The following is a 111,337-nucleotide window of genomic DNA, read 5'->3' as shown; positions in this document are numbered from 1 at the left end:
ACCACCGTGATCGGCCTCACGATCGTGGCCGCCGGCACCTCGATGCCGGAGCTGATCACCTCCCTGGTGGCGGCCTACCGGGGCAGGGCCGACCTGGCCATCGGCAACGTGATCGGCAGCAACCTGCTTAACCAGCTCGTGATCCTGGGGCTCTGCGCCACCGTGTCCGGCAGCCGGGGCCTGGGGGTGGATCCGGTGATGATCCAGCGCGACCTGCCGATCATGGTGCTCACCACCATCGCCTGCCTGCCGATCTTCTGGACCAAGGGCGTGATCACCCGCCTGGAAGGAGGGGTGCTGGTGCTGCTCTATGGCGCCTATCTGGTCGAGCAGCTGCTGCTCAACATGGCCCCGGGCTATTCCGACGAGTTCCGCCTGCTCGTGCTGGTGGTGGTGGCGCCCACCGTGATGGTGTTCCTCGCCTGGCAGATGCTGGCCTGGCGGGAGCAGCGCCGCTTTTCCTAAGGTTCCGCATCCTTCCGCCCCCGTCCCCATGCCCGCGCTCAAGCCCCCGCTCCGGGCCCTGGGGGTGGCGGCCACAGCCCTGGTCCTGGCGTCCTGCGGTCCTGCCGATCCCCGGGCCCTGCAGCGCCTGGCCTGCGAGCAGGCCGGCGCCAACCTCGACATCCAGTCACTGGGGCAGCTGGACGCCCTGCGCAAGGCCCTGGGCGTGGCCCCGGATGTGGATCCGATCGCGGCCTGCAGCGCCGTCGGCGTTGACCTGAATCAGTCCCCGGATCCGTCTCCGGCCAGCCCTCAGCCTGCGCAGGAACCGCAGAGCGGGTCCACCCCCCAGGAGTGAGGGATCCCGCCAGACCGGCATGGGGATTGGCTGACACGCTCCCGGCGCCGCGCCGCTTCCACACCCAGATTTGCCGACATTCCCCCAGGACCGCGATCCGATGGTTGCCCGTTCCAGGCTTTCCCTGCTGACCCCGCTGCTGGCCGCCGTCGCCCTGGTGGGTTGCGCCGGCGACGGCGGCGGCATCCAGAGCCAGAAGATGGCGGCCATCAAGGCCCGCGACAAGCTGATCTGCGGGGTGGAGGGCAAGCTGCCGGGCTTCAGCTTCGTGAATCCCGACGGCTCCTACACCGGCCTGGATGTGGATGTGTGCAAGGCCGTGGCCGCGGCCGTGCTGGGGGACCCCACCAAGGTCGAATACCGCGACCTCAACTCCAGCGAGCGCTTCGCGGCCCTGGCCAGCGGCGAGGTGGATCTGCTGTCGCGCAACACCACCAAAACCCTCAGCCGGGATGCGCCCGGCGGCAACGGCCTCAGCTTCGCTCCGCCCGTCTTCTACGACGGCCAGGGGGTGATGGCCCCCACCACCAGTGGGATCAGGAGCCTCGCCGATCTGGCGGGCAAGCCGATCTGCGTGGAAACGGGCACCACCACCGAGCTGAACCTGGCCGACCGCATGCGCGAGATCAAGGCTCCCTATACGCCGCTGAAGTTCCAGACCAGCGACCAGACCTACGCCGCCTACCTGCAGGGCCGCTGCGCGGCCGTCACCAGCGACCGCTCCCAGCTGGCGGCCAAGCGCACCAGCTTCCCCGATCCCACCGCCCACGCCCTGCTGCCCGATGTGCTCAGCAAGGAGCCCCTGGCGCCGGCCACCACCAATGCCGACCCGGCCTGGGCCGATGCCGTGCGCTGGATCGTGTTCGCCCTGAAGCAGGCGGAGGAGTCGGGCATCACCCAGGCCACCGTGGACGCCAAGGTGGCCCAGGCGAAGGCCGACACCAACCAGGCCGACCTGCGCCGCTTCCTGGGCGTGGAGGGTGACTTCGGCAAGCACCTGGGCCTGCCGGCCGACTTCGCGGTGCGCGCGGTGAAGGCGGTGGGCAACTACGGCGAGATCTTCGAGCGCAATGTGGGCGCGGGCTCACAGCTCAAGCTCGAGCGCGGCCTCAACCGCCAGTGGAAGGACGGCGGCCTGATCTACTCGCCGCCGTTCCGCTGATGGCCGTGGTGGTCACCCCCTGGTGGCGCAACCGCCGCCTGATCCCCTGGCTGGTGCAGGGCAGCGTGGGCCTGGCGCTGCTGGTGCTGATCGCCTTCCTGCTGGGCAACCTGGTGCGCAATCTCACCGCGGCCGGGCTGTTGCTGAGCTGGGGCTGGCTCGACAACCCGGCGGGCTTCGACATCTCGGAGACCCTGCTGCCCTTCGATGCCGGGCTGCCCTACTGGCGCGCGCTGCTGGCGGGGCTGGTGAACACCCTGCGGGTGGTGCTGGCGGGGTTGGTGGGGGCGACGGTGCTCGGCACCCTGGTGGGGGTGGCGTCCTTCAGCGGCAATGGCCTGCTGCGCCGCCTGGCCCGGGTCTACGTGGAGCTGATCCGCAACATTCCACTGCTGCTGCAGCTTCTCTTCTGGTACTTCGTGGTGTTTCTGGCCCTGCCCGGCGGCGCCGAGGCGATCCAGCTGCCGGGGGTGGTGCTGGCCAAGTCCGGCTTGTATCTCGGCAACCCGGAGCTGGTGAACGGCGTGTGGCAGGCGCCCCTGCGGCTCACGGTGGAGTTCAGCGCCCTGCTCACCGGCCTGGTGGTGTATACCGCCGCCTTCATCGCCGAGGTGGTGCGCGGCGGGGTGGCCTCGGTGCCCGGCGGCCAGTGGGAGGCCGCCCGCTCCCTGGGCTTCACGCCGGCCATGACCCTGCGCCGGATCGTGCTGCCCCAGGCCCTGCGCGTGATCGTGCCAGCCCTCAACAGCCAGTACATCTCCCTGGCCAAGAACTCCTCCCTGGCCGTGGCCTGCGGCTTCACCGACCTCTACTCGGTGGCTGAAACCACCCTCAACCAGACCGGCCGGGCTGTGGAGGTGATCCTGATCCTGCTGGGCTCCTACCTGCTGCTGGATCTGCTGATCTCCGCCCTGATGAATGGCCTCAACGGGCTGGTGCAGCTGAAGGAGCGCTGATGGATCGAGCTCTGATGGACACGACGATCCGCCGTCTGCGCCGGGAGCTGTTCGCCACGCCGTTGGACGGCCTGGTGTCGATCGCCCTGATCGCCCTGCTGCTGGCGGCGGCCACGGCCTTCCTGCGCTGGGCGTTCCTGCAGGCCGAGTGGGCGGTGATCCAGGCCAACAGCACCCTGTTCGCCGTGGGGCGCTATCCCTTGGAGCAGCAGTGGCGCCTCTGGCTGCTCACAGCCCTGCTGGCTGCGGCCACCGGCCTCAGCTGGGGTCTGCTGCGGGGCCTGCCCCACCGCGGCCGCCTGGGCCGCCCCTGGCCCCTCAACGACCGCCTCGCCGCCCTGGCTCTGGCGACCCTGGCCCTGGTGATCCCGGCGGGCCTGGGCCTGCAGCCGGCCATCCAGCTGCGCTGGTGGCTGCTCACGGCCCTGCTGCTGGGCGTTCGCTGGGCCGCCGGCCGCTGGGCCCGCCTGCTGCCACCGGCCCTCCGCCGCTGGATTCCGCTGCTCTGGCCGGTGCTCTACCTGCTGGGGATGGTGCTGATCAGCGGCGGCCTCGGCCTGATCCAGGTGGGGCCCTCGGAGTGGGGCGGCCTGCTGCTCACCCTGGTGCAGGCCAGCTTCGCGATCCTGCTCTGCTTCCCCCTCGGCATCCTGCTGGCCCTGGGCCGCCGCAGCGAGCTGCCGCTGCTGCGCTGGGGTTCGGTGCTCTACATCGAATTCATCCGCGGCGCGCCGCTGATCACGCTGCTGTTCCTCGGCCAGAACCTGCTCGGCTTCCTGCTGCCCGGCGGCATGGCTCCCGACCGGGTGTGGCGGGCCGCCTGGGTGCTCACCCTGTTCGCCGCCGCCTACGTGGCCGAGGCGGTGCGCGCCGGTCTGGCGGCCGTTCCCGCCGGCCAGCTGGAGGCGGCCCGCACGCTTGGCCTGCCCTTCCCCCAGGCCCTGATCCACGTGGTGCTGCCCCAGGCCCTGCGGGTGGCCCTGCCGGCCACCGTGGGGCAGTTCATCAGCCTGCTGCAGGACACCACCCTGCTGTCGCTGATCGGTCTGCTCGAACTGCTCGGCACCGCCCGGGCGGTGATGGCCAACCCGGCCTTCCTGGGCCGCAATGCCGAAGTGTACCTGGTGCTGGCGGTGCTGTTCTGGTGCTGCTGCGCCGCCCTGGGACTGGGCAGCCGCGCCCTGGAGACCCGCCTCAACCCCTACACCAGCACCAACGCCACCACTGCCACTCCCGCCGCTCCCGCTCAGGCATGACGACGTCTTCTTCCTCCAGAGTGATGATCGAGGCCCGCGGGGTCGAGAAGTGGTACCCCAACGGCTTTTACGCCCTGCGCGGTGTGGACCTGACCGTGCACAAAGGGGAGGTGGTGGTGATCATGGGCCCCTCGGGCTCGGGCAAGAGCACCTTCATCCGCACCTTCAACGCCCTCGAGGACTTCCAGAAGGGCTCGATCGTGGTGGACGGCATCGCCCTCTCCGACGACCTGCGCCAGATCGAGGCGATCCGCCGCGAGGTGGGGATGGTGTTCCAGCAGTTCAACCTCTTCCCGCACCTCACGGTGCTGGAGAACCTCACCCTGGCGCCGGTGCTGGTGCGCAAGCGGGCCCGGGCCGAGGTGGAGCGCCAGGCGCTGGAGCTGCTGGAGCGGGTGGGCATCCATGAGCAGGCGCGCAAGTATCCCGGCCAGCTCTCCGGCGGCCAGCAGCAGCGGGTGGCGATCGCCCGATCGCTCTGCATGGAGCCGCGGGTGATGCTCTTCGACGAGCCCACCAGCGCCCTGGATCCGGAGATGGTGCAGGAGGTGCTGGAGGTGATGCAGGAGCTGGCCCGCGAGGGCATGACCATGGTGGTGGTGACCCACGAGCTGCGCTTCGCCCGCAGGGTGGCCAGCCGGGTGGTGCTGATGGCCGACGGCGTGGTGGTGGAGGAGGCGCCGCCGGAGCAGTTCTTCACCAGCCCGAGGCACGAGCGCAGCCGCCAGTTCCTGAGCCAGATCGGCTGAGCTCCGCGGCCCGGCGGCCGATCCGGATCAGGAGACCAGCACGCTCAGCTGGTGCAGGCCCTCCAGGCCCTGCCAGCCCAGGTAGATCCCAAGCACCAGGGCGAACACGCCCACCAGCCACTCGGCCCGGTGCACCAGCCAGTCGTTGAGGCGGGTGAGCGGGGCGCGCAGCCGTTCGCCGCTCGCCAGCCAGAGCAGCGGCGGCAGCAGCAGGGAGGTGGTGATCGCCACGAACACGGCCCCCACCTCCAGATCGCCACGCAGGCCGGTGTGGCTGGTGAGCAGCATGCCGCCCTCCTTCACGTAGAACACCAGGTTTTCCGGACTCACCAGGGCGCAGCCGGCCCCCAGGGCCAGCAGGGGCATGCCGCCCAGCTCCGGCAGCCGGCCCATCAGCTGCATGGCCCAGTTCTCCTCCCCCAGGGCCACCGCCGGGGTGAGCTGGAACAGGCCCAGGCCCAGGAGGGCGCCGGCGCCGATCAGATCCATCAGGATCTGGCCGCGGCTGCCCAGCTGCGCCGCCCAGCTGAGGCGGCCGCCCACCGCCACCACCAGCCCCAGGGCGCCGCCATTGGCCAGCACCCAGCCGGCGAGGAAGGTGCAGCAGCGGCGCAGGGGACGGGCCCCCAGCAGCAGCAGCGACACCAGGGCGATGTTGATCGGACTGAAGGCGATGCCCAGACCGAAGGCGACGGTCTGGGTGAGCCAGTGGAAGGGCAGCATCAGGGGCTCGGGCCGGCAGCGGAGATTCGGGGGGTCTGGTGGCGGCAGACGTCAGCGCCACCGGCCGAAGGCTCACCGCCTCCGCCCAGCCCGCTCCTGCTCACCACGCCGGCGATTCTGCTGTGACCCCGGAGCTGGCCGCGATGGACCGGCCGATCGGCGTGGGGGTGAGCCTGCGGTTCTTCGGGGTTCCGGAAGCTGACAAGCTGCTGCGGCTGTGGTGGCGCCGTTCCAGCGCCGATGCCCCCGCCCTGCGGGCCTGATTCCCTCCATGCTCCAGCCCATCGAACAGCTGCCGCAGCTGATCCAGGCGGCGGTCGAGACCACCCCCCTGCTGGGCTACGGCGCCATCGCCCTGGTGATGCTGCTGGAGAATGTGGTGCCGCCGATCCCCTCCGAGGTGGTGATGCCCCTGGCGGGGTTCCTGGTCCAGCAGGGGAAGCTGGAGCTGGTGCCCGCCGTGCTCGCCGGACTGCTGGGCACGGTGCTGGGGGCCTGGTTCTGGTACGGCATCGGCAGGCTGGTGAGCGAGCGGCGCCTGGAGCGCTGGCTGCACCGCCATGGCCGCTGGTTCGGCCTGAGGCCGGAGGATCTGGCCCGCAGCCGCCGCTGGTTCAACCGCCATGGCGTGGCGGTGGTGTTCTGGGGCCGCATCATTCCAGGCGTGCGCACCTTCGTGTCGCTGCCTGCCGGCATCGAGCTGATGCCCCAGCCGCTGTTCCTGGCCTGGACCACCGCCGGCAGCCTGATCTGGATCGTGCTGCTCACGGTGGCGGGCCAGGCACTGGGGGCGGGCTACGGGCAGGTGGCCGACCTGCTCAAACCCTTCGCCCGCATCCTGGGAGTGGTGATCGGGGTGGCGCTGCTGGGCGGCCTGTGCTGGATCGCCCTGCGGGCCCTGCACCGGCGGCGGTGACCCTCGCAGCTGATCCCCGGTCCCGGGCTGTGCTCAGGCCCTGCCGCGGTTGAGCCGCTGCATCTGCCAGGTCACCAGGGTTCCCACCGGGCTCCAGAGCAGGTAGGGAACCAGCAGCAGGGCCGCGATCCGGCTCACCGCCAGCACCGCCACCGTCAGGGCCACACCCCACAACCAGCCCATGAAGGCCACAGCCGTGCCCCTGGCCAGCCGGCGGCTGCTGCAGATCTGCCAGGTGTAGCTCTGCACCAGCAGCAGCAGGACCAGATAGCCGGCCATCAGCGCCCAGCTGCCGCTGGCGTTCCACGTGAGCAGCGCCGCGGCGTAGAAGCAGCCGTAGATCGCCAGCCAGATCAACGGAATCCAGCGCTCGAAGGTGAGCCAGGCCGGCCGGCGCAACGCCAGGAACCAGGCGAAGTCCTCCCGGCGGGGATTCAGCACCGCGGCCACGGCCACGATCACCACCAGGATCAGCAGGGCCGCAACCATCGGAAAGGTGCCGCTCAACCCAGCCTGACGCTTCGGCGCCCGTGCCGCCTGGATCGGTTCCCCGTATCCGGCGGCACCCCCGCAGCGATGCCGGCCCGCCAAGGATGGGAGGCCCATTCCCTGATCGATCTGCATGCGTGAGGTCGTGTTCCGCGTTCTGGCCGAACGGCCCGGCCACGTGGAGGCCGCGGCCACCGATCCCGTCCTGCGCATTGCCGCCCCATCCCTCGAGGAACTGCACCACGAGGCCCGCGAGGCCCTGATCCAGGCGCTGGGCGCGGCCCACTGCGCCTACCGGGTGCGGATCCGCCGCAACCTGCCGGCGCTGTGCGGCTGAGGGTGCCGTCCGCCATCCACCTCAACGCCCTCGACCTGCTGCTGATCGCCCTGGCGGCGGTGGCAACCGGCCTGGTGAACGCGATCGCCGGCGGGGGATCGCTGATCGGCTTTCCGGTGCTTACGGCGGTGGGCCTGGAGCTGGCGGCCATGGGGCCGGTGTTTGTGGCCTCGATCTACAGCGGTCACTTCGGCGCCGGGCTGAGCGTGATCCTGCTGGCGGTGCCGGGGCTGGCTCAGGTGCAGCCCTCCACGGACACGCGATAGCTGAAGCCGATGGAGCCGGGCATGGTGGTGGAGCCAACGCGCACGTTCACCTGGTTGGTGCGCCGGCCGGGCACGGCCGGGAAGGGGCCGAAGCTGCGGCTCTGCTCCGGCTGCAGGGTGACGTTTTCCCTTAGCAATCGAAACTCCGTGTTGTCGCTGAAGCGCAGAAATACCGCCACCGGGAATACGCCCTATTCGCTGGAGGCCGACTGGAGATGGATGCGGTAGCTGGCGAAGGATCGATTCACCGCGAAGTCGGTGTTCCAGTTGCTGCGGGTGAAGATTTCACCAGGAGGGCTGATGCGCTTCTCCACCACTGCTTCCCCGCCGCCGCCGATGGGCATCAGGAACTGGCAGCTGGCCTGCGCTGATCCCGAGCTGGCGGTCACGCCGAGGGCGGCGGCGATTACTCCTGTGGCTACTGCTCAGCATCAACAAGTACGCCATCCAAACCTGCACCCTCCCTCACAACTGGGTTGAGGTATCAGGAAACCTGTTGTCTGCGGTGGATGCGGAAACGGCGGCTGAATCGGGGAATCCGGTGCTGGTGGGCTAGGGCGAACTCCTGGCGCTGGAGCCGCTGGACGATGCGCCCGTGAGGGTCCGTTCGATCGGATACGGCGTGGGAAGGTCGTGGAGTCACGCACCCCGGCCGGCCCCTGTCAATGCCTCTCCCGCTCCTCCGGGGATGGGAGCACGACCCCAGTTCCGGCTCGGGCAGGGGCCGCCCATCGATTTCGCCAGCCTGCTGCGGCTGTGCGCCGCTCTGGCGCTGATCGCGGCTCTCTACGGCAGCGTGGGCCAGGCCGGGGCCTCCGGTTTTCTGGCGGTGATGGGGCTGTTCGGCCTGGCACCGGCCACGATCAAACCCACCGCCCTGGTGCTCAACCTGCTGGTCTCCAGCGTGGTGGCGGTTCGCTTCGCCCGGGCAGGCCACTTCTCCTGGCCCCTGCTGCGGCCCTTCCTGCTGCTCTCGATCCCCGCCGCCTTCCTGGGGGGCTGGTGGAGCCTGCCGGCGGCGGCGTTCAACCGGCTGCTGGGGGTGCTGCTGCTGTTCGCCGGGGTGCCCTTCCTGGACGGCCGGGCGCCGGCCCTCGGGCGCGTTGTGCCGCCCTCAGCGCCCGCCGCCATGGCCGCGGGGGGCGTGATCGGGCTGCTCTCCGGCCTCACCGGCATGGGCGGCGGTGTGCTGCTCACGCCCCTGCTGCTTTACCGCGGCTGGGCGGAGGTGCGCACGGCGGCGGCCCTCTCGGCGGTGTTCATCTTCGTGAATTCGCTGATGGCCCTGCTGGGCCTGCTGAGCGTCTCTCCCCAGCTGCCGGCGGCGCTGCCCTGGCTGGCCCTGGCGGCCGTGGGTGGTGGCGCCATCGGCGCCCAGCTCGGCAGTCGCTGGCTGCCGGCCGCGGTGGTGGTGCGGCTGCTGGGGATCACCCTGCTGATCGCCGGCCTGCGGTTGCTCTGGTGAGGCCGCCCTCCTCGGCGGATCATCCCGCCGGGCCCAGGTGGCGGCAACCACACCGGCTGTCACGGACGGGGTACATGCTCGGGAGCACCGTCTGCGGGATTGCCGTCCCCGATCCATGGCCCTCTCCGCCCAGCTCAGCGCCCTCGACCTGCTGCTGATCGCCCTGGCAGCGGTGGCCGCCGGCCTGGTGAACGCGATCGCCGGCGGCGGCTCGCTGATCAGCTTTCCGGTGCTCACCGCCGTGGGTCTGCCGCCGGTGATGGCCAACGTGACCAACACCGTGGCGCTGCTGCCGGGCTACGGCGGAGCGGCGGCCGCCCAGCGGCGGGATCTGCGCGGTCAGCGCCGCCGTGCCCTGCTGCTGCTGCCGGCGGCGGCCCTTGGCGGACTGCTGGGCGGGGTGCTGCTGCTGGTGAGCGGCGAGAAGCTCTTCGGCAGCCTGGTGCCCTGGCTGATCCTGCTGGGCACGGGGCTGCTGGCGGCGCAGGAGCCGCTGCGGCGCTGGCTGTTGGCGCACCAGCAAGCGGGCCGCGACGATCACCTGGAGCTGGCGGCGGTGGGGCCTGTGTTCCTGGCCTCGATCTACGGCGGCTACTTCGGCGCCGGCCTGAGCGTGATCCTGCTGGCGGTGCTGGCGGTGCTGCTCAGCGACACGCTCACCCGCCTCAATGGGCTCAAACAGGCCCTGGCGCTGGGGGTAAACCTGGCGGCGGCGCTGCTCTTCCTCGGCTCCGACCAGCTCCACTGGACTGCCGCCGTGGTGATGGCGGTGGCGGCCCTGGCGGGCGGCGCCCTGGGCGGGCGGCTGGCCAGCCGCATCAACCCCGCGCGGCTTCGGGCCGTGGTGGTGGTGCTGGGGCTGGCAGTGGCGCTGTCCTTCTTTCTGCGCTGAAAGGCCTCGGGCTGGCCACCGACGATTCAGCCAGCAACGGTTCACCCAGCACCGATTCAGCCAGCGCGGATCTCGATGAATCCCGGCCGCGCCTCGATCAGGGCGCGACAGCTGGGGGCCCTGCGGCGCACCACCTCCAGGGCCACCCGCTCGAGGATCTCCGCCCGGCGGCCGGCCGCCCAGGGAACCCGGCTGTTCCAGTGCTCGGCCGCGCCCACCCACAGGCTGGCGATGGCGTCGCCGCCGCTGAACTCCCAGTGGAACGCCACCTGACCCGCCGCTTCCTGATACACCACCCTGCCGCTGCGGCCGTGTTCCACGATCTCCACCCGCCAGGGGCTGGCCGGATCAGGGGTCATGGACCGCCCGGCTCCAGCAGGCGGGGGGATGGGATGTCCTGGAGCGCCATCAGGCGGCGTTCCACGGCGGCGCCGTTCGTCTCCAGCCAGGCCTGCATGGCCGCACCGGCGGCGCGCCCGTGGATGCGGTGGCTGACGATCACCGCCATGCCCCGTCCGTCGGCGAGGCGAAAGCGGGCGAACACCGCCTCAATCGACTCGGGCCGGGGGAAGAGCGCCACGATCAGGTGCTCGGCGGGTCCGGCGGCACTGCGCGGCACCGACGCGGTGCGCAGCACCCTGCCGTCGTTTCTGGTGTAAGTCGCAAGCACCTGGTTGGCCACCTCCGCCAGCCCTTCCCCATCGCGCACCCCCGGATAGGTGTTGATCGTCACCATGTCCGTCCAGCGACTCAGGTCCTCCTGGCCGGGTGGTGTGAATTCGTGCTGGTGCGGGCCCGACCAGCGCCGTTCGTACACCCGCTCGCCGAACCGCAGCGACAGTGGCGGGCCAGGCGGGCCAGGCGGGCCACCCTGGGCGTGCAGGGGCGTGGGGAGCGTCATCAGCAGCACCAGCAGCAGGCGTCGCATCACACCGTCACCTCAGCGAGCCCGAACCGCATCCGTCACCGGCGTGCCGCTGGGGCGGGAATCGAACAGGTTGAGGCCCAGCCGCTCGGAGAGGAACTGGGCGGTGAGCTGGCCGCGCACGCTGTTGCCGGCCTCGTCGAGCGGCGGCGACCAGGTGGCCAGCGCCCCCTTCCCCGGCGCCACGGTGATCATCCCGCCCGACACGCCGCTCTTGCCGGGCAAGCCGATCTGGTACAGCCAGTCGCCGGAGGTTTCGTAGAGCCCGGCGGTGACCATCACCGCCAGCACGCGGCGGCAGATCAGCGGCGCGATCACCTGCTCGCCACTCAGCGGCTGGCGGCCGCCGTTGGCCAGGGTGCAGGCCATCAACGCCAGATCCTGGGCGGTCACCAGCAGGGAGCACTGGCGGGTGTAGAGCTCGATCGCCGTGGCCGGATCGCACCACAGCTGCTGATGGGCGCTGAGCAGGCTGGCGATGCCCTCGTTGCTGCAGTTGGTGGCCTGCTCGGAGTGATACACCTCGGCGTCGAGCATCAGCCGGCGGCCGGCGAAGCGCGACAGGCCGTTTTCAATGAACCTCCATTTCGCCTCGGCGTCCTCGCCGGGCACCAGGCTGGTGGTGGCGATGGCGCCGGCGTTCACCATCGGATTGGAGAGGCCCTCCACCGTGCGCTCCACCGCCAGCACGGAGTTGAACGGCAGCCCCGTGCTGTTCACCCCCAGGGCGTCGCGCGCCAGCTGCTCGCCGATCGCCTCGCACACCAGCGCGAACAGGAACGGCTTGGAGAGGCTCTGGATGCTGAACGGAACCGTGCTGTCGCCGGCGTTGAAGCTGGCGCCATTGGTGGCGGCCACGCAGATGCCGAAGCTCTGCGGCGAAGCGGCCGCCAGGGCGGGGATGTAGGTGGCCACGCACCCCTCATCCACCGCGGCGAAGTGGGCGTGGGCCTCCTGCACCAGCGACTCCACCACCTCGCCGGTGGGCAGGTGTCCGGTGGAGACCCAGGGGCCTGTCATGCCGCCTGCCAGGGAAAGGGCGGCAGGCGGTAGAGCGCCTCGCGCTGGGCCTCGCTCCAGATGTCGATCATGCTGTCGAGCATGGGATCGTCAGCCTCCAGCCTGATCCGCCGGGCGACTGTGAGGCTGCCGGTGGGAATCACCGCCAGCTCGAAGGGCGGGCCCACGGTGAGATTCGAGCGCTGGGTGAGCACCTGCGACATGATGCAGAGCTTGGCCGCATCATCCAGGCTGAGATGAGTGTGGCCCACATTGTCGAGCGGAGGCTTGCCGTATTTGCTCTCGCCGATCTGCAGATACGGAGTGTCGCGGGTGGCCATGATCGCGTTCCCCTGGGGATAGATCAGATAGAGGCCGTGGGGTTCGCCGCCGATCTGGCCGCCGAGGATGAAGGTGGCCTCCGAGCTGGCGCCCACGCTGCGCAGCGCCTCCTCGTTCTGCTTCTGCACCGCCACGCTCACGCGGCCCACATAGGCGGCGGCCTCGAACAGGTAGTCGCAGTGACGAAGATCACTGTGCCCCTGATCCCCGGCCTCCACGTGCTGGTCCAGATCCCGGCGGATCCAGCTCACCACAGCCTGGGTCGTGGCCAGATTACCGGCCGCCAGCAGCACGAACAACCGGTCGGGAGCCGGCTGGAACACATGCATTTTGCTGTAGGTGGAGATGTAGTCCACCCCGGCGTTGGTGCGGGAGTCGGACGCCATCACCAGCCCTTCCTCGAGCCAGTAGCCGACGCAGTAGGTCATCGCGGGAATCCGATGCATGGGCCCTGCCGGTTGGGCCACCGGCGCTGCCAAGTTTCGCACTCTTCGATGCGGCACCTGAAACGGCACCTGAAACTGAGATGGCGTCGATGCTCGGCAGTTCGACGGTGCTGCGGGCGTGCGGCCATGGGCAGACCTCCGTGACTGGGTGATGGGTTCGCGACGGCAAGGTCTGCGATGTTTCCTCGCTTGCCCCCTTTCTGGAAGCAGTGCGAGTTAACACAACTTAACCTGGCAAAGAGTGAAGAATGTGATCGGCCCTGGGATGCTCGATTGACGCTTGCCATCCCGAGTTGCATACTAAAGTTTCAAGCTTCCCTTGCAGAAGGGCTTTCATGAAAGCAGTCAGCTTCTCCTCCGTTCTTGTCATTGCCGCACTTTGCGGACTTTCCTCTGGGGCTCACGCGCAAAAGCACCGTACCGGATCTTACAGATCTGATCGGAGTACGGGGTTCTTCTGCTGAAACTGAAGTCCAATCTCGTGGCTATCAATTTACCGGCAATCTCGGCTCGTCTGCTTTGTGGTGGAATCGCAGGACAAAAACCTGTGCATCCATTACAGTGGATCAAGGCCGTGTGGTGTCGATCATGAAGTCGCCAGCGGCAGATTGCGGCAAGAAGGCGGACGCCGGTGCTGACCTGAGTGACCTGATCGGCGTGAGGGGATCGTCGGCGGAGTCCGAACTGAAATCTCGTGGCTATCAATTTTCCGGCAATCTTGGCTCATCGGCCCTGTGGTGGAATGCCGGGACAAAGACCTGTATGTCAGTTACCGTCGGCGACGGGCGGGTGGTATCGATCGTGAAGTCACCCAAAAGGGATTGCCGTCAATAGAAAGTAGGAACCAGTGCTTCTCCTCTCGGAAACGGGAGGAGAAGCACTGCTGTCTCAACCCCGAGCAGCAGGCCTGTACCGTCAAGACAGCGGTCTCGCCGTCAGTCCTCGAAGGCCGGCGAGATGGCGGCAACCCTGTCCCTGTTGATCGGGCGACCACTGCTGCTCGTCTTGCGCGGCCCAGGTGTGGGCCTTGAGGGTCCTCTTAAACCACTCGTGCTGCTTGCTGACCTCACAATCCAGGCCTACAGTCCAATTGATCTGCTCACCCTGTATCTTCAGGAGGAAGCTGATGCAGAATTTTGCAAGGTTTGGTCGCCGCTGTGTCCCTGTTCTGAGTCTTGGCTTTCTGAGCGTTGGAGGGCTTCTTGCCGGAGTTTCAGCGCTGGCTGACACGGTCAAAGCACGTTGTGATGTGTTTCCAAAGGGCGAGGATCGGGCCACTTCCTCTGGGCTGTGCACGTTTTCACAGCGACAGGGCTTTGTGAGCATCCAGCTCAAGAATGGCCAACGGGTTGAGCTGGCCCCCGACGGCAACAAACCCAATGCCTATCTCGATGCCGATGGCAAGCCGGCAACGCGTCAGCTTGAGGACAATGGCAATATTCATATCTACCGTCTCGCCAAGCAGTCAATCTTCGTCTACTGGGATACGACCCCTGATCAGTGAACCCAGCTCTCCATCCCTGAACCTGCAAGGAGGACAGTGGCGTCTCCCTGATCATGGGCAACCACACCGACCATGGCCATCCACACCTTGCTGGTTGCAGAACAGCCTGGCGTTTGGAAAAACAGCTGGACGCTTGCATCAGGATGGCCCAAGCGACGGACATCGCTCAGGCCACTGATGCCGCCGACCGCCCCAGGATGATCGCGTTGGAGCACTCTCGTTCAATCACCATGCTGATCAGACTCTACAGATCTTTCGCCTTGGCCAGTGCGGCATTGTGGTCTGGGACTGGATTCGTTGTGATTGGAAGCATTGCGATGAGTGTCCGCAACTGGGTGGTCAACCTGGTGATGGGACAGCTGTTTGTCATTGCCGGCTTGTTTCTGTGTCTGAGGGCTAATCAGTTTGCCTGTTATTATATGTCTATTCCGTGCGATATGCAGCGGAATCCTGCTTGTATGCGCTTCCTGCGTCTGGACTTCCTGCTGGTGCTGATCACATGCCTTGTGGGTGGTCTTCTGTTCGCGGCGTCTCTGAGCCGAGTGGTGGGGGAGGGCTATGCAGTCTTTGGCTGAAGGTCGCTCAGGCAACCGAACGTGCGCAGGGGCAGCCCCTCAGCTGCGGGCGGCACAGCCCTGGCGTTCGGGGCTCATCATCAGGTCCACCAGCGTGGGGCCCGTCTGCCCCGCCTGCTCGGACAGCTGGGTGATGGCCGCGAGCGTGCGGCCGTCGTAGCGGGCCAGGTAGGAGTTGGCGTAGCAGTTGCAGTAGTTGCTCTGGTTGCGCACCCCCTGAGTGCGGCCGGAGAGACAGCCGCGCAGGAAGTTCTCCCGGAACTGCTGGCGCAGCTGGGCGTCGGTGAGCTGGGGGGCCTGGGCCGGCGCCCGCTGACCACGCGTCTGGGCGACGGCGGGAGCAGTGGTGAGCAGCAGGGCGAGGAGCAGCGAACGGAGCATCGGGCTGGTGGCGGGTGAATCAGCGGTGAGTGGGCGTGGGCTGGGGATCAGCGGGAGGCCTGAGGACCTGAGCGGCGAGACGGTGACGCCTGCGGGTTGCTGACCGGGATGGTCTCCCCGCTGGGATCCGGTGCTGCCGCCGGTTGCGTACCGCCGGGCATGAGCGCCCGGAACTGCCGCATCATCTCGGCGAAGCGGGCTTCCTGCACCGCCAGCTGGTTCTGCAGCTTCTGGATCATGCCGTTCTGGCGTTGATCCTCCGATTCGCTGCGATTCCGCTCGGCCTCGAGTTCCTCAATGCGCTTCTGCAGCAGAGCCACCAGTTCCCTGCTGCGGTCGTCACCTGGACGGGACTCGACCAGGGCCTGCAGCTGACGCTTGAGGTCTTCGATCTGGGCATCGCGGCGGGCCAACTCGGCCTCCACATCGTTGAGTTGCGTCTGCAACGCCAGCACGGCGGTCTCGTCTTGACCCTCCTGGCTGCCGCCTTCGGGCGGTTCGCCCTCGGTGCCCTGCGGGGCGGGCTGTGGGGACGAGCTGATCGGACCGAGGGGGAAGGAGAAGCCGAGCCGGCCGGCGACACCCGAGGTTTCGCCGTAGCCGTAGTTGATCGACGGGGTGTAGCTGATGGCTCCATTGAGCTGGAGCCGCTCGCCCACCTTCACGGCGCAGCCACCGGCAATGGCGAATTCCGATCCTGAAACGCCGGTGCCGATCCCGCACCGGGCCTTCTCGTCGGACTGGGGCACGATCTCGGGCACGGCGGAGAGCGCCGCCCCCATGGCCATGCTGGAGTCGACGGCCCGGCCGAGATCCTTGATGGAGTTCTCGATGCGGGGGATGGTCTGGGTGATGGCCTGGCGCACCTGGCCGGTGCTCAGGTCGGTGCGGGTGATCGTGCCGTCGGGGCGTGCCTGGAGCAGGCCTCGCCCTTCGCCGGACAGGCTGGGAGCGGTGATGCGGCTGCGCTCGGTGCCGAGCACAATCTGGTTGGTGCGGGTGGTCACGGCGCCGGCACCGATGGCGGTGGAGCCCCGGAAATCGGCCTGGGCGCCGGCACCGAGAGCCGTGGCCCGGGGTGCCGTGGCGCTGGCGCCGCCGCCGAGCGCGGTGGACTCGCGGCCGCTGGCGGTGCTGCGCTCACCCACTGCCGTGGAATCGGTGCCGCTGGCCGTGGCACCTGGGCCAAGGCAGGTGCCGTCGGCACCGGTTGCGCCAGGGCAGCGCAGGGCCGTGGGATCGAAGATGGGACCACCACCTCCGCCGCCACCGCCACCGGAGGGTGGGGTGCCGCCATTGGGGATGGGTGGCTGGGGACCGCCATTGGGGATGGGCGGATTGTTGATGGCGTTGGAGAGCTGGGAGTAGGTGAGGTCGCTGCGCAGCAGGGTGCCGTCGCCATTGGCCAGGATCACCGCCTCGCTACCTAGCAGGGCCGACCCCCGGGCCAGGTTCGGAATGGTGACGGTGTCGACGCTGCGGCCGAGCACGATCTGGCTGGCGCGGGTGGTGACCGCACCGGCGCCGATGGCTGTGGAGAAGGGGAACACCGCCTGGGCATTGGCGCCCAGCGCCGTGGCACCGGTGCCGGTGGCCCGGGCGCCAGCGCCGAGGGCGGTGGTGAAATCGCCGTTGGCGACGGCATTGGGCCCGAAGCACACGGCATCGGCGCCGGTGCCGGTGCAGTTGAGGCCGGCGATGGCGTTGGGGCTCACCGCGGAGCGGGCCAGGGTGCCGTCGTCGTTGGCGACGACCAGGCCTTCACCGGTGCCGGAGAGGTTCGGCACGGTGACGGTGTCGGTGGAACGGCCGAGCACCACCTGGTTGGGGCGTGTGGTGACGGCGCCGGTGCCGAGGGCGGTGGAACCGGTGAAGTTGGCTGAGGCCCCCGCACCGAACGCGGAGGCTCCGGCTCCCCTGGCGGTGGCCCCAGCGCCGATGGCGGTGGTGAAGTCGCCGTCGGCGACGGCGTTGGGGCCGTAGCAGACGGCATCGGCGCCTGTGCCGACGCAGTTGAGGGAATTGAGGGCGTTGGCACTGACGTTGGCGGAACGGATCAGGGTGCCGTCGCCGTTGGCGATCACCAGCCCTTCCCCGGTGCCGGAGAGGTTGGGAACTGTGACTTCATCGGTGCCGCGGCCCAGCACCACCTGGTTGGGCCTGGTGGTGACGGCACCGGCCCCGATGGCGGTGGAACCGGCGAAGTTGGCCTGGGCGCCGGCCCCGAAGGCGGAGGCATCGGCAGCCCGCGCCGCAGCGGAACTACCGAAGGCGGAGGCATTGGTGCCGGAGGCGGTCGCCAGCTGGCCTGCGGCTGTGGCGCCGGTGCCATTGGCGCTGGCCTGGGATCCGAAGGCTGAGGCGCCTAGGCCCGAAGCGGTGGCATTGGCGCCCAGGGCGGTGGCGCGCTCGCCGATGGCATTGGCATCGGAACCGATGGCGGTGGAGAAGTCGCCGTTGGCGACGGCATTCGGCCCGTAGCAGACCGCGTTGGCACCGCTGCCGGTGCAGTTGAGGCTGTTGATGGCGGCGCCGGAGACGGCAGAGCGAGCGAGGGTGCCATCGTCGTTGGCGAGGATCAGGGCACTGCCGGCGCCGGAGAGGTTGGGAACGGTGACGGTGTCTGTTGAACGACCAAGGACGATCTGATTGGCGCGGGTCGTGGCAGCGCTGGTGCCGATGGCAGTGGATCCTGCGAAATTGGCCTGAGCGCCGGCACCGAAGGCGGAGGCATTCTCAGCACGGGCCGCCGCGGAGCGACCGAAGGCGGAGGTATTGGAACCTGTGGCGATGGAAAACACGCCAATGGCTGTAGCTCCGTTGCCGCTGGCGTTGCTGAAGAAGCCGACGGCCGTTGCCACGCTACCTGAAGCCTTAGCGTCAAACCCGACGGCGGTCGAGCCGCCTCCCGAGGCATTGGCGTTACGACCCAGGGCCGTGGCGCTCCCCAACGCCCGGGCGTTGGCTCCGAGGGCGGTGGCACCAAGCTCGCTAGCGTTGGCTTCCACCCCGACGGCTGTGGCCCCGATCCCTGAGGCAATGGACTTGCGGCCAAGCGCCGTGGCGCTTTCAGCATTGGCCGTTGCTCCCTCGCCCAGGGCTGTGGCCCCGATCCCTGAGGCAATGGACTTGCGGCCAAGCGCCGTGGCGCTTTCAGCATTGGCCGTTGCTCCCTCGCCCAGGGCGGTGGCGCTGATGCCCTCGGCGATCGCATTGCCTCCGACTGCCACGGCTGTGATGCCATTGGCGTTGGCGTTCCGGCCGATGGCGACCGCGCCGGACTGATTGGCGTTGGCAAACTCACCCACGGCCAGCACCCCGACACCGTTGGCAGTGGCGTTGCGGCCCAAGGCCGTGGCGCCGATGCCATTGGCGACGGAATTGGCACCGATGGCGGTAGAGCCGTTCTGGTTGGCGAGGGAATCGGAGCCGATGGCGGTGGTGAAGTCCCCGCTGGCGACGGCGTTGGGTCCGTAGCAGACGGCGTTGGCGCCGGTGCCGATGCAGTTGAGGGAATTGAGGGCGTTGGGGTTGACGGCGGAGCGCTTGAGGGTGCCATCGCCGTTGGCGAAGATCAGGCCGCTGGCATTGCCACTGGCGGGATCGGCCAGGTTGGGGATGGTGACCTCATCAGGACCTGGTGAAGTCCCGGGCCTCCCGAGCACGATCTGGTTGGCGCGGGTGGTGACGGCACCGGTGCCGATGGCGGTGGATTCTGCAAAGTTCGCCCTGGATCCAGTCCCCAACGCCGTGGAGCGCAGGGCCGTGGCCTCAGCACCGGACCCTACGGCCGTAGCATCGGTGCTGGAGGCGCGAGCGCTGGCGCCGACAGCGGTGGAGCCGGTGGCGTTGGCGACGGAGGCCTGCCCAAGAGCAGTGGCCCTGTCGCCGGTGGCGTTGGCGGCCTCACCAAGCGCCGTGGCGGCAAGGCCCTCGGCGCGTGCGTTGGCGCCGACGGCCGTGGAGAGGGCGCCGGTGGCGACGGCGGACTCACCGAGTGCGGTGGCACTGACGCCGGGGGCGTTGGCGAAGGCGCCGAGCGCCGTGGCGCCGATGCCGTTGGCGACGGAATTGGCACCGATGGCGGTGGTGAAGTTCCCAGTGGCACTGGCACCGCGTCCGAGGGCGGTGGCGCCGATGCCGTTGGCGACGGAATTGGCACCGATGGCGGTAGAGCCGTTCTGGTTGGCGAGGGAATCGGAGCCGATGGCGGTGGTGAAGTCCCCGCTGGCGTTGGCGCCCGGCCCGTAGCAGACGGCGTTGGCGCCGGTGCCGGTGCAGTTCAGGGAGTTGAGGTTGACGGCGGATCGGGCGAGGGTGCCGTCGTCGTTGGCGACGATCAGGCCTTCACCGGTGCCGGAGAGGTTCGGCACGGTGACGGTGTCGGTGGAGCGGCCGAGCACCACTTGGTTGGCGCGGGTGGTGGTGGCACCGGTGCCGAGGGCGGTGGAACCCTCGAACAACGCTGAGGCATTGGAGCCGATCGCCGTGGCAGCAGTGCCGTTGGATTTGGCAAAAGTGCCGATTGCCAGGGAGCCACCGCCAGAGGCATTCGCAAAAGAGCCAACGGCGGTGGAACGGAATCCGTTGGCCAGGGCGCTTTCGCCAAGTGCCATGGCGTTGCTGCCAATGGCCCGGGCGCCTACACCGATGGCGATGGCGCGGCTGCCTTGTGCCGAAGCATTGCTGCCCAGGGCGGTGGCACCGATGCCGTCGGCGAGGGAATCGGAGCCGATGGCGGTGGTGAAGTCGCCGTTGGCATTGGCGCCCGGCCCGTAGCAGACGGCGTTGGCGCCAGTGCCGGTGCAGTTGAGGCTGTTGAGGGCGTTGGGGTTGACGGCGGAGCGTATGAGGGTGCCGTCGCCATTGGCAAAGATCAGACCGCTGGCATTGCCGCTGGCGGGATCGGCAAGGTTGGGGATGGTGACCTCATCTGGGCCTGGTGAGGCCCCGGGCCGCCCGAGCACGATCTGGTTGGCGCGAGTGGTGACGGCACCCGTACCGAGGGCGGTGGAGCCGGCGTTGGAGGCGCGAGCTCCGGCACCGAAAGCGGAAGCGTTCACACCGGTGGCGTTGGCCCCGGACCCCACGGCCGTGGCATCGGTGCCGCTTGTTCGGGCCAAGGCACCGATCGCGATGGAGCCACCGCCCGTGGCATTGGCTTCAGAGCCCAGCGCAATGGAGCGCTGGGCCGTGGCTTTGGCATCTGTGCCGATGGCGGTTGCGTCTTCTGCCGTTGCGTTGGCAGAAAGCCCGATCGCGATGGAGCGCGATCCGGTGGCCTGGGAGAGGGCACCTACCGCGGTTGACTGTGTGCCGTTGGCGATGGCCCCGGAGCCAAGGGCGGTGTCAAAGCCGAGGGCTCCGGTTTGCGCTCCAGCACCAAGCGCCGTGCCGTTCTGGCCGCTGGCGATGGCCTGCGAACCAACTGCCGTGGTGTTGAAACCGAGAGCTCCGGCCTGTCGGCCGAGGGCAGTGGAGCCGTTGCCTTGGGCATTCGCTGCTTCACCAACGGCGGTTGCGGCGTTTCCGTTGGCGACGGCCGTGGTACCAAGGGCGGTGGCGTCGTTGCCGAAGGCTCCGGCAAGGACGCCAAGGGCGGTAGCCCGATCCCCGATGGCCCTGGACTGCTCGCCCAGAGCGGTGGCGCTGTTGCCTGAGGCGTTGGCTAAGTGGCCGAGGGCGGTGGCGAAAAGGCCGCTTGCTCTGGAACCTTGCCCAAGAGCGGTGGAGTTATCGCTGAGGGCGCTTGCCTGTTGACCCAGTGCGGTGGCGCCGAGGCCGTTGGCCAGGGCATTCGAACCGATGGCGGTGGAGAAGTTGCTGTCGGCCTTGGCGAGCGATCCCAGGGCAATGGAATCACGGCCGACGGCTTCGGCGACGCTGCCGATGGCAGTGGAGCCGTTGCCTCTGGCCTGGGCGCTGTCACCGAGTGCGATGGCGTCGATGCCGTTGGCGGTGGCGCCGTTGCCCAGTGCGGTGGCGCCGATGCCGGAGGCATTGGCATCGGCGCCGATGGCGGTGGTGAAGTCACCGGTGGCACTGGCACCCGGTCCATAGCAGACCGCGTTGGTGCCGGTGCCGACGCAGTTGAGGCTGTTGAGGGTGTCGGGGTTGACTGCGGAGCGCTTGAGGGTGCCGTCGCCGTTGGCGAAGATCAGGCCGTTGGCGGTGCCGCCGGCGGGATCGGAGAGGTTGGGGATGGTGACTTCATCGGGGCCGGGTGAGGCCCCGGGCCGTCCGAGCACGATCTGGTTGGCGCGGGTGGTGACGGCGCGGGTGCCGAGGGCGGTGGAGTTGGCGAAGCTGGCGTTGGATTCAGCTCCAAGGGCTGTACTGAGGAACCCGGAGGTACTGGCCCCTTCACCAAAGGCAGCACTGCCAGCGCCTTGTGCGTTGCTTGCCACGCCAATTGCGACGGCACGGTCTCCCAAGGCGGAAGCATTGCCACCCAACGCAACGGCTCCGAAGTTTTCGGCTCTGGCGCTCACCCCGACGGCGGTGGCTCCATTACCGGTGGCGTTTGCGCCAGGGCCGATGGCAACGGCATTGACATTGGTGGCGTTGGCCTGGAAGCCCACCGCGATGGCCGCGCTTCCGGTGGCATTGGCGCGGGACCCCAAAGCGGTGGCTAGCACGCCGTTGGCGATGGCCCTGTCACCCACTGCGGTGGAGAAGTCGCCGGTGGCACTGGCCCGGTTGCCCAGTCCGGTGGCGCTGGCGCCGCTGGCCAGGGCATCCGAGCCGATGGCGGTGGAGAAGTCGCCGGTGGCACTGGCGCCGGGTCCATAGCAGACGGCATTGGCGCCTGTGCCGGTGCAGTTCAGGCTGTTGACCGCCGCGCTGGAGATGGTGGAACGGGAAAGGGTGCCATCGCCGTTGGCGATCACCAGGCCATTGCCGCTGCCCGAGAGGTTGGCGATGGTGACGGTGTCGGTCGCACGGCCGAGCACGATCTGATTGTCGCGGGTGCTGGTGGCACCGGCGCCGATGGCGGTGGCGAAGTTGCGGCTGGCGTTGGCTCTGTCACCTAGTGCCGTGGCGCTGATCCCGCTGGCGACCGCGCCTTCCCCCAGAGCAACGGCATTGTCGCCACTGGCGATGGCATTCCCGCCCACTGCCAGCGCATCACGCCCGCTGGCATTCGCCCGCTCCCCGATGGCGATCGCTTCGAAGCCGCTGGCGTTGCTGGCGGGTCCGATGGCGATCGATTGCGTGCCGCTGGCCGTGGCCGTGGAACCGATGGCGGTGGAGCCTTGGCCGGATGCAACCGCTTGAAAGCCCAGGGCTGTGGCGCCTGTGGCATTGGCAATGGAAGACGAGCCCAAAGCTGTGGCGTTGACGGCGCTGGCTCCACCGGCCTGGGCATTGGTGCCGACCGCCGTGGTGCCTTGACCAGTGGCATTGCTTCCGGTGCCCAGTGCTGTCGCCTGCTGTCCGTTGGCCACGGCAGCACGGCCAATGGCGAGGGCCCCGTCGCCAGTGGCACTGGGGTTACTCCCAGCTCCGGTGAATCCGCTGAAATCGGCGTCACCGATGTCATTGGGCCCGGCATTACCCGCGTTGGTTGGGATCGACCGGTCCTGGGCCGCTGCTGGGCCTGCAGGCAGGGCTGCACCCATGATCCCCGCCAACGGCGCCAGCTGACCCGCCACCGCCCAGGCCCCGAATGCCGCCTGGGCGGCGCGGCTCCAGCGCCTGCTGCGGCCCATCCGCCTTTGGCTGACCCCGCTGCGGCGGAATCCCGCCGTCTTGAGCACGAGAGCCAGAAGCCAAGAGTTCATGCGGCGACTCGCTCCTGCAGAGCAAGCAAACGGGATGCCACCGAAACCTACTCGCGAGTGAGTAGGGGTGCACTCTCTCCGTTGTAAACTTTTGGGTGTCGCTGACGCACTCCCCATCTAGGATCGGCGTTGCCCTTGTGCCTTGGGTTGAGGGTGATCGACGTTCTGGTGGTGGAAGACGACCCGATCCTTCGCGACTTCCTGGTGGAGGAAGTGGCGCGTCTCCCCGTGCCGGGGGGCCACCCCGTGCGTCAGGCCGCGACCCTCGCCGAAGCCCGCCGCGCCCTCGAGCAGCGGCCACCTCACTGGGTGCTGCTGGACATTCGCCTGCCGGACGGGTCCGGCCTGGATCTGTGCCCACAGCTGCTCCAGGCCCGACCCAGCGCGCGCATCCTCGTGCTCACGGGCTGTCAGGGCCACAGTCAGCTGCCGGCGCCGCTGGTTCCGCACGTCCACGCCCTGCTCAGCAAGGCCAAGGGGCTGGAACCCCTGCGGCGGAGCATCTGGTCGCTCAGCCGCGAGTTCGACCGCGAGCTGCCCGACCTCAGCTGTCTCTCCCCCCGCCAGCGGGAGATTCTTCTGCTTCTGGGTGAGGGCCTCGACACCGCCGAGATCGCCGAGCGGCTGGGGATCACCTTCTCCACCGCCCAGACCCACCGTCGTCAGATCACCAGCCGGCTCGGCCTGAAGGGATCGCGGCTGATCGCGATGGCCCGGGAGCTGAGCCGCAGCTGTGCCTGAGTGCATCCGCGGGATCAGCAGAGCGCTGGCCCTCAACCTGGCCGCCGCCGGTGCCTATGTCGCCCTGTCGAAGCAGGCCGAGCTCAGCTTCGCCTGGGAGGGGGTCGCCGTGACGCTGTGGCTGCCGGCGGGCCTGGCCAACGCCGCGGTGCTGCTGCACGGCCCGGTGCTGGCGCCGGCCGTGGTGGTGGGCAACCTGCTGGCCAGCGCCTGCGATCCCGCCGGAACCTGCGCTGCCAGCCCCGCCATGGTTCCGGTGGCGCTGGCAGCCGCCGCCCAGGCGCTGCTGGTGCGCTTCGCCCTGCGTCGACAGCGGCTGCTCAGCGACCCGCTGGTCCGCACACCCCGTCTGCTGCGCTTTCTCCTGTGGGCCGGGCCGGCCGGGTGCTGGCCGGCGGCGGTGACCTACGTGCTGGTGTTCCATGCGGCCGCCGGTTTCCCGGCGGCCGGGCTCACCCGCGGCCTGTTCTGGTGGGTGGGGGATTCGCTCGGGTCGCTGGTGCTGCTGCCGCTGCTGCTGGTGCTCCTGCCGCTCGGCCAGCCCCTCTGGGCTGAGCGCCGCGGCGTGCTGCTCGGTCCACTGCTGGCGCTGATCCTCCTGCTGGGCGTCGTCACCTTCCTGGGCCGCGAGCTGGCTGAGGGGATTGCCAGCGTGCCCGAGCTGGTGGAGCCCCTGCAGGTGCTGCGCCTGGTGCTCAGCCTCACCCTGCTGCTGGTGGCCGCCGGCGGGGTGGGGTTGCTGCTGCACGTGTCCGGGATGGTGCTGGAGCAGGAGAAGCTGCTCCGGCGCTCGCGGCTGGCGGCCGACGCCGCCGGCGCCGTGCTCCACGAGGTGGGCCAGCCGCTGCTGAGGCTGCACCTGCTGCTCGATCGCCTGCGGGGCCGGCTGGCCGCCCCCGCCACCCAGCCCCCTGCAACGGACGAGCTGATCGCCGATGTGTCCGCCGGCCTGCAGGAGCTCGATCGGATTCAGTGCATCACCAGCGCCATCCAGGACCTCACCCTGGCGGGGCTGCGCGACACCCGGCATGCCGACATGGGAGCGGCGATCCAGGCGGTGGTGAGCCAGCTGACCCCCACCCTCGATCCCCTCGACCAGCAGCTGGTGGTGGACCCCGTCCCCCCTGGGCTGCTGTTGCAGGCCGGCCGGAACCAGCTGGAGGTCGCCCTGCGCAACCTCCTCCTCAATGCCAGCCATGCGGCGGGCGAGAGCGGACTGATCCGACTCAGCGTGGAGCGCGCTGACCATGAGGTGCTGCTGCGCGTGGAGGACAGCGGCGCGGGGTTCGATCCGCGGGCCATGCCGACGGGGGCGGACCGGATGGCCTCGAGCTGGGGCGGCCAGGGACTGGGCCTGATGATCGTGCGCCGGGTGGTGGACGAAGCCGAGGGCAGCCTCAGCGTCGCGCGCAGCGCCGGCCTCGGTGGCGCCTGCGTGGAACTGCGCCTGCCGCTCGCCGGCACCGGCCCGGAGCGGATCTGACGAGACCCGGGCTCCCGGTGTCCTTACCCTGGCCTCTGGCCCCCGCTCGGCTCATGCTGCCCTCCGCCACACTCAGCCAGGCCCTGCTGGTGGTGCAAGGGGCCCGCTGGCTGCTGTGTCCCGTACCCAAGGCAGCTTCCACGCTGCTGAAGCGGCTTGCCGTGATCGCCGACGGCCGCACGCCCCCCGAGCAGGCCGCCTTCGGCGAAACACGCCCGGCCCTGGCGGTGCACCACCCTGCCCTGCACGGGCTGCCCAGTCTCGCCGCCCTCGATGCCGGCACCGCCCAGCAGGCCCTGCACGGTGACGACTGGCTGCGCCTGGCGGTGACCCGCCACCCGGCCGAGCGGCTGCTCTCCTTCTGGCACGACAAGCTGCACCTGGCCGAGCCGGCCTACGCGCCGCTCAACGCCTCGATCCAGCAGGCCGCCGGCGAACCAGCCGAGCAGCCCTGCCGCTTCCCCGCCTTCCTCGCCTTCCTCGACGCCCACTGGGAGCAGCTGCGCGGTGACGGCCACCTGGCTCCCCAGGTGACGCTGCTGGAGCCGCAGGCCATCGCCTGGCAGCCGCGGCTCGATCGCGACGAGCTCGCCGCCCGCCTGCCCGATCTGCTGCAGAACCGCCTGCCGCCCCGGCGCCTCGCCGCCATCCGCGAGGAACTGGCCCGCCATGAGCGGCTCTACCGCCAGCGTCTCGGCCGCCGCTGGCAGGAGGCCTTCTCCGCCGAGGGCCTGGCGATCGTGGAGCGCCGCTACGGCGACGACCTGGCCGCCTTCGGCTACGACCTGCCGCGTCGCGGTGCCAACAGGGTGAAACCGCTGGCCGCTGCCGACGATGACGCCCTCGTGGATCCGCTGCAGCAGCTGCGCGACCGCAACCGCCAGATCGCCGGTCTCCAGGCTGAGCTGGCCGCCGCTCAGCAGCAGCTGGCCGAGGCCCGCGCCGAGCTGGCTCGGCCGCCGCTGCCCGCCATCCCCGCCGCCACGCCCCCCGAGCCGGGCGGCTGGCCGCCCCACAACAGCCCCGGGGCGGGCCTCGGCCACCTCTACGAGGCCCTCGGCCAGCGGCGCTTCAAGGAGGTGATCGGCCAGGCCGATGCCCTTGCCGGCCACCACCCCCACGCCGGCGAGCTCCACTATCTGGCCGGTGTGGCCGCCCACATGCTGGGCCGCCACGACGAGGCCATCGGCCGCTTCGAGACCGCCCAGGCCGCTGGCTTCCTCACCCCTTATCTGCTCTTCAACGCCGGCAACGCCTGCCGCAGCCGCGGCGACAACGTCGAAGGCCTGCGCCTCTACGGCGAGGCGCTGGCGCTGTTCCCGGGCTTCCCCGAGTGCCGCCACAACCTCGCCCTTGGCCAGATGGAAGCCGGCCAGCCGGAGGAAGCCGAACGCACCCTGCGGCTGCTGCTGCGCGATCAGCCCTCCTGGCATCAGGCGGCCTTCCAGCTGGGCAACCTGCTGCGCAGCCAGCAGCGCGAGGCCGAGGCGGTGGAGGCCTTCCGCCTCTGTATCCAGTTCGCCCCCGCCTACCCCGACGGCTGGAACAACCTCGGCCTGGCCCTCGCCGCCCTCGGCCAGCGGGAGGAGGCGATCGCCGCCTACCGCCAGGCCCTCAGCATCGACGCCGCCTTCCGCCCCTCCCGCCAGAACCTGGCCCAGGAGTTGGTGCGGGCCCGGCGCCACGAGGAGGCGCTGGAGGAGTTCCGTCGCTTCCTCGCCCTCGATCTGGACGTGAACCTGAGGGTGGTGGGCATCCAGGGGGTGCTCGGCTGTCTCTGCGAGCTCGACCGCATCGAGGAGGCCCTGGCCGCGGCCGATGCGGAGGCCGACGAGAGGGTGCGTCTGATCACTCGTCTGCACGTGCTGCCGATCCTCTACCGCTCCGACGCGCAGGTGGCCGAGACCCGGGCGCGCTGGGCCGCCGACGTCCGAGCCCTCCACGCCGCCCTCGAGGGGATCACCGGCGAAGACCCGTCCTGGCCCGTCCTCTACGCCCACACCTGGGCGCTCACCAACTTCTACCTGGCCTACCAGATGGAGGACGACCGGCCCCTGCAGGAGCTCTACGCCGGCGTGCTCGACCGCATCCTGCGCCCCCGCCTCGGCCGCTTCATGGAGCCCCTGCCACAGCGCGACCCAGACGATCCCTCACCGTTGCGCGTGGGCGTGATCTCGCCCCATCTGATCAACCACAACGGCGCCATCTGGGCGCTGGGCTGGCTGGAGGGGATCGCCGACAATCCCGCCTTCCAGATCTTCTCCTACAACCTCGCCGACAGCGAGGACTCCGGCACCCGCCGCTTCGCCGCCCTCGGCACCTACCGCCACCTGCCCCTGCGCAGCGACGATCCCGGGGCGATGCTGCAGCAGATCCGCGACGACCGCCTCGATCTGCTCATCTTCACCGACATCGGCATGCACCCGGCCAGCAAGGTCACCTCGGTGCTGCAGCTGGCGCCGGTGCAGGCCCAGGGCTGGGGCCATCCGATCACCAGCGGCTCGCGCACGATGCACTACTTCTTCGGCGCGGCGGGTATGGAGCCGCCCGGCAACGAGGAGCACTACAGCGAGGAACTGATCCGCCTGCCCGGCACCGGCCTCAACTACGAGGTTCCCGCCGCCGTCCACGACGGCCAGCTGCTGTTCGACACGTTCGAGCTGCCCCGTGAGCGGCCGCTGCTGGTGTCGCTGCAGAGCACCTTCAAGTACGTGCCCCGCAACGACTGGACCTACGCCGAGATCGCCGCCCGGCACCGCGAGGCGCTGATCCTGCTGGTGGGTCCGATGGGCCATCCGGCCATGGCCCGGCGCCTTGCCGACCGTCTGCGGCCCCACTTCGCGCAGCGCGGGCTGGCCATGGACGACCACCTGCGCATCCTGCCCCGCCTCGACTACGGCGACTTCATGGGCCTGTTCGACATCGCCCACCACACCCTCGACACGATCGACTGGAACGGCGGCAACAGCTCCTTCCAGTCGTTCAGCCGCGACTGCCCCGTGCTCACCTGCCCCACCGCCTTCATGCGGGGCCGCCACACCGTGGCGATGCTGCAGGAGATGGAGATCCCCGAGCTGATCGCGGCCGACCGCGACGCCTACGTGGCCACCAGCGTGCGGCTGTTGCAGGACCCCGGTTTCCACGAGCACGTGAAGGGCCTGGTGCGCGAACGCAAGGGCCGCCTGTTCAAGGACCGCCGCGTGGCGGAGGCCTTCCAGATCGCGGTGGAGGACGTGTGCCGCAGGCCGCCCGCCCGCGGCCAGGCCCCGGCCCCCGGCCCCCGCCCCACCGCCGCGCACGCCGCCCCCGGCGACGCCCTGCCTGCCGCCGTGGCCTCCGCCCCGGAGCCCGCCACCCCTGAGCCGGCCCTGCCCCATGCCGTCGATGCCGCCTGAGGTCTCCACCCACCTGGGGGCTGAAGCGCCGTTGCTGGCCGGCCGGCCGGAGGCTGAGCGGCAGCAGTGGGCCCGCTGGGTACTCGGCAGCCACAGCGACCAGTTCATCCCCGAGATGGCGGCGGCGGTGGCCGAGCTCGACCGCGATGATCCACTCCATGTCGGCGTGCCCGTGGCCAATCCAGGCCCATGGCCGGACGATGTGGTGGTGGTGGCCTGCCGCCGAGGCCGCCATTGCCTGGTGGTGGATCACCATCTGCCCTGCCGCATGGTGCTGTTCGACTGGAGCGGCGAGGGACTGGAGCTCGGCACCAACCCCCACGGCTGGGAGGTGCTGAGCGTGGCCACCGAGTGCAAGGGGCAACTGATGGAGGAAGCCTGGCGGCGTCTGGCCCTCCCACCTCACGGCCACTACATCGGTTTCGTCGATGACGACGTGTTGCTCAGCACCAGCGCCATCGCCAGGCTCCTGGCGGTCGCCCGCATTCACGGACTGCCTGCTGCCCAGCCCGCAGTGAGCTACTCCAGCAGCCTCTCCGCCGAGTACGGCTGGCTGCGCCAGCGGCCCGGCCTGCACCTGCACCGTGTGCCCATCGTGGAGATCATGGCCCCTTTCCTTCGGCGTGATCTGCTCGATCGCGCCATGCCCTTCGCCGTTGGCATCCGCAGCGGTTATGGCCTCGATCGCTTCGCCCTGCCGCTGGCGGCTGCCGACCTGGGGATCTGGCGCTTCGGCGCGGTGGACCTGACGCCGATGAGCCACGTGCGCGGCGTCGGGTCCCTCGATACGCGCTTCTCCAACGGATTGCTGAGCAAGGAGGAGGAGCTGCTGGTGCGGATGCGGCTGATGCAGGCGATGGGTTTCCCAGTGGACGAACCCCTCTGGCGGAGGCTGGAGGGGGCCGTTGCCGCCTGAGCTGTGTGCTCACCACGCACTTCATGGATCGCGAAATGGACAGACGAACACTTTCCGTTGACCTCGGTAGTGGCCCTGATCCCGCCAACCCCTTCTCCGCCGACGACGTGATCGGCATCGACAGCCAGAGCTTCGGCGACGTCGTGCTGCAGTGCTGGATCGGCTTCGAGCCCCTGCCACTCGCAGACAGCTGCGCTGATGCCGTGACGGCCTTCGATTTTCTCGAACATCTGCCTCGTTGCATCTGGAAGGATGACCGGCTGATCAATCCGTTCGTCGAAGCGATGAATGAGATCTGGCGGATTCTCAAGCCTGGTGGAATCTTCCTGGCCCGCACCCCGGCCTTTCCCCATCCGGAAGCATTTCAGGATCCCACCCATCTGAACATCATCACCGATACCACCGTGAGCTACTTCGCCAGACGGATATCTCATGACGGCACCCCTGTCGATCCCTGGGGGCCAGAGCTGGGGCGCCGCTATGGCTTTGTGGGGTCATTCGACCTCCTCCATCAAGCCTGGGATGGCAGCCATCTCATCTGGAAACTGCAGGCCTGCAAGCCGGTCGAAGCGATCAGAGCGTGACTTGAGAAAAGCAACAGATAGCGCACCAAGTGATTGACGACTGACTGCTTTGCCATTCAGTGATTGGGCAATGTGCTCCTGGCCACTTATTCGGACAGCTCCACAGTCCAGTCCTTGTCCTATGGTCGAGTGCAGCTTTTCTGGTTGAAGTCAATGCGCTTTCAATCCATTAGGATGGCGATGCTGCTTGCCACAGCCCTGGCGGCTGGCACAGCCGCCCCGGCCTTTGCTCAGAACCAGGCTCAGGGCAGTCCGATTCGCTCCTTGCTCGAGAGTGGCGCCGGCAGGCTGCTGTGGATCTACGACGGCATCCGGCATGTGGAACTGCCCTTGGCCGATGGCAAGGCGGTGATCGGCCTCAGTTGCGAGCGGCAGACCTGGACCCTGTTCCGCATTGAGCGTGACGGCCGGGAGATTTACAACTTCGGCAACGATCCGAACTGGGGCTATCTGCCGGCTGGGCCGATCGCCGCCTCCACGCTCTGCGCCGCCCCGGTGCGCGTGGCTGAATGATGACGGGTGGAGGCGCTTGCAAGGCCGGGATCACAGCCGCGCCCTGAGCAGAACAATCAGAGCAACGGGTGCCGTCAAAAGCAACTGCAGCATCGGCACCACGATCACGGTGAAGCGCTGCACCATCCGGTAGTCCTCCATGGTGTGGAACGTCCAGCTGTCCAACGCGAAGCACCCCACTCCGGCGAGGGACAGCGCAGCGGTGAAGCCGAGCAGGACCCAGGCCCGTCCCTGGGCACACCGCAGCCTGGTGCTCAGAGCCCCAAGAGCCAGGTAGGGCGACAGGGCAAAGAGCAGGAACGGCGCGTCGCTCGCCCGCCAGCGGGGAACGCTGGTGAGGGCGAGCGTGAGGGTGAGCAGGGCAGCCAAGCCGCACAGCCTCCGGTTGATCCGGCCTGGATGCACGCCGGGGCTCCTCAGAGCTCAGCCGGCTTCAGCACGATCCCCTCGGTATAGGTGGGATTGCCGGAGAGCAGCGCCAGGCCCTTCGGGATGCCCTGTTCGGCCGGGATCCGTTCTCGTTCTTCATAGCGTTGACCGTTGAACACGTGGCGCACATAGGTGGCCGGGGCCCCGCCGCCGGACTCCAGCCGCCAGAGGTCACGCCAGCCATTGGTTTGGGTGTCGGCGGCCACCACCGGCAGGCGGCTGATCGGACAATCGTTCACCAGCACGTAGCCACTCGGAGTGAGGCGGTACACCTGCAGGATGCAGCCACAGGTGCCGCAGAACGGCGAACCCATCAGATACACGAGCAGCTCGTCGCGGCCGTCGCCATCGAGGTCGCTGGCGGCATGCACATACCGTGCCCAGCGCTCCGGTGCGTCACCCACCACCTGGCGGGTGTAATCAGCCACGTTGCGCAGAATGGCTGCTTCCAGCTCGGGATCGGGGTCGTTGCTGTAGCGCACCTCGGCGCTGGGTAAGGGCTCGAACAGCAACACGCCGCCGTCGGCCAGGAGGCTCAGGCTGAGCAGCCCGCCCCGCAGCATGTAACCCCGTACGGCCGGCAGCTGCGCGCTGAGCGTCTCGCCGAGGGTGGGCGGCGGGCACAGGGCGCTGGTGGTGGCCAGCGGACCGAACCGGAAACCGCCGTTTGTGGGGTCGCTGCTCGGCCGGGCGGTCCAGGAGCCCATGGCCCGGTTGCAGTCGAGTTGCAGCGCGGCGCGGCCCTCGCCCTGCAGCCGCAGGGTGTAGCGGGAAGGATCCGCCGGCCGGCGGGGTTCTTGGCTGACATCCATCGAGCGGATCTCCACCAGCCGCCAGGCGGTGTCGCGCAGCAGGGGAGGTTTCTGCTGTGCTCCTGCTGGCCCGCCGGTGAATGCGCATAGTGCCGCCCAAGCCAGGAGGAAGACCGCGCCCCCTGCAGGGGCCTGTGCTGACTGCTTCATCGCTGCCACCTCGGCCTGGGGAGGGGATGGGATGTGTCAGGGGCACCGCATCGAGCCTGTGCGTCGTTGACCAAGGCCCCTTCGAACCATACCCTCGGATGAGTAGGGCCTGCTGGCGCCACCTCACGCATTGCCGCTCTGCTCCCTGCCAAGCATCACGACCGGACGACTCTCCACATGGCATCACCTCTTCGCTCCCTCGGATCCCTCGCCGGCTCCGGTCTCTTCCTGCTCACCGCTGTGTCTGCGTTTCCCTCGGCTGCGGTCGCCGAGGTTCTGGTGCAGGCCCAGGGCCGCTGCAAGCTGGTGAGCGGTGGTTACGAGGCCTACAACGGCCACTGCACCTTCAAGCACAAGCAGGCCGGCAACACCGACGCCTACGTGGTGAAGTTCGATGACGGAACGGATTTCGTCTTCAGCGGACCCAGCCCGCAGGCCCTGTCGGTGCAGACCTATCGCGGCATCGTCAATGTTCGACACAGCGAAGAGGCCGGCCACGACGTGTTCGTCTGGGATGACGGTGAGAAGCGCCGCCTTTCGGTGAAGCTGGACACCGTTCAGAACCCGAATGCCAGGTTCGAGGACAGCTCCAACACGGCCAGCGTTGCCGCCATCGCCGGTGGTGCCGCGGCAGCAGCGGTGATCGGTGCGCTCATCGCCGGCCAGAACAGCGCCGCCGTCACCGAGCCGGCGCGGGTCGGAGCTCCGGTGAGTTCGCTCCAGTCGCTGCTGGGTGTGAAGGGTGCCAGCGCCGAGAGAGAGCTCACCGGCAAGGGCTACACCTACCGCGGTGGCGAGCAGATGGGCGACAGCGCCTTCACCTACTGGGAGCAGCCACGCACCAACAACTGCGTGGCGGTGCGCACCACCGACGGCCGCTATCAGGCGATCACCTACGCCGAACCCCAGAAGTGCCGGTGACGGCCTGAATGCCCAGGTGATCCTGAAGGGCAATTCCTCACAGGATCACCCGGGTGGATCCATGGAGTGGTCACCGTCTCTTCCGCCACAGGATCGCTACCAGGCCCCACAGTCCGAGCCCGCTGAGCAGGGGGGTGATGAGCAGCAGATCCACCCGGATGTTCGCCTCCGGAGTCACGGCCTGCACCAGCGCTTCCCAGACGGCGAAGGTGATCCAGGCCAGGGAATTTGTCGTCAGGGCACGGCGGCTCCCGGGCAGTCCAAGGGCTGCCAGTGCCCAAAGCCCTGCAATCAGCAGGATCACCGGGGGCCGTCCGATCAGCCAGCCGAAAGTCGTCCACATGGTCCCCGATCCTTCGCTGCCAGGTGTGCGGACACCATCATCACCCGGCACCGGAAGCAGCGTCGGGTCTGCGCAGATAGACGTGTCTCAATCATCCTTGAATCGAAGGCATGCTTCCTGAAGCAGAGAACTGTGAACTGCTCTTGCATGCGCCGAAACCGAAGATAGAATTCGCTCGAGAAAACCTCCTTTGTCAGATGACTGTCGGCGACATCTTCCGCATCATTCTTGCCTTCATCGTGCCGCCTCTGGCCGTTGCCACCCAGGTGGGCTTTTCCGGTGCTTTCTGGCTGAATCTGGTGTTCTGGCTGCTCAGTTTCGGTGCGCTCGGTCTGCCGGTGATGGGCATCATGTGGCCCGTGGCGATCGCCCATGCCATCTACATCATCATCACGCGGAAATGATGGTGCAGATCTGAGGAGTGAGCATCACGGCGCCCGCTGGATCTGCGTCACCCGCTCCACCAGCGCCGGCAGCAGCGGCGCCGCCAGCTGGCGGCGGATGCGCCAGTGGCAGTGCTGCAGGATCTGGCGGGCCACGTTGGCGCCGGTGGCGGCCTCGAAGCCGCTGAAGCCCGGGGCGCTGTTCGCCTCGCACACCCGGTAGCCCTCGCCGTCGAACAGCAGGTCGATGCCGGCGATCTCCAGCCCCAGGGTGCGGGCGCAGTCACGCGCCAGCACGTCGATCGCCTCATCCACCGGGAAGTTCTCGCCCCGGCCGCCGCGGGTGATGTTGGCCTTGAAGCTGCCGTCGGTGCTGCACCGCAGCATCGCCCCCACCACCCGGCCGCCGATCACCCACACGCGCAGGTCCTGCCCCGGCCGGTCGCCGATGTATTCCTGCAGGATCAGCGACTTGCCCGCATCCAGGCTGGCCACCAGTTCCATCAGGTCGCGGAAGCTCTCGCGGTTGCGGCTCAGGTAGATGCCTTCGCCGTAGGAGCCCGCCAGCACCTTCACCACGCAGGGGAAGCCGATCTGCCGCTCCACCAGCTCGCTGTCCACCGGAAAGCGCACCAGCATCGTGCGCGGAATCGGCAGGTTCACCTGCGCCAGCAGCTGCTGGCAGTAGAGCTTGTCCTTCACCGTCTCGATGGCGCTCGAGGAGTTGATCACCGGCACACCGAGGTGTTCGAACTGGCGCAGGATCGCCAGGGTGAAGTAGCTCGTGCCGCTGCCGGTGCGCGCCAGCAGGGCATCGGGCAGGTCCACCTCCTCCCCCCGCAGCCGGATCGAGCGGCGGCCGCCGCGCGTCACGATCAGGTCGATCTCATCGGGGGTCACCGGCTCCAGGTCGATCCCCAGAATCCGCGCTTCCTCCCGCAGCCGCGCGTCCTCGTAGGCGGTGAGGCCGGAGGACGCCTTCTGCAGGATCCAGAGTTTCATGGCGGTCGCCGCCCGGGGGGCCTCACCCTCGTCACCCGAAGGCCGCGGCGGCGGTCGCCGGGAACACAGCCCCCTGGTGGCCCCGCGGGGGTTTCGCCAAGAATCGCCCTCTCCCCAGAGGTCGCTGCGCCAGCAACGCCCGCCCATGAACCACCAGCCCCCGGCCGCCCCGCCCAGCCGACTGTCGCGTCAGCTCACCACCGGTGACGCCGTGATCCTGGGCCTGGGGGCAATGGTGGGCGCGGGCATCTTCGCGGTGATCGGCCCCGCGGCAGCCGCCGCCGGCAGCGGTGCCCTGGTGGCGCTGCTGCTGGCCGCGGCGGTGGCCTACTGCAACGCCACCTCCTCGGCCCAGCTGGCGGCGCTGCATCCGGAATCGGGCGGCGCCTACGTGTACGGCCGGCGGCGGCTGGGACCGTTCTGGGGGTATCTGGCCGGCTGGGGGTTCGTGGTGGGCAAGCTGGCCAGCTGCACGGCCATGGCCCTCACCTTCGCCAGCTACGCCGCCCCGCAGCTGGTGCGGCCCCTGGCGGTGGCGGCGGTGCTGGTGCTCACGGCGGTCAACCTCTTCGGGGTGAAGAAGACGGCGCTTCTCACCCGCTGGATCGTGGCCGTGGTGCTGGCCTCGCTGGCCGGCGTGATCCTGGCGGTGCTGCTGGGCGGTGCGGTGTCACCGGCCCGTCTGGCCGAGGGGGCCATGTGGCGGCCCGACGCCATCCTGCAGGCGGCCGGGCTGTGGTTCTTCGCCTTCTCGGGCTACGCCCGGCTGGCGACGCTGGGGGAGGAGGTGGTCGACCCCCGCCGCACGATCCCGCGCGCCATCCCCCTGGCCCTCGGCATCACCCTCGTGCTCTATCTCCTGGTGGCGCTGTCGGCGCTGCTGGCGGTGGATGCCGGCGCGCTGGGCCAGTCGGCCGCACCCCTGGTGCTGGCCGTGCAGGCCGGACGCTTCTCCGCCTGGAGTCCCCTGGTGCGCTTCGGCGCCGCCGTGGCCTCGCTGGGGGTACTGCTGTCGCTGATCGCGGGCGTCAGCCGCACCGTGTTCGCGATGGCGGCCAACCGCGACCTGCCCCCCTGGTTCGCCAGCGTGGATCCGCGCCACCGGGTGCCGCGGCGGGCGGAGCTGGCAGTGGGGCTGATCGTGGTCGTGCTGGTGGCGCGCGGCGATCTGCGCGCGGCGATCGGCTTCAGTGCCTTCACGGTGCTGCTCTACTACGCCGTCACCAACGCGGCCGCCCTGCGGCTGGCGCCGGCGGAGCGGCGCTGGCCCCGCGCCGTCGCCGTGGCCGGACTGCTGGGTTGCATCCTGCTGGCCTTCAGCCTGCCGGCGGCGTCGGTGCTGGGCGGTGTGCTGGTGCTGCTGATCGGCGCGGCGCTGTATGGGCTCAGCCGCGCAGCGGCGCCCAGGCCATGGTGGCGTTGAACTGTTCGCACCAGACCAGCACCGATCCCTGCCGGCTCAGATCGATCGAGGCCGGCACCACGTAGGTCTGGGCGCCCGAGGCCGATTTCAGCGGCGCCAGCACGGTGTAGGTGCCGGGCTTGAGCGGATAGGCCGGCGGCTTGCTGCCGGCCAGCGGGGTGCTGGAGGGACTCACGGCCACCTTCAGATCCGGCGCCGACTCGCTGGTGCGGAAGTCTCCGCTGAACACCAGCAGCGTGCGGTCGCCGTCCCGGCGGACCGTGACGCTGCCGCGCACCGGTTTCTCGGCCTGGCGGAAGGCGTGGGTCGTCGTCTCGGCCGCCCGGGACGGAGGGGTTGCGGTGGCCTGCAGCACGACGGGCGCGGCGCCGAGGGCGGCCAGGGCCAGGGACCAGGCCAGGATGGAGGTGGTGGGTCGCATGGTGGATGGATGCCGACTGCAGGCCTCTACCGGTGAACAGGCCTCGCGGATTGGGGGATGGCCTGCGGCTGCCGGCAGTGGCGCTGCCGCTGGGGCTGTACGTGCTCCTGCGCGGCCTTGATGCCCCCGTGCTCAAGCGGCTGCAGGAGCTCGGCCTGCAGCACACGGTGAACGGCGAGAACCCGATCAGCTTCTGCAACGTGTTCTTCTTCGCCCAGCTGGTGGTGGGCGTGGCGGCGCTGCTGGCGGGCCGGCGGCAGCTGGGTCCCGCCCTGGCCGCCCTGACCACGCCCCAGCGCTGGCTGCTGGCGGCGGACACGCTGCTGGGGCGCTTCCTCGCTCCGGTGGCCTACTTCACCGCCCTCCAGTCGCTCTCGGTGATCAGCCAGACGCTGCTGTTCGCCCTGGTGCTGCCGCTGTCGGCCCTGCTGGCCCGGGCCCTGCTCGCTGAGCCCCTGCCGCGGGCCTTCCTGCCCAGCCTGCTGCTGATCACCGCCGGCCTGCTGCTGCCCCAGTTGGCTCCCACCACCTCGCCCGGGCCGATGGACGATCCCTCCGGGCTGGTCTGGGCGCTGCTGGCCGTGCTGGCCTTCAGCGCCGCGGCCCTCACCGGCCGCCGGATCGCGGCCGCCGGCACTCCGCCGGTGCTCAGTGTGGGCGTGGGCTCCCTGGTGTCGGCGCTGGTGTTCGCGGTGCTGGCGGTGCTGCTCTACGGCCCCGGCCACTTCCTGCTGCTGCGGCTGTGGTGGGTGGTGGGCGTGATCCTGATCTATGCCCTCAGCCTGTCGCTGGGCAGCGAGCTGGCCCTGCGCCACGCCTACCACCACGCCGGGGTGGCCACGGTGTCGCTCTGGGGCAGCCTCACGATCGCCGTGGCGGTGCTCGCCGCCGCCCTGCTGCTCGGGGAGCCCCTCGATGCCGCCACCGTGGCTGGCGTGCTGCTGCTGCTGGCCGGGGTGGCGCTGGCGCGGCGCAGACCCCCGGCGGCTGTGACTGAGCTGCCAACCTGAAGAAGCCAGCCAGGCCACCCCGCCGGCTCCGCCACCGCCACGACGCCATGAAACCCGCCGCGCTGGCTCTGCTCACGGCCCTGCTGCTGGGCGGCGGCTGCGCCCGCGCCGACGCGCCTGCCGATGCCCCGACGGCTGACACAGCATCGGCCCCCGCCGCCGTTGAGGCCGTCGATCCCGCCCGGATCCCGGAGGCCACCGGCTTCCGCCGCACCGTGCTGGTGCGGGGCCTGGAGCATCCCTGGGGCCTGGCGTGGCTGCCGGACGGCGACCTGCTGATCACCGAACGGCCGGGCCGGCTGCGGATCGTGCGCGGCGGCGTGCTGGATCCGGCCCCGATCCTGGGCGTGCCGGAGGTGCTGGCCGCCGGTCAGGGGGGCCTGCTGGATGTGAGCCTGCACCCCCGTTTCGCCGAGAACCGGCTCGTCTACCTCACCTATGCCGCGGGCACGCCGGAGGCCAACCACACGCAGCTGGCCCGCGCCCGCTTCGACGGCCGCGCCCTCAGCCCGCTGGAGGTGATCTACCAGGTGCCGCAACGCAAGAGCGGCACGCAGCACTTCGGCTCGCGGCTGCTCTGGCTGCCTGACGGCACCCTGCTGCTGGCCATCGGCGATGGCGGCAATCCGCCGCTGCAGCTCGAGGGCGCCCTGATCCGCGAGCAGGCCCAGAACCGCAGCAGTGCCCTGGGCAAGATCCTGCGCCTCAACGCCGACGGCAGCCCGGCAGCCGGCAATCCCTTCCAGGGCGATGCCGGCGCCCTGCCGGAGCTCTGGAGCCTGGGCCATCGCAACATCCAGGGCCTGGCCTACGACCCGGAGGCCGGCCGGGTGTGGGTGAGCGAGCACGGCGCCCGCGGTGGCGACGAGCTCAACCTGGTGAGTGCCGGCGCCAACCACGGCTGGCCGCTGGTGACCCACAGCCGCGAGTACTTCGGCCCGGAGATCACCAGCCGCCGCACGGCGCCGGCGATGGTGGATCCCCGCCGCGTCTGGACGCCGGCGATCGCCCCCTCCGGCCTGGCCGTGGCCAGCGGCCGGGTGCCCCAGTGGCGCGGTGAGCTGTTCGCCGGCGGGCTGGTGTCCGGCGATGTGCGCCGGTTGCGCCTCGATCCCCAGGGGCGGGTGACGGCTGAGGAGCGGATCCCGATCGGCCAGCGCGTGCGCGACGTGCGCGAGGGCCCCGACGGCTTCCTCTACGTGCTCACCGACGCCGCCGATGGTCAGCTGATCCGGCTGGAGCCGGGTTGAACGGGACCGAAAAGCCGGGCCAGCAGCCACAGGCCACCGACGACGACAACCAGAGGCAGGACCAGCACTCCCGCCACCAGCAGTGCCACCCCCGCAACCAAGGACGTGAGCGGTGCGATCAGCACCCGCAGCACGGCATGCCAGCGGTACGCCCATCGCCCGGCATAGGGAATGAACACCTTCCGGAAGCCATCGCTCACCAGCACGTAGGGCAGGCGTCGGACGATCAGCTGCAGGAGGCGCGGGCCATCGATGAGCAGCTGCAGCCCTCCGCGCCGGTTGCTGGGGAGATAGTCGCCGCGGGAGCCCCTCAGGAGGCTTGTCAGCTCAGGGCGGATCGTCCCCTCATCCACCAGCCCAGCGTTGAGCAGCCAGGCCAGGGCTGAGAGACGTCCGATCAGATAGTCGTGCCGGCGGTAGTCGGGATGGAAGAAGCCCCCGAAGGCAAAGAGGAAGTCGCTGGCCAGGAGCTCCGCCGCCGAAAGGGGTTCCTCCGGCTTCACCTGGCTGCCCCCCAGAAGCATGGTCTCGAAGGCCGCCAGCACCGCCCCCTCGCTTGCGTCCGCGGCAGGTTCTTCATCGGCGCGGCTTCCCGTGGCTGCCATCTCCGCCCTGACCTCTCGCGCCACCTCCAGCAGGAGGCTGGCGAAGGGACCGGGCCGGAAGGGCAGCACCGGGTGGATGGGATCGAGGGTCACATGGCGGTAGGGCAGCACCTGCCGCAGGCGCGCCTCCTCCTCGGGGCTCGTGGAGGACTCAGCGATCAGATCGTCTCTGCAGCGCACGAGCCGGTTGATCTCCTCGATCTCCCGCAAGCGCCGGTGGTCGTGCTCGGCCTTGGGATAGGTGAGGCCGGCCAGGCCGTTGGCCAGCAGCGGGAAGAACCGACGCAGCAGGGACCTGGGCGCCTTCAGTCCCGTCACCGGAATCGGTTGCACGTAGAGGTAGCGCCGCAGCTCCTCCTGGGGCGGAGCGTTGCCCCAGGCGAGAGCGAAATCGTGGAGCTCCTGATCGTCTTCCCTTGCCACCCCTCCCTTCGCTGGCTGCGCTGGCTGCGCTGGCTGTCCTTGCTGCCGGTCCGCCGATCCCTGAGCCTCGGCGGCGTTGATGCGGTCGATGGCGTTAAGCAGGTCCAGGCCCTCGAGGATCGGCAGTCCGTCGAGAACGCCGCCGTCGGTGTAGTCGAAGCGCAGGCGCAGGCGGCTGGCGTCCGGCAGCGGCCCGGACGAACCCTGAGCCGGAGCCGGATCCATCACCCGGCAGATCCAGTCCGGGTCGTGGCGCTGCTCCTGCGCTGCGGCCCAGTACATCTCCAGCGCCTCCCCCTTCAGGGCGATGTTGGGGCTGCTGGCCTGGCTGATGTCACTCAGCGGCGGGAAGGCCACCGGGAAGGCTCCCGAGGCGCGCGCCGATGCCTTCGCCTTGTCCCACCGCCGGGAGAGGGCCGCGGCATCGTTCACCTTCAGCTCCGCCATGTCCCTGTGAAAGAGGAAGCGGCGGGTTTCGCCATGGCTCACCGTCCAGGGATCGTCGCCGTTGCCGGCCGTCTGCGGACGGGCCAGCAGGCCCTGGAGATTGGTCACCGTCATCAGCACCGCCAGAGGGTTGCGCGTGAGGGCCTTGCGCATGCCCGTCAGATCCGACGCCGTCCAGCCGCCGGCCACCTCTTCGGTGATCCCGGCGATGCTGGTGCCGCTCAGCAGGCCCAGCCGCGGCCAGCGCGGCAGGTCGGGATCCTCGCTGAAGTAGCCATCCAGCTCTGCGGAGTAGGACGTGAGCGCGCCGATGTCGGCCCGTTGCACCCAGGCCCGGTGGAAGCCGTTGCGGGGTTGCTCCTCCCCGTCGTCATCCTTCAGCTGCGCCAGGGCCGCCGGGGGATCCTGCAGCAGGTACCGGGCCGCGATCATGGCGGTCATCGCTCCGGCCGAGGCCCCGGTGATGGTGTCGATGCGGATCGCGGGGCCCTTCCCCTGGGCTCGATCCCTGAGCGCCGACTTCACCAGTTCGCTGAACACCCCGGCCATGTAGGCCCCCAGGGCGATCCCGCCCGAGCAGTTGAGGGTCACCGGCACGGTTGCAGTGGCGCCCTGCTCTGCCATGGCCCGATCGCGGCTTGCTCTGCCGCCACTCTGCGGTGGCCGCATGTGGATGTCAGCCCTGACCGCGTGCCTAGCCTTCCTTCAGGCTCCCCGTTCAGGAGCGCCGCATGACTCCGGGTCCGCGGTTGACCCTTCGCACGCTGTCCAGACGCCGGTTCCTGGCCGCCATCGCCGGCGGGGCTGGAGCCACCGCCGCCGCGCGCTGGGGCCCGGGACTCCGCCCATCCCTCACCTCCCCCCAGCCCCGTCCCCAACCCCGCATGACCTCCACACCCAGCTCCGCGCCCGCCGACATCAACGGCGTGCTGATGCAGGCCTTCCACTGGTACACCCCGGCCGATGCGGGCCACTGGCGGCGCCTGGAGCAGCAGGCGCCCGCCCTGGCCGAGGCCGGCATCACGGCCCTGTGGCTGCCGCCGGCGGGCAAGGGCCTGGCGGGTCGCCTGGATGTGGGCTACGGCATCTACGACCCCTACGACCTGGGCGAGTTCGATCAGCGGGGCACGGTGGCCACCAAATACGGCACCCGCGCCGAGTACCTGGCCGCTGTGGCCGCCTGCCGCGGCGCCGGCATCCAGGTGATCGCCGATGCCGTGTTCAACCACCTGATGGGGGCTGACGCCGAGGAGGAGTTCAACGCCACCCCCTACGACCCCCACAACCGCTTCCATGCCCTCGGCGAGGAGCGGCGGATCCGCGGCTGGACCCGCTACACCTACCCCGCCCGCGCCGGCGCCCACTCCGCCATGCAGTGGCACTGGTGGCACTTCGACGCCGTCGACTACAACAGCCTCGAGCCCGGCTTCCAGGCGGTGTGGCGGATCGAGGGCAAGGCCTTCGACGACAACGTCGATCTGGAGCGCGGCAACTACGACTACCTGATGGGCTGCGATCTCGACATCGACCATCCGGAGGTGCGCGACGCCCTCAAGCACTGGGGCACCTGGATGCTCGACACGGTGGGCGTGGACGGCTTCCGCCTCGACGCCATCAAGCACATCGGCGGCGGTTTCTTCGCCGACTGGATCGACCACGTGGAGGCCCACGCTGGCCGCGACCTGTTCGTGGTGGGCGAGTACTGGACCACCAGCCTGGCCACGCTCAGCTGGTACGCCTCCCACACCGGCGGGCGCATCCATCTGTTCGACGCGCCCCTGCACCACAACTTCCACGTGGCCAGCCGGGCCGGATCGGGCTACGACCTGCGCCGCCTGCTGGACGGCACCCTGATGCGCCACCTGCCCCACCTGGCGGTGACGCTGGTGGAGAACCACGACACCCAGCCCCTGCAGGCCCTGGAATCGGTGGTGGAGCCCTGGTTCAAGCCCCTGGCCTATGCCTTCATCCTGCTGCGCCGCGAGGGCTATCCCTGCCTGTTCCTGCCCGACTACGAGGGCGCCCACTACCGCGACCGCGGCCATGACGGCCAGCAGCACGATGTGGTGCTGGTGAGCCACCGCTGGATCCTCGACCGCCTGCTGGCCGCCCGCCGCGACCACGCCTACGGCGAGCAGCACGACTGGTTCGACCACCCCACCTGCATCGGCTGGACCCGCCTCGGCACCCCCGCCCATCCCCGCGGCCTGGCGGTGCTGATGAGCAACGGCGGCGAGGGCTGGAAGTGGATGTCCACCGGCAGGCCGAACGCCAGCTACATCGACATCACCGAGCACCGGCGCGAGGTGATCCGCACCAACGAGCACGGCTGGGCCGAGTTCCGCTGTCCGCCCGGCTCGCTCTCGGTGTGGGTGGAAACGGCGGTCTGATCCTGCTGGCCCTGGTGGGCTGGCCGCTGCTGCACGCCGCGGTGCTGCCCGAGCCGCGCGCCGCCCTGGCGCCGCTGCCGCCGCCACCGCCCGGCCCCTACCGGCTGCTGGTGGTCGACTGGGGGCTGCACACCGCGATCGTGGTGGAGCAGCCGCCGGGCTGGCGCCTCGGTCCCCCCGGCGCCGAGACGGCGCCGTTTCTGGAATTCGCCTGGGGCGACCGGCGCTACTACGCCGCCGGCGAGCGGCGGCCCCATGCCGTGGCGGCCACCCTCTTCCTGCCCACCGACTCGGTGCTGTTCCTGGCCGCTCACCCCGATCCGCCGCGGCTGGCGGGGGCCGTGCGGGTGCTCGAGCGCCGGGTCGACGCCCCCACCCTGCAGGCCCTGCTCACCAGCCTGGAGCGTTCGCTGCGCCGCAGCCCCGGCGGTGGCCGTCAGGCGCCGCTGGCCTGGCCCGGCAGCCGCTCGGCGCGTTTCTTCCCCGCCCACGGCCCCTATCTCTGGCCCCGCAACTGCAACTGGTGGACGCTGCGGCGGCTGCGGGACGCCGGCCTGGCGGCGCGGCCGCAGGGCGTGCTGTTCAGCCGCCAGGTGCCGCCTCGTCTGCTGGGCTTCAGGTCGCCGGCAGCAGATCCTCCAGGGTGAGGTCGGGGCGCCGCAGCAGCGCGAAGAGAGTGCCGGCATTGCCGCGGCAGAGGCGCAGCTCCGGATCGAGCACGGTGATGTCCAGCCAGGCCGGGAAGGGCTGCCGCACCCCGCGCAGCAGCTGCAGGCGCCGCTCGCCCAGCCGCGGGCCCAGCCAGCCGCCGCGCTGGAAGCGCACCTGCACCCGCTGCCTGCTGTTCGCCCCGGTGGTGGTCGCCTCGGTGGAGTTCACCGTGATGGCGGCCTCCACGGCGATGCCGGCCAGGGGAGCCAGGGGCCCCGGCAGCCGCAGCAGGTTCATCGCCCGCCCCTGGGAGGGAGCCAGCAGCTGCAGGTTCTCGATCCAGGGCGCCACCGCCAGGTAGGGCTGGTTGCTGCTGCTCCAGCGCAGTTCCCACACCCCCTCCAGCAGTTGCAGGGCTCCGGGGGCGGTGAGATCGGCAGGCGTCGCCCGCTCCAGCGCCAGGAACAGCTCCCGCACGCGCGCCGCCTGGCGGCCGGCGGCGCCCCGGCCCCCCTCGCGCAGCAGGGCCAGCAGCTCGAGGCGCTGGGCGTCGGGGCCGGCGTCCGGCGGGGCGGATGCGGTGGTGCTGGTTTCTGCTGACACGGCCAGGCGGCACACTCCGCGGGCATGCTGGCGGGTGTGAGCCGGCTGTGATGCGCGTCCACTGGTTTCAGCACGTGCCCTTCGAGGGCCTGGGCAGCATCGAGCCCTGGCTGCTGGAGCGCGGCCACCAGCTCAGCGTCACCCGTTTCCAGAACTGGCCAGCGGGCTCTGAAGCGCTGCCCGATCTCGACGCGGTGGACCTGCTGATCGCCATGGGCGGGCCGATGAGCGTCAACGACGAGGCGGTCCATCCCTGGCTGGCGGCGGAGAAGCGCTGCCTCGCCGAGGCCATCGGGCGCGGCATCCCGGTGCTGGGCATCTGCCTGGGCGCCCAGCTGATCGCCAGCGCCCTCGGTGCCCGCGTGCTGCGCAACCCCCAGCCCGAGATCGGCTGGTTCCCGGTGCAAGCCATTCCCAGTGCGTCACCCGCTTCCGCGCCAGCCACCGCCAGCGCCGACGGTTTCGCCTTTCCCCCGACCCTGCCGGTGTTCCACTGGCATGGCGAAACCTTCGAGCTGCCTGCCGGGGCCGTGCCCCTGGCCCGCAGCGCCGCATGCGCCAACCAGGCCTTTCAGCTCGGGACCCACGTGTTCGCCCTGCAGTGCCATCTGGAAACCACCCCCGCGGCGGCCCGCGCCCTGGTGGAGCACTGCGGCGACGAGCTGATCGCCGCTCCCTTCGTGCAGTCCGCCGAGGAGATCCTGGCGGCGCCGCCCGAGCGCTACGCAGCCGCCCAGGCTGTGCTGCAGCGGCTGCTCACGGCGCTGTGCGCTCGATCCGGCTGATCAGCACCACCGTGGAGCGCGGCTCCACCGTGAACGCCGAATCCCCCAGTCGAACCAGGTCAGGGGGTCATCCCAGCAGTAAGCGTTGTCGTTGCCCCGCTGGCTGCGCAGCACCTCATCGCCCATCGAGAGCATGGGGGTACCCACCGCCAGCAGCAGCATCGTCAGCAGCAGCATCGTCAGCAGGTTGCGCACCTGGCGGCGCCGCAGTTCCAGCACCGCCGGATCCTCCGTGGGCCCCTCCACCCCGCAGTTCCAGCTGGCGTTGTCGTCGCTGCCGTCGCGGTTGCTCTCGCCGTTGGCCTCGTTGTGCTTGTGGTTGTAACTGACCAGATCGGCAAGGGTGAAGCCGTCGTGGCAGGTGATGAAGTTCACGCTCTGCTCGGCTTCGCGTTCCTCATGCCCGTAGATGTCGGGGCTGCCCAGCAGGCGCAGCGCCGCCATCGGCACCTGCCCGGCATCGCTCTTCACGAAGCGGCGGATGTCGTCGCGGAAGCGGCCGTTCCACTCCTGCCAGCTGTCGCCGATGAACGACCCCACCTGGTAGAGGCCGGCGGCGTCCCAGGCCTCGGCGATGAGCTTGGTGCCGGCCAGCACCGGATCGGTCTCCAGGTCCCAGAGCACCGCCGGCAGCCTGGCCATCTGGCCCTGCTCGTCGCGAGCCAGCACCGATGCCAGATCGAAGCGGAAGCCGTCCACGTGCAGGTTCTGCACCCAGTGGCGCAGGCTGTGGCGGATCATCCGGCGCAGCATCTGGTGGTTGGCATTGAGGGTGTTGCCGCAGCCGCTGTAGTCGGCGTAGCCGCCGCCGGGAAGCAGGTGGTAATAGGCCTCGTTGGCCAGACCCCGGAAGCAGAAGCCGGGGCCCCGCTCGTCACCTTCGGCAGTGTGGTTGAACACCACATCCACGATCACCTCGATGCCGGCGCGGTGCAGGGCCTTCACCATCGTGCGGAACTCATCCAGCGCCTCCAGGGGCTCGCCGCTGCAGCCGTAGCCGCTGTGCACCGCCAGCAGCGACACCGGTGCGTAGCCCCAGTAGTTGCGGCGGCCGGCGGGCGCGTCCAGAGGGTCGAACTGCTGCACCGGCAGCAGCTCCACCGCCGTGACGCCCAGCTCCTGCAGATAGGGGATCTTCTCGATCAACCCCAGATAGGTGCCGGCCCGATCCGCCGCCACCTCCGAGCTGGGATGGCGGGTGAAGCCGCGCACGTGCAGCTCGTAGATCACGGTTTCGCGGCGCGGCCGCTGCAGGGGCCGGTCGCCCTCCCAGTCGAAGGCCGCCAGGTCGGCCACCACGCTCTTCATCGAGCCCGCCAGGCCGGTGGCGCTGGAGCGTCCCGGGCGGCGGCGGAAGTCCTTCGGCACCAGCACGGCCGGGGCGTAGGGATCGAGCAGCAGGTTGGCGCCATCGAAGCGCAGGCCCCGCTCCGGCTGCCAGGGGCCGCTCACCCGGTAGCCGTAGATCTGGCCTGGACCGATCCCCTCCACGTGAACATGCCAGTAGTGGTAGGTGCGGTGCCAGCAGGGATCGAGTGGTAGCACCAGGCTGGGAGCCGCCGCCTCGCCGTGCTCGAACAGCAGCAGCTCCACGGCCGTGGCGTATTTGGAATACACGCTGAAGTTCACCCCCTCCAGCGTCACCGTGGCGCCCAGGGGGGAGGCGTGGCCCGGGCTCAGTCTCGGTGGAGTGCTGGCCGGAGCCATCGCGGACGGGCCTCTGCTCCCATGCTCGGGCCGCCGGTCCCGGCTGGCCACAGGGATCGCTTGAAGATCCGGTTGACGCCGGAGGCCCCTGCCCCGAGCCCCCGGCCAGTCCGGCGAGAAGCCGCCGAGGGGCATCCCGGAGGCTTTGCACGCCATCGAAAGGAGTTGCCTGTTCCAGGTGCGGTGGCTAGAGAGATGGAGGGTCGTGTTCCCATTGCCCATCGTCAGCCATCTTGCCCAGCAAGAAGAGATAGAAGGATGAAAACTCCTCCTGAAAGCACCAGAGACTCCGATGAACGCCCTGCAGTGCACCAGAGCATCGGCTCTGCAGGTCGAGATGCGACACAGGCTGGCCGAGACTATGTTTCAGGATCCAAGAATCGAACAAAAATAACTCTGATGATCACTCTCATGGTGGTCTTTGGTGGGATGGCGGCGGCATTTGGCATCAACAAGATTCAGGACTTCGTGAACTCACAGCGAGACCGCCCTGCCGAGACGAACACCGCCAAGTAAGGGCTTTCAGTATTGACTGGCATCCTCAGGAGATCAATTCTACTCGCCTTTATCCAATGGAATCTCCGGAAACAATGCCTAGTCCAGAGATTGTACAAAGGGCGATCGCTGGTCGAGACATTATTCAGGCGGGCAGAGACTACGTTCAGTACATCAACTACAATGCCCAGCGGGGAAACTGGAGTGTGGTTATTGCCAATCTTGGGCTGATTGTTTTTCTGCTGTCTTTGCTCTGTAGTGGGTTTTATGCCATGTCAAGGGCGGTTGCGGTGCGACTTGGCGACGAGGTGAGCACCCGCGAGCTTTGCTCTGGAGTTTCAAGCGAAATCGAGGCATTGCAGACAAGGATCGAAGAATCAGGGGGCATTCCGGGTCGGCCTGGTAGAGGGATATCCAGCATCTCTGGGACTGAAGACAATCAGCTGTTGGTGGTCTATTCCACCGGCGATCGTGAGGTGGTCGACATTGTTGTTCCCAGAGGAGACCAGGGGCTACCCGGTCAGCCTGGACCTCCTGGCCCCCCTGGTCCGGAAGGTCAGCGGGGCAGCCCTGGACCCCAGGGGCAGAAGGGAGAGCCTGGAGTGCGCGGTCCGGAGGGGCTGCGTGGCGAGGTAGGGCCTCAGGGCCCGCAGGGGGAACCCGGGCCACGTGGACTGCAGGGGCCGCGCGGCAGTGATGGGCGAGATGGAGTCTGTCCAGCCAATTGCCCTGTGGGTCCGAGGGGCCCCCAGGGTCCCCAGGGTCCTCCGGGTCCCCAGGGGCCTCCCGGGCCCGCCGGCAGGATTGATCGAATTCCTGGAGTTCGGATCTCGCCGGATACGCCGACTCTTCGCTGATGGTGCTCACCAGATAGGACTTCGTTGGGGGGAGCGTGGCTCCGGCTCACCGCACATGGCTCAGAGCACATGGCTCAGAGCACATGGCTCAGGAATCGGCTGGCAGCTGCCTTGTAGCCCTGGCTGGTGGCGTGCAGCTCATCGGCCCACTGGCTGGGCAGGATCGATCCGCGCAGATTCACATACACCCCTCGCGCATACGCTGCGCAGACGCGCTCGGTGAGGCTGTTCAGACGATCCAGGAGTTCCCTCAACACAGCGCTGCCGAAGGCGTTGTCGGTAAACCCCTTCGCCCGTAGGGGGCCTCCCGTCCAGTCGCGGGCCCAGACCGGCCTATGGGGATCGCCGTCGGGCAGGCTGCGCACCTGCACGTAGTCGTAGCCATGGACATAGATCTTCAAGCGCGGATAGGCGAGCACCGAGAACACCTCTTCGACGCTGTCGAACAGGCGCCGGTAGGCCGATTCGATGAACTCCAGCCGCTCCCGGCACTCCGGGGTATCCAGGTGCCAGGCGGGCGTCTGGGCGGCGTCGAAGGGGCGCACGAGAGTCTCCAGGGCAGGCACTCCATCCTTCCCCTCGCCGATGACGTCATTGCCGGCACCGGAAAAGAAGAAGCCGCGCACATCCAGGCCACGCAGAAAGATCAGCCGCTTGAGCTCGGTCAGATACTCCGGCCTGTCGAACAGCATGTTCTGGAGGGTGTCGCCGGCGGTGCTGGTGCAGTGAATGTTGAACTGCGCGCCGAGATGGTCGATCAGCTCCTCGATGAACACAGGGAACTGGAACCAGGAATCCCCTTCCGCATAGATCGTGGGCAGCGCCGGGCGGCGGCTCAGATCCCGCTCGAACTGGCGACGCCGCCGTTCCTTTGCCAGCCGGTTCACCACATCGCCCAGCAGCTCCGCCCGGATCGCCGGTCCGCCCAGCGGCGGTTGCAGGTCCACGCTGTCCGCCCGTGGGGCCAGGGCGGGGGCGAAGGGTCTTGAACGCTCCGGCCGGATCTCCACGTAGTCGGCGAGTTCCTGCTCCGGGATGTCCAGATCGAGGAATTTCTGCTCCAGGTCTCGAAGGCTGATCGGTTGGGCCATGGCGGTGTGCTCAGCGGAAGGTGATGCGCTCAGCCCATTCGGGCCGGTCGATGAGAGGATTGCGGTTGCCCTGGGCGGCCTGGATGGCCGCGTTGCGGTGGCGTTCGTAGAGGTCCGGCGGCTCCTCCCGGTGCCAAGCGATCAGGGTGGGAAGCCGCTCAAGGGGCATCTCGCCCGGCTTGTCGCCCACCATCCCCGGGTAGCGGAGCAGGAAGTAGAGCACCGCCCGGGCCACGGTGCCACGCCCGCGCTGGGGCTCGAAGTCGCGTCCCTCCCGCCTGCCGCACTGGTCCATCACGGCCTCCCGAGGGTCCGCGAAGCTGATGTAGGGACAGTTGCCTCGGAAGCTGTTGCAGCGCATCTCGCAGGTGAACAGGTGGTGCAGGTCGCCGCGCATCGGTTCCCGCCGGTCGAACCAGGACTGCGGCACCACGTGCTCGCAGTTGTAGGGAAGCGCCGTCTCCAGGAGCGCCTCCTCCAGGGCCAGCTGTTGCTCAGACAGCTGCTGCTCCCTTGCCCTGAACTCCTGCAGCCTCAGGCTGCGGGCGGCTTCGATGCGGAAGTCCTCGCGGATGATCGTCTCCGGGTCGAAGTCCTGGCCTGAGTAGATGCTGCGCAGACGCAGGTCGGGATGCAGATCGATCCAGGGATAGAGCTGGCGAGCAGGCGCATAGGACACGGGCCGCTGGTGGGTGCTGCGCACCAGCTCTCCCAGGGCCGTCGCCAGCGCGCCGGATCCGGCCCCGGCATCGATCGGCCGGTAGTAGGCCTCGATCGCGGCGGCGTCCGCCTCCTCGTCGTAGTAGGGCCGCTGCCGGGCCTGGGCCAGCTCGCCCAGCGCCTCCCGCAGCTGCATGGAGGCGGATGGTTCGACGTCCGCCGGCGGCAGCTCGGGAGACTGGGGAGCCAGGTGCCCAGCCAGGTCGCCGGCCCGAGCTGCACTGGTGGGGGGCCGCGGGCCGCCGTCCGGGGGCCAGGCCAGCCGCACACTCACCTGGAGCGGAATCGTCCAGGTGGCCGCCTGCCCCTGGTCGGCTTCCGGAACGCCACCCGTGGGCGTCGATGCCGGTTTGTTCTGCACCGTCAGGGGGGCCTGCGCGGGCGGCGGCGTTCTGAACAGGCTCCGGACCTGGGACTCCCAGGGAGATCCCGGCGTGGCCCGGCTGCGGATGTGGGCCACCAGCTGGCTGACCCGCACCCCTTCGTTGGCGACCCACTTGATGCGGTGCTCCCCCATGTACGGCTCCCAGGGGCGACCATCAATGGCCACGATCCCGCCACTGGCATCGGTTGCCGGAACGCCGGAACGGTGCAGCGCCACCACTTCCCACTGGTCGTTGAACACCGGCGAGCCGGAGGAGCCGGGGGCCGTGTCGGTGAGGTAATGAAGATGGCGGTCGAGTTCATCCACCACCCGGTTCTCCCGGATCGCCAGTTGTTTCGGTTCACCGTTGGGATGCTGGATGATGTTCACCCATTCCCCCACCAGCAGTTTGCCCTGCTCTTCGATCAGCGGTATCCACCCGAAGCTGGCCAGTTCGGGATGATCCCTGACGCCGACCAGGGCATAGTCGAGATCGCGGTCGCTGAGATAGAAACCGGCGGGATCCAGCTCGACCAGGGTGCCAGGCCTGAGCTGGCCATCGAGGCGCAGCTGATAGTCGAACTCCGCCCGGCTGATGGCCGCCAGCTCGGCGCTGGGCAGCACGTGATGGTTGGTGAGAAGCAACCTTGGCCCCACCAGGAAGCCGGTGCCGTAGCCGCCTCCGGCCCCGCCCGCCTGGCCGATCTGGATGCGGGCCACGGCCCGCGAGGTCTGCCAGCCGTCCTCCAGGAAGCGCACGCTCATCAGGTCATTGCGGCCCAGCACCCGCTCCAGTCCGCGCTCCACCGAGGCGCTCGAGGCGCCCCGGCCGCCGCGGATGCGCGCCAGCCGGGCCTCCACCAGCGAGGTGGGATTGGCCTTGGCCACCTGCCCCTCCTCGATCAGGGCGATGTGCCGCTCCCGCCGGCTGCGGGACTGGTCGTAGCGGGCCCGTGTGTCATCGAGCAGCGCCCTGAAGGTCGGGTCGATCGTCATGGTGTCGCTCGCAGCTTGATCATGGTGTGCGGAGATGCTGAGCGGATTGGCACGGCCGGGCATGAGCAGTGATCCCTGCACCAGGAGCCGAATTCAAGCCAGGCTGATGTATTCCAGATCACCGTCTCCTGTGTTCCATTTCTGGGGCGGATTAGGCGGGATGGATTCTGCCGGGACCCTTTGCTTGTTGTGCCTGCAGGTGACTTGACGTTGTCCTCTCACCATGGCTAGGAGCTGAACATCAAGCAAGGCTGGTGGTGTCGACGCATGAGTACTTCACAGGACTTCATTCTTCTTAGGGATCTCAATCAGGGGCGTCGCGCCAGTGGTCTCTCGGTTCCGTCACGGCCGTATCCGGGGCTGGAGAGTTTCGGGGTCACGCCCTTCGCCGATCTGCCCCCCGAGCCCTCGGTCACTCTCGAGCGGCTCGACGCCGCCGACCTCCGGGAGGCGGCCCGGGATCCCGACGTGCTCAGCGTGGCCCGCGCCATTCCAACCCGGCTGATCGAGCCCGCAAGCCGCTCCACCGCAACGGCAACCGCCGCCACGGCCGGAGCCACCTGGGGGGTGCGCGCCGTGGGCGCGGACCGCAGCCGGTTCGACGGGGCCGGCGTCACCGTGGCGGTGCTGGACACCGGCATCGACCGGGCCCATCCCGCCTTCTCCGGCGTGACCATCACCGAGGAGGACTTCTCCGGTTCGGGCAACGGCGATGCCAACGGCCATGGCACCCACTGCGCCGGCACGATCCTCGGCCGGGATGTGGACGGGCAGCGGATCGGCGTGGCTCCGGGAGTGACCACGGCTCTGATCGGCAAGGTGCTCGGTGACGACGGCGGCGGCAGTTCCGAGATGCTGTTCAACGGCATGGAGTGGGCCGCCCGCAACAACGCCCAGGTGCTGTCGATGTCCCTGGGATTCGACTTCCCCGGCATGTCCAGGCGTCTGGTGGACTCCGGCTGGCCGGTGGAACTGGCCACCAGCGCCGCCCTGGAGGCCTATCGCATGAACCTGCGCATGTTCGACCAGCTGCTCGGCATGGTCGAAGCCAGGGCCGCCTTCAACGGCGGCACCGTGGTGGTGGCCGCCAGCGGCAATGAATCCCAGCGTCCACGGTACGAACTCTCCGCGGCGGTGCCGTCGGCTGCCCAGGGGGTGATCTCCGTGGGTGCGCTGGGGGAAGGCCCCGCCGGTCTCTCGGTGGCGTCGTTCTCCAACACCAACCCGGTGCTGGCGGCGCCGGGGGTGGATGTGGTGTCCGCCGCCACCGGCGGCGGGCTGGTGGCCTTCAGCGGCACCAGCATGGCCACGCCCCACGCGGCCGGCGTTGCCGCCCTCTGGTGGCAGGCCATCCGTCAGATGGGCATTCCCGTCAGCGCCGCCGGGGTGAATGCCCGTCTGCGCGCCAGCTGCACCCTGAATGGCCTGGCCCCGGGGGTGGATGTGCTCGACCGCGGCGACGGCCTGGTGCAGGCCCCCTGACGGACCGGGGCTCTCACCCTGGTCCGTTCAGCCCAGCCATCCGCTCAGCCCAGCCAGTTGATGAAGCGCTGGATCACCAGCGAGTTGCTGATGTCCACGAAGAAGCCTGACACCAGGGGCAGGATCAGGAAGGCCTTCGCCGCCGGCCCGTAGGTCTGGGTGACGGCGGCCATGTTGGCCATCGCCGTGGGGGTGGCGCCCATCGAGAAGCCGCCGAAGCCCGCACAGATCACGGCGGCCTGGTAGTCGCGGCCCATCACCCGGAACACCACCAGCAGGGCGTAGGCGAAGGCGATCAGGAACTGCACCGCCAGGATCGCCAGCAGCGGCCCACCCAGTCCCTGCAGCGTCCACAGCTGCAGGCTCATCAGCGACATCGCCAGGAACACCCCCAGCGCCGCATCCGACACCACTGCCAGGGCTGCGCTGTGGGCCGGCCAGGGGATCCGCACCAGGCGCGGGATCGTGTTGGTGAGCAGGATGCCGGCGAACAGGGCGCACACGAACAGGGGCAGGTTGCGACCCATCGCCTCCAGGGCGTCGTGGATCAGCTGGCCGAGGCCCAGGCACACATTCAGCCAGAACAGGGTGGCCATCAGCCGGAAGCTGGTGATCGGCGGCCCGGGCTGGACGGTTTCCGCCATCGGATCCCGGAGCGGATCCCGCCCGGCCTCCGGCACGGGTGGAGCGCGGCGGATGAGAATCCGGGCGATCGGCCCGCCCATCAGGGCCGAGAGAATCAGCCCGAAGGTGGCGCTGGCCGCACCGATCTCCACGGCGCTCTGCACCCCGTGCAGCTCGGCGAAGCGCGGCCCCCAGGCGATCGCCGTGCCGTGGCCGCCCACCAGCGACACCGAGCCGGTGAGCAGTCCCACCAGCGGATCCAGCCCCAGCAGGCTGGCCATGGCCACACCGGTGAGGTTCTGCACCACGATGTAGGCGACGGTGACGGCCAGCAGGATCAGCAGCGGCCGCCCGCCGGCCCGCAGGGTGCGCACGTCGGCGTTGAGGCCGATGCCGGCGAAGAAATAGAGCAGCAGGAAATCCCTGGCGGCCAGATCGAAGCCCACCTCAAGGCCGCTCACGGCATACACCAGGCCCAGAAGCAGGCTCACCAGCAGACCGCTGGCCACGGGCTCGGGGATGTTGAACTCCCGCAGGGGCTGGAACCGGCGGTGAAGCAGCTTGCCCGCCGCCAGCACCATGATCGCGATGTTGAAGCTGGCGAAGGCGCCGATCTGGATCTGCATGGGCGTGCTCAGCCCTCGTCGCCGGCGTGGTAGCTGGAGCGTACGAGCGGCCCGCTGCGCACCTGGGCGAAGCCCATCTGCCGGGCGATGGCGCCCAGCTCATCGAACTCCTCCGGCCGCCAGTAGCGCGCCACCGGCAGGTGGTCGAGGGAGGGCCTGAGGTACTGACCCAGGGTGAGGCGCTGGCAGCCAGCGGCGCGCAGGTCGGCCAGGGTGGCGATCACCTCGGCGCGGCTCTCCCCCAGCCCCAGCATCAGGCCGCTCTTGGTGGGGATCCGGGGCGCCAGCTCCCGGGCTGCCGCCAGCAGCCCCAGCGAACGCCGGTAGGTGGCGCCGCGGCGCACCTCCCCCTGCAGCCGCTCCACCGTCTCGAGGTTGTGGTTGAAGCAGACCGGTTCCGCCGCCAGCACCGTGGCCAGCCGCTGCCGCTGGGCCCGCTCGCCCGCGGCCGGATCGCGGTGGCCGCCCCAGAAGTCGGGGGTGAGCACCTCGATGGCCACGGCCGGGTCGCGCCGCCGGATCGCCGCCATGGTGGCCGTGAACAGCCCGGCGCCGTGGTCGGCCAGGTCGTCGCGGGCGACGGCGGTGAGCACCACATAGCGCAGCCCCAGCACCGCCACCGCCTCGGCCACCCGCTCCGCCTCAGCGCCGTCCACCGGCACCGGCGCCTGGCCCTTGTCCACCTGGCAGAAGGCACAGCTGCGGGTGCACACCGGCCCGCCCAGCAGGAAGGTGGCGGTGCCGCCGGCGTAGCACTCGGCGCGGTTGGGGCAGCGCCCCTCCTCGCAGATCGTGTGCAGCCGCTGCTGCTTCACCACACCCTGCACCGCCGCCAGCCGGGAGGCGTTGCCCACCGGCCGCTGCAGCCAGGGCGGCAGCCGTTCGGCGGGGGGAATGGCGCTGTAGCGGGAGCGGCTGGGTTGCATCGATCCGGGTGGGGGTGTCAGGTGAGCAGCAGCAGGTCGATGAAGCGGCCCCAGCTGAGGCTGCCGCCCTGGGCGCCGAAGAGCCGGCGGCGTTCGCCGGGCTCCAGGGGCCGCTGGCCCACACTGGCGAGCAGACGGTCGAGCTCGCCGGCATCGAGCCGCTCGTTGCCGTCGGCATCCACCGGAGCCAGGTAGGTGAGCAGCCGCTCATGGCCCTCGTGGAGGCGCTGCAGGCGCAGCATCAGCTCGGCGAACTCCTCGGCATCCACCCGGCCGTCGCCATCGAGATCGAGGCGCTGCCAGAGCTCCCCGAGCTGGGCAGCGGTTGGCCTGCCGGTGCCTACGGGGCCGGCTGGCGCCGGACTGCCCAGCAGGGCGGTGTGCAGCTCGGCCAGGCTCAGACTGCCGTCGCCGTCCCGGTCGAGCGCGGCGAACAGCGCGGCCAGCTGCCGCCGCTGCTGCCGGGCCGCCTGGGGCAGCAGCGCCAGCCGCCGCCCGTTGCCCACGGCCTGGCGCAGGCGCTGGCGGAAGTCGCCCAGCAGCGTGCGGGCCACCAGAAGCCGCCGGCGGTGTTCCTCGGGGGTGAGCTGCGCATGCAGCGCCACCGGCAGCAGGGATGGCAGCAGGCGGTGCAGGGCCAGCATGGTGGCCATGGTGGCGAGCACGAAGGGAAGCGTGAGCAGCGGCAGGTTGATCGTGGCCAGGCCGCCGGCCAGCGCCGGGCTGATCACGCTGGTGGCCGCGGCGGCCGGCAGCGCCACCAGCAGGCTGGAGCGGCTGGTGGCGTAGAAGGTGCCGCCGATGGCGATGGCGGTGAGCACGCCGTTGTAGCTGCCCAGCCCCTGGTGCACGGCCCCCGGATCCATCCCCCCCGCCAGGGCGGTGAGGGCTGAGGCCAGTCCCCCGGCCAGACCGGTGAGGGCCGCCAGGGGGCTGGCGGCGGCCACGGCCAGCAACACCAGGCTGCCGCTCGCCAGGGACGGACAGAGAAACACCTGGCCGAAGCCCCGCACCACGCCCGCCAGCAGGGGGGCCAACTGCGGCGCCGAGGCGGGGATGGCGGTGCTCTCCACCAGGGCCAGGGCGGGCTGCCCCCAGCCCGCCACCATGGCCAGCAGCAACCAGGTGACCAGGCAGAACGGCAGGGTGAGGGGCGGCAGCCCGAGGTGCCGCACCAGCCAGCGCCCCTGGTGCTCCACCAGCAGCGTGGTGAGGGCGGCGCCGGCGGCCACCGGCAGCGACCACACCAGCAGGGCTGGGGCGCTGGCGATGGCGGCGAAGGCGCCCAGCGCACAGCCCACCAGGGCACCGTTGAAGCCGTAGATGCCGTTCCGGAGGACGCTGCGCTCGCAGCCGATCAGGCCGGCCGTGAGGGTCGCGGCAACCACCCCGATGGCGGCGAGCAGGCCCATGGCGGCCGACTGCCAGCAGAGCGCCAGCAGCAGCAGCAGGCCGCTCAGCGGATTGTTGATGAAGATCACCTGCCCGAAGCTGCGCAGGGCCGTCACCAGCTCCCTGGCGCTGCGCCCACCCCCCAGCCGCTGGCCGAAGTCCGGCAGGGTGCCTGCCGTCGGCGGCCAGGAGCGGCCCCCGGACCCGGACGGAGGGGCCGGGGGGCCGGCGAGAAAGCCCGCCAGCAGCTCGAGGGTGGTGGGGTCTGCTGCCGCCATGGTCACTCCACGGGCCGGCGCCCCTCCAGGGCCCGCGCCAGGGTCACCTCGTCGGCGTACTCCAGCTCGCTGCCCATCGGCAGGCCGTAGGCGATGCGGCTCACCCGCGTGAACGGCCGCAGCAGGCGGGCCAGGTAGAGGCTGGTGGTGTCGCCCTCGACGCTGGGGGTGAGGGCCAGGATCACTTCCTCGATGGAGGAATCGGCCGTGGGGGGATCGGCCGTGGGGGAATCGGGGAGCGCCGGATCGGCCTGTCCGGCCACCCGCCTCACCAGGGACTGGATCTGCAGCAGCTCCGGTCCGACGCCGTCCATCGGCGAGATCAGACCGCCCAGCACGTGGTAACCGCCGTGGTACTCGCGCGTGCGCTCCATGGCCAGCAGGTCGCGGGAGTCGGCCACCACGCAGAGCTGGCCGTTGGCCCGTTCGGGGTTGCGGCAGATCTCGCAGAGCGGTTCGGCCGAGAGATGGAAACAGCGCCGGCAGTGGCCCACCTGGCTGCGGGCCGCCAGCAGGGCCTCGGCGAAGCTGCGGGTCTGCTCCTCGGGCTGGCGCAGCAGGTGCAGCGCCAGCCGCTGGGCCGTGCGCGGCCCGATGCCCGGGAGCCGCTCGAACTGCTCGATCAACCGGGCCAGGGGGCGTGTGTAGCCGCTCAGCGCTGTGCTGCCGCTGTGCGGAATGTAGGTGGAGCGCCGAGCAGAATGACCGCTGCTCCCGCCACCGTCCCGCCCCGAACCGCTCCGCCATGACCCTCACCGCACCGCCGCCGCCACCCGCCACCCCGACGCCGACGCGGCCCGCTCCGGCGCTGCGGCCCCAGGCCATGATCCGGGGCCTGGTGGCGCTGCTGCTGGCGGTGTCGCTGGTGGGCTGCAGCGCCGCGGCCGCGGGCCTGAACAGCTTCCAGAGTCCCGATGGCCGCTACGCCTTCCTCTACCCCACCGGCTGGACCCGGGTGCAGGTGAGCGGCGGGCCGCAGGTGGTGTTCCACGACCTGATCAACAGCGACGAGACCCTCAGCCTGGTGGTGTCGCAGGTGGATGCCGACGATGACCTCAGCGACCTGGGCAGCGCCGTGGCCGTGGGCGAGCGCCTGCGCCGCACGGTGATCGCTCCGGAGGGCAGCGGCCGGGCCGCCGAACTGCTGCAGGCCGATGAGCGCCTGCAGGGAGGACGCCGGTTCTACGACCTGGAATATGCGGTGCACCTGCAGGACCGGGACCGCCACGAGCTGGCCACGGTGGTGGTGGACCGCGGCCGCCTCTACACCTTCGCCGCCAGCACCAACGAGATCCGCTGGCCCCGGGTGAAGGATCTCTTCCACCAGGTGGTGACCTCCTTCACCCTGCTGGTTTGAAGCCGGATCCCGGTGCCGGTGCCGCCGTCGTCGTGGTGGGCGGTGGGCTGGCCGGCGCGCTGCTGGCCCTCGCCCTGCGGGAGCGGGGCCTGGCTACCGAGCTGATCGATGCCGATCTGGCCAGCGCCACCGCCCTCAGCTACGGCGCCATGGCGCCCTGGGCTGCCTCCTTCGCTCCCATGGGGCGTCTCATCCGCGGGGCGCCCCGCCGCTGGCGGCAGCTGCAGCGCCGCCACGGTCCCCTGGGCTGGCACCCGGCCTGGTTCCGCCCCATCGGTCCCGGCGCGCCCCTGGGCGGGATGCTGCCCCTGCCCTGCAGCCGGGTTGAGGCGCCGCTGCTGGTGCGGCGGCTGCCGCAGGTGCTGCGGGCCGCCGGCGTGGAGCTCACGGCGGCGAGGGTGAGGTCGCTGCAGCCCGCCTCCGACGGGACAGGCGGCTGGAGGCTGGAGCTGGAGTCCGGCGAGCGGCGCCGGACACCCCAGCTGGTGCTGGCCGCCGGTGCCGGCTGCCGCGCGCTCTGGCCCGGGCTGACGCAGCGGCTGCGGGTGAGCTGGGCGGGTGTGCTGGAACTGGAGCCCGGGTCCGGGCCCGCACCGGCGGGCGGCGGCCTGCGCCTGCCCGCCCGGTTCGGCCGCCTGGCCCTGGAGGCCCGCGCGCCCGAGCTGGAGGAGGAAGCCTGGACGGTGGATCCTGGCCTGCTGCCCTGGGATGGAGGCTGGCTGGCGGGCCAGATCAGCCTGGTGCGGCCGGGGCTCGAGCCAGGTCCTCCACCCGATGCCGGGCTCCAGGAACGGCGCCTGCGTGACGCCCTGGCGCCACTGGACCGGACCCTGGCCAGCCGGCCCGGCCGCTTCCGCCAGGTGCCCGTGACCTTCTGCCCGGGGGGCCTGCCCCTGGTGGGCCCGCTGCAGCCCGAGGGGTTGTGGCTGTTCAGCGGCTTCAGCGGCGCCTTCGCCCAGGTGCCGGTGCTGGCGCCGCTGCTGGCCGGCTGGATCGCCGCCCGCCATGACCCCGGGGATGGTGGCGCTGATGCAGGCCGGCAGAACAACGGGGCCCATGCCGGCCGGCGCCTGCTCCGCCTGGGGGTGGTGCCGGATGCTTCGCTCTGTCCGGATCCCTCGCGCGGCGATCAGTAGGTGTAGCGACCGTCGTCGTCGCCGCGGCCCCGGTCCACAGGATCGGGCCACACGGCATCCCAGTAGCTGATGCCGTCCAGATCGAAGGGACGGCCGTCGAGCCGTTCGATCTCGAGGCGGGTGGTGCCCATGGCGGTGACCAGCCCGCCCAGCTCCATCGGCCCCAGATCGGTCTGGACGTCGGCGCTGACGGCGGCCAGCACCATCGGCAGCCGCACCAGCTGATCGGGCCGGGTGAGCTTGCGGAAGAGGGCGTGCAGGGCCAGCTGCTGGCGCTCGATGCGGCCGATGTCGCCCATCTCGTCGTGGCGGAAGCGCAGGAAGCCCTCCAGATCCCGGCCCTTGAGGGTCTGCAAACCCGGCTGCAGATCGATCGAGAGGCCCTGGGTGTTGTCCACGTAGTACATCCGCTTGGGCACATCCACCTCGATGCCGCCGACGGCATCGGACATGCGCCGGATGGCCCTCAGATTCACCACCAGGTAGTGGCTGATCGGGCGGCCCAGCCGCTGGGAGAGCTCGCGCTTGGCCATCGTTGGCCCGCCGATGGGGTAGAGGGCATTCACCTTCTGGGGGCCGTAGCCCTCCAGTTCGATGTAGGTGTCGCGCGGCACCTGGGTGACCCTGGTGGTGCCGCCGTCGATGCGCACGCTGGCGATCACGTCGGTGAGCCCGCCCTCCTCATCGGTGCCCAGCAGCAGGATGTTCTGCTCCCCCACCCGGCTCCAGGCCGCGAAGGGGTTGATGATGCGCTGGTTCTCGCCCAGCGGGTTCTCGCTGAGCCACTCCGAGAGCGGCATCGACAGCAGCAGACCACCGCCGAGCCCCAGGACCATCGCCATCAGCACGGGACGCAGCCGTCCCCGCCTCTGCTTCCGTCGGGCTGGCATCCGGCTCATGCCGCCAACGCTATGGCAGGGGATCTGGATGTCATAGGGCCAGCCGCTCACCGCTGCGCAGACCCGCCTGCACGCGCCACAGGTTCGCATAGGCGCCATCGGCGGCGATCAGCTGCTCATGGCGGCCGCTCTCGACGATGCGGCCATGCTCCATGACCACGATGCGATCGGCGTGGCGCACGGTGGAGAGGCGGTGGGCAATCACCAGGGTGGTGCGCTCGGCGGTGATCAGATCCAGGGAACGCTGGATGGCGGCTTCGGTCTCGTTGTCCACCGCCGCGGTGGCCTCATCGAGGATCAGCACCGGCGGGTTCTTGAGGATGGCGCGGGCCAGGGCGATGCGCTGGCGCTGGCCGCCGCTGAGGCGCTGGCCCCGCTCGCCCACCACCGTGTCGTAGCCCTGGGGCAGCGCCTCGATGAAGCCGGCGGCCTCGGCCAGCCGGGCGGCCCGCTCGATCGCCGCCCGGGGGGCGTCGAAGCTGCCATAGGCGATGTTCTCGGCCACGCTGCCGTGGAACAGGAACACCTCCTGGCTCACCAGGCCGATGGCGCGGCGCAGGTCGTCGAGGCGCAGCTCGCTGATCGGCTGGCCGTCGAGGCGGATGCAGCCCGCCTGGATTTCGTAGAGCCGCAGCAGCAGCTTCACGATGGTGCTCTTGCCCGAGCCGGTGGCGCCGACGATGCCGATGGTGCTGCCGGCCGGCACCTCCAGGCTGAAGTGGCGCAGCAGGGGCTGGCGGCCGCTGTAGGCGAAGCTCACGTCCTCGAAGCGGATCTCCCCCTTCACCCCTGCCAGTGGCAATGCCCGGTCGCCGCCGGGAATCGCGATCGGGGTGTCGAGCAGATCGAGCACGCGATCGGTGGAGGCCATGGCCCGCTGGTAGTCGTCGAGGGTGCGGCCCAGGGTGGTGAGCGGCCACAGCAGCCGCTGGGTGATGAACACCAGGAAGGCATAGCTGCCGGTGGCGATCTCGCCGCGCCAGGCCTGCAGTCCGCCGATCACCAGGATGGCGATGAAGGCGAACAGGATCGCGTAGCGGATCAGGGGCACGAAGGCGGCCGAGAGCCGGATGGCGCGGCGGTTGGCCTGGCGGTAGGCCTGGCTCTGGTCCCGCAGCCGGCCCAGTTCGTGGCCCTCGGCCACATAGCTCTTGATCGTGAGCATGCCGCCGAGATTGGTGCTCAGCCGGCTGGCCAGATCGCCGGCCTGCTCGCGCACGGCGGCGTAGCGGGGCGCCAGACGCTTCTGGAAGCGCAGCGACCCCCAGAGGATCACCGGGATCGGCAGAAACGAGACGCCGGCCACACCGGGGGAGAGCACCACCATGGCGCCGCCCACCGCCAGCACCGTGGTGATCAGCTGCAGGATCTCGTTGGCGCCGTGGTCGAGAAAGCGCTCCAGCTGGTTGATGTCGTCGTTGAGCACGGCCATCAGCCGGCCGCTGCTGCTGGCCTCGAAGAAGGCCATGTCGAGCCGCTGCAGGTGGTCGTAGGCCTCCAGCCGCAGCTCGTGCTGCACCGTCTGGGCCAGGTTGCGCCAGAGCACCCCGTAGAGGTACTCGAACAGCGATTCGGCGCTCCAGATCAGGAAGGAGAGCACCGCCAGCACCCCGAGCTGGGAGGGCACGTCCGTGAATCCCAGGGCCGCCAGCCAGGAGGTGTCCTGCTGCACCACCACATCCACCGCCAGGCCGATCAGCACCGGCGGCGCCAGATCGAACAGCTTGTTGAGCACCGAGCAGCCGGCGGCCAGCCACACCAGGCGGCGGTGGGGCCGCAGGGTGGTCAGCAGGCGGCTGAGGCCGCTGGCCCGGGAACCGGCCCGGGGATGAGTCCGCTGGAGGGCGGGCGCCATGTACTGCAGATCAAGGGGGAAGCTGGGTGTGCCGCCGCGGTGCCGGGCGTGCAGCGAGAAACCCCCGGCCGAGGAGTGCTCCGCCGGGGGCTGGGGCTGACCGGAGTCAGAGGCTCAGGGACGGTGAAGGATCACCAGCGGTTGCCGCGGATGATCACCAGCGGTTGCCGCCGCCACCACCGCCGCCGTAGCCGCCGCCACCGCCGCCACCGCCGCGGTAGCCACCCCGGCCGCCGCCGCCGCCACCGCCTTCGCGGGGAGTGGCCTTGTTGACGCGGATCATGCGGCCCATCCACTCCACGTCCTGGAGGTCATCGATGGCCTTCTGCTCATCGGCCTCCTGGGTGAGTTCGACGAAGGCGAAGCCCCGCTTGCGGCCGGTCTCGCGGTCGAGCGGGAGGCTGCACTGACGGACTTCGCCGTACTGGGCGAAGAGATCAACAAGATCCTCGCGTTCGGCCTGGAACGAGAGGTTGCCGACGTAAATGGTCATGAATGAAGCAAAACCTGGAACGGGTCGCTGGAACGGGTCGTTGGGATTCGTCTGATGCCGTGGTTCCTAGGGATTGCCAGATGGACCTGAACGACAGATGGAGCTGAGGAACAGATGGAGCTGATCGACAGTCGGACCTGATCGGCCGATTGACCTGGATGTGCCGCAGGGAGCCTGCACGTCATGGAATCGGGGCCAATCCTACGTGGCGGCGGGGGCGCACATGGAGAAGTTTGAAGCGCTTGGGAAGAGACCCTGAAGAAGCTGGGGCGATCCCCGGTACCGTCCCATTGTCAGCGGATCCTGATCCAAGCGATCCCCGCTGTCCCGCTTTCCCTTCCCCCTCGTTCCCCGCGTTCCCATCGTGATGACGGCCCCTGTCCCCTGGAGCCTCGCCTGGAGCGAGGATGGCGAACTGGCTCCGCAGGATCGCTTCGATCTCCTGCAGAGCCTGGTGCAGACGGAATGTCTGGAGGTTCAGACCTCCCTGATCGCCGCCGTGGAAACGCTGGTGGAGTCCGTGTCGGTATGCGAGATCACCTCCGTCTCCGTCGGCGACGTCACCGGTCTGTGTTCCTGAGCCGGCTGATCTGCAGGGGCTTGCTCAGCACCCGCAGCTCGCGCAGGCTCGTGAACACCTCTTCCGGCATGCCCCGCGGCAGATCCACGGTGCTGTGGGTGTCGAAGATCTGAATGCGCCCGATCGACCTGCCATCCAGGCCGGTTTCGTTGGCGATCGCCCCCACGAGGTTGCCCGGCTTCACCCGGTCCCGCCAGCCCAGCTCCACCCGGAAGCGCTCCATGTCGGCCTCGGGCGGCCCCTGGGGTCGCTCCTCGCGCCCGCCGCGGCGGAGCGGCCGCCCCCCCCGGTCGCGCCCCTGACCGTCCCGGTCGCGGTCCCGGCCGGGGCCGTTGGCCCGCACCGTGGTGAAGTCGTCGTTGCCCTGCAGCAGCAGCGGTTTGCCCGCCAGGCTCAGCTCCAGGGCCGCCAGGGCCAGCTGCTCGGGACTGCAGTCCTGCTCCCGGGCCACCCGCTGCAGGATCTCGCTGAGCAGGGCCCGCTCCTCCTCGCTGCAGCCGCTCTGCTGCAGGGCGCCGGTGAGGCGCTGGCGCAGCCGGTCGAGCCGGTGCTGGTTGATGGTGGCATTGCCGGGCACCTCCATGGGCTCGATCGGCTTGCCCGCGGCCCGCTCCAGTCCGCCCAGGAAGCGCCGCTCCCGGGGGGTGAGGAAGAGGATCGCCTCGCCGCTGCGGCCGGCCCGGCCGGTGCGGCCGATGCGGTGCACGTAGGCCTCCCCGTCGAAGGGGATGTCGTAGTTGATCACCAGGCCGATGCGGTCCACGTCCAGGCCGCGGGCGGCCACGTCGGTGGCCACCAGGATGTCCACCTGGCCGCTCTTCAGCCGCTCGATCGTGCGCTCCCGCTGGGCCTGGGGCACGTCGCCGTTGAGCACGGCCACGTCGTAGCCATGGGCCTCGAGCGACTCGGCCACGGTGAGCGTGATCGCCTTGGTGCGGGCGAAGATGATCACCCCCTCGCCGCCCTCGCTCTCCAGCACCCGCTCCAGGGCTGCCAGCTTGTGGGGCGCCGGAACGGTGAGGTAACGCTGACGGATGCGTCCGGCGTCGGCGGCCTTGGTGCGGATCGTGATCTCCGCCGGGCTGCTGAGGTACTGCTGGGAGATGCGGCGGATCTCGGCCGGCATCGTGGCCGAGAACAGCACCACCTGGCGCTGTTCGGGGAGTTGCTCCAGCACCCACTCCACATCGTCGATGAAGCCCATGCGCAGCATCTCGTCGGCTTCATCGAGCACCAGCGCGCGCAGGCCCGAGAGGTCGAGGGTGCCCTGGCGCATGTGGTCCATCACCCGGCCGGGCGTGCCCACCACGATCTGGGCGCCGCGCTTGAGCTGGTGAATCTGATCGCGGAAGTCGGCGCCGCCGTACACCGCCACGGTGCGCACCCGGCTCAGGCGGGCGGCGTAGCTGTTGAAGGCATCGGCCACCTGCAGGGCCAGCTCACGGGTGGGGGCGAGCACCAGCACCTGGGGGCTGCGCTGCTCGGGATCGAGGCCGGCCAGCATCGGCAGGGCGAAGGCAGCGGTCTTGCCGGTGCCGGTCTGGGCCTGGCCCACCAGGTCGCGACCCAGCAGCAGCTCGGGGATGGCCGCCTGCTGGATGGGCGAGGGCTCGCGGTAGCCGATCTCCGCCAGGGCCTGGAGGATCTCCGGGGGGAAGCCGAAGCGGGCGAAGCCACTGGCCTCGGCGGTTGGCACTGCCGTCGCCGCTGCAGCTTGTTCTGCGGTTGGCGTTGCAGTTGGTTCCGCGGTCTGTGCTGCGGTGGCGGGACTGCTCGCGCTGCTGTCGCCGGCGCAGGGGACGGTGACGGCGGTGGCACTGGCCACGGCGCCGTCGTTGAATTCGTTCAGGGACGTCAAAAAAGTTGCCTCGGGTGTTGCGTGCAGGCCGGAACCCTGCGCCGGGGACGGTTCAGCCGTCCGGCGGGTGTCCCTTCAACGCAGGCCTGGCAGCCACCCCGTGGGACCTAATGGAGCCCCGTGAACCTTTCTGCCTTGCCGTTGTCTGGCTTGCTCTGAAAACAGCAGCCCATGCAGCGGGCTGATTGCGAATCGTATCAGCAGCCCAGGCCAGCTGCGCTGCGGCCGTAGTCATCGGCCAGGCGCTCGATGTCGTCCTCCCGCAGCGGCGAGCCCCGCTGCACCTCCACGATCACCAGATCGAGGTCGCCGGCCGTGGCCCGATGCACCGCTCCCTGCGGGATCCACAGGCTGGTGCCCGGTCCGGCCGCCACCCGTCTGTCCTGGCAGTCCAGCCAGCCGTCGCCGGCCACCACCACCCAGTGCTCGCAGCGGTGGCGGTGGCGCTGCAGGCTGAGGCGCCGGCCGGCGTTGATGCACAGCCGCTTCACGAGGTAGCCCGGGCCGCCGCCCAGGGTCTCGAACCATCCCCAGGGCCGTTCCACCCGGACGTCGTGCCGCTGCGGCGGTGGCTCGGATGGCGGCATGGGATCTCAGCCGGGGGTGATCAGCCACGCCCGCTGGCGGGCACGGGTGAGGCCGGTGTAGAGCAGCCTGGCGTCCCAGTCGCGGCCCGGCGGCAGCAGCAGCCACACGGTGCCGTACTGGCTGCCCTGCGACTTGTGCACCGTCAGGGCCAGGGCCGGTTCGGCCTGCCCCAGCAGCGCCGGATGCAGCAGCCGTCCACCGGGGAACAGCACCCGCCGGCCGTCGGCTGCGGCCACCAGCACCCCCACATCACCGTTGGCCAGACCCTGCTCCGGCAGGTTGCGCCGGTTGAGCACCGGTGTGCCGAGGGGCCAGTGGGTGATCGCCCTCCCGGCGGCATCCCCCAGCAGCTGCCGGTGGATGCCCGCCACGCCCCACTGGCCCAGGCGCACGGGGGTGAGCAGCACGCAGCGCTCCAGCTCCTCCAGCAGTGCCCGGGCGCCCGCATCCGCCAGGGCCGCCGCCAGGGCGCCCAGCCGGCGCTGGTGCTGCCGCAGCGCCGCCAGGGCCTCGGCCGGAGGCTGCCGGGGTGGGGCCTGGCGCCACTGCAGGTTGGCGTCGGCGCCCAGGGCCCGCAGCCGGGGCTCCAGCACCTGCAGCGGTGTGGCGCCGGCCTGCCGCAGGTCGGCGGCGATCGCGGCGATGGCACCGGCGTTGCGATAGGCCGTGCGCAGTTCCACGGCCGCAGGGCCGAGCTCCGCCAGCCTCCGGGGGCGCATCAGCTCCTGCAGCACCGCGCCCGGGCCCACCGGCGGCAGCTGGCCGGCATCCCCCACCAGCACCAGCCGGCAGCCCGCCGGCAGGGCTTCGAGCAGGGCCGTCATCAGCGGCAGGTCCACCATCGACACCTCGTCCACCACCAGCAGATCGAGCTCCAGCGGCCGGCGGGCATCGCGGCCGAAACGCTCCCCGCTGCTCTCCAGCAGCCGGTGCAGGGTGGTGCAGGGGGCCGCCAGCAGTGCTGCGGCAAGGGCCGGTTCGAGCCCCGCGCTGCCGGCCGCGATCGCCTCCCGCAGCCGCGACGCCGCCTTGCCGGTGGGGGCCGCCAGCTGCAGGCGCAGCCCGGGCTGGTGGCGCTGCAGCGCCAGCAGCAGCTGCACCACGGTGCTGGTCTTGCCGGTGCCCGGCCCGCCGCTGAGCAGCAGCAGCGGCTGGCTCAGGGCCGCCGTCACGGCCTGCTGCTGGGCGGGATCCAGCCCCGCAGCGGCGGCCTCGCGGCGCGCCGTCTCCAGCTGATCGGCCAGGGGGGGGCGGGCCAGGGGCTGGCGGGCCCGCCGCACCAGCGCGGCGAGGGTGTGCTCGAGCTGCAGGTGCCAGCGGCGCCAGCGCAGCCGCTCACCCGCCAGCACCAGCGGCGCCTGGGGCGCGCTCTCCAGGGCGTCGGCCGCCACCACCAGCCCTGAACTCTGCAGGACCTTGCGGTAGCCCTGCGGCCAGTGCCGGGCATCCAGTGTCTCGGGGGGCGGCGCGCTGAGATCGAGCTCCAGCGCTCCCCCCTCCAGGGCCTCGGCAAGAGCCCGGATCAGCTCGCCCAGCCGCGGATCCAATGCTGTCTGCGGGGTGCACAGGCGCGGCAGCGCCTCCACCAGGGCATCGGCCAGCGCCAGACCGGGGCTCATCGCCCCCCCTCCCGCAGCAGCGCATCGAGCGCCTGCACCCGAGCCGGCGGCGGCTGTTCAACCAGCACGCCCGGCACCGTGCCGCCCGCCCTGGCCAGGGCCTCGGCCCGGGGCTCCGGGCCCGGCACCCCGCGCAGGAACACATACACGTAGCCGCCCAGATGCTGCTCCGGCGCATAACCCGGCAGCCGCCAGCGCAGGTAGCGGTGCAGCGCCACCAGATAGAGATGGGCCTGCAGGGGGTAGTGGCTGGCACGCATCAGCTCCGCCATCGCCCGCTCGCCGTAGTGGGCCGGGCCGCAGGCCATCGGGGCCCCGGCGGCATCCCGTTCCCCCAGCCAGTTGCTCTTCCAGTCGAGCACCCACCAGCGTTCGCCCTGGCGGAACACGAGATCGATCGAGCCCGTGAGAAAGCCCCGCCCGGCGATCTCCAGGCTCTCCAGGCGGTCGGCGTAGCCCGTGCCGAACAGGCCCCCCGGGTGCGTGCGGAAACAGCGGGCCAGGGCGGCGCTGCGCACCTGTGGCGGGGCCTGGCGGTGGGTGGCGTCCCGCCGACCGTCCGTCCCGGTCGGCACGGCCAGGGGCAGGTCGAAGTTCATCTCGTTCAGCCGCTCCTGCGGGGCCAGCTCCGCCAGCCGGAAGCGGCCGAGGGCGCCCCCGAGCGGGGTGAGCCGCAGGCGCTCGAGGCCCAGGGCCAGGGCCTGCGGCTGCTCCTGGGCCAGCCCGGCCCGTTCCAGCTCGGCTTGGATCAGGATCTGGGGTTCCGGCTCCAGGGCGCTCCGGCCGTAGTCGAGCCGCTCCAGGATCCGGTGCAGCGCCTCACCGGGCCCGGCGCCCCGGGGGAAGCCGGCCAGGGGCCCCTGACGGTCCCAACCTTCCGCGCAGCCTTCAGCATCTCCAGCTGCACCCTCATCTGCCGATGCACCCTCGCCGGCATCGGCGCCGCTGTCGTCGCCGGCTTCGTCGCCCGTGTCCCGTCCCTCCTCCAGGGCCGCAGGGGGGGCATCGGCGCCCCCGTGCACCCAGCTGGAGTAGCTGCTGCGGCCCCAGCTGGTGTCGAGGCGGTGGCCGGGCAGGGGGCCGGCCTGCAGCGCGCCCTCGGGGGCTGGTGGCCGCCAGCGTTCCCCGGCCGCCGGCAGGCGCTGCGGATCCAGCAGCGCCAGGGGCAGCGACGCGCCGCTGCGCAGCTGCCCGCCGGCCAGCAGCCAGGGGGCGAGGGGATTGGCGCTGTGGCGCTCGTCGTCACGCCAGCCCAGCACCAGGAGGTGGCGCGCCCGGGTGGCGGCCACATAGGCCAGGCGCTCGGCTTCCTGCTGCGCCGCCGCCAGGTCGGCCTGGGCCGCCTGCCGGCCCCGGCCCCAGTGGGGGGAGCGGTGCAGATCCAGCCGCGGTGCGCCGGCGCCGGGCGGCAGCCAGCGCCGGCCCAGTTCGCCGGCGCTGCCGGTGGGAGCCGCAGTGGCCCGCCACAGGTAGGGGCAGATCACCACCGGATACTCCAGCCCCTTGCTGCGGTGCACGGTGACCACGGCGATGGCGGCATCGGCAGCCGTGCTGTTGAGCTGGCGCTCCTCCGGCACGCGCCGCTCCGGCTCGAGCCGCTGGTGGCGCAGCCAGTCGGCGGCCGCGGCCGCCCCCAGGCCCAGCTGATGCATGCGCTCCTGCACCAGTTCGGCGGCCTGCTGCAGATCGGCCAGCAGCCGCCCTCCCAGGGACAGCCGGGCCAGCCCCTCGGTGCTGAGCAGGTCGCCCAGGCAGGCGAGCAGCCCGTCGTGCTCCAGCCGGCCGGCCAGCTGCGCCAGCCGGTCGGCCAGGCGCTCCCAGTCCGCGGCGGGGGCCTCCGCCAGCTGTGCCGCGACCCAGCCCAGCAACGGCGAGGCCGCCAGCAGGCGCTGCCGCCCCCCGTCTCCCGGATCGGCCAGGGCATCCAGCAGCCGCTGCAGGGCAGCGGCGGCCTCGCTGGCCAGCACATCGCCGCGGCTCACCAGCCGGCTGGGCAGGCCCCGCTGCTCGAGGGCACGGCGCAGCAGCTCGGCCTGGCGGTGGCTGGTCACCAGCAGGCCCAGTTCGCCCGGGCCCAGGGGCCGCCGGCGCAGCTCCCCGGCCGCCCCCGGGATCTGCAGCTGCAGATCCCGCTGCAGCAGCTGCAGACAGAGGGCGGCCACCTGGGCCGGGATCTCCTCGTCGTCGCCCAGGGGCAGCAGCTGCAGGGGCGATTCATCCGGCTCCAGCAGCAGCTCACCCTTCTCCGCCCGCGCCAGCACCGCCGGCACGGGCAGCCGGGAGCGCTCCAGGCCGGGGGCCATCAGGGCGTTGAGGGCCGCCACCAGGGGCGCCGAGGAGCGCCGGTTCTCGCGCAGCCCATAGACGGCATCCGCCCGCTGACGTGCCTGGCGGTAGGTGGCCAGCTCGCCGCCGCGGAAGCGGTAGATGGCCTGCTTGGGATCCCCCACCATCACCAGCAGGTGGCGGGGGGGCTCGCCGGCGGGGGCCACGAAGGCGCGCTCCAGGATCCGCCACTGGATCGGATCGGTGTCCTGGAACTCGTCGATCAGGGCCACCCCGTAGCGGTCCGCCACCGCCGCCAGCAGGGCCTGCTGCCGGTCTCCATCGGGGCCGGGATCGAGGGCGGCCAGCAGGTCGCCGAAGCTCATGCGGCCGCTGGCCCGTCGCCGCCGCGCCAGCTCGGCGCGGCCCCGGTGCAGGGCGTGGAGGAGCACCAGTTCGGCCGGGCCGTCCACCAGGGCGGCGATCGCCTCCAGCAGGGGCCGCTCCGGCAGCGTCACGGCCTCGCCTTCGCAGCCGGCGGCCCGCCTGGTGAACGGGGCCGGATGGAAGTAGTCGCGCAGCAGCTCCTGCTCCAGCACCTCCCCGTAGCCCGGCACCGCCCCGGCGGCCTCGCAGGCGCCGATCCAGGCGTTGACCTCCGCCACCCGGTCGCGGGTGGGTCTGGCCGCGTAGGGCTTGGTGTCCGTGGCGCCGCGGGAGCGCAGGTCGGCCGCGGCCTGGCGGAAGGCCTGCTCGAGGGCCTCGGCGCGCTCCCCCCAGGCCGCCCTGAAGGTCCGCCAGCGCTGCTCCCACAGGGCCGGCAGCCGGTCGGCCAGCTCCGCCGCGGGGCCGAGCTCCGCCGGCAGGGGGTCGAGCTCCAGCGCCGGATCGCCGTCGAGGCGCAGCAGCAGCGTCTCCAGCAGCTCCGGGGTGATCCCCTGCCGCTCCAGGCCCGCCTGCAGTCCCGGAGGCAGGCGCAGCAGCTGCTGCTGCCAGAGGTCGTGGATCACCTCGGCGGCCCGTTCGCCGTCATCGCTCTCCAGCTCCGGCGCGGGCCCCAGCCCCGCCTCCAGCGCCTGGCGCTGCAGGGTGCGGCGACAGAAGCCGTGGATGGTGGTGATGTCGGCCCGGTCGAGGGCCTCGAGCGCCAGCAGCAGCAGCCCGCGCAGGCGCTGCCGCTGGTGCCCGTCGCCGGGCTGCTCCGCCAGCCACTGCCCCAGCAGGGCATCCACGGCCGGTGCGCACGGAGCCCCGGCCTCCACCTCCAGCGCCGCCAGGGCCTGCTGCAGACGCCGGGCGATGCGGTCGCGCAGCTCCGCCGCCGCCGCCTCGGTGAAGGTCACCACCAGCAGGCGCTCCAGGGGGAGGGGGGCGGCGGGGCGGGTCACCAGCCGCAGCACCAGGTGGGCCAGGGCGAAGGTCTTGCCGGTGCCGGCACTGGCCTCCAGCAGCAGCACCCCCGGCTCCAGGGGCAGGCCGTTGGCGTCGAAGTCCGGCAACGCCTCGCTCGCCACCCCTGCGCTCTCAGCTGTGCTCACCGCCTCCGGCCTCCCGTTTTCTCCACGCTGCGCTGCTCCAGCAGCGGGGTCAGCAGCTGCTGGGCGGCCGGCCCGCAGTCCCCGCCCAGCAGCTCCCGGGTGGTGGTGCCGCTGCCGAAACAGAAGGCCATCACCTCCTCCTCCCGTTCGCCCGGCCCCCCGAAGCCCCCTTCCCAGGCGCCCACGGCCGCCCTGAAGCCGCTGCCCGGCCGGCGCCACTCGGCCTCGGCCCAGGCCCAGCCCGTGAGCGGCGGCGCCGGCCAGCAACGCTGGCGGTGCCGCTCGCGCAGCTCCCGCAGCTGCTCCAGCCGGACGGCGGCGGCGGCGGCCGGCAGGGGGGTGAGGGTCTCCAGCCGCCGGAACGCGTGCCCGTCGCGGCCCACCAGCAGGGCTTCACGGGGCTGCTGATCGGCGGCGCAGGCCAGCAGCAGCACCAGCCACAGCTCCAGCCGCTTGGCGGGCCGCGGCCGGGCGGTGTGCACCAGCACCAGCCGGCCGCCGCGCCAGCTCAGCGTGGCCGCAAGACCGGCCGCGGTCGCCTCTCCGGATCGCTCCTCGCCCAGCTCCCGCAGCACCGCCTGCAGGGAGAGCCAGCGCTGATCGAGCCGGCCGGCCTCCAGGTGCGCGGCGGCGCCGGCCGGCAGGATGCCCCGGCCGCGCTGCTCCGCCACCCAGTCCGGAGCCATCTCCGGCTCGGGCCGCTGCAGGGCCTCGCGCAGCAGACGGGCGCGCTGCCGCTCGTCCAGGGCGAGGGCCTCGCGATCCAGCACCTGCTGGGCCCATTCCCGGGGCCGCAGACCAAGACTCTCCAGCCACGCGGCCTGGGGAGCCTGCAGCCAGGCCAGCAGGTCGGCGTGGGCGGCCTGCTCGGTGGTCGGCATCACGGCGCCGGCCGCCGCAGCCGAAGGCTGTCGGGCCAGGGGCGTCGGCGGCGCGAAACGCCCCTCCTCCAGCAGACGGCGGGCCTGCAGCAGGCGCCGGTCGCTGCAGATCGGCGGCCGCCCCGCCTCGGTGAGGAAGTTGCGCCGCTCCAGGGGATTGGCGGCCGGTTCGCGCAGCACCCGGGCCATGGCCTCGGCACCCAGCTCCTGCTCCAGCAGCGCCAGCCACTGGCGCACGGGGGTGCAGGGCATCAGGTTCTCGCCGGTGCGGCTGTCGCGGCTGCTCCAGGTGATCAGCAGGTGCTGGCGGGCCGAGAGCAGGCTCTCGAGCAGCACGTAGCGGTCCTGGTCGGCGGGGCTGGGATCGCCGAGGCGGCGCCCGTGCTCCATCAGGTGGAACCCGGGCCGCTCCCGCTGGCGGGGAAAGCTGCCGCCATCGAGGCCCATCAGCACGATCACCCGGTGGGGAATGGCGCGCATCGGCTCCAGACCGCTCACCGTGAGGGCACCGGAGCGGTGGCCGAAGCGGCCGCTGTCGGCGGCCAGCCGCTCCCCCAGCACCTCGGCCACCACCGCGGCCGGCAGCTCCAGGGCGCTGGCGCCGGCCGCCGCCAGCCAGTCAGCCAGGGCGTTGTGGACGGCCTGCAGGTCCCAGGCCCGCTCGCCCCCGTCGCCGAACAGCTCCGGCAGCAGCTGGCGCAGCAGAGCCCCCCAGCCGGCGGGGGTGCGGGGTTGCTCCAGCTGCGTCAGGGCCCGCCGCAACCCCAGCAGCAGGGCGAGCCAGCGCGATTGCTCGTCCAGGCTGAGGCCCATGGCCAGCGGCGCGGTGTCGGCCGGCGCCAGACCCGGCTGCTCCGGCAGCACCAGCCCCAGCACCAGCCGGTCGATGGCCCAGGCGAGGCTGTGGGCGGGATCGCCGCCGCGGGCGCGGCCGTCGAGGCCCCAGCGGAACCCGGCCCGCTGCAGCAGGGCGACGATCGCGCCGGCCTCGCCCGGGTCGATGCCGTGGGCCGCCAGCAGCGGCGTGCAGGCCAGCAGCCCCTCGAAGGCCGAGGCGGTGAGCCGCTCGCCACCGAGCTCCAGCAGGGCGAGCAGCCCCTGGGCGATGCCCGGATCGCTCTGCTGGCTGCGGTCGGTGAGGCGCCAGGGCAACGCCACGCCGGTGGCGGCCCCATCGCCGAACACGGCCGCCACCAGCGGCGCGAAGGCATCCACCTGGGGCGTCATCACCAGCACGTCGCGGGGGGCGAGGCTGGGATCGGCGGCCATCAGCTGCAACACCCGGTCGCGCACGATCTGCACCTGGCGCAGGAGCCCCGGGCAGGCCAGGAATTCCAGCGACTGGTCGTCGGCGCGCAGCTCCAGCGCCCGCCGCAGCTCCGGATCCACCAGCTGCTCCTGCAGCTGCTCCAGCAGGGTGGGGCTGCGGCCGGCGTGCTCCGCCGCGCTGGCGGCACCCACGAACAGATCCCGTTCCTGCCACCGGCCCAGCTGCTCCGCGCCGGTGCCCTCCAGCAGCTGCTGGAACTCGGCCCCCAGGCGGCCGAAGCGCGCCTCCAGCCGCGGCGCCTCCAGCAGCCAGTCCTCCCCCAGGGGCGCGCCGGCGGCCCGGTCGCCGCGGCGCCACAGCTCGCGGCAGGGGGTGAGCAGGTAGAGCTCCACCTGCACCAGGCCGGAAAGCGCCTGCAGAAGCTCCACCTGCACGGGCGCCATGCTGCTCAGGCCGAACAGGCGCACGGGATCGGGCAGCGGCCGCGCCAGGGGGACGGCACCGGCGGCGGCCTCCTGCAGCCTGCTGATCGCCGTGCGCACCTGCAGCCCGAAGGGCGGCCGGCCGAGCCGCTCGGCCAGGGCCCCGAACAGCAGCGGCTGCCAGCGTTGCGCGGCGGGCAGGGGCTGCCCCCGGTCGTCGAGCGCCCGGCCGTCCAGCCAGGCCGCCAGCAGCTCCGGGCGGTAGAGGGTGTAGTCGTCGAAGGCGTCGGCGATGGCGCGGGCCAGCTGCCAGAGGGGCCGATCCAGGGCCAGCCGGTCCCCGGGCGGTGGCGCTCCATCCCCCGGGCCCCGCTGTGCCAGCCAGCGCCGCAGCGCCGCGGCTTCCGGACGGGCGATCAGCGCCGGCAGCAGGTCCAGCAGCGGCCACACCAGGTCGGCGGCCCGCCAGGGGTCCCGGTCCGGGGCGGGCGCGGGCCCGGGCGCATCGGCCAGCAGCTGATCCACCAGCTGGCGCAGGTGCGTGCCGGGAAAGGGGAAGCGCAGGTTGGCGGCCACCCCATCTGCGAAGGGCGCCTCGGGATCGCCCAGCCCCAGGGCCAGCTGCTCCCCCAGCCAGCGGCTGGTGGGCCAGGTGTTGACCAGCACCTGCACCTGCTCGAAGGGAGGCGGTGGGGCCAGCCGCAGCTGGGTGGCCAGCACACTGGCGAGAAGTTCGGCCCTGTTGCTGCGGAAGACGGTGAGCAAGGCTGCAGGCCTTCAGCGCGGAGCGCCCAGCAGGGGCGGCTTGGCCTGCAGGGATTCCAGCTGGGCACGCATGGCGGGGGGCAGCGCCGGCGGCAGCGCCGGTTGCGGCCCCGGCACCCGCACCAGGGCGGAGGTCTCCGGGCAGTAGGCGGTGAGTTCGCCGCCGTAGCAGGCGCCGGTGTCCACCATCACGATGGCGCCATGGCGGCGCACGCTGAGGCCAGGCGTGTGACCCACCACCACCTGCCCGTAGCGGCCGTCGTAGGCGTGCCAGAACGGGGCCCTGATGTTCAGGTCGGGCTGCCAGCTGTGGGGATCGAAGCCGGCATGGGTGGCCACCCAGCCGCGGCCCGGATAGACGCTGGGCAGGCTCTCGAGGCGGCGCCGCCAGAGCCGGCAGAGAGGACCACCCAGCTGCCGGTAGGTGTCGCAGCCGGCCAGGCGGGTGAGGCTCTGGGGGTCGTCGCGGCGGAGGTCGGCCACCAGATCGGCCTCGTGATTGCCCTGCAGCCACACGGCACGGCCGCTGCGCACCAGGTCCCAGGCCAGCTCCATGGCGCGGCGGATCTGCGGGCCGCGGTTGATCACGTCGCCACAGAGCACCAGCCGGTCGTCGGCCGGCAGCAGGCTCACCAGCCGGTGCAGGGATTCGGCGCAGCCATGAACGTCCCCGACGACCCAGTGACGGGCTGGACGTGAGCGGGGCTGCATCGGATTGTGGCGATGAACACAGTCTGAACGCCGGCGGGTCACCTGTCATCCAACCCCTGGTTTCGTCGCCCGCCCTTGGTACGGTCGGCCCCAGCTGCCCCGGGCATGGCCCATGGATCCTCAGTCGATGCCGGTGACGCAGCGGGTGAAGGCCCTGGTGAAGGCGCTCAACGGGGCCAAGCGCACCAATGAGGCCCTGGCCCGCTGCAGCGACGGCGAGCAGATGCTCGATGTGCTGCTGGATGCCTCCGCCAAGCTGGGCCTCGGCCTCACCCGCGAGCAACTGGCCAACACCCCCCCCATCCGCGACTGGGTGTGGTGGAAGAACAAGGAGGCGCTGCTCACCATCGGCGACAACAAGCCCCGCTACCAGCAGGACGGCGGTCAGGGGCGCCGCAAGCCCGACGCCGAGACGGAGAGGGCGGATGGCGAGCAACCCCGTCGACGCTTCTTCGGGCTCTTCTGAGGGTGGGCGCCGTTGCGGGTCGGTGCGGTTGAGGGACGGTGCCGGTCCGGGCGTGGGGCTCAGGCGCTGGCCAGGGCGTCGGGAATGGCGGCGCTGGGGGCCTCGAAGCTGCCCCTGAACACGAACTCCAGGCGCAGCTTGAGGAAGGTGATGAACTTCTCGTCCGTGGACACCACCGCGGCGGCCGGCCGGGGAACCGTCTGCGTGCGGCCCGCCAGCGCCGCACTGTCCAGAAAGGCGGGCCGGCGCACCAGCCAGAAGTCGATCGCCTTGCCCTGCTCCCCGTAGTGGCGCACCCGCTCGCGCAGCACCTCCTCGAGGGGCTCCTCCTCGGTGAGGAAGCGCTCGCTGGCGGCCACGAAGTGGTAGGTGGTCATGGGCGGGTGCTGCCGAACAGGGGGTCGCGGCGGGGATTCTGAACCAGCGCCTTCATCTCCCGCACCGCCTGCTCCAGGCCCACGGCCAGGGCCCGGGCCACGATCGTGTGGCCGATGTTGAGCTCCTCCATGCCCTCGATCGCCGCCACCGGCTCCACGTTCTGATAGGTGAGGCCGTGGCCGGCGTTCACGCGCAGGCCCAGGCTGCGGGCGATGAAGCTGCCCTCGCTGAGGCGGGCCAGTTCCCGCGGCTGCTGGCTCCAGGCGGCTTCGGCGTAGGTGCCGGTGTGCAGCTCCACCCAGCGGGCGCCGCTGGCGGCGCTGGCCTCCAGCTGGGCGGCCTCGGCATCCACGAACAGGCTCACGGCGATGCCGGCGCCCTGCAGCCGGCCCACCAGCGCGGTGAGGGCCGCCTGCTGGCCGGCCACATCCAGGCCCCCCTCGGTGGTCACCTCCTGACGCTTCTCCGGCACCAGGGTCACCATGTCGGGACGGATGCGCAGGGCGATCGCCTCCATCTCGGACGTGGCGGCCATCTCCAGGTTGAGGCGGCTGCGCACGGTGGCCCGCAGCAGTTCCACGTCGCGGTCCTGGATGTGGCGCCGGTCCTCGCGCAGGTGCACGGTGATGCCGTCGGCGCCGCCCAGCTCCGCCAGCAGGGCGTAGGTGACCGGATCGGGTTCCACCGTGCGCCGGGCCTGGCGGACGTTGGCGATGTGGTCGATGTTGACGCCGAGGCTGGCCATCGCTCCCGCGGCCAAACCCGGATCCTATGCAGCGCGGCGGCTGCACCCGGGCTGCGCCGGAATGGCAACTGCCCTCGGCGGGCCGGCAGCGGCGGCGGCGCTGCCTACCGTTCGAGTCCCGCGTCCACCGATGCGCAGGGCGTCCGGGAGTCTGCCCGTGCATCCCGTCCCATCGATCACGCCCCGATCACGCCCCGGTGCTGCCGGCGTCCTTCACCCGGTGCCTTCCCCCATTCCCCACTCCGTTCCCATGGGTTCAGCGGTGGGCAGCAACGTCCTGAACAGCCGGTGAACACCCGTCCGTGACCAGCAGCCGCATCAGCCCCTGGCTGGCCCCGCTGGCGAGGCTGGTCACCCAGGACATCACCCTGCCGCTGTGGTTTCGCGCCATCAGCGTCGAGGGCATCGAGCGGGTGCCGCGCCGGGGGCCGGTGCTTCTGGCGCCCACCCACAGGGCCCGCTGGGACGGCCTGCTGCTGCCCCACGCCGCCGGCCGCCGCGCCACCGGCCGCGACTGCCGCTTCATGGTGACCATCGACGAGATGGAGGGCCTGCAGGGCTGGTTTCTGCGCCGACTCGGCTGCTTTCCCGTCAACCAGCTGCGCCCGTCCCTGGGCAGCCTGCGCCATGCGGTGGAGCTGCTGGAGGCGGGCGAGCAGCTGGTGGTGTTCCCGGAGGGGCGCATCCGCCGCCACGCCGATGAGCCGATGCTGCTGCAGCCTGGCCTGGCCCGCATCGCGGCCCTGGCCGGCAGCCGCGGCGTGCCCGTGCAGGTGGTGCCGGTGGGCATCGCCTACGGCCATCCCTGGCCCCGTCCCTGCGGCCGGGCGGCGGTGTGCTTCGGAGAGCCGATGCGCATCGACACGGCCGGACGGGAGGCCGCCGCCCTGTTCACCGAGCAGCTGGCGCTGGCCCTCCTGCAGCAGGAGCGCCGGGCCGAGCTGCGGGTGCGTCCCGCCCCTGCCCCCGCCGCCCTGGTGGCGCGGGAGGCGGGGGAACAGTCCCCTTAGAGTTCGCCCGCCGATGATCCTCAGGTCGCCCGTGCTTAGCCCCAACCGCTGGTCAGGCGGCAGCCCACGGCCGTTTCGGCTGGGCACCCGCTCCAGGCTGTGCTCCCTGGCGCTGCTCACCCTGGCGGCCGTGGGGATGGCCGGCGGGGCCGGGGCTCTCCAGCCGGTGCAGGCCCAGGGGGCTCCCGCCGGCGCCGCCGTCGCCAATCCCCTCAGCCTGGAGGCCGTGCGCGGCCTGCTGGCCCGCGGCGACGCCGCCGCCGCCCGCGGCGATCTGGCCGAGGCCCGCCGCCTCTACGACCAGGCCCGGGATCTCTCCCGCCGGCTGCTGGGGTTCTACCGCGATCTCAGCGGTTCCTTCCGCGGTCTCGATGCCCGCATTCCGCGGGAGATGGATCAGAAGGGGCGGGAGACCCTGCAGGTGCTCTCCCAGACCAACCTGCGTCTGGCCGCCCTGTTCCGCCGTCAGAACCAGCCGGAGGTGGCGGTGCCGCTGCTGGTGGAGGTGGTCAAGGTGATGACCCCCACCAGCGAGGAGGGTCGCCAGGCCTACCAGAGCCTGGTGGAGATCGGCTTCGCCAGCACTCCCTACACCGCCGGCCAGGCGGCCGCCGGCGGCTAGCCAGTCGGGCCGCCACGGCATCTAGATTCCCGCCATTCCCCCAACTGCCCGATGGTCCAGCCCGACCAGGTCAAGGCGGCGATTCATCGCGCCATGCCTGACGCCGCCGTGGAGGTGGAAGACCTCACCGGTGGCGGCGACCACCTGCAGGTGAAGGTCGTCTCCGGTGCCTTCGCGGGCCTCTCCCGCATCCGGCAGCACCAACTCGTGTACGGCGCCCTGCGCCAGGAACTGGCCAGCGAGGCGATCCACGCCCTGGCCCTGCAAACATCCACCCCCAGCTGAAGAGTCATGGACGCCAGCGTCAAGGAACGCATCGAATCGCTGATCGCCAGCAGCCCGGTCTTCGTGTTCATGAAGGGCACCAAGCTGATGCCCCAGTGCGGCTTCTCCAACAACGTGGTGCAGATCCTGCATGCCATGGGCGTGCCGTTCGAAACCTTCGACGTGCTCTCCGACATGGAGATCCGCCAGGGAATCAAGGACTATTCCGAGTGGCCCACCATCCCCCAGGTGTATGTGAAGGGCGAATTCATCGGCGGCTCCGACATCCTCATCGAGATGTACAACTCCGGTGAGCTCCGTGAACAGCTCGAGGTGGCCCTGGCCAGCTGAAGCTGGCCGCCATCGCCCGGTCCGGAACCGCGATCAGAGGTTGCGGCCGGGTTCGTAGAGGCTGCGCGGGTCGCCGTCGGCACCGATGAAGCTGGAGGGGTCGAGGATCCAGCGCTCCACCAGCTCCTCCAGCCGGCGCTGCGCCAGCGGGTCGAGCACGGCCGTGCGCCGCAGGGCATGCAGGTAGCCATCGGCATAGAGCCGCAGCTCGGCCGGGCCGTGGTGACGATGCGCCAGTTCCTGACAGGCATCGCACAGCGACTGGAAGTGGCGGATGGCGTCAGGGTGCTGCAGCGCGGTCATCGGGGCCAGGGTGCTGGGAAGCATTCTGGCGAACGGACCGGGTGGGGCCACGGCCAAAGGCAGCGGCTGATACCCGTACCGCCGCTGGGGTCCGTTAGGTTGTGCAGATCAGGGGTTCCAGATACCTGGCACCCGCCGGCCATGTCACCCATCGACTCCTCTCCGCCCCCCCTGCCATCTGCTGAACCGCCAGGGGGTGCTGACGGAGTCGCCAAGCGGGTGCTCGTCGTCGACCCCCACGCCACCCTGCGCACGGTGCTGGCCCAGCGGTTGCGTCAGGACGGCCATCTGGCGGCGGCGGTGGCATCGGCCCGGGAAGCGCTTCAGCTCTGCCGCGACCAGTCGCCCGACCTGCTGGTGAGCGCCGAACTGCTGGACGAGAGCAGCGCCCTGCGGCTGGCGGCCCAGCTCCATTGCCCGGTGATGGTGCTCACTGCCCGTTCCGGCTCCGAGCCGGTGGTGACCCTGCTCGATGCCGGCGCCGATGACGTGCTGCGCAAGCCCTTCGGTCTCGAGGAACTGGCGGCCCGCTGCCGCACCCTGCTGCGCCGCAGCGGCACCGGTCTGCAGGAGCGGGTCTGCGTCGGCCCTCTCGAAGTGCACCTGCTGCTGCGCCAGGTGACCCTGCGCGATCAGCCGGTGGAGCTGAGCCCGCGGGAGTTCGCCCTGCTCTGCGCCCTGCTGATGCCTCCGGGGGTGGTGCGCACCCGCCAGGAACTCCTGCGCATGGCCTGGCCGCCCTTCAGCGGTGGCCCCCGCTCGGTGGACACCCAGGTGCTCACCCTGCGCCGCAAGCTCGAGCAGGCCGGCCTGGGCGAGGGTGGCGGCATCGAGACCATGCGCCAGCAGGGCTACCGCTTCAGCCTGGAAACCCTCTCCGACGGCGAGTCGGCGGCCCCGCAGCGGCCGGCCCCTTCGCTGCGCAGCCTCAGCGCCTGAGCTGGGCAGCCTCAGCTCCCGAGCAGCGTCAGCCCCCAGCCCAGCTCACCCGCCAGCATCAGGGCGCTGAGGGTGGCCAGCAATCGGTAGGTCCAGGGCGGGCTGATGCGGCCGATGCCGCTGGTGTCCAGACCCGTCTCCCGGCTCAGCCGCTCCAGGAACGCCTCGAAGCGGGCCACGCGCTGGGGCAGGAGAAACGAGCCGTCGCCGCTGCGCAGGTAGAACACCCGGCCCCCCTGGCTGGTGGTGACCGGTGTGATCGCGGTGATCGCCTGCCAGGGCAGCTGCCAGCCGCGCCGCAGCCACCAGGCGCACCAGGCCGGATGACCGACGCGGATGCCGTCGGCGTCGACTTCCACCCGCTCGCTGGTGAGGGCCAGCACCAGCCCCAGGCCCAGCACCACAGCGGCCCAGAGCGCGGGCTGCAGGGCCGCCGGGGCCTGCCAGGGCAGGGGCAGCACCAGGGCGAGGTAGAGGGCGAGCAGGGTGAGGCGGATCAGCGGCGCCATCGGATGGCGGCTGGTGCCCGTCGGCTGGGGAGGGGGAACGGCGCCGGACACCGGCATCAGGCGGGCCTCAACGGTCCTCAGGTGAGCCGGGCAGGGGTTCGATCAGTTCGGAGGGCCTGTAGCGGCCACCGAACACCTCCTCTTCCCGGCCCTTCCAGAACTCACCGAGCCGCATCAGATCGGCGAGGGCTTCCTCCAGCCTGTCGAGGTACTCATGGGGGTCCATGGAATCCTTGGCCTCCCTGAGCTTGGTGAGGCGCAGCAGCTGCAGCAGCCAGGGCTTGCCCAGCTCGCCGCGCTGCTCCAGGTAGCGGGCCAGCTGCTCGGAGCTGGGCTGGGGCGCGCCGCCGGGGGGCGCGTTCTCGGGGTGGGGGGTGGAGGCCATCAAATCAGCCTATCGACGCCGCCGGGGTGGCAGCGACCCGCCCTCAGGCCGGCAGCTGCCAGGGGTTGAGGCCCAGGTCGGCGCCGATGCGGTGGGCGCAGGCGAAGCCGCTGAAGGCCACCGCGTTCAGCCCCTGACCGGGGAAGCAGGAATCGCCCACGCAGTAGAGGCCGGGGACGCCGGTGCGGTTGAAGGGCATCGGCAGCAGACCCGGCAGGCGCAGGGCCGGGATCGGCCCGTAGCTGCCGCCCATCCGCCCCAGGAAGCGGCGGTGGCTGCGGGGGGTGCCGATCTCCCGGTGGCGGATGGCGCCACTCAGCCCCGGCAGGATCGCCTCCAGCCGCTCGATCAGCCGCTCGGCATCGGCCTGCTTCTTGGCCCGGTAGGCGGTGGGGTGCAGGCCCTGCCAGTGCTCCATGGAGCTGGGGGTGAAGCTGTGCAGGATGTGGCGCCCCGCCGGCGCCAGCGAGGGATCCAGCAGGGTGGGCATCGACACGAACACCACCCCCTGCTCGGCCTCCATGTCGGCCCAGTCCTCCAGCAGCAGGTGGTGGCAGTGGAAGCCCTCGGGCACGACCGCGGCGTCGATGCCCAGGTGCAGCGACAGGAACGACGGCGAGGGCCTGTAGCGGCGCCGCCAGGTGGCTTCTGCCTTCGGGGTGTGGGCGGCATCCACCAGTGCCGCGGAGCGTGGGCGGCGGATGTCCGCTGCTTCCTCCGGCGTGGCGAAGGTGTCCCAGCGGGTGGCGTTGCTCACCACCCGGCGGGCGTGGATTGTCTCGCCGCTGGCCAGCTGCACGCCCACGGCCCGGGCGCCGCCCCCCTCCCCCTCGATCAGCACCCGGGTGACGCGGGCGCCGTAGCGGATGGCGCCGCCGTGGCTCTCCAGCCCCGCCACCAGTTTCCCGGCGATCACCCCCACCCCGCCCTTCGGGTAGTTGATGCCGCCGGCGTGGCGGTCGGAGAACACCATGCCGGCATTGATCATCGGCGTGAGGTCGGCCGGCATCACGCTCCAGCAGAAGCACTCCATGTCGATGAAGCGCAGCAGCTGTTCATCCCTGATGTGCCGGCGCGCCACATCGCCCACGTTCACCGGCAGCCAGCGGGCCAGGCCCAGGCACGCCAGCGGCGCCCTGAAGAACACCTTGGCCAGATAGGCCGGATCCTCCAGCGAGAGCAGCGGCATCGCGTCGAGGCAGCGGAACACCTGCCAGCAGGTGGCGTAGAAGGCGCGGATGCCCTTCGCCTCGTGGGGGAAGCGGGCGGTGAGGTCGGCGATGAAGCGCTCGTAGTCGCGGTCCACGGCCACATTCAGGCCGCCGGGCAGGTGGTACTCGAGCTGGGCCGGGTCGGGCACCGTGGCGCAGTGCTGGCCCACGTCGGCCAGGGCGCGGGTGAGCAGGTTGGTGTGGCCCTTCTCTCCGAAGCCGAAGATCATCGAGGCGCCCACATCGAAGGTGTAGCCCTCGCGTTTGAAGCTGCCGCCACTCCCCCCCGGGATCAGGTAACGCTCCAGCACCAGCACCTTCGCGCCCTTGGCCGCCAGCTGGCTGGCGGTGACCAGGCCGCCGATGCCGCTGCCGATCACCACCACGTCCCAGCTGCCCCCGTCCGGCGATCCGGCGGCAGGGCTCGCGCTGCGGGTGGGGGCCTCTGGGGTTGGCGTCACCGGTGCGGATGGCGGGGCGTGCGGCGACCCTAGGGTTCGGAGCCGTCCACCAGCCAGCGACAGCTGAGCGGTTCGAGCTGGAGGCGACCGTCCCGCAGCGGCGGCGGTGCTCCGGCGGCCAGCAGGTCGCGGAGCTCCCCCGGCAGGCCGGCGTGGCGGGGGAGCTCCGCCTCGATCGACTGGGGGCACTCCTCGACGTTGGCCAGCACCAGCACCGTGCCCTCCGGCCGCTTGCGGGCGTAAGCCAGCACGTGCTCGTTGCCGGTCCAGAGCGGCTGAAACAGGCCGAAGCCATGGAACAGGGAGGTGGCGCGGCGGGCCTCGATCAGCCGCCGCAGCCCGCCGAAGAGCCGGCCCGGAACGGTGCGCCCGTCGTGGCGCTGGCGCGCCCGCTGCCAGTCCATCCGGGGCCGGTTGAGCCAGCGGCTGTCCCCGGCGCGCAGGGGATCAGCGCCGTAGGAGGGGTCATTGGTGAGACCCAGTTCGTCCCCCATATGGATCACGGGGATGCCGCCGGCGCCGAGGATCAGGGCGTGGAGGAGCAGGATGCGGCGGATGGCGCGCTCGATCGCCGCCTCGTCGCCGCGCTCCAGCGCCGCCTCCAGGCCGGCCAGGGAGGCGGTGGTGCCGGTGACGCGCGCGTCCCCGGTGTCGGGGTTCTCCTGGAACAGGGCGCCGCGGGCGAAGGATCCGGGAAAGTCGCCGGTGTAGAAGGCGTTGAGGAATCGCCGGTGCAGATGCGGGGTCTCGCCCACCGCGGCCAGGTCCTCGTCGGTGATCGCCCAGCCGATGTCGTCGTGGTTGCGCAGGTAGTTCACCGGCGCGCAGCCGATCAGCAGCTGGGGTGCCCGGTGCAGCGCCTGGGTGATGAGCGTCGTCCTGCGGGTGGCCAGAGTGCTCCAGAGCAGCGCCATGCGCTGGTTGTCGTAGGCCAGCTCGCACTGCTTCTCCACGGTGCTCTTCACCCCCAGGTAGCGGATCAGCGCATCGGGCGGAACGATGGCCTCGGCCTTGAAGATCACGCCGGGGGCCACCACCCGCAGGATCGCGCGGAAGGCCTGGATCAGCAGGAACACCTCCGGCTGGTTCTGGCAGTTCGTGCCCATCCGCTTCCACAGGAAGGGTGCGGCATCGAGCCGCAGCACACCGGCGCCGAGGTTGGCATAGAAGAACATCAGATCCACGATCTCGTGCACCACCTCGGGATTGCCGTAATTGAGATCCCACTGGTAGTCATGAAAGGTGGTCCACACCCAGCGCCCCCCGTCCGCCATCTCCGGCACCCAGGTGAAATTGCCGGGTGCGTCGTCGGGAAAGATCTCCGGCAGGGTGCGCTCATAGGCATCCGGCAGGGAGCGATCGGCGAAGGTGTGGAAATAGCCGAGGTAGCGCTCCTCCCCCGCCAGCGCCCGCCGGGCCCACGCGTGCTCACGGGCCACGTGGTTGAGCACCAGATCGAGGCAGAGCGTGATGCCCCGCTCCCGCAGTTCCGCCGCCAGCTGGCGCAGGTCGTCGATCGTGCCGAGATCGGGGCGCACCCTGCGGCAGTCGGCCATGGCGTAGCCGCCGTCGTTGGCACCCGGCCGCGGCTGCATCAGCGGCATCAGGTGCAGATAGGTGACGCCGAGCTCCTCCAGGTAGGCGATGCGGCGCCCTACACCCTGCAGATCAGCGGCGAAGTGATCGGCGTAGCAGGTGTAGCCCACCATGTGGGTGCGCTGGAACCAGCGGGGCGTGAACTGCCGTTCCAGGTCGAGCACCTTCAGGGCATCGGGGCGCTGGGCGTAGGCCTCCACCATCCGCCCGAACAGGCGGCCGAACTGCTCGAGGGCGTCGGAGCGATCGCCGTAGAGAGCCTGGAGGGAGTAGTGGAGGTCGTCGAAATAGCGCTCGAAGCGCAGCCAGAACACATCCACATCGCGTGGATTCATCCAGCCTTCGAGGCGGTGGCTCTCCAACCGGCGCACGTTCTCGAAGGCGGCCCGCACCTCGGGGGCCATCACGAAGACGTTGTGCACGGGCTCAGCCGTCGTCCTCGGCAGGGACGAAGGGTGGCTGGGCGGTGGGAATCACCTCGCAGAACAGGAGAGAGCTCAACAGCGCCTGGCAGCGTTCCTGCACGCGTTCGCGCAGGTGGTCGAACGCGGCGGCGTCCAGGGGGCCTTCGGGGTGGACGTAGACCACCGCCAGGTAGGTGCGGCCCGTCTTCATCACCGTGAGGTCGAGCAGCCGCACGGACATCGTGCTCAGCAGCTCCTCGATGCCGGATCGGACCTGGGCGATCAGCTCCGGTGCACAGGCCGCGCCGGCGGCTTCGCTGATGGCCGCCTGGAAGGTGAGCAGAGGGTCGCGGATCACCGCCAGGGCCAGCACCAGCACCAGCAGCGGATCGAGGATCGGCACGAGCGGCGCCAGCACGGTGGTCTCCAGCAGGGGTGCGCTCAGCAGGGCGAGGCCTGCCGCCAGGGTGAGCTTCAGATCCAGCACCGCCGCCTGGTACTCACTGCGCAGCACCTCGCTGCGGCGCCTGGTGAGGATCCAGTCGCGCCGATGGCGCCAGGCCAGGCCGAGGCACAGGGCCGACATCCACACCACGTACCAGGCCACCGGCGTGAGCACCAGGGGTTCCGCCGGCGCCCCCCGGAGGTGGGAGAGGATCGCCAGCGAGGCCTGCACCACGGCCACGCCGATCACGCCGATCAGCACCAGCGAGCGGAAGAGCACGTAGAGGGTTTCCTGGCCCGCGTAGCCATAGGGGTAGGCGCGGGTGGGGGGGCGCACCGCATTGGCGCTGACCTGCATCGCCACCAGCCCGGTGCCGCACATCACCGCTGAATAGAGCCCATCGAGCAGCAGGGCCTCCGACCGCGACATCTGGAAGACGGCGATGCCGGCGACCGCGCCGAGCACATTGCCGATCACCCCCACGCTGAGGGAAGCCCGTTCGATCCGGCGCGACGCCTGGGTCATGACCGGAAGGGCTCGAGATCCGCCAGGGCCCGGTCGCGGTAGGCGCCGTAGCGCTCGCGCTTGCCCCTGATGCGCTCCGGCAGCTCGGGCAGCAGGCCGAAGTTGGGCGGCATCGGCTGGAAGCCACCCCGCTTGCCTTCGCCGCCGCAGGGGGCCTCGGCGATGAAGTGGGTGAGGGCGCCGATCATCGTGGTGGGCGGCAGGCTGATCGGCTCCAGCCCCCGGGCCAGCCGGGCGGCGTTGGTGCCGGCCAGCCAGCCACCGGCCACGGCCGCCGCGTAGCCCTCGGTGCCGGTGATCTGGCCCGCCGCCAGCAGCGTGGGCCGGCGGCGGAACTGCAGGGTGGGATCGAGCAGCTGGGGCGATTCCAGGAAGGTGTTGCGGTGCATCACCCCGAAGCGCACGAACTCGGCGGTCTCCAGCCCCGGAATCAGCCGCAGCACCCGCTTCTGCTCGCCCCACTTGAGGTTGGTCTGGAAGCCCACCAGGTTCCAGAGGCGGCCGTCCTTGTCTTCCTGGCGCAGCTGCACCACCGCATAGGCCCGGTTGGCGCGGCGCACGTCGCGGTCGTTCACGTCGCCCCAGCGGGGATCCCACAGGCCAATCGGTTTCAGCGAGCCATAGCGCATCGTGTCCTCGCCGCGGCGGGCCAGCTCCTCGATCGGCAGGCAGCCCTCGAAGAAGTGGGCGCTCTCCTGCTCGAAATCCTTGAGTTCGGCCTGTTCGGCCGCCAGCAGGGCCTCGCGGAAGGCGAGGTACTGCTCCCGATCCATGGGGCAGTTGATGTAGTCGGCGTCGCCCTTGTCGTAGCGGGAGGCGCGGAAGGCCACGGAGAGGTCGATGCTCTCACCCTCCACGATCGGGCTGGCGGCATCGAAGAAATGGCAGTCGGCGCGGCCGGTGAAGGCGCGCAGCTGCTCGGCCAGGGGTTCGCTGGTGAGCGGACCGGTGGCCAGCACGGCGATCTCGCCGGGGCCGGGCAGCTCGGTGTGCTCCCGCCGCTCCACCGTCACCAACGGGTGCTGCTCCAGGGCGGCGGTGAGGGCGGCGCTGTAGCGGCCCCGGTCGACCGCCAGGGCGCCGCCGGCGGGCACCGCGTGGGCATCGGCGGTGCCGATCACCAGCGAGCCCAGCCGGCGCAATTCCTCCTGCAGCAGGCCGGCGGCCCGGTCGCTGCTCAGGGCGCCGAAGCTGTTGCTGCACACCAGCTCGGCGAACTCGCCGCTGTGGTGGGCGGGAGAGCGGCGCACCGGCCGCATCTCCACCAGGCGAACGGGCAGGCCGGCTTGGGCGATCTGCCAGGCGGCCTCGGTGCCGGCGAGGCCGGCACCGATCACCAGAAGGGTCAAGGGAGCGTCAGGCGCGGGCCCGCTTGATCATCAGCTGCACCTGGCCCACGGCGGCCCGGCCGATGTGGAACACGGCCCAGCCGGCGGCCAGAACGATCGGAGCGGCAACCAGCACCAGCCGAAGGTCCATGGGGAGCGCGGGAGAAAAGGTGGCGCGATCCTACGGACAGCAGCCCACCGGGCGGTGCGCTTCGCAGTGTTTGGCAATCAGGCCGGGGCCGTCGCCGCCGATCCGGCCGGTGGGAAGCCCGGATCGGCGCTGCGGCCGGCATGGGCCATGGCCAGCTGGCGGTAGCGGCGGGCGTGCTCGCGCTGGCCCGCCACGGCCTCGGCGCTGAGCTCCCGCTTCACCTGGGCCGGGGCCCCCATCACCAGGGCTGCGGGGGGCACGTCGCGGGTCACCACCGCCCCGGCCGCCACCAGCGCCCCGGCCCCCACGGTCACCCCGTTGAGCACCACGGCGCCGATGCCGATCAGGCAGCCGTCCTCCAGGGTGGCCCCGTGCACCACGGCGCGGTGGCCGATGGTGACGTCGGCGCCGATCAGCACCGGCTGGCCCGGATCGCCGTGCAGCACCGCCCCGTCCTGCACGTTGCTGCCCTCGCCGATCACGATCGGGCACACGTCCCCGCGGGCCACCGCCGTGGGCCAGAGGCTGGCGCCAGCCGCCAGGCGCACGTCGCCGATCAGCACCGCCGACGCGGCCACCCAGGCGTCCGGGTGCACCTGCGGGTCCGGCCAGGGGGCGGCGTGACCGTCGCTGGACGGAGCATGGGACATGGCTGGCGCGGGCGGCTGGCGGAACGGCAGGCCATTGTCCTCGCCCCGGTGCGGCACCCGGCCGGGAGCGTTTGGAGACGGCCGCCTCCGGGTGATACGGTCACCCGGTGCCTGATCGGCGCGGGTCGCTAGCTCAGCGGTAGAGCACTCGGCTTTTAACCGATTGGTCCTGAGTTCGAATCTCAGGCGACCCATTTCGTCAGAGATAAGGATTCCCGGTCGGATCGCTTGTGGCAGTTGGCCCGGGATCGCAACCCGATTGCTTGCTTTCAGGGTCTGCTTTCGCGACACGGGGATCTTCGGGGTGAGGGCATCAGCATCGCCACGGCCGCCAAGGCCAGGGCCGCCACGCCGCGTTGGATCCCCAGGCCATACGGAGTCGTGCAACCCAGCTCCGGCCGGCCTGGAAGCGCTCCTACCTTCGGGAGGCCAATCCCCTGGTTCGAGGCGCCGTGCAGACCTGGCAGCTCTGGGCCGCCGCTGCGGCGTTGTCTGCAGCAGTCACAGCGGTGCTGATCAAGGTGGGTGTGCAGGGGATCGATGCGGGGCTGGCCACGCTCTTCCGCACCCTGACGGTGGCCGTGGTGCTGGGCCTGCTGCTGCTGGCCAGCGGCCAGCTCGCCTGGGATGAGCTGCGGCAACTGGCTCCCCTGAGCCTGGGCGCACTGGCCCTCTCCGGCCTGGCGACCGGTGTGTCCTGGACCTGCTACAACCGCGCGCTGCAGCTGGGGCCGGTGGCGGGGGTGGCGGCGATCGACAAGCTCAGCGTGGTGCTGGTCGCCCTGCTGGCGATGGTGCTCCTGGGCGAGCAGCTGGACCTCAAGGGCTGGCTCGGGGTGGTGTTGATGGGGGTGGGCGCCGCCCTGGTGGCCTGGGCGTGATCCGGGGCCGCTTCCGGCGGCGGAGGTCAGCTGAGGGAGCGGCCCAGCAGCAGATCCCGCGCCCCGTTCACCAGCTGCATGGTGCTGTGCTCGCCGCCGCGGTCGGGGTGGTGCTCACCGGCGCAGCGCTTCCAGGCCTGGTTCACCTGCGCCTCGCTGAGCCGGCCGGAGAGCGGCAGGTGCAGCCGCTGGCGGGCGACGATCGCATCGAGGTCAGGGTGCTTGCCCAGCGGGCCCCAGTCGGCCTTGCTTAGGGCATGGCTGCGCTTGCTGCCCGCCTTGCTCTTGCGCTTCTCCCCGGCGCCGGCGCTGCTGAACCCCCTGGCTCCCCCAGCATCCGCGCTCTGCCGCTGCTGCCCGGCTTCGCGTCTGGCGGTGGAGAGCACGACGGCCGGCCGCTCCAGGGTCGTTGTGGACATGACACACCTCAGTGATCTCCAGCTTGGTGCAGCGTCAGGGCCGCAGCTCGGCGCCGCTGAACAGGATGCCGTAGGCCATCAGCGCGCCTCCTGAACGGCCAGGCAACCAGAACGGTTCCATACTGGTGGCACCGCCGTTGATCAGCTGGATGCCATGGCCAAGACCCTCACCCTCAAGAACCTGCCCGACGCGTTGCACGCGCGGCTTGCCGCAGCCGCCAAGCGGCATCGCCGCAGCCTCAACAACGAAGCGATCGTCTGCCTGGAGGCAGGCCTTGGGGCGCCTTCTCCATCCGTTGAGGAAGAGCTGGCGGAGATCAGAGCCCTGCGCGAAACCCTCGCCCCCCGCATCTTTGATCCTGAGGAGATCGATGCCTTCAAGCATGAGGGGCGGCCTTGATCGTTGTTGACACCAACGTGGTGGCCTATCTGCTCCTCCCCTGCCCCCACACCGAGCTGGCAGAAGCGCTGCGCCGGCAGGATCGCCAATGGGCCACGCCGCCGCTCTGGCGCAGCGAGTTCCGCAATGTTCTGGCGCAGCACGTTCGGCGAGATCTCCTGCAACTGGCTGATGCCATGGCCCTGATGCAAACAGCTGAGTCTCTGCTTTCGGCGCATGAGCATGCCGTGGCATCGGAGCAGGTTCTGCAACTGGTGAGCATCAGCAACTGCAGCGCCTACGACTGTGAGTTCGTTTCCGCGGCGCTCCAGCTCGAAGTGCCGCTGATCACGGAGGATCGGGCCATCCTGAAGGCGTTCCCGGCGATCGCGAAGCCCCTGCATCAACCCACCTCCTGAGGCCAGGGGTGGATCGCACCTGCCGGCTCCACCCGGTGGATCTGCAGCGCGAAGGTGCGGCGGATGGGCTCGGGTTCGCGCTCCAGATCGCTGTCGATGGTGAGCAAGCGCTGCCCCCAGTACTGACGGTTGTCCTCCAGCTGGGGGCGTTCACATGCATCAGTTCCTGGCTGTTCCTCGCCCGCAGCTACCGCAACCAGCGGCCCGCGGGTACAGACCAAAGCGGGCCCTATCTGTTCGCCAACGCCTGCTATCCCAACGCCACCCTGCAGGGCGGCCTGGGGATCGGGATGCAGAACCAGGCGAACACGCTCTACAGCAATCCCTACCTGCGCACACCTCGCTCACCAACGCGCGCGACTGGGGTGTGCTCACGCCAGGCGGCAGTGGCCCCCGGCTGCACTACCTGTCCTGCATGGTGGCGGGAAGCATGACGACGACCGCTACCGCTGCTCAGCCCTTCCAGGGAAACCGGCTGAACTTCCCAGGCTTTCCCACGCTCTACCAGCTCGGCACCTTCAGCACGGTCAACACCTCGCTGAGCAGCGATGACGTCCTGTTCTGCTTCCTGCCGGAGGAGCACACGGTTCCCGCCGACTGGCTGCCGATGGCTGATGCCTTCCCCTGGGGGGCACCGGTGGCCTTCGGCTGCACGCTGCACGCCCAGCCGCGAGCGGAGCGGATCGGTCAGCTCTCAGCCTTCACCCCCGACGGGCAGACGGTGTTCTGGCCGCAGATGGTGAGCGCGGCCGAGGCGGCAAGCCACCCCTTCTACCTGCGCTTCGCGCCGCAACTGGTTGGTGGCGGCGGCGGTGGAAGCGGCGGGTCCAGCCGCCCCGTGCTGGGGTGCTGTAGCCACGGCGGGGTGAGCTGCTGGCTGACGCGCCGCTGAGTGCAGGCGCGAGTCACCTCCGCGCGCCGACGAACGCTGCTGAAGCTGGCTCAGGGCTTGCGGCTCAATGCCCGCTCCACAGCCGCCTCAGCATGGATCGCCATCGTGTCAAAGGTCGGAACGGAGAGATCCTTCTGATTGATCAGCAGAGGAATCTCCGTGCAACCGAGAACAACACCCTGTGCTCCGGACTCCTTGACCAACCGCTCTGAGATCTCGATGAAGCGTGCTTTCGCCTCAGGAGTGAATTTCTCCACAGATAATTCATCAAAGATTATCCTGTTAATGTATTCGCGATCAGCGAGATTCGGCGTAACCACGTCAATTCCAAAGTTGCGCTTCAGGTGATCACGGTAAAACGGCGCCTCCATGGTGAACTTGGTGCCGAGCAGCACGACTTTTTTGATCCCCGCCCGGCGGATTTCCTGGCCAGTGGTGTCGGCAATCTGCAGCACGGGAATGCCAACGCTACTTTCGATCAGGTCGGCAGTGGAATTCATCGTGTTTGAGGCGATGACGATGAAGTCTGCGCCACCACGCTTGAGGCGGCTGGCGGCGTCGAGCATGATTGATCGCAACGCAGTCCAATCACCCGCTTCGGCTAGTCGCTCATTTCGCGAAAACTCGCCGAACTCGATGGAATACATCAGAACACGTGCTGAGCTGTTGTCGCCAAAGCGTTTCTGGACGCGCTTGTTCATCATTCTGTAGTACTCAATCGATGACACCCAGGTGATCCCTCCGATCAAACCAATTGTCTGCATGCCGGCGGCAGGCGCAGGCGCAGGTGCCACGGCCGTTGGCGCACTGGCTGCAGGTTGCACAACGGACTGAGCCCTAACGACAGATGGCGCCAGAGGCCACAGTGTCAATGCCACCAGGAGCGGGGCGAGACCGGCAGAGCAGAGGGGAAGCGGGCTTGGTTTCATCGGCCTTCCTCGTGTTGAGTCGCCTTGGGCAATTCCTCAGGCGGTGATCCAAAGCTGTCGTCGCCGGTGCAGATCTCAGCACCTCTCTCTAGCATTGGCACGCGTGTTGCTTATTGGCTCACTGCTCTTCTTGAGAGAAAGTTCTGAAACGTCCCTTCACAATGCGCAAGGTGGTGGACAGCGCACAAGGCAGCTGGTCACAGCAGCTCCAGCCTGCTGGCCTGGGCTTGATCCTGCAGGCAGCTCCAAAGCCAGTGCCGATGGCGGCGGATGTTGCCGATTCGGGGATCTGTTGAAGCCTGGTGAGACTTCACTGCGGGCGAACCGGCAGCGGCCCGGGTTCAGTCGTTGAGCAGATCGAAGATCGCCTTCTGCAGATCCTGCGACTGCTCCAGTTGATCGAACACCCAGGCCATCGCGGTGGCCGGTTCCTTGAATCCCAGGGCGGCGCAGAGCCGCTGGATGACCTCTGAATGCTGCTCGTAGAGGGCGAGATCACCCACCGTGCGCACGCTCAGGTGCCGGGTGATCAGCGATGCGGTGGGGAGATCGGAAGCCTCCATGGCAGCGGCCGTTCAGGCCTCAGCGGGGCAACAGGCACTCTAATTCCCGTAACCGCTGCTCCAGTGCCTCGATCTTCTCCAGGTAGGTGAGGGCCAGGGCCATCCCGGGTGGATTGAGCCCGAAGGCGTCCCGCAGCTTCACCACGCGACGCGCCTGGTGGACCACGCGGGAGTGGAAGCGCCAGCCTGTCTCGCCCTGGCTGGTTTCAAAGACGCCGAACTCCACCAGCTCCACCAGCTCCTCATGGGCCAGTCCTGAGGCCGCGAGCAGTTCTGCCGTCTCCACCGGCGTCTCATCGTCCGCGGGGGTGAGGAGATCGTCAGCCATGGCTCGACCCTCCACTGAACTGCGCGCGGGGCTGGAAGGAGGACGCTGTCGCCAGTTCACGATAGAGCTCCTGTTCACGCTCGCTGATCTCCTTGGGAACCACGATCTGCAGCACGGCGTAGAGATCCCCCGCACCCTCACCCCGCCGCGGCAGGCCTTTGCCGGCCAGCCGCAGTTTCTGGCCCGCCTGGGAACCCGGCTTCACGGTCACCTGAACGCGGCCATCGAGGGTTGGAAGCTCGATCTGGCCCCCCAGGACTGCTTCCCAGGGGGCCAGCGGCAGCTCCAGATAAAGGTCATGGCCGACCGGGCGGAACAAGGGGTGGGGCAGCAGCTCGATGTGGAGGTACACATCCCCGGCCGGACCGCCGCCGATGCCGGGACCGCCGCGCCCGGGGATGCGCAGCCGCTCACCATCGACCACTCCTTTGGGCACGCGGATGCGCACATTGCCGCCCGGCCGCTCCAGGGTCACCTGGGTGCCGCGGCACACCTCGTCAAGACTGAGCTGGGCGACGGCCTCGATGTCGTGGCCGCGGATGGGGAAGTCCACCCCACTGGGGCCGCTTCGCCGCTGGGAGGAGCGGAACCCCATCTGCTGGAACAGATCGGAGAGGTCCACCTCCTGGTGCGGCTGGCCTTGCCAGAAGCGGGTGTCCCACTCCGGGGGCGGACGGAACTCCTCGCCGGGACGGTGGCGACCGAGGTCGTCGTAGGCCTGACGCTTCTCCGGATCGGAGAGGGTCTGATAGGCCTCGCTGATCTCCTTGAAGCGCGCCTCGGCTCCCTCCTCCTTGGAGATGTCGGGGTGGTACTGGCGGGCCAGGCGCCGGTAGGCCTTCTTGATCTCCTCCTCGCTTGCGCCCCGCTCAAGGCCGAGGCTCTCGTAGTAGTCCTTGAACTTCATCGAGGGGTCACACCACGTGGCCGCGGGTTCATGGCCCCATCCTCACGCGAGCCAGGGGGGAGTTCTGCGCCATCGACGGGCATCGTGATCGGAGCGGCGACCACTGCTGCCTGAGATTGACTTGGCGACATCGGTCCCGAGGAGGTGGATGGTCCTCCGGCTGAACAAACTCATTGCCTGCATGCAGGGTCTGCGGGATCTCTGCTTGCTGAAGGCCAGGTTGGCCCTGCTTCCGCAGAGCCGGGGCGCCGCAGATCGTGACCGGAACCATGCGGAAATTCCATTGACGTGCTTCTTCGCAGGTGGGCTGGCGCCCAGGGCCGACACAGGCCATAGCTTTTCTGGCATCAAACCGGCTCAGCAACAAGCGTTTTGGCTTTCACGGCCACCACCCCAGTGCCAAGATCAGCCAGGAGCCGCTTGCTGATCGTCTTGGCCCGTCCAGCCGAGAAAGCTCCCCGCTACTGCCTCAGTTTCACGGCGGCAGGCCTGCGGCCTGAGTTGGCTGCCGTGATCGCGGGCATCCACCTGGAGGAGCAAGGCGACTGGGCTCGCACCAAGGCAGCGGTGCTGGAGCGCAACGCTCTGCAGGTCCGCTCGGCCAGCACGGGCAAGCGACTTGAGTCTGAACTGCGCCAACGACTGCAGCGGCTCACCACCCGCCAGCTGGAACTGCTGGCCCGGGGAACCAGCGATGATCGCAGCGCCATGGCCTGGCTGGCTGTCCTCAAGCGCATTCAGATCGCGGCGGACCTGACCAGACAGGTGTTGCTGGAAAAGCTCAGCGGCCTGGATCCGATGCTGCGCCGTTCGGACATGGCGGCTTTCTATGAGGCCTGCGAGCGCGCCCACCCCGAACTGGCAGCCCTGGCACCCTCGTCCCAGCAGAAGGTGCGATCAGCGCTGCTGCAGATGCTGCGGGATGCCGGTTTGCTGGCCGGCAAGGCGGGCAAGGGCGGAACGCTGGGCTGCGTGCAACGCCCGCTGGTGTCACCGCAGGTGCAGGGGGTGTTGGAGGACGACGATCCGGCTCTGCTGGCAGGCTTCCTGCTGAGCCCCGCTACTCGGATTTCGAAGGCTGCAAAGGCCAAAGCGGTGAAACCCAAGCCCTCAGCAACAGCGGCCTCCAAGCCAGCGCCAAAAGATGCAACCAAGCCTGCAGCCATGCCCGCGGCGAAGGCTGCACCTAAGACCTCACCCAAGCCTGCTGCCAAAAAGGCAAGCACCGCTCGGAGGAAGGCGGCATGAGCAGCGTGAGCGGCCTCGACAAGCGCCTGCAGGAGATCCTCGCGCGGCCCGAGTTCCTGGAGATGCGGGGCGTGGCCAAGGAGGTGCCGATCTTCATTCAGACCTACAGCCCCGCAGATGATGACCAGTTGCGGTTGGTGGTGCGGGGTGTGGAGCAGCACCTGCGCAAGCAGGGCCTGCGGGTGAAGCACGTGGACCTCTTTGAGCTGGTGCTGCAGCTGCTGGAGGCCAAGGGCTACCTGGATGTGGTGCTGCAGGAGGAGGCGAGCTGGAGCAAGAGCGATCTGTTCGACACCCTGCAGAACGTGGCTGAACCCACCAGCGCCCTGGTGCCCAAGTTGATGGAGGAGCTTGGGGATGCGCAGATCAGCCTGATCACCGGTTCAGGGCGGGTGTACCCGTTCCTGCGCACCCACACCATCCTCGAAGCCCTGCAGCCCGCGATGGTGCGCCATCCGGTGGTGATCTTCTTTCCGGGTGAGTACTCGCAGGACGCCGACGGCGGCTCCTACCTGCGCCTGTTTGGCACCAGCACCGCCAGCAAGATCGAAAACCCGCATTACCGCGCCACCAACCTCGCCTACTTCGACATCAAGAGCTCATGACTACCACCACCATCCGCGAGCTTTTCGCCAAGCCGGTGGATCGCCCGATCGACGGAGTGATCAAGGCTGACGACCAGCGTCATCTCGACGTGGAACTCGACGAGTACGTCGTCACTCGGGAGGTGAGCAAAGGGCTTGGGGCTTTTGCTGATGCGTATCTGCATAACCCTACCGCCAATGGCGTCTGGATTTCGGGCTTTTACGGTTCAGGAAAGTCTCACATTCTTAAGATGCTTTCCCTGATGCTGGATAGTGAGAAGCGCGTTGGCGAGCAGGGCACCAGGCCGGCTGAAATCCTGCTACCCAAGGTGGAGGATGAAATAATACGTGCAGACCTCAAGAAGGTGGTGGCGATCCCGGCCCGCAGTATCCTGTTCAACATTGATCAAAAGTTTGATGGTATAGGGGGGCAAAACAAGTCGTCAGTACTAGAAGTTTTCATGAAGGTGCTGAATGAGTTGCAGGGCTACTACGGCAACCAGGGCTACGTGGCCCAGTTCGAGCATGACCTCAACAGGCGCGGCCAATTCGCGGCATTCAAGCAGACCTATGAGCGCGTCAACGGCCGCAGCTGGGAGAACGATCGCGATGCCCTGGCCACGGTGACCAAGCGCAGCTTCGCGAAGGCCTATGCCGAGCAGTTCGGCGGCAGCGAAGATGATGCGGTGAATGTGATGGATGACGCCAAGGGCAGCTATCGCCTCTCTATCGAAGGCTTTGCTGCTCGAGTGAAAGACTACCTTGACAGCCAGCCGCAGGGCTTCCGTCTCAATTTCTTCATCGATGAGGCTGGTGAATTTGTAGCTCAGCACCGAAGTCGACTACTCAATCTACAAACTGTGGTGGAGAGCCTCGCCACCGCCACCGATGGACGGGCCGCGGTTTTCATTACCTCCCAGGCTGACCTAGAAGGGATTCTGGGGCAGGTAAGGTTTGAGCAGGCTAATGACCTGAGCAAGATCCAGGGCCGCTTCAAGACCAAGATCACCCTGGCCAGCGCAGATGTGCAGGAGGTGATCCAGCGGCGCCTGCTGGCCAAGACCCCGGATGAACCGGAGCAGTTGGTCACGATCTATGAGCAGGAGAAGGAGAACTTCACCACCCTGTTCCGCTTCGGGGATGGCTCGATCCAGCTGAAGGGCTGGAGCGACTGTCAGGCCTTCTGCGGGCTCTACCCCTTCCACCCGTATCAGCTGAGCCTGTTCCAGCAGGCGATCCAGAGCCTGGCGACCCACAGCATCTTCGAGGGTCGAAACATGGCCACAGGAGAGCGCTCAATGCTCTCGGTATTCCAAGAGGTGGCCAAGGCGATCAAGGAACTGCCGGTGGGGCGGCTTGCGAGCTTTGACCAGCTCTACGACGGCATCCGGGATGTGATCCGGGCCGACAAGCAGCAGACGATGGTGACGGCCCAGAACCAGGTGGCCGCGCTAGAGCTGCGGGTCCTCAAGGCCCTGTTCCTGCTCAAGTGGGTGCCGCAGTTCAAAAGCACGGCACGCAACATCGCCATCCTGCTGATCCAGGAGCCCAACTTCGACATCCGCGCCCATGAGCAGGCGGTGAAGGATGCGCTGATCAACCTGGAGAGCCAGAGCTACCTGCAGCGCAACGGTGAGGTCTACGAGTTCCTGACCGACAAAGAGAAGGATGTAGAGCAGGAGATCAAGCGCACGGAGGTGTCCGACTCGGAGGTGATCAAGGCCCTGCATCGGATCGTATTTGACGACGTGCTGCGCAGCAACAAGATCCGTTTTGAGGACAACGGCAACGACTACTCGTTTGCCCAGAAGATCGACGACGGCCTGATTAAGGGCAAGGACACCGATGTGGCCGTGAACCTGGTGACGCCGGAGCACCCCAACTATGGCAACGAGGCGATCCTTCACAGCCGCAACTTGGGCGGCACTGAGCTGATGGCGGTACTACCGGGCAAGGAGCGATTACTGGAGCAGATCCGCAGCCAGCTGAAAACCGATCTCTACGTCCGCCAGAACAGCGGCAGCGAAGACGAAGCCTTGAACGCCATCCTGGCGATTCGCGCCAAGCAGAGCGGTACTCGCCGCCAGGAGATCACCCGCCTGGCCGAAGAGCAACTGCGCACGGCCGCGCTCGTGGTGAATGGTCAGACCCTCTCGGTTGGGGAAGGCGATCCGAGAACCCGGTTCAGCAAGGCCTACCAGGAGCTGATCCGCTCGGCGTTCCCCAAGCTGAAGATGGTGCATGGGTCGTTCAGTGAAATCACCGTGGCCGCGGTGGTGAAAGATCAGGACGATCTGCTGGATGGCCTGGCGGTGCAGCTGTCGGAGGCCGAGCAGGAGGTGCTGGTGGAGGTGGAGCGCCAGCAGAAGCTGGGCGAGCGCCAGAGCGCGGAAGACCTGGTGCGCAAGTTTGAGGCGCGGCCATACGGCTGGAGCAACTGGGCCACGCTCACCTTCATCGCGCGGCTGTACCGGCTCGGAAAGCTGGAGCTGCGCGAGAAGGAACTGCTGAGCAGCGTGGAGGTGATCGATGCGCTCACCAACAGCCGCAAGCTGGGCGGCGTGAGCGTGCGCAAGCAGGAGGTGTACGACACCAGCACGATCAATGCGCTCAAGAGGTTCCACCAGGACTTGTTCAACGTGCAGAGTCCCGGCACCGATGCGCGCAGCACCTGCGAAGCGTTCCGGATGGCGATGCGTGAGGAAGCGCAGGACCTGCGCGACCTGGCCGCACAGGCGGGCACCTATGCATTTCTGGCTGCGGTGAAGCCATGGGCCGAGGAGGCCGAGGCGATGGCCAAGAAGGACGACGGCTACCTGCTCAACCAGCTGGACACCTTCAAAGACAGCTGGCTCGATGCGGAGGAAGACCTGCTCACCCCCCTGAAGCAGTTCCTCAACGGCAACCAGAAGGCGGTCTACGACCAGGTGAAGGCATTTGAGTCCCGCTACGGCGATGAGTTCGCCGATCTGCCGGCCGATCTGGTGCAAGCCCTGAGGGCATTGGTCAGCAGCGAGAAGCCCTATGCCGGCGGCCTGATCCCCCAGGCCAACAACGCCATGGGCGAGCTGCAGAAGCAGCTGGAGCAACGGCTGCAACAGGCCAAAGCTGACGCCCTTCAGCAGATCACTGAGCAGGAGGCACGTCTCAAGGCCGACACCGACTTCCAGAAGCTGGATGAGGAGCAGCAAGCCCAGGTGCTCGCCCCCACAGCTCAAGCCAAAGCCGATGTGCAAGGCGCCAGCAAGCCGGGTACTGCGCTCTTGAGGCTGAACCGGTATCGGGCGGACGAGGTGCCCAAACAGCTGCAACGCATGGCGGCTCTGGCAGCTCCCAAGGACGCTCCGGCGCCTGCAGCGATCACGGTGGTAGCGGCCTCATCCCTGAAGGTGAGCTGTCCGCTGAGCCAGATCACCACCAGTGTCGAGCTACAGCAATGGCTTGATGCCTTGCGCGCAGCCGCCCAGGCCGAGCTCGATCAGGGCCACCGGATCAGCCTCTGATCGCAACCGCAGTCTTTTCTCCAAACCTCCCACCGATCCACTCCTGATCCATGCCCGTCAACACCGCCGCCCTGAAGACCTTTGCCCCGGCAATGCGCCGGCAACTCCTGGAGGCGGTGGGCCGCAAGCTCGATCTGCTGCTGCACAGCCAGACCCCCGACACCCTCAGCACCTACGCCAAGCAGATCGCTGAACTGCGCGAGCAGGAAGCGGAGAACCGAGAGCAGCTGCTTGAGCGGGTGGCCTACACCTGGTTCAATCGGCTGTGCGCGCTGCGCTATCTGGATGCCCGGGGCTGGCACCCGTTTGGTTGCAAGGTGTTGATGCCCGCAGGTGACGGAGAAACCCAGCCGGAACTGCTCAAGCTGATGCTCGCGGGAATCCTCCCTTCTGAGCTGAAATCACACACAGTCGAAGATCGGCTATGTAGTCTGCTGGATGGCCAGATCCCCACCGCAATCAATGGTGCAGATCCACAGGCGGAGGTATATCGAGAGCTCGTACTGGCCAGTTGTCGATTCTACCACCAACAGTTGCCTGATCTGTTTGAGGAACTGGATGACGCAACTGAGCTCTTACTGCCCGACGATGTGCTAACTGATGCCTCAATTACTGCTGAGCTCAAAAACTCGATCTCCGATGACGATTGCCAAGACGTAGAGATTCTGGGTTGGTTGTACCAGTTCTATATCTCGGAAAAGAAGGATGAGGTGATGGCTCGCAAGAAGGCAGTGCCCAGTGAGGACATCCCTGCGGTCACCCAGCTCTTCACCCCGCACTGGATCGTCCGTTACCTCGTCGAAAACTCTCTAGGCCGTCTCTGGCTGCGCTCTCGGCCGAACTCCCGTCTCAAGGAGCACATGCCTTACTTCGTCGAGGATCCCGATGGGCAAGCACCGGAGGATAGTCTCACCGTTGCCTCGCCCCAGGACATCAAGCTCCTCGACCCCGCCTGCGGCTCCGGCCACATGCTCACCTACGCCTTCGATCTGCTGGTGAAGATTTACGAGGAGGAAGGGCATGCACCCAGCGAGATATCGGAACAGATACTCAGCCACAACCTTTTCGGCCTCGAAATCTGTCCCCGCGCCTCCCAGCTTGCCAACTTCGCGCTCCACTGCAAGGCCCGCGAGCAATCTCGCCGCGCTTTCCGCAGCCCCCTGAAGCCTCAGGTGATGTGCCTGCGTAATGTCGTCCTCACCCCGGACGAGGTCAAGGGCTTCACCGACGCCACCGGCACCCGTTTCAGCCAAGACGAACTTGCTCAGATCCACCAGTTCCGAGAAAACACCCAGACTTTCGGCTCCCTCATCCAGCCCGTCCTCGATGGGGAGAAACTCGCCGCACTGAAGGCGAAGATCGGCGAACAGGCGCCGGCCGAAGACTTGCTTGCACAGACAACCTACCGCAAGCTTCGACGCGTCCTCAGTCAGAGCGAGATGCTCAGCCAGCGATATCAGATTGCAGTCCTAAATCCACCATATCTAAGCCGGCTTCCCTCCGCTCTAAAGACCTTTTTGGAAAGCAACTTCACGCACTACAAGAGCGACCTTTTTGCCGCATTTATCGCGCGCGCAAAGGCTGCTACCGACAAGCGAGGCCTTCTCGGATTTATGACGCCATTTGTTTGGATGTTCATATCCTCTCACGAGAAACTAAGGTCGCTTATTTTGGAAGAAAGCACTTTGACGTCTCTGGTTCAGCTTGAATATTCCGGATTCGATGGCGCGACAGTTCCAATATGCATTTTCACCATAGAAAATCTTCCTCGCTCCACCTACAGCGGCGGGTTTATAAGGCTTGCTGATTTCAGAGGATCTCAACAACAAGGCCCACGAGTCCTAGAGGCAATCCGGAATCCTGAGTGCGGGTGGTTTTATCGTGCGTCTGCGAACGACTTCAGAAAGATACCTTCGTCTCCTATTGCATATTGGATAAGCGACTCAGTTCGAGATCTATTCAAGAATCCTCCGATCTCCTCAAAATATAAATGCAAAGAGGGAGTCGGTACGCGCAATGACGATTTATTCCTAAAAGTCTTTTGGGAAGTGGGAGCGAATAGCATCGGGGAAGAAAAGCGATGGATTTTAAGCGACAAGGCCGGCGAATATCGGAGGTGGTTCATGGGGATGTCCTATGTGATGGACTGGGAGGACAATGGAAAGCGCATCAAGAATTACAAGAACCCGGATGGGTCGCTTCGCTCAAGACCGCAGAATCTTCAGTTTCTCTTTAGAGAAGGAGTAAGTTGGGGGAAAATTGGAAGCGGAATTTCAAGTTTTCGGTTTCGCCCTAAAGGATTTTGCTTCAATGATGCAGCTCCAACTGCGTTTGGCGAGCGGCTCCCAGAATTGTTAGCGATGCTGAACTCAAAGTTAGTTCGCCACTTGCTAACGATTAGAGGAAGTACATTGAACTTGACCACGGGAGTCATTGATGATTTGCCAATTCTTTTCGACCGTCTTGACGAGTCCAAATGCAGCGCTTTGACTCAAACAAGTCGATTGGCCATATGTCTGTCTTCAGATGACTGGGACAACTTTGAAACCAGCTGGGATTTCCGAGATCTGCCGCTGCTGCGCTTCTGCGATTGGGAAGTCGAGTCAGGCCTACCCGGCGGAGCATGGAAAGGCCGCACCCTCGCCGAGTCGTGGGCCAACTACCGCGCCTACTGCAATGCAGCCATTCGGCGCATGCAGGAGCTGGAAATCGAGAACAACCGCTTCTGGATCGACGCCTACGGTCTGCAGGACGAGCTGAACCCCGAAGTCCCCGAGGACGAGATCACTCTAGCCCGCGCCGACCAGCGTAAGGACATCACTGCCTTCCTCTCCTACGCCATCGGCTGCATGATGGGCCGCTACAGCCTGGATCAACCTGGCCTGATCCTGGCGGACTCCCACGACAGCCAGGCCGCCCAGCTCGCCGCCTACGAAGAAAAAGTAGGCAGGCCCCTCTCAGAAGTCCAGTTCAAGCCGGACGCCGACGCCATCCTCCCCGTTCTCGACGACGAGTGGTTCGAAGACGACATCGTCGCCCGCACCCGCGAATTCCTGGAGGTCACGTTCCCCGAGAGCACTGTCACCGAAAACCTCCGCTTCATCGAGGACTCGCTCGGCAAAGACATCCGCAAATACTTCTGCAGCGAGTTCTACAAGGATCACCTGCAGACCTACAAGAAGCGGCCGATCTACTGGATGGTACAGAGCCCCAAGAAGGGCTTTGCCTGCCTCATCTACTTGCACCGCTACACCAAGGACACCCTCAACCAGGTGCTCAACAACTACTTCCGGCCCTACCTGCAGAAGCTGGAAGCTCGCCTGGCTCAGCTCGGTCTCGACCAGCTCAACGACTCCTTGCCCACCCGCGAACGCACTACTGCCCGCAAGGAGGCCGAAAAGATCACCAAGGTGCTCAAGGAGTGCCAGGCCTGGGAGCAGGACGCTCTGTTGCCCTTGGCCCAGCAACGCATCGAGCTCGATCTCGATGACGGCGTGAAAGTGAACTACCTCAAGCTGCAGGACGTGCTGGCACCGATCCCTGGGTTGGCGGCGAAGGAGGACTGAGGACTAAACTTCAAATGAACTGGAGCCCATTGAGCATCTTTACTTCTTGCCCTTCATAATGTCGTGAAACTCAAAACCGTCAGCCTTGAAAACTTTAGGTCCAAAAGCTCTTCTACCATGGAGCTTGGATCACGGTTAACCTTGCTGATCGGTGAGAATGGATGCGGTAAGACTTCATTCTTAGACGCCATTGCAATCGCTTTTGGTGAGGTTCTAACATTCCTTCCTGAAGTCAAAGGCAAGGGGTTTAGCGCCCGCGGTGATATTCGCCAAGTAAATGGCAAGCTATCCCCTTACGTGAGAGTCAAGGTGGTAGCGGATAATGACTTGACGTGGGACCGCGTCCAGAGGCGAGACAAGAGTCAACGAACCGCGAAGCAAGTCCCAGCGGGGATTGGAGTTAAGCTTCTTCACCAATATCTACAGGAATCAATTCTTGATCCCTGGAATGCCGGGGCACCTTTTAATTTGCCGGTCATTGTTCAGTATGGAGTCGGGCGGGCCCTGCTTGATGATCTTCCCATGAGGCGAAGAGGATTTCCCAAGCAATTTAGCCGCTTTGAAGCATTGGCAGATGCTCTTAACTCTACGAGTCGATTTCGATCTGCTTTTATCTGGTTCTACAACAAGGAAAATGAGGAGCGACGTCTTCAACAGGAACGCAGAAGCTTTGATATTACCCTGCCAGAGCTTGATGCAGTTCGAAGGTGTGTATCTACATTATTCCCCGACTTGTCAGATCCACACATTGCCATCAACCCCCTTCGATTCGTAATAACGCAAGATGGCGAGAAACTTGAGATAGACCAGCTCAGTGATGGTTATAAGACTATGCTAGGGCTAGCGGTAGATCTCGCTAGGAGAATGGCAGCCGCCAACCCTCACATGGACGATCCATTGGCCGCCGAGGCAATTGTCATGATTGACGAGGTTGATCTTCACCTTCATCCTGCATGGCAGCAGCGCGTTATTTCTGATCTCTTGAATTGCTTCCCTAATACTCAATTCATCTTGACTACGCACAGCCCGATCGTGGTTGAGGGCGTAAATAATCTACTAATGAGATATTGCGTCAATGATCTTATAAATGAAGATGAAGCTAATGATGACATCAAGACGATTCGTGCGCTTTACCCCTTGGATCCGAGCGAGACGAGAACTTATCAGATTACGAGGGATGGCGAAACGGCACTTATGGATATGGACGAACTTCTTACGGCTGACAGCTTGATTGACTACTTCAACCAAGTCTCGGGTCTATTTGACAAGATGCGGGACCTGGAAACTGGGGCAGAGAAAACTGGTGGCGACGAATAATTAAGCCGATGGCAGGTTTAATTCCACAATGCATGTCCGATTGCATCTGCACCTCGAACGGTATACCTTGTAAGCTGTGCTGCGACAGTCTTTGCTTTGAAGAAAAAGGGAAGCACGTAAAACTGATTCCCAGAAAAGCCGAACGCGCTATCGCCTTGGCGCTTGACCAGTGCATCTTTCGGGACAATGACTTGAAATGCGACGGTCTTTTCGTACTATCTCAACCTAATAAGTCATATGTCCTTCTTGTTGAGCTCAAGGGAGTCGACATCCCGCATGCTTATGAGCAAATTGCCTATGTACTTAACAGCAGACCGGAATACCGGAAAATTCTCGATCACGTACGAACAAATACTACTGGAAGGCTGGTGCAAAAGTCGTTCATCGTCTCAAACGGAGTTCTTGGCGCAAAAGACAAGCGGAAGCTTGAAAGAAGCTGGAGCATCCGCCCGGTTTTGATTGCAGGCCAAAAGCCCGCAGACAAGGCTCCAGATCTACGAGATCAAAAGTATTTGGGGTGATGATATGAGATTGGGGCACATTTATGAGGTTGGCATTTGGTTCTGGCGTCCTTACCGCCAATACCCAAGCACTCCCTTCTTATTGCGGTTTATCTAGAAGTTCTGATCTATGGGTGCCTCCTCCCTCGCCACCAGCCGCATTCACGAGAGCCTCGACGCAGCTCTCGCGCGTAAGCGCGTGGTGCTCTGGTATGACCCCAACGGCGAGTGGGCCTCCGAATTCGATGACTACCAGCCTGCACAGGCCGAGAAGCTGCGGGTGGAAAACAACGAGTTCTCCGTGAAGGTGGCGATCAGCCGCGCCCCCCTCGACCAGCGCTTCCTCTTCTATATCCCTTGCGCCAAACCAGCCGAACCCGATAACTGGCTGCTGGATCTGCTGCTGGCGGGCCATGAGTTCACGGCCGATCGCGCCTCCCTCGACATCCAGGAAGCGGGCCTGACGCTGGAGTTCAAAGAGCTGGCCCAGGAGCACAAGGCCTTCTTCCGCTCGCCGGTGCGCACCACCAAGCTCAAGGACCTGCGGCGCCCCAACGACGACAAGACCGCCGTGCGGCTCAAGATGCTCGCTGTGCTGGCCAAGCAGCCGCCCGACATCGACAAGCTCTTGCTGCATGCCTTCGGGCAGCTGGATCCGGCCAACCCCGATGGCGATGACCCGGTGGAGGCCCTCTATGGAAGCCACCAGCTGAGCCGCTATTTCTGGAAGGCGGTTGGCGAGAAGTTCGGCTACGCCAGCCCCGAGCCAAACCTGCGCGACTTCGCCGTTGCCCTATTCAACAGCGTGAGCTCAATCGGGCCGGATGGAGACCTGCTGCCCCACGCCCGGGTGTTTCTGAGTATCTGGAAGGACAGCCTCAGCGCAAGGAGTGCCTTTGAGCAGTGGAGCGATCACCTCGCCGGAGTGCTGCGCGTGGAGGAGCAGCTCAACGACGCGCCAGATGGGTACGACCCAGACGATGACGACAGCTACGAGCTGATCGAGCGCTTTGTGCTCAGCCGCCTGCTGCAGCGTTTCCAGGGCGACGCCTCAGACGCTGAGCTGCTGGATGCGGTCCGTAACCGCAGCAGCTCCTGCTGGTTCGAGAAGCACCTGCACGGCTACCGCGCCCTGGAGCAGGCCATCACCTTCCGCCAACTGCAGGCGAAGGCTGATCTGCAGGTGCCCGGTTTCGAGGAGGGTCTGCAGCGCTACTGCAACAGCTGGTGGCGGCTGGATCAGGCTTACCGGCGCTGCATCTTCCATGCTCGCACCTACCAGCAGCCCACCCTGTTCAAGCCATTGCGGGAGTGGCTGGAGAACCAGTACGTGAACAACGTGCTGCTGCCGCTCACCAACCGCTGGAGCGATCAGGTGAGCCAGCTCAGCAGCTGGAGCTCCACGGCCTTGCCGCGGCAGAAGGAGTTCCACATGCGCTACGTGCATGCACCGCTGGGCGCCAAGAGCCTCAAGCGCCTGTTTGTGGTGATCTCCGATGCCCTGCGCTACGAGGCCGCCCGCGACTATGCCGAGCGCCTCAATAGCCAGGCGGGCAAGGGCTGGAAGGCCGAGGTGGATGCCCTGCTGGGGGTGTTGCCCTCCTACACCCAGGTGGGCATGGCCGCCCTGCTGCCGGGTGCTCAGCTCGGCATCAATCCCACCGATGGCACCGCGGTGGTGGACGGCCAGAGCGCCTCCGGCACCGACAACCGCGACAAGATCCTCAAGGCCTATGCCAACGGCCGCGCCAAGGCGATCCAGGCGGAAGACTTCCTCAACTTGCCCACCACCAAGGAGGGGGCTGAACTGATCAAGGAGCACGACCTAATCGTGGTGTATCACAACCGCATCGACCGGATCGGCGACAAGCGCGACACGGAAGCCGACACCTGCCAGGCCGTGGAGCAGGCCTTCGAGGAGCTGGATGCCATCCTGCGCAAGATCAGCAGCCTCAAGGGCAGCCAGGCCGTGATCACCGCCGATCACGGCTTCCTGTTCCAGCAGGAACCGGTGGATGCCAACGACCGCTCGGAGTTCCCAGCTGCCAAAGAGCTCACCTTCAAGAACCGCCGCTTTGCCCTGGGCACTGGCATCAAGCCCAGCGCCGGGCAGAAGGTGGTCACGGCCGCTGAGCTGGGCCTCAGTGGCAGCTGGCAAGCGGTGTTCCCGCTGGGCCTCGATCGGTACCCACGCTCAGGCTCTGGCTCACGCTTCGTGCATGGCGGCACTTCCCTGCAGGAGGTGGTGGTGCCCGTGATCCGGCTCAAGCGGGAGCGCAAGGACGAGAGCCGCGTGGTGGAGGCCGAGCTGCTGCGGGTGCCCGCCAAGATCACCATGGGCAAGCTGAGCTTCGGGCTGTTCCAGCTGGAGCCCGTGGAACCCCGCAAGCGGTTGCCGCTGCAGCTGCGCATCGGCCTCTACGCCAAGGCCGATGGCGCCCTGCTCTGTGCCCACCGCACAGTGCTGCTCGATTCCGCCGCCAGCGAGGCCCGCGAGCGCGAGCAGCAGGTGGTGCTGGAGCTCTCCAACGCGGCCGGCGACTACAACAACCAGACCATGGAGCTGCGCCTGGAGCAGATGCTGGAGGGTGTCAGCCAGCCCCAGGCCTACAAGACTGTGGACCTGAAGCTGCAGCGGCCCTTCGGCAGCGACTTCGACGACTTCCGATGGCCTTAGTCCATGCCTAAACTAAGCAGGTCATCCGCTGGCGGCGCCATGGATTCAGTGCCATCTGCAGCGCACGGGACTCCACGTGTCGTGAACGTGCATCAGGCCAAGACCCACCTCTCACGCCTGATCGATGACGCCCATGCCGGCGAGACGATCCTGCTGGCCAAGGCCGGCAAGCCCTGGGCGCGGCTGATGCCCCTGGCGCCACCGCCGGCCCAACGCATCCCCGGGCGTCTGCGCAGCCAGGGCCCTCTGAGCAACCCCGATGCTCTGCTGGAGCCGATGGCAGCTGACGAGCTGGCCAGCTGGGAGTCCGGGCCCCTCCTGCCTGAAGGTCTCCAGCCATGAGCGATTCACCAGGCTACTTGCTCGACAGCCATGTACTGCTGTGGTGGTGGTTCGATCCGGAGCGCCTCACTGAACCGGTGCAGACCCTGCTCGCTGATCCAGCCACCACGGTGTTGGTGAGTGCGGCCACGGTGTGGGAACTGAGCCTCAAGCACCACCAGGGCAAGTTGCCGGAGCTGGCGCAGGCCATCGGCGATCTGCCAGGGCTGCTTCAGGCCGATGGCTTCCAGGCCCTGCCGATCGCCCTGGCCCATGGTGTTCGCGCCGGCGCCTACAACCAGCCCCACCGCGATCCCTTCGATCGCATGCTCGCCGCCCAGGCCGAATTGGAGCGGCTGGTGCTGCTCACCGCCGATCCCCAGCTCTCCACCTTCCCCTGCCGCACCCTCTGGTGACAGCCATGGCCCCGAGCTCACCCCCAGCCGCCCACAGCCCCCTGGATCAGAAGATCCTGGAGCACTTCTCTGGCCTGGTGGTCCGCAAAGACCTGACCACCGAGCTCAAGCAGAACGCGGTGGTGCCCACCTACGTGCTCGAGTACCTGCTGGGCCAACACTGCGCCACCGACGACCCAACCGTGATCAGCGAAGGGTTGGAGTCGGTGCGCCGGATTCTCGCCAAGCACTACGTGCACCGCAACCAGGCGGAGCTGGTGAAATCCACGATCAAGGAGCGCGGCACCCACAAGGTGATCGACAAGCTCACCGTGGAGCTCAACGACAAGGGTGGCTTCTACGAGGTGGAGTTCACCAACCTCGGCCTCAAGAAAGTCCCCATTGATGTGGACTTCATCAAGCGCTATCCCAAGTTGCTCGTCGGCGGGATCTGGGCGATTACCGATGTCGAATACGAGCTGCCCACCGACCCCAAGGCCAGCCCCTGGCAGATCTCCAGCGTCAAACCGATCCAGGTGGCCGGCGTCAACCACGAGGAGTTCCTGGAGGCCCGGGCGCAGTTCAGCACCGACGAGTGGATGGACGTGCTCATGCAGAGCGTGGGCTTCAACCCCGAGCCGTTCACCCGGCGGGGCAAGCTGCTCACCCTGATCCGGCTGATCCCCTTCTGCGAGCGCAACTACAACCTGCTGGAGCTCGGCCCCAAGGGCACCGGTAAGTCGCACGTCTACGCCGAGTTCTCGCCCCACGGCATGTTGATCTCGGGCTCGGAGGTCACTGCCCCGAAGCTGTTCGTGAGCAATGCCAACGGCAAGATCGGCCTGGTGGGCTACTGGGACTGCATCTGCTTCGACGAGTTCGCCGGCAAGGACAAGCGTGTGGACAAGACGCTGGTGGACATCATGAAGAACTACATGGCCAACCGCACCTTCTCGCGCGGCATCGAGCAGCTCTCAGCCGAGGCCTCGATGGTGTTCATGGGCAACACCCAGAAGTCGGTGGCCTACATGCTCAAGCACTCCCACTTCTACGAGCCTCTCCCTGACAAGTATATCGATTCGGCCTTCATCGACCGCATCCACGCCTTCAACCCTGGCTGGGAGGTGGCGCCAGTGCGCCATGAACTGTTCTGCACTGGCTATGGCTTTGTGGTGGACTACATCGCCGAGGTGCTCAAGCACCTACGCACCGAGGACTACACCGGCCTCTACAAGCCGTTCTTCGAGATCAGCTCCGAGGTGTCGACCCGTGACCAGACAGGATTCGAGAAGACCTTTTCCGGGCTGATGAAGATCATTCATCCGGACGGCAAGGCCAGCAAGGAGGAGATCGCCGAGCTTCTCGAGTTCGCCATGGAGTGCCGCCGGCGAGTACGGGAGCAGATCCTGCGGATCGACACCACTTTCAAGCCTCACGACTTCATCTACCGAGATCTGGAGACCGGCTGCGCTGTCACCGTGCTCACCCCGGAAGAGCAGCAATACCCGGCTTTCGCGGGACTCCGGCCGATTGCATCGCCAGCAGGTGGTGACGCTCCTGAACCCAACCCAGGGGAGGGAAGCCAGGGTTCAGCACCAACACCATCAACACCCAAGCCCGGCGCTGATCCCAGCCTCCCCTCGCCGGCTGCGTCTGGCCCGGCTGATGACGCCTCAGAGCAACCGGACCCCTCACCCCTGAAGGAGCACCATCTGGTGGTGCCCGAGAACTCCAAGGGCTGGAGCTACCGGCGCCTGTTCGGCGACTACCTCCGCGGTGCCAGCGGCATCATCATTCGCGACCCCTACATCCGTGCCTTCCACCAGATCCGCAATCTGGTGGAATTCCTGCGGATGGTGAATGAGATCACCCCGGTGGGAGACGAGGTGACCGTGCATCTGATCACCGGCTCTGATCAGGAGTCGATGGAGAAGCAGATCGAAAACCTGGCCCAGGTGCAGGAATCCTTTGCGGGCACAAGCACCCCCTTCAGCTGGGAAATCGATGCCAGCCCCAACTTCCATGCTCGCAGCATCACCACCAACACCGGCTGGAAGATCACTCTTGACCGGGGGCTTGATCTGTTTCAGTGGTTCGAGTTCTCGCCGTTCAATGCAGCGGCGGTGGTGCAGGAAGCTCGCTTGGTGAAAGGATGTGAGATTAATTACGTAGCCATTGACTAGACAGTCTTCCAGCCGAACGCTATCGGACATCTCTACCTCCATCGCAAGCCATGCCCACCTGAGCGCGCAGCAACCGCAGGCCCTGCCGTGCCGCCCTGGTGTTGACCGCTCCCTGGGGCAACAGCAGCCAGAGCTGCTCCAGCAGCGGCGGCTGCTCCCCCAGCGGCACCAGTCCATTGCTCTCCAGCCAGCTGGGCTCCACCAGGCCCGGGCAGATCGGCATTGCCAGCCGCCGGTCCCGCGCTCGTTTCACCCAGGCGGCCGGCTCCTGGCAGGCCGCCGGCTGCTGCTCCGCCCCAAAGCCATGCCAGGCCATGGCCTGATGCAGCAGGGGAGCGGCACCCTTGCGGGGCAACAGCACTCGCCGCGTCTGGGGGGCACTGGCCACCAGCTGCAGCTCCAGCTGGCCCAACGGCAGGGCCGTCAGGCCGTCCCAGTGGAGGGATTGGTCTGCGCCGAGCAGCTTCTCCAGACTGAACGAGCTGACGATCGCCCCATCCAGCAGGCCGTGGCGCACCAGCTCGGCCCAGTGCTCGGCGCTGCGGCAACGGGGCGGCACCCGCTGCACCCCTGCCATGCCGAGCAGCAGGCTCTGGTGCAGCACGTCGGTGCCGATGCGCAGCAACCCCTCCATCAGCCGGTGCTCGCGGTAGGCCAGGCGCAGGTGGAACAGGCAGGGGTTGTGCCCGTGCCGGCACACCGGCGAGCCCTGCCCCGGCACCAGCCGGAGCTGCTGCTGCATCAGCTGCAGGCTGCGGCACACGGTGGATTGGTGCATGGCAAGGGCGATGCCGGCCTTGGCCTGGGACCCTGCCAGCTCGAGGAAATCGAGGATGTGCAGGTCTTCCAGCGGCGTGGGCGGGGCGTAGGCGTTGGCGCGGGCCACAGGCGGCGGGACGGTGCTGAGGGCAGCGTCAGCGGCCTGCTGGGCTGCACTCCGGTTTTTCGTGCGAAAGAGTGGAAGGCTCTCCTGCCCTGAGCCTCCTTCTGGATGGCAGCGGTTCTCCCGCTCGCCGCTGGCCGCCACACAGGCCCTCTCGTCTTACCAGGCAATACCTGCTTGGTTCGGCCGTGGATGCCTCCAGCACCAGCTCGATCACCAGCAAGGGCCAGGTCACCATCCCCAAGGCCCTGCGCCAGCAGCTCGGCCTGGCCCGTGGCAGCCGCGTCAGCTTCCAGCTGGTGGGCGACCACATCGAGGTGCGGCCCTGCAGGCCGCAGCAGCCCTTGCCTGTGAGCGGCTTCGGGATGCTCAAGAGCAAGCGCCCGCCCGTGCCGGTGGACTTCGATGCCGCCAGCCTGCTGCGGCCATGATCGGGCTCGACACCAAGGTCCTGGCCCGCTACTTCGTGGAGGAAGCCGACGCCGATGAGGCCACGCAGGCCCAGCGTGAGGCAGCTCGCCAGCTGATCGAATCCGGCCAGGATCTGTTTCTGCCCAAGACCGTGGCCCTGGAGCTGGTGTGGGTGCTGCGCGGCTACTACGGCATCCCGGTGGAGCAGGTGCTGCGGGTGCTGGATCAGTTGCTTCTCAACCCCTGCCTTGTGCTGGAAGACCGCCCCGCCATGGAGCAGGCGGTGGCCGGCTTGCGATCAGGCCTTGATTTCGTCGACGCCCTCCATCACGCCAGTTGCCGGGACTGCGAGGCGATCGCCTCCTTCGACGATCGTGGCTTTGCACGGCGCATCCGCGATCTCAACCTGCCGCCTCGCGTGGTGGTGCTGTAGCCGCACATCAAGGAACCGACCGGTTCATCCCAGTCCCAACGGGCTGCGGGCCCGCGTGAAGTGGACCCAGAGACCGGTGTCGGGCGGCAGGGTCACCAGGCGATGTCCTGATCCCGCTGGTGATCGCGTTCCTGCTCCGCCTCGAAGCCCTCCAGCTCCACACCCCATTCGCCGCTGAGGAACCGCTGGGCGATCCGGGCGCGTCGCCGCCGCTGCAGGGCCTCCTCCCTCAGGCAACGGATCGCAGGCCCCATCTTGCGCTCACCGATGAGATCCAGGATTTCGGTGGGGTTCCCCCGATTTCGTGGACACCGATCAGGGGTTCACAGGGGTGAGTGTACGGGCAGAAATGAACTGCTGCTCATAGTCGATCGGGCTGAGGTAACCGATCGTTGAATGGCGGCGCTCGCGG

The 111,337-nt window shown here is 68.8% G+C and carries 107 protein-coding genes and 1 tRNA gene (1 of these 108 cut by a window edge); 56 read left to right on the top strand and 52 right to left on the bottom strand.

Annotated features, from left to right (window positions below; translation table 11 throughout):
- The 6 genes from KBY90_RS07570 to KBY90_RS07545 form a co-directional block, all read left to right on the top strand.
- A protein-coding gene (locus tag KBY90_RS07570; protein WP_254967923.1) for a calcium/sodium antiporter crosses the window boundary here: on the top strand, positions 1 to 465 show its final stretch. 645 nt of this gene lie to the left of the window's left edge; 465 of the gene's 1,110 nt are visible here — the last part of the coding sequence; the start codon falls outside the window, past its left edge; it ends in the stop codon at positions 463 to 465.
- Between the two features lie 28 nt (positions 466 to 493).
- On the top strand, positions 494 to 802 hold the full coding sequence (locus KBY90_RS07565; protein ID WP_254967922.1) for a hypothetical protein: 309 nt from the start codon (positions 494 to 496) through the stop codon (positions 800 to 802).
- A 100-nt stretch (positions 803 to 902) separates the two neighbouring features.
- Positions 903 to 1,964 carry an amino acid ABC transporter substrate-binding protein gene (locus KBY90_RS07560; protein ID WP_254967921.1) on the top strand — a complete coding sequence of 354 codons (1,062 nt, stop codon included), beginning with the start codon at positions 903 to 905 and terminating at the stop codon, positions 1,962 to 1,964.
- Positions 1,964 to 2,920, top strand: a complete 957-nt coding sequence (locus KBY90_RS07555; RefSeq protein WP_254967919.1) for an ABC transporter permease subunit — start codon at positions 1,964 to 1,966, stop codon at positions 2,918 to 2,920. Before KBY90_RS07560 ends, KBY90_RS07555 begins: the two co-directional genes overlap by 1 nt.
- On the top strand, positions 2,920 to 4,176 hold the full coding sequence (locus KBY90_RS07550; protein ID WP_254967918.1) for an amino acid ABC transporter permease: 1,257 nt from the start codon (positions 2,920 to 2,922) through the stop codon (positions 4,174 to 4,176). The genes KBY90_RS07555 and KBY90_RS07550 overlap by 1 nt, the downstream gene beginning before the upstream one ends.
- Positions 4,177 to 4,199: 23 nt before the next feature.
- Positions 4,200 to 4,925, top strand: coding sequence for an amino acid ABC transporter ATP-binding protein (locus KBY90_RS07545; RefSeq protein ID WP_254967917.1), 726 nt, complete (start codon positions 4,200 to 4,202; stop codon positions 4,923 to 4,925).
- 27 nt (positions 4,926 to 4,952) lie between these two features.
- Here KBY90_RS07545 and KBY90_RS07540 read toward each other — a convergent pair whose 3' ends face one another.
- Positions 4,953 to 5,648, bottom strand: a complete 696-nt coding sequence (locus KBY90_RS07540; protein WP_254967915.1) for a GAP family protein — start codon at positions 5,646 to 5,648, stop codon at positions 4,953 to 4,955.
- 38 nt (positions 5,649 to 5,686) lie between these two features.
- Here KBY90_RS07540 and KBY90_RS07535 point away from each other — a divergent pair, with 38 nt between their 5' ends.
- The gene (locus KBY90_RS07535; protein ID WP_254967914.1) at positions 5,687 to 5,911 is read left to right on the top strand and encodes a hypothetical protein; all 225 of its coding nucleotides are present in this window, start codon (positions 5,687 to 5,689) and stop codon (positions 5,909 to 5,911) included.
- A gap of 8 nt (positions 5,912 to 5,919) precedes the next feature.
- Positions 5,920 to 6,564, top strand: coding sequence for a DedA family protein (locus KBY90_RS07530; RefSeq protein WP_254967912.1), 645 nt, complete (start codon positions 5,920 to 5,922; stop codon positions 6,562 to 6,564).
- A gap of 33 nt (positions 6,565 to 6,597) precedes the next feature.
- Here KBY90_RS07530 and KBY90_RS07525 read toward each other — a convergent pair whose 3' ends face one another.
- Positions 6,598 to 7,053, bottom strand: coding sequence for a TspO/MBR family protein (locus KBY90_RS07525; RefSeq protein WP_254967911.1), 456 nt, complete (start codon positions 7,051 to 7,053; stop codon positions 6,598 to 6,600).
- 133 nt (positions 7,054 to 7,186) lie between these two features.
- Here KBY90_RS07525 and KBY90_RS07520 point away from each other — a divergent pair, with 133 nt between their 5' ends.
- Both KBY90_RS07520 and KBY90_RS07515 read left to right on the top strand, forming a co-directional pair.
- Entirely contained in the window at positions 7,187 to 7,390 is a 204-nt protein-coding gene (locus KBY90_RS07520) for a hypothetical protein (protein WP_254967910.1), read from the top strand.
- A 2-nt stretch (positions 7,391 to 7,392) separates the two neighbouring features.
- A complete protein-coding gene (locus KBY90_RS07515) occupies positions 7,393 to 7,656 on the top strand; it encodes a hypothetical protein (RefSeq protein WP_254967909.1) in 264 nt (87 codons plus the stop codon).
- Here the strand turns inward: KBY90_RS07515 and KBY90_RS07510 are convergent.
- Together KBY90_RS07510 and KBY90_RS07505 are read right to left on the bottom strand one after the other, a co-directional pair.
- The gene (locus KBY90_RS07510; RefSeq protein ID WP_254967908.1) at positions 7,626 to 7,835 is read right to left on the bottom strand and encodes a hypothetical protein; all 210 of its coding nucleotides are present in this window, start codon (positions 7,833 to 7,835) and stop codon (positions 7,626 to 7,628) included. The genes KBY90_RS07515 and KBY90_RS07510 overlap by 31 nt on opposite strands.
- 12 nt (positions 7,836 to 7,847) lie before the next feature.
- The gene (locus KBY90_RS07505; RefSeq protein WP_254967907.1) at positions 7,848 to 8,045 is read right to left on the bottom strand and encodes a hypothetical protein; all 198 of its coding nucleotides are present in this window, start codon (positions 8,043 to 8,045) and stop codon (positions 7,848 to 7,850) included.
- A gap of 299 nt (positions 8,046 to 8,344) precedes the next feature.
- On the opposite strand from KBY90_RS07505, the gene KBY90_RS07500 reads away from it, so the two are divergent.
- Both KBY90_RS07500 and KBY90_RS07495 read left to right on the top strand, forming a co-directional pair.
- Positions 8,345 to 9,121 (top strand): sulfite exporter TauE/SafE family protein, encoded by a 777-nt coding sequence (locus KBY90_RS07500; RefSeq protein WP_254967906.1) that lies wholly within the window; start codon positions 8,345 to 8,347, stop codon positions 9,119 to 9,121.
- 115 nt (positions 9,122 to 9,236) lie between these two features.
- Positions 9,237 to 10,013: a sulfite exporter TauE/SafE family protein gene (locus KBY90_RS07495; protein ID WP_254967904.1), complete on the top strand. Its 777-nt coding sequence runs from the start codon at positions 9,237 to 9,239 to the stop codon at positions 10,011 to 10,013.
- Between the two features lie 56 nt (positions 10,014 to 10,069).
- Here the strand turns inward: KBY90_RS07495 and KBY90_RS07490 are convergent, their stop codons facing one another.
- Genes KBY90_RS07490 through KBY90_RS07475 form a run of 4 tightly spaced genes read right to left on the bottom strand, consistent with a single transcriptional unit; the run spans position 10,070 to position 12,725 of the window.
- Entirely contained in the window at positions 10,070 to 10,372 is a 303-nt protein-coding gene (locus KBY90_RS07490; RefSeq protein ID WP_254967903.1) for a hypothetical protein, read from the bottom strand.
- Positions 10,369 to 10,941, bottom strand: a complete 573-nt coding sequence (locus KBY90_RS07485; RefSeq protein ID WP_254967901.1) for a hypothetical protein — start codon at positions 10,939 to 10,941, stop codon at positions 10,369 to 10,371. The genes KBY90_RS07490 and KBY90_RS07485 overlap by 4 nt, the downstream gene beginning before the upstream one ends.
- A 12-nt stretch (positions 10,942 to 10,953) precedes the next feature.
- Positions 10,954 to 11,958, bottom strand: coding sequence for a glutaminase A (gene glsA, locus KBY90_RS07480; protein ID WP_254967900.1), 1,005 nt, complete (start codon positions 11,956 to 11,958; stop codon positions 10,954 to 10,956).
- A complete protein-coding gene (locus tag KBY90_RS07475; protein ID WP_254967899.1) occupies positions 11,955 to 12,725 on the bottom strand; it encodes a 20S proteasome subunit A/B in 771 nt (256 codons plus the stop codon). Before KBY90_RS07475 ends, glsA begins: the two co-directional genes overlap by 4 nt.
- A 363-nt stretch (positions 12,726 to 13,088) precedes the next feature.
- On the opposite strand from KBY90_RS07475, the gene KBY90_RS07470 reads away from it, so the two are divergent.
- The 3 genes from KBY90_RS07470 to KBY90_RS07460 all read left to right on the top strand — a co-directional run bounded on the left by KBY90_RS07470 (position 13,089) and on the right by KBY90_RS07460 (position 14,804).
- Positions 13,089 to 13,559 (top strand): hypothetical protein, encoded by a 471-nt coding sequence (locus tag KBY90_RS07470; RefSeq protein WP_254967898.1) that lies wholly within the window; start codon positions 13,089 to 13,091, stop codon positions 13,557 to 13,559.
- Positions 13,560 to 13,851: 292 nt separating this feature from the next.
- Complete coding sequence (locus tag KBY90_RS07465; protein WP_254967897.1) at positions 13,852 to 14,229, top strand: hypothetical protein; 378 nt, start codon at positions 13,852 to 13,854, stop codon at positions 14,227 to 14,229.
- Positions 14,230 to 14,282: 53 nt separating this feature from the next.
- A complete protein-coding gene (locus tag KBY90_RS07460) occupies positions 14,283 to 14,804 on the top strand; it encodes a hypothetical protein (protein ID WP_254967896.1) in 522 nt (173 codons plus the stop codon).
- Positions 14,805 to 14,843: 39 nt separating this feature from the next.
- Here the strand turns inward: KBY90_RS07460 and KBY90_RS07455 are convergent, their stop codons facing one another.
- Together KBY90_RS07455 and KBY90_RS07450 are read right to left on the bottom strand one after the other, a co-directional pair.
- Positions 14,844 to 15,185: a hypothetical protein gene (locus KBY90_RS07455; protein WP_254967894.1), complete on the bottom strand. Its 342-nt coding sequence runs from the start codon at positions 15,183 to 15,185 to the stop codon at positions 14,844 to 14,846.
- 47 nt (positions 15,186 to 15,232) lie between these two features.
- Entirely contained in the window at positions 15,233 to 22,969 is a 7,737-nt protein-coding gene (locus KBY90_RS07450; protein WP_254967893.1) for a YadA-like family protein, read from the bottom strand.
- Positions 22,970 to 23,122: 153 nt separating this feature from the next.
- Between KBY90_RS07450 and KBY90_RS07445 the strand changes: the two genes are divergently transcribed.
- The 6 genes from KBY90_RS07445 (at position 23,123) to KBY90_RS07420 (ending at position 30,601) form a co-directional block, all read left to right on the top strand.
- Positions 23,123 to 23,710 (top strand): response regulator, encoded by a 588-nt coding sequence (locus tag KBY90_RS07445; RefSeq protein ID WP_254967892.1) that lies wholly within the window; start codon positions 23,123 to 23,125, stop codon positions 23,708 to 23,710.
- Positions 23,703 to 25,193, top strand: a complete 1,491-nt coding sequence (locus KBY90_RS15085) for an ATP-binding protein (protein ID WP_254967891.1) — start codon at positions 23,703 to 23,705, stop codon at positions 25,191 to 25,193. The genes KBY90_RS07445 and KBY90_RS15085 overlap by 8 nt, the downstream gene beginning before the upstream one ends.
- Before the next feature lie 53 nt (positions 25,194 to 25,246).
- Positions 25,247 to 28,588: a tetratricopeptide repeat protein gene (locus KBY90_RS07435; protein WP_254967890.1), complete on the top strand. Its 3,342-nt coding sequence runs from the start codon at positions 25,247 to 25,249 to the stop codon at positions 28,586 to 28,588.
- Positions 28,578 to 29,504: a hypothetical protein gene (locus KBY90_RS07430; RefSeq protein ID WP_254967889.1), complete on the top strand. Its 927-nt coding sequence runs from the start codon at positions 28,578 to 28,580 to the stop codon at positions 29,502 to 29,504. Before KBY90_RS07435 ends, KBY90_RS07430 begins: the two co-directional genes overlap by 11 nt.
- Before the next feature lie 5 nt (positions 29,505 to 29,509).
- Positions 29,510 to 30,088 carry a methyltransferase domain-containing protein gene (locus tag KBY90_RS07425; protein ID WP_254967888.1) on the top strand — a complete coding sequence of 193 codons (579 nt, stop codon included), beginning with the start codon at positions 29,510 to 29,512 and terminating at the stop codon, positions 30,086 to 30,088.
- Between the two features lie 264 nt (positions 30,089 to 30,352).
- Positions 30,353 to 30,601, top strand: a complete 249-nt coding sequence (locus tag KBY90_RS07420) for a hypothetical protein (protein WP_254967887.1) — start codon at positions 30,353 to 30,355, stop codon at positions 30,599 to 30,601.
- A gap of 30 nt (positions 30,602 to 30,631) precedes the next feature.
- On the opposite strand, the gene KBY90_RS07415 is transcribed toward KBY90_RS07420, so the two are convergent.
- The gene (locus tag KBY90_RS07415) at positions 30,632 to 30,970 is read right to left on the bottom strand and encodes a hypothetical protein (RefSeq protein ID WP_254967886.1); all 339 of its coding nucleotides are present in this window, start codon (positions 30,968 to 30,970) and stop codon (positions 30,632 to 30,634) included.
- Positions 30,971 to 31,017: 47 nt separating this feature from the next.
- Positions 31,018 to 31,992 (bottom strand): META domain-containing protein, encoded by a 975-nt coding sequence (locus KBY90_RS07410; RefSeq protein ID WP_254967885.1) that lies wholly within the window; start codon positions 31,990 to 31,992, stop codon positions 31,018 to 31,020.
- Between the two features lie 177 nt (positions 31,993 to 32,169).
- Between KBY90_RS07410 and KBY90_RS07405 the strand changes: the two genes are divergently transcribed.
- A complete protein-coding gene (locus tag KBY90_RS07405; RefSeq protein ID WP_254967884.1) occupies positions 32,170 to 32,913 on the top strand; it encodes a hypothetical protein in 744 nt (247 codons plus the stop codon).
- A gap of 70 nt (positions 32,914 to 32,983) precedes the next feature.
- Here KBY90_RS07405 and KBY90_RS07400 read toward each other — a convergent pair whose 3' ends face one another.
- Positions 32,984 to 33,217, bottom strand: coding sequence for a hypothetical protein (locus KBY90_RS07400; RefSeq protein ID WP_254967883.1), 234 nt, complete (start codon positions 33,215 to 33,217; stop codon positions 32,984 to 32,986).
- Positions 33,218 to 33,453: 236 nt separating this feature from the next.
- On the opposite strand from KBY90_RS07400, the gene KBY90_RS07395 reads away from it, so the two are divergent.
- Positions 33,454 to 33,660 carry a YqaE/Pmp3 family membrane protein gene (locus tag KBY90_RS07395; protein WP_254967882.1) on the top strand — a complete coding sequence of 69 codons (207 nt, stop codon included), beginning with the start codon at positions 33,454 to 33,456 and terminating at the stop codon, positions 33,658 to 33,660.
- Positions 33,661 to 33,684: 24 nt separating this feature from the next.
- On the opposite strand, the gene KBY90_RS07390 is transcribed toward KBY90_RS07395, so the two are convergent.
- A complete protein-coding gene (locus KBY90_RS07390) occupies positions 33,685 to 34,641 on the bottom strand; it encodes a RimK family alpha-L-glutamate ligase (protein WP_254967881.1) in 957 nt (318 codons plus the stop codon).
- A gap of 145 nt (positions 34,642 to 34,786) precedes the next feature.
- On the opposite strand from KBY90_RS07390, the gene KBY90_RS07385 reads away from it, so the two are divergent.
- Positions 34,787 to 36,064, top strand: coding sequence for an APC family permease (locus KBY90_RS07385; protein ID WP_254967880.1), 1,278 nt, complete (start codon positions 34,787 to 34,789; stop codon positions 36,062 to 36,064).
- Here the strand turns inward: KBY90_RS07385 and KBY90_RS07380 are convergent.
- Positions 36,027 to 36,485 carry a DM13 domain-containing protein gene (locus KBY90_RS07380; protein WP_254967879.1) on the bottom strand — a complete coding sequence of 153 codons (459 nt, stop codon included), beginning with the start codon at positions 36,483 to 36,485 and terminating at the stop codon, positions 36,027 to 36,029. The genes KBY90_RS07385 and KBY90_RS07380 overlap by 38 nt on opposite strands.
- Positions 36,486 to 36,517: 32 nt before the next feature.
- Between KBY90_RS07380 and KBY90_RS15080 the strand changes: the two genes are divergently transcribed.
- Both KBY90_RS15080 and KBY90_RS07370 read left to right on the top strand, forming a co-directional pair.
- Positions 36,518 to 37,495 (top strand): EamA family transporter, encoded by a 978-nt coding sequence (locus KBY90_RS15080; protein WP_254967878.1) that lies wholly within the window; start codon positions 36,518 to 36,520, stop codon positions 37,493 to 37,495.
- Positions 37,496 to 37,542: 47 nt separating this feature from the next.
- Positions 37,543 to 38,745, top strand: coding sequence for a PQQ-dependent sugar dehydrogenase (locus KBY90_RS07370; protein WP_254967877.1), 1,203 nt, complete (start codon positions 37,543 to 37,545; stop codon positions 38,743 to 38,745).
- On the opposite strand, the gene KBY90_RS07365 is transcribed toward KBY90_RS07370, so the two are convergent.
- Complete coding sequence (locus KBY90_RS07365) at positions 38,718 to 40,844, bottom strand: patatin-like phospholipase family protein (protein ID WP_254967876.1); 2,127 nt, start codon at positions 40,842 to 40,844, stop codon at positions 38,718 to 38,720. The two genes, KBY90_RS07370 and KBY90_RS07365, sit on opposite strands and share 28 nt — an antisense overlap.
- Positions 40,845 to 40,969: 125 nt before the next feature.
- Here KBY90_RS07365 and KBY90_RS07360 point away from each other — a divergent pair, with 125 nt between their 5' ends.
- Positions 40,970 to 42,610 carry an alpha-amylase gene (locus KBY90_RS07360; RefSeq protein ID WP_315858715.1) on the top strand — a complete coding sequence of 547 codons (1,641 nt, stop codon included), beginning with the start codon at positions 40,970 to 40,972 and terminating at the stop codon, positions 42,608 to 42,610.
- Entirely contained in the window at positions 42,589 to 43,257 is a 669-nt protein-coding gene (locus KBY90_RS07355) for a DUF2459 domain-containing protein (RefSeq protein WP_254967874.1), read from the top strand. Before KBY90_RS07360 ends, KBY90_RS07355 begins: the two co-directional genes overlap by 22 nt.
- On the opposite strand, the gene KBY90_RS07350 is transcribed toward KBY90_RS07355, so the two are convergent.
- On the bottom strand, positions 43,226 to 43,864 hold the full coding sequence (locus tag KBY90_RS07350; protein WP_254967873.1) for a PAP/fibrillin family protein: 639 nt from the start codon (positions 43,862 to 43,864) through the stop codon (positions 43,226 to 43,228). The genes KBY90_RS07355 and KBY90_RS07350 overlap by 32 nt on opposite strands.
- 50 nt (positions 43,865 to 43,914) lie before the next feature.
- Between KBY90_RS07350 and KBY90_RS07345 the strand changes: the two genes are divergently transcribed.
- Positions 43,915 to 44,649 carry a type 1 glutamine amidotransferase gene (locus tag KBY90_RS07345; RefSeq protein ID WP_254967872.1) on the top strand — a complete coding sequence of 245 codons (735 nt, stop codon included), beginning with the start codon at positions 43,915 to 43,917 and terminating at the stop codon, positions 44,647 to 44,649.
- Here KBY90_RS07345 and KBY90_RS07340 read toward each other — a convergent pair whose 3' ends face one another.
- From KBY90_RS07340 to KBY90_RS07330, 3 genes are all read right to left on the bottom strand, one after another.
- A complete protein-coding gene (locus KBY90_RS07340; RefSeq protein ID WP_254967871.1) occupies positions 44,650 to 46,356 on the bottom strand; it encodes a glycogen-debranching protein in 1,707 nt (568 codons plus the stop codon).
- A 1,426-nt stretch (positions 46,357 to 47,782) separates the two neighbouring features.
- Positions 47,783 to 48,799, bottom strand: coding sequence for a hypothetical protein (locus tag KBY90_RS07335; RefSeq protein ID WP_254967870.1), 1,017 nt, complete (start codon positions 48,797 to 48,799; stop codon positions 47,783 to 47,785).
- 10 nt (positions 48,800 to 48,809) lie between these two features.
- On the bottom strand, positions 48,810 to 50,879 hold the full coding sequence (locus KBY90_RS07330) for a trypsin-like peptidase domain-containing protein (protein WP_254967869.1): 2,070 nt from the start codon (positions 50,877 to 50,879) through the stop codon (positions 48,810 to 48,812).
- Between the two features lie 267 nt (positions 50,880 to 51,146).
- On the opposite strand from KBY90_RS07330, the gene KBY90_RS07325 reads away from it, so the two are divergent.
- Positions 51,147 to 52,361 (top strand): S8 family serine peptidase, encoded by a 1,215-nt coding sequence (locus KBY90_RS07325; RefSeq protein WP_261353153.1) that lies wholly within the window; start codon positions 51,147 to 51,149, stop codon positions 52,359 to 52,361.
- Between the two features lie 44 nt (positions 52,362 to 52,405).
- On the opposite strand, the gene gltS is transcribed toward KBY90_RS07325, so the two are convergent.
- The 4 genes from gltS to KBY90_RS07305 are packed head-to-tail and all read right to left on the bottom strand — an operon-like array spanning position 52,406 to position 56,842.
- Positions 52,406 to 53,611 (bottom strand): sodium/glutamate symporter, encoded by a 1,206-nt coding sequence (gene gltS / locus KBY90_RS07320; protein ID WP_254967868.1) that lies wholly within the window; start codon positions 53,609 to 53,611, stop codon positions 52,406 to 52,408.
- A gap of 8 nt (positions 53,612 to 53,619) precedes the next feature.
- The gene (lipA, locus tag KBY90_RS07315) at positions 53,620 to 54,537 is read right to left on the bottom strand and encodes a lipoyl synthase (protein ID WP_254967867.1); all 918 of its coding nucleotides are present in this window, start codon (positions 54,535 to 54,537) and stop codon (positions 53,620 to 53,622) included.
- Positions 54,538 to 54,554: 17 nt separating this feature from the next.
- Positions 54,555 to 56,207, bottom strand: coding sequence for an urea transporter (locus KBY90_RS07310; protein ID WP_254967866.1), 1,653 nt, complete (start codon positions 56,205 to 56,207; stop codon positions 54,555 to 54,557).
- A gap of 2 nt (positions 56,208 to 56,209) precedes the next feature.
- The gene (locus KBY90_RS07305; protein ID WP_254967994.1) at positions 56,210 to 56,842 is read right to left on the bottom strand and encodes a recombination mediator RecR; all 633 of its coding nucleotides are present in this window, start codon (positions 56,840 to 56,842) and stop codon (positions 56,210 to 56,212) included.
- Positions 56,843 to 57,030: 188 nt separating this feature from the next.
- Between KBY90_RS07305 and psbP the strand changes: the two genes are divergently transcribed.
- Both psbP and KBY90_RS07295 read left to right on the top strand, forming a co-directional pair.
- Entirely contained in the window at positions 57,031 to 57,564 is a 534-nt protein-coding gene (gene psbP, locus KBY90_RS07300) for a photosystem II reaction center PsbP (protein ID WP_254967993.1), read from the top strand.
- Entirely contained in the window at positions 57,561 to 58,700 is a 1,140-nt protein-coding gene (locus KBY90_RS07295; RefSeq protein ID WP_254967865.1) for an FAD-dependent oxidoreductase, read from the top strand. Before psbP ends, KBY90_RS07295 begins: the two co-directional genes overlap by 4 nt.
- Here the strand turns inward: KBY90_RS07295 and KBY90_RS07290 are convergent.
- The 3 genes from KBY90_RS07290 to KBY90_RS07280 form a co-directional block, all read right to left on the bottom strand.
- Entirely contained in the window at positions 58,694 to 59,590 is an 897-nt protein-coding gene (locus KBY90_RS07290; RefSeq protein ID WP_254967864.1) for an LCP family protein, read from the bottom strand. The genes KBY90_RS07295 and KBY90_RS07290 overlap by 7 nt on opposite strands.
- 40 nt (positions 59,591 to 59,630) lie before the next feature.
- Positions 59,631 to 61,454: an ABC transporter ATP-binding protein gene (locus tag KBY90_RS07285; protein WP_254967863.1), complete on the bottom strand. Its 1,824-nt coding sequence runs from the start codon at positions 61,452 to 61,454 to the stop codon at positions 59,631 to 59,633.
- Between the two features lie 154 nt (positions 61,455 to 61,608).
- Positions 61,609 to 61,947 (bottom strand): RNA-binding protein, encoded by a 339-nt coding sequence (locus tag KBY90_RS07280; protein WP_254967862.1) that lies wholly within the window; start codon positions 61,945 to 61,947, stop codon positions 61,609 to 61,611.
- A 367-nt stretch (positions 61,948 to 62,314) separates the two neighbouring features.
- Here KBY90_RS07280 and KBY90_RS07275 point away from each other — a divergent pair, with 367 nt between their 5' ends.
- Positions 62,315 to 62,527, top strand: a complete 213-nt coding sequence (locus tag KBY90_RS07275; RefSeq protein WP_254967861.1) for a hypothetical protein — start codon at positions 62,315 to 62,317, stop codon at positions 62,525 to 62,527.
- Here the strand turns inward: KBY90_RS07275 and KBY90_RS07270 are convergent.
- From KBY90_RS07270 to KBY90_RS07245, 6 genes are all read right to left on the bottom strand, one after another.
- Positions 62,508 to 64,352 carry a DEAD/DEAH box helicase gene (locus tag KBY90_RS07270; RefSeq protein WP_396122554.1) on the bottom strand — a complete coding sequence of 615 codons (1,845 nt, stop codon included), beginning with the start codon at positions 64,350 to 64,352 and terminating at the stop codon, positions 62,508 to 62,510. The genes KBY90_RS07275 and KBY90_RS07270 overlap by 20 nt on opposite strands.
- Before the next feature lie 230 nt (positions 64,353 to 64,582).
- Positions 64,583 to 64,972, bottom strand: a complete 390-nt coding sequence (locus KBY90_RS07265) for a phosphomannose isomerase type II C-terminal cupin domain (RefSeq protein ID WP_254967859.1) — start codon at positions 64,970 to 64,972, stop codon at positions 64,583 to 64,585.
- 6 nt (positions 64,973 to 64,978) lie between these two features.
- The gene (locus tag KBY90_RS07260; RefSeq protein ID WP_254967858.1) at positions 64,979 to 66,592 is read right to left on the bottom strand and encodes an ATP-dependent RecD-like DNA helicase; all 1,614 of its coding nucleotides are present in this window, start codon (positions 66,590 to 66,592) and stop codon (positions 64,979 to 64,981) included.
- Complete coding sequence (locus tag KBY90_RS07255; protein ID WP_254967857.1) at positions 66,589 to 70,395, bottom strand: UvrD-helicase domain-containing protein; 3,807 nt, start codon at positions 70,393 to 70,395, stop codon at positions 66,589 to 66,591. The genes KBY90_RS07260 and KBY90_RS07255 overlap by 4 nt, the downstream gene beginning before the upstream one ends.
- Positions 70,392 to 73,733: an exodeoxyribonuclease V subunit gamma gene (locus KBY90_RS07250; RefSeq protein WP_254967856.1), complete on the bottom strand. Its 3,342-nt coding sequence runs from the start codon at positions 73,731 to 73,733 to the stop codon at positions 70,392 to 70,394. The genes KBY90_RS07255 and KBY90_RS07250 overlap by 4 nt, the downstream gene beginning before the upstream one ends.
- A 12-nt stretch (positions 73,734 to 73,745) precedes the next feature.
- The gene (locus KBY90_RS07245) at positions 73,746 to 74,366 is read right to left on the bottom strand and encodes a metallophosphoesterase (RefSeq protein ID WP_396122552.1); all 621 of its coding nucleotides are present in this window, start codon (positions 74,364 to 74,366) and stop codon (positions 73,746 to 73,748) included.
- A 190-nt stretch (positions 74,367 to 74,556) separates the two neighbouring features.
- On the opposite strand from KBY90_RS07245, the gene KBY90_RS07240 reads away from it, so the two are divergent.
- Entirely contained in the window at positions 74,557 to 74,910 is a 354-nt protein-coding gene (locus tag KBY90_RS07240; protein WP_254967854.1) for a hypothetical protein, read from the top strand.
- Between the two features lie 59 nt (positions 74,911 to 74,969).
- Here the strand turns inward: KBY90_RS07240 and KBY90_RS07235 are convergent, their stop codons facing one another.
- Positions 74,970 to 75,287 carry an MgPME-cyclase complex family protein gene (locus KBY90_RS07235; protein WP_254967853.1) on the bottom strand — a complete coding sequence of 106 codons (318 nt, stop codon included), beginning with the start codon at positions 75,285 to 75,287 and terminating at the stop codon, positions 74,970 to 74,972.
- Positions 75,284 to 76,033 (bottom strand): pyridoxine 5'-phosphate synthase, encoded by a 750-nt coding sequence (locus KBY90_RS07230; protein WP_254967852.1) that lies wholly within the window; start codon positions 76,031 to 76,033, stop codon positions 75,284 to 75,286. Before KBY90_RS07230 ends, KBY90_RS07235 begins: the two co-directional genes overlap by 4 nt.
- Positions 76,034 to 76,335: 302 nt before the next feature.
- On the opposite strand from KBY90_RS07230, the gene KBY90_RS07225 reads away from it, so the two are divergent.
- From KBY90_RS07225 to grxD, 4 genes are all read left to right on the top strand, one after another.
- A complete protein-coding gene (locus KBY90_RS07225) occupies positions 76,336 to 77,043 on the top strand; it encodes a 1-acyl-sn-glycerol-3-phosphate acyltransferase (protein WP_254967851.1) in 708 nt (235 codons plus the stop codon).
- Positions 77,044 to 77,179: 136 nt separating this feature from the next.
- Complete coding sequence (locus KBY90_RS07220) at positions 77,180 to 77,665, top strand: tetratricopeptide repeat protein (protein WP_396122553.1); 486 nt, start codon at positions 77,180 to 77,182, stop codon at positions 77,663 to 77,665.
- Positions 77,666 to 77,716: 51 nt separating this feature from the next.
- Positions 77,717 to 77,950 carry a BolA family protein gene (locus KBY90_RS07215; protein WP_254967850.1) on the top strand — a complete coding sequence of 78 codons (234 nt, stop codon included), beginning with the start codon at positions 77,717 to 77,719 and terminating at the stop codon, positions 77,948 to 77,950.
- A gap of 6 nt (positions 77,951 to 77,956) precedes the next feature.
- On the top strand, positions 77,957 to 78,280 hold the full coding sequence (grxD, locus tag KBY90_RS07210; RefSeq protein ID WP_254967849.1) for a Grx4 family monothiol glutaredoxin: 324 nt from the start codon (positions 77,957 to 77,959) through the stop codon (positions 78,278 to 78,280).
- A 33-nt stretch (positions 78,281 to 78,313) separates the two neighbouring features.
- Here grxD and KBY90_RS07205 read toward each other — a convergent pair whose 3' ends face one another.
- Positions 78,314 to 78,583, bottom strand: coding sequence for a DUF6761 family protein (locus KBY90_RS07205; protein ID WP_254967847.1), 270 nt, complete (start codon positions 78,581 to 78,583; stop codon positions 78,314 to 78,316).
- 141 nt (positions 78,584 to 78,724) lie between these two features.
- Between KBY90_RS07205 and KBY90_RS07200 the strand changes: the two genes are divergently transcribed.
- Positions 78,725 to 79,522, top strand: coding sequence for a response regulator transcription factor (locus tag KBY90_RS07200; protein WP_396122551.1), 798 nt, complete (start codon positions 78,725 to 78,727; stop codon positions 79,520 to 79,522).
- An 11-nt stretch (positions 79,523 to 79,533) separates the two neighbouring features.
- Here KBY90_RS07200 and KBY90_RS07195 read toward each other — a convergent pair whose 3' ends face one another.
- The 8 genes from KBY90_RS07195 to KBY90_RS07160 form a co-directional block, all read right to left on the bottom strand.
- A complete protein-coding gene (locus KBY90_RS07195; RefSeq protein ID WP_254967990.1) occupies positions 79,534 to 80,031 on the bottom strand; it encodes a hypothetical protein in 498 nt (165 codons plus the stop codon).
- Between the two features lie 67 nt (positions 80,032 to 80,098).
- Positions 80,099 to 80,416: a hypothetical protein gene (locus tag KBY90_RS07190; RefSeq protein ID WP_254967846.1), complete on the bottom strand. Its 318-nt coding sequence runs from the start codon at positions 80,414 to 80,416 to the stop codon at positions 80,099 to 80,101.
- Between the two features lie 43 nt (positions 80,417 to 80,459).
- Positions 80,460 to 82,013: a carotenoid isomerase gene (gene crtH / locus KBY90_RS07185; protein WP_254967989.1), complete on the bottom strand. Its 1,554-nt coding sequence runs from the start codon at positions 82,011 to 82,013 to the stop codon at positions 80,460 to 80,462.
- Positions 82,014 to 82,117: 104 nt separating this feature from the next.
- Positions 82,118 to 84,106, bottom strand: a complete 1,989-nt coding sequence (locus KBY90_RS07180; protein ID WP_254967845.1) for an alpha-amylase family glycosyl hydrolase — start codon at positions 84,104 to 84,106, stop codon at positions 82,118 to 82,120.
- 4 nt (positions 84,107 to 84,110) lie between these two features.
- Positions 84,111 to 85,058, bottom strand: a complete 948-nt coding sequence (locus KBY90_RS07175; RefSeq protein ID WP_254967844.1) for a cation transporter — start codon at positions 85,056 to 85,058, stop codon at positions 84,111 to 84,113.
- Positions 85,055 to 86,407, bottom strand: a complete 1,353-nt coding sequence (trmFO, locus tag KBY90_RS07170) for an FADH(2)-oxidizing methylenetetrahydrofolate--tRNA-(uracil(54)-C(5))-methyltransferase TrmFO (protein ID WP_254967843.1) — start codon at positions 86,405 to 86,407, stop codon at positions 85,055 to 85,057. The genes KBY90_RS07175 and trmFO overlap by 4 nt, the downstream gene beginning before the upstream one ends.
- A gap of 7 nt (positions 86,408 to 86,414) precedes the next feature.
- Positions 86,415 to 86,537: a photosystem II protein Y gene (locus KBY90_RS07165; RefSeq protein ID WP_254967842.1), complete on the bottom strand. Its 123-nt coding sequence runs from the start codon at positions 86,535 to 86,537 to the stop codon at positions 86,415 to 86,417.
- A gap of 77 nt (positions 86,538 to 86,614) precedes the next feature.
- Positions 86,615 to 87,187: a gamma carbonic anhydrase family protein gene (locus KBY90_RS07160; protein ID WP_254967841.1), complete on the bottom strand. Its 573-nt coding sequence runs from the start codon at positions 87,185 to 87,187 to the stop codon at positions 86,615 to 86,617.
- 122 nt (positions 87,188 to 87,309) lie between these two features.
- On the opposite strand from KBY90_RS07160, the gene KBY90_RS07155 reads away from it, so the two are divergent.
- Together KBY90_RS07155 and KBY90_RS07150 are read left to right on the top strand one after the other, a co-directional pair.
- Positions 87,310 to 87,381 (top strand) — tRNA-Lys (locus KBY90_RS07155).
- A gap of 258 nt (positions 87,382 to 87,639) precedes the next feature.
- Positions 87,640 to 88,068 carry an EamA family transporter gene (locus KBY90_RS07150; RefSeq protein ID WP_254967840.1) on the top strand — a complete coding sequence of 143 codons (429 nt, stop codon included), beginning with the start codon at positions 87,640 to 87,642 and terminating at the stop codon, positions 88,066 to 88,068.
- Positions 88,069 to 88,094: 26 nt separating this feature from the next.
- On the opposite strand, the gene KBY90_RS07145 is transcribed toward KBY90_RS07150, so the two are convergent.
- On the bottom strand, positions 88,095 to 88,487 hold the full coding sequence (locus tag KBY90_RS07145; RefSeq protein WP_254967839.1) for a molecular chaperone DnaJ: 393 nt from the start codon (positions 88,485 to 88,487) through the stop codon (positions 88,095 to 88,097).
- A 154-nt stretch (positions 88,488 to 88,641) separates the two neighbouring features.
- On the opposite strand from KBY90_RS07145, the gene KBY90_RS07140 reads away from it, so the two are divergent.
- Complete coding sequence (locus tag KBY90_RS07140; protein ID WP_254967838.1) at positions 88,642 to 88,887, top strand: FitA-like ribbon-helix-helix domain-containing protein; 246 nt, start codon at positions 88,642 to 88,644, stop codon at positions 88,885 to 88,887.
- Positions 88,884 to 89,285, top strand: coding sequence for a type II toxin-antitoxin system VapC family toxin (locus tag KBY90_RS07135; protein WP_254967837.1), 402 nt, complete (start codon positions 88,884 to 88,886; stop codon positions 89,283 to 89,285). The genes KBY90_RS07140 and KBY90_RS07135 overlap by 4 nt, the downstream gene beginning before the upstream one ends.
- Here the strand turns inward: KBY90_RS07135 and KBY90_RS07130 are convergent.
- The gene (locus KBY90_RS07130) at positions 89,270 to 89,392 is read right to left on the bottom strand and encodes a hypothetical protein (protein ID WP_254967836.1); all 123 of its coding nucleotides are present in this window, start codon (positions 89,390 to 89,392) and stop codon (positions 89,270 to 89,272) included. The two genes, KBY90_RS07135 and KBY90_RS07130, sit on opposite strands and share 16 nt — an antisense overlap.
- Before the next feature lie 323 nt (positions 89,393 to 89,715).
- On the opposite strand from KBY90_RS07130, the gene KBY90_RS07125 reads away from it, so the two are divergent.
- On the top strand, positions 89,716 to 90,177 hold the full coding sequence (locus KBY90_RS07125) for a hypothetical protein (RefSeq protein ID WP_254967835.1): 462 nt from the start codon (positions 89,716 to 89,718) through the stop codon (positions 90,175 to 90,177).
- A gap of 50 nt (positions 90,178 to 90,227) precedes the next feature.
- Here the strand turns inward: KBY90_RS07125 and KBY90_RS07120 are convergent, their stop codons facing one another.
- The 4 genes from KBY90_RS07120 to KBY90_RS07105 form a co-directional block, all read right to left on the bottom strand.
- The gene (locus KBY90_RS07120) at positions 90,228 to 90,971 is read right to left on the bottom strand and encodes an aspartate/glutamate racemase family protein (RefSeq protein WP_254967834.1); all 744 of its coding nucleotides are present in this window, start codon (positions 90,969 to 90,971) and stop codon (positions 90,228 to 90,230) included.
- A gap of 476 nt (positions 90,972 to 91,447) precedes the next feature.
- Positions 91,448 to 91,669, bottom strand: a complete 222-nt coding sequence (locus tag KBY90_RS07115) for a hypothetical protein (protein ID WP_254967833.1) — start codon at positions 91,667 to 91,669, stop codon at positions 91,448 to 91,450.
- A 19-nt stretch (positions 91,670 to 91,688) separates the two neighbouring features.
- A complete protein-coding gene (locus KBY90_RS07110) occupies positions 91,689 to 91,997 on the bottom strand; it encodes a chaperone modulator CbpM (RefSeq protein ID WP_254967832.1) in 309 nt (102 codons plus the stop codon).
- A complete protein-coding gene (locus tag KBY90_RS07105; protein WP_254967831.1) occupies positions 91,990 to 92,904 on the bottom strand; it encodes a DnaJ C-terminal domain-containing protein in 915 nt (304 codons plus the stop codon). The genes KBY90_RS07110 and KBY90_RS07105 overlap by 8 nt, the downstream gene beginning before the upstream one ends.
- 432 nt (positions 92,905 to 93,336) lie before the next feature.
- Here KBY90_RS07105 and KBY90_RS07100 point away from each other — a divergent pair, with 432 nt between their 5' ends.
- The 10 genes from KBY90_RS07100 (at position 93,337) to brxL (ending at position 109,198) form a co-directional block, all read left to right on the top strand.
- Positions 93,337 to 94,152: a BrxA family protein gene (locus KBY90_RS07100; RefSeq protein WP_254967830.1), complete on the top strand. Its 816-nt coding sequence runs from the start codon at positions 93,337 to 93,339 to the stop codon at positions 94,150 to 94,152.
- Positions 94,149 to 94,757, top strand: coding sequence for a DUF1788 domain-containing protein (locus tag KBY90_RS07095; RefSeq protein WP_254967829.1), 609 nt, complete (start codon positions 94,149 to 94,151; stop codon positions 94,755 to 94,757). The genes KBY90_RS07100 and KBY90_RS07095 overlap by 4 nt, the downstream gene beginning before the upstream one ends.
- Positions 94,754 to 98,239 (top strand): BREX system P-loop protein BrxC, encoded by a 3,486-nt coding sequence (gene brxC / locus KBY90_RS07090; protein WP_254967828.1) that lies wholly within the window; start codon positions 94,754 to 94,756, stop codon positions 98,237 to 98,239. Before KBY90_RS07095 ends, brxC begins: the two co-directional genes overlap by 4 nt.
- Before the next feature lie 50 nt (positions 98,240 to 98,289).
- Positions 98,290 to 101,805 carry a BREX-1 system adenine-specific DNA-methyltransferase PglX gene (pglX, locus tag KBY90_RS07085; RefSeq protein ID WP_254967827.1) on the top strand — a complete coding sequence of 1,172 codons (3,516 nt, stop codon included), beginning with the start codon at positions 98,290 to 98,292 and terminating at the stop codon, positions 101,803 to 101,805.
- Positions 101,806 to 101,868: 63 nt separating this feature from the next.
- Positions 101,869 to 103,122: an AAA family ATPase gene (locus KBY90_RS07080; protein ID WP_254967826.1), complete on the top strand. Its 1,254-nt coding sequence runs from the start codon at positions 101,869 to 101,871 to the stop codon at positions 103,120 to 103,122.
- 32 nt (positions 103,123 to 103,154) lie between these two features.
- Positions 103,155 to 103,643: a hypothetical protein gene (locus KBY90_RS07075; protein ID WP_254967825.1), complete on the top strand. Its 489-nt coding sequence runs from the start codon at positions 103,155 to 103,157 to the stop codon at positions 103,641 to 103,643.
- 109 nt (positions 103,644 to 103,752) lie between these two features.
- Positions 103,753 to 106,299, top strand: a complete 2,547-nt coding sequence (pglZ, locus tag KBY90_RS07070; RefSeq protein WP_254967824.1) for a BREX-1 system phosphatase PglZ type A — start codon at positions 103,753 to 103,755, stop codon at positions 106,297 to 106,299.
- 81 nt (positions 106,300 to 106,380) lie between these two features.
- Positions 106,381 to 106,641, top strand: a complete 261-nt coding sequence (locus KBY90_RS07065) for a type II toxin-antitoxin system Phd/YefM family antitoxin (RefSeq protein WP_254967823.1) — start codon at positions 106,381 to 106,383, stop codon at positions 106,639 to 106,641.
- On the top strand, positions 106,638 to 107,036 hold the full coding sequence (locus KBY90_RS07060; protein ID WP_254967822.1) for a type II toxin-antitoxin system VapC family toxin: 399 nt from the start codon (positions 106,638 to 106,640) through the stop codon (positions 107,034 to 107,036). Before KBY90_RS07065 ends, KBY90_RS07060 begins: the two co-directional genes overlap by 4 nt.
- A gap of 5 nt (positions 107,037 to 107,041) precedes the next feature.
- Positions 107,042 to 109,198 carry a BREX system Lon protease-like protein BrxL gene (gene brxL, locus KBY90_RS07055; protein ID WP_254967821.1) on the top strand — a complete coding sequence of 719 codons (2,157 nt, stop codon included), beginning with the start codon at positions 107,042 to 107,044 and terminating at the stop codon, positions 109,196 to 109,198.
- A gap of 19 nt (positions 109,199 to 109,217) precedes the next feature.
- On the opposite strand, the gene KBY90_RS07050 is transcribed toward brxL, so the two are convergent.
- Positions 109,218 to 110,084: a hypothetical protein gene (locus KBY90_RS07050; RefSeq protein WP_254967820.1), complete on the bottom strand. Its 867-nt coding sequence runs from the start codon at positions 110,082 to 110,084 to the stop codon at positions 109,218 to 109,220.
- Between the two features lie 185 nt (positions 110,085 to 110,269).
- Between KBY90_RS07050 and KBY90_RS07045 the strand changes: the two genes are divergently transcribed.
- Together KBY90_RS07045 and KBY90_RS07040 are read left to right on the top strand one after the other, a co-directional pair.
- Positions 110,270 to 110,512: an AbrB/MazE/SpoVT family DNA-binding domain-containing protein gene (locus tag KBY90_RS07045; protein WP_254967819.1), complete on the top strand. Its 243-nt coding sequence runs from the start codon at positions 110,270 to 110,272 to the stop codon at positions 110,510 to 110,512.
- Positions 110,509 to 110,925, top strand: a complete 417-nt coding sequence (locus tag KBY90_RS07040) for a type II toxin-antitoxin system VapC family toxin (protein ID WP_254967818.1) — start codon at positions 110,509 to 110,511, stop codon at positions 110,923 to 110,925. Before KBY90_RS07045 ends, KBY90_RS07040 begins: the two co-directional genes overlap by 4 nt.
- Positions 110,926 to 111,017: 92 nt before the next feature.
- Here the strand turns inward: KBY90_RS07040 and KBY90_RS07035 are convergent, their stop codons facing one another.
- The gene (locus KBY90_RS07035; protein ID WP_254967817.1) at positions 111,018 to 111,179 is read right to left on the bottom strand and encodes a hypothetical protein; all 162 of its coding nucleotides are present in this window, start codon (positions 111,177 to 111,179) and stop codon (positions 111,018 to 111,020) included.
- Positions 111,180 to 111,337 lie beyond the last annotated feature (158 nt).

This window comes from Cyanobium sp. CH-040, from assembly GCF_024346135.1.
GTDB lineage: Bacteria > Cyanobacteriota > Cyanobacteriia > PCC-6307 > Cyanobiaceae > NIES-981.
This window is presented reverse-complemented; position numbering and strand designations above follow the sequence as displayed.

Bases quoted from the DNA above. Each gene is read 5' to 3' on its own strand.
- KBY90_RS07565 (WP_254967922.1), top strand. From the start codon at position 494: ATGCCCGCGCTCAAGCCCCCGCTCCGGGCCCTGGGGGTGGCGGCCACA.
- KBY90_RS07560 (WP_254967921.1), top strand. From the start codon at position 903: ATGGTTGCCCGTTCCAGGCTTTCCCTGCTGACCCCGCTGCTGGCCGCC.
- KBY90_RS07555 (WP_254967919.1), top strand. From the start codon at position 1,964: ATGGCCGTGGTGGTCACCCCCTGGTGGCGCAACCGCCGCCTGATCCCC.
- KBY90_RS07550 (WP_254967918.1), top strand. From the start codon at position 2,920: ATGGATCGAGCTCTGATGGACACGACGATCCGCCGTCTGCGCCGGGAG.
- KBY90_RS07545 (WP_254967917.1), top strand. From the start codon at position 4,200: ATGATCGAGGCCCGCGGGGTCGAGAAGTGGTACCCCAACGGCTTTTAC.
- KBY90_RS07540 (WP_254967915.1), bottom strand. From the start codon at position 5,648: ATGCTGCCCTTCCACTGGCTCACCCAGACCGTCGCCTTCGGTCTGGGC.
- KBY90_RS07530 (WP_254967912.1), top strand. From the start codon at position 5,920: ATGCTCCAGCCCATCGAACAGCTGCCGCAGCTGATCCAGGCGGCGGTC.
- KBY90_RS07525 (WP_254967911.1), bottom strand. From the start codon at position 7,053: ATGGTTGCGGCCCTGCTGATCCTGGTGGTGATCGTGGCCGTGGCCGCG.
- KBY90_RS07520 (WP_254967910.1), top strand. From the start codon at position 7,187: ATGCGTGAGGTCGTGTTCCGCGTTCTGGCCGAACGGCCCGGCCACGTG.
- KBY90_RS07500 (WP_254967906.1), top strand. From the start codon at position 8,345: ATGGGAGCACGACCCCAGTTCCGGCTCGGGCAGGGGCCGCCCATCGAT.
- KBY90_RS07495 (WP_254967904.1), top strand. From the start codon at position 9,237: ATGGCCCTCTCCGCCCAGCTCAGCGCCCTCGACCTGCTGCTGATCGCC.
- KBY90_RS07490 (WP_254967903.1), bottom strand. From the start codon at position 10,372: ATGACCCCTGATCCGGCCAGCCCCTGGCGGGTGGAGATCGTGGAACAC.
- KBY90_RS07485 (WP_254967901.1), bottom strand. From the start codon at position 10,941: ATGCGACGCCTGCTGCTGGTGCTGCTGATGACGCTCCCCACGCCCCTG.
- glsA (WP_254967900.1), bottom strand. From the start codon at position 11,958: ATGACAGGCCCCTGGGTCTCCACCGGACACCTGCCCACCGGCGAGGTG.
- KBY90_RS07475 (WP_254967899.1), bottom strand. From the start codon at position 12,725: ATGCATCGGATTCCCGCGATGACCTACTGCGTCGGCTACTGGCTCGAG.
- KBY90_RS07465 (WP_254967897.1), top strand. From the start codon at position 13,852: ATGCAGAATTTTGCAAGGTTTGGTCGCCGCTGTGTCCCTGTTCTGAGT.
- KBY90_RS07460 (WP_254967896.1), top strand. From the start codon at position 14,283: ATGGGCAACCACACCGACCATGGCCATCCACACCTTGCTGGTTGCAGA.
- KBY90_RS07455 (WP_254967894.1), bottom strand. From the start codon at position 15,185: ATGCTCCGTTCGCTGCTCCTCGCCCTGCTGCTCACCACTGCTCCCGCC.
- KBY90_RS07450 (WP_254967893.1), bottom strand. From the start codon at position 22,969: ATGAACTCTTGGCTTCTGGCTCTCGTGCTCAAGACGGCGGGATTCCGC.
- KBY90_RS07435 (WP_254967890.1), top strand. From the start codon at position 25,247: ATGCTGCCCTCCGCCACACTCAGCCAGGCCCTGCTGGTGGTGCAAGGG.
- KBY90_RS07430 (WP_254967889.1), top strand. From the start codon at position 28,578: ATGCCGCCTGAGGTCTCCACCCACCTGGGGGCTGAAGCGCCGTTGCTG.
- KBY90_RS07410 (WP_254967885.1), bottom strand. From the start codon at position 31,992: ATGAAGCAGTCAGCACAGGCCCCTGCAGGGGGCGCGGTCTTCCTCCTG.
- KBY90_RS07405 (WP_254967884.1), top strand. From the start codon at position 32,170: ATGGCATCACCTCTTCGCTCCCTCGGATCCCTCGCCGGCTCCGGTCTC.
- KBY90_RS07395 (WP_254967882.1), top strand. From the start codon at position 33,454: ATGACTGTCGGCGACATCTTCCGCATCATTCTTGCCTTCATCGTGCCG.
- KBY90_RS07390 (WP_254967881.1), bottom strand. From the start codon at position 34,641: ATGAAACTCTGGATCCTGCAGAAGGCGTCCTCCGGCCTCACCGCCTAC.
- KBY90_RS07385 (WP_254967880.1), top strand. From the start codon at position 34,787: ATGAACCACCAGCCCCCGGCCGCCCCGCCCAGCCGACTGTCGCGTCAG.
- KBY90_RS07380 (WP_254967879.1), bottom strand. From the start codon at position 36,485: ATGCGACCCACCACCTCCATCCTGGCCTGGTCCCTGGCCCTGGCCGCC.
- KBY90_RS07370 (WP_254967877.1), top strand. From the start codon at position 37,543: ATGAAACCCGCCGCGCTGGCTCTGCTCACGGCCCTGCTGCTGGGCGGC.
- KBY90_RS07365 (WP_254967876.1), bottom strand. From the start codon at position 40,844: ATGGCAGAGCAGGGCGCCACTGCAACCGTGCCGGTGACCCTCAACTGC.
- KBY90_RS07345 (WP_254967872.1), top strand. From the start codon at position 43,915: ATGCGCGTCCACTGGTTTCAGCACGTGCCCTTCGAGGGCCTGGGCAGC.
- KBY90_RS07340 (WP_254967871.1), bottom strand. From the start codon at position 46,356: ATGGCTCCGGCCAGCACTCCACCGAGACTGAGCCCGGGCCACGCCTCC.
- KBY90_RS07335 (WP_254967870.1), bottom strand. From the start codon at position 48,799: ATGGCCCAACCGATCAGCCTTCGAGACCTGGAGCAGAAATTCCTCGAT.
- KBY90_RS07330 (WP_254967869.1), bottom strand. From the start codon at position 50,879: ATGACGATCGACCCGACCTTCAGGGCGCTGCTCGATGACACACGGGCC.
- KBY90_RS07325 (WP_261353153.1), top strand. From the start codon at position 51,147: ATGAGTACTTCACAGGACTTCATTCTTCTTAGGGATCTCAATCAGGGG.
- gltS (WP_254967868.1), bottom strand. From the start codon at position 53,611: ATGCAGATCCAGATCGGCGCCTTCGCCAGCTTCAACATCGCGATCATG.
- lipA (WP_254967867.1), bottom strand. From the start codon at position 54,537: ATGCAACCCAGCCGCTCCCGCTACAGCGCCATTCCCCCCGCCGAACGG.
- KBY90_RS07310 (WP_254967866.1), bottom strand. From the start codon at position 56,207: ATGGCGGCAGCAGACCCCACCACCCTCGAGCTGCTGGCGGGCTTTCTC.
- psbP (WP_254967993.1), top strand. From the start codon at position 57,031: ATGATCCGGGGCCTGGTGGCGCTGCTGCTGGCGGTGTCGCTGGTGGGC.
- KBY90_RS07290 (WP_254967864.1), bottom strand. From the start codon at position 59,590: ATGCCAGCCCGACGGAAGCAGAGGCGGGGACGGCTGCGTCCCGTGCTG.
- KBY90_RS07285 (WP_254967863.1), bottom strand. From the start codon at position 61,454: ATGGCGCCCGCCCTCCAGCGGACTCATCCCCGGGCCGGTTCCCGGGCC.
- KBY90_RS07280 (WP_254967862.1), bottom strand. From the start codon at position 61,947: ATGACCATTTACGTCGGCAACCTCTCGTTCCAGGCCGAACGCGAGGAT.
- KBY90_RS07275 (WP_254967861.1), top strand. From the start codon at position 62,315: ATGACGGCCCCTGTCCCCTGGAGCCTCGCCTGGAGCGAGGATGGCGAA.
- KBY90_RS07265 (WP_254967859.1), bottom strand. From the start codon at position 64,972: ATGCCGCCATCCGAGCCACCGCCGCAGCGGCACGACGTCCGGGTGGAA.
- KBY90_RS07260 (WP_254967858.1), bottom strand. From the start codon at position 66,592: ATGAGCCCCGGTCTGGCGCTGGCCGATGCCCTGGTGGAGGCGCTGCCG.
- KBY90_RS07240 (WP_254967854.1), top strand. From the start codon at position 74,557: ATGGATCCTCAGTCGATGCCGGTGACGCAGCGGGTGAAGGCCCTGGTG.
- KBY90_RS07235 (WP_254967853.1), bottom strand. From the start codon at position 75,287: ATGACCACCTACCACTTCGTGGCCGCCAGCGAGCGCTTCCTCACCGAG.
- KBY90_RS07230 (WP_254967852.1), bottom strand. From the start codon at position 76,033: ATGGCCAGCCTCGGCGTCAACATCGACCACATCGCCAACGTCCGCCAG.
- KBY90_RS07220 (WP_396122553.1), top strand. From the start codon at position 77,180: ATGGCCGGCGGGGCCGGGGCTCTCCAGCCGGTGCAGGCCCAGGGGGCT.
- KBY90_RS07215 (WP_254967850.1), top strand. From the start codon at position 77,717: ATGGTCCAGCCCGACCAGGTCAAGGCGGCGATTCATCGCGCCATGCCT.
- grxD (WP_254967849.1), top strand. From the start codon at position 77,957: ATGGACGCCAGCGTCAAGGAACGCATCGAATCGCTGATCGCCAGCAGC.
- KBY90_RS07205 (WP_254967847.1), bottom strand. From the start codon at position 78,583: ATGACCGCGCTGCAGCACCCTGACGCCATCCGCCACTTCCAGTCGCTG.
- KBY90_RS07200 (WP_396122551.1), top strand. From the start codon at position 78,725: ATGTCACCCATCGACTCCTCTCCGCCCCCCCTGCCATCTGCTGAACCG.
- KBY90_RS07195 (WP_254967990.1), bottom strand. From the start codon at position 80,031: ATGGCGCCGCTGATCCGCCTCACCCTGCTCGCCCTCTACCTCGCCCTG.
- KBY90_RS07190 (WP_254967846.1), bottom strand. From the start codon at position 80,416: ATGGCCTCCACCCCCCACCCCGAGAACGCGCCCCCCGGCGGCGCGCCC.
- KBY90_RS07175 (WP_254967844.1), bottom strand. From the start codon at position 85,058: ATGACCCAGGCGTCGCGCCGGATCGAACGGGCTTCCCTCAGCGTGGGG.
- KBY90_RS07165 (WP_254967842.1), bottom strand. From the start codon at position 86,537: ATGGACCTTCGGCTGGTGCTGGTTGCCGCTCCGATCGTTCTGGCCGCC.
- KBY90_RS07160 (WP_254967841.1), bottom strand. From the start codon at position 87,187: ATGTCCCATGCTCCGTCCAGCGACGGTCACGCCGCCCCCTGGCCGGAC.
- KBY90_RS07145 (WP_254967839.1), bottom strand. From the start codon at position 88,487: ATGTCCACAACGACCCTGGAGCGGCCGGCCGTCGTGCTCTCCACCGCC.
- KBY90_RS07140 (WP_254967838.1), top strand. From the start codon at position 88,642: ATGGCCAAGACCCTCACCCTCAAGAACCTGCCCGACGCGTTGCACGCG.
- KBY90_RS07125 (WP_254967835.1), top strand. From the start codon at position 89,716: ATGACGACGACCGCTACCGCTGCTCAGCCCTTCCAGGGAAACCGGCTG.
- KBY90_RS07115 (WP_254967833.1), bottom strand. From the start codon at position 91,669: ATGGAGGCTTCCGATCTCCCCACCGCATCGCTGATCACCCGGCACCTG.
- KBY90_RS07110 (WP_254967832.1), bottom strand. From the start codon at position 91,997: ATGGCTGACGATCTCCTCACCCCCGCGGACGATGAGACGCCGGTGGAG.
- KBY90_RS07105 (WP_254967831.1), bottom strand. From the start codon at position 92,904: ATGAAGTTCAAGGACTACTACGAGAGCCTCGGCCTTGAGCGGGGCGCA.
- KBY90_RS07095 (WP_254967829.1), top strand. From the start codon at position 94,149: ATGAGCAGCGTGAGCGGCCTCGACAAGCGCCTGCAGGAGATCCTCGCG.
- brxC (WP_254967828.1), top strand. From the start codon at position 94,754: ATGACTACCACCACCATCCGCGAGCTTTTCGCCAAGCCGGTGGATCGC.
- pglX (WP_254967827.1), top strand. From the start codon at position 98,290: ATGCCCGTCAACACCGCCGCCCTGAAGACCTTTGCCCCGGCAATGCGC.
- KBY90_RS07075 (WP_254967825.1), top strand. From the start codon at position 103,155: ATGTCCGATTGCATCTGCACCTCGAACGGTATACCTTGTAAGCTGTGC.
- pglZ (WP_254967824.1), top strand. From the start codon at position 103,753: ATGGGTGCCTCCTCCCTCGCCACCAGCCGCATTCACGAGAGCCTCGAC.
- KBY90_RS07060 (WP_254967822.1), top strand. From the start codon at position 106,638: ATGAGCGATTCACCAGGCTACTTGCTCGACAGCCATGTACTGCTGTGG.
- brxL (WP_254967821.1), top strand. From the start codon at position 107,042: ATGGCCCCGAGCTCACCCCCAGCCGCCCACAGCCCCCTGGATCAGAAG.
- KBY90_RS07040 (WP_254967818.1), top strand. From the start codon at position 110,509: ATGATCGGGCTCGACACCAAGGTCCTGGCCCGCTACTTCGTGGAGGAA.
- KBY90_RS07035 (WP_254967817.1), bottom strand. From the start codon at position 111,179: ATGGGGCCTGCGATCCGTTGCCTGAGGGAGGAGGCCCTGCAGCGGCGG.